The 90,604-nt window shown below is 40.0% G+C and carries 83 protein-coding genes, 1 rRNA gene and 2 pseudogenes (1 of these 86 only partly in view); 45 read left to right on the top strand and 41 right to left on the bottom strand.

Going from position 1 to position 90,604, the window contains the following annotated elements; all coding sequences use genetic code 11:
• The first annotated feature begins 4 nt into the window (after positions 1-4).
• Both rrf and HL290_RS13440 read left to right on the top strand, forming a co-directional pair.
• Positions 5-119 (top strand): 5S ribosomal RNA (gene rrf, locus HL290_RS13445).
• Between the two features lie 178 nt (positions 120-297).
• Positions 298-897 carry a glutathione S-transferase family protein gene (locus HL290_RS13440; RefSeq protein ID WP_198496732.1) on the top strand — a complete coding sequence of 200 codons (600 nt, stop codon included), beginning with the start codon at positions 298-300 and terminating at the stop codon, positions 895-897.
• 59 nt (positions 898-956) lie between these two features.
• Here the strand turns inward: HL290_RS13440 and HL290_RS13435 are convergent, their stop codons facing one another.
• Positions 957-1,649 (bottom strand): TIGR04219 family outer membrane beta-barrel protein, encoded by a 693-nt coding sequence (locus HL290_RS13435; protein ID WP_198496731.1) that lies wholly within the window; start codon positions 1,647-1,649, stop codon positions 957-959.
• A 656-nt stretch (positions 1,650-2,305) separates the two neighbouring features.
• Between HL290_RS13435 and HL290_RS13430 the strand changes: the two genes are divergently transcribed.
• Positions 2,306-3,784, top strand: coding sequence for a sodium-dependent transporter (locus HL290_RS13430; protein ID WP_198496730.1), 1,479 nt, complete (start codon positions 2,306-2,308; stop codon positions 3,782-3,784).
• A 12-nt stretch (positions 3,785-3,796) separates the two neighbouring features.
• Positions 3,797-3,940 carry a methionine/alanine import family NSS transporter small subunit gene (locus HL290_RS13425; protein WP_004640212.1) on the top strand — a complete coding sequence of 48 codons (144 nt, stop codon included), beginning with the start codon at positions 3,797-3,799 and terminating at the stop codon, positions 3,938-3,940.
• A 41-nt stretch (positions 3,941-3,981) separates the two neighbouring features.
• Here HL290_RS13425 and rsmB read toward each other — a convergent pair whose 3' ends face one another.
• Both rsmB and fmt read right to left on the bottom strand, forming a co-directional pair.
• Positions 3,982-5,286: a 16S rRNA (cytosine(967)-C(5))-methyltransferase RsmB gene (gene rsmB, locus HL290_RS13420; protein WP_198496729.1), complete on the bottom strand. Its 1,305-nt coding sequence runs from the start codon at positions 5,284-5,286 to the stop codon at positions 3,982-3,984.
• Positions 5,283-6,245, bottom strand: coding sequence for a methionyl-tRNA formyltransferase (gene fmt, locus HL290_RS13415; protein WP_198496728.1), 963 nt, complete (start codon positions 6,243-6,245; stop codon positions 5,283-5,285). The genes rsmB and fmt overlap by 4 nt, the downstream gene beginning before the upstream one ends.
• Before the next feature lie 348 nt (positions 6,246-6,593).
• On the opposite strand from fmt, the gene ilvD reads away from it, so the two are divergent.
• The 3 genes from ilvD to HL290_RS13400 all read left to right on the top strand — a co-directional run bounded on the left by ilvD (position 6,594) and on the right by HL290_RS13400 (position 10,840).
• Positions 6,594-8,423 carry a dihydroxy-acid dehydratase gene (ilvD, locus tag HL290_RS13410; RefSeq protein ID WP_003654323.1) on the top strand — a complete coding sequence of 610 codons (1,830 nt, stop codon included), beginning with the start codon at positions 6,594-6,596 and terminating at the stop codon, positions 8,421-8,423.
• 317 nt (positions 8,424-8,740) lie between these two features.
• Positions 8,741-10,030 (top strand): hypothetical protein, encoded by a 1,290-nt coding sequence (locus tag HL290_RS13405; RefSeq protein ID WP_198078319.1) that lies wholly within the window; start codon positions 8,741-8,743, stop codon positions 10,028-10,030.
• Between the two features lie 78 nt (positions 10,031-10,108).
• Positions 10,109-10,840 carry a sulfite exporter TauE/SafE family protein gene (locus HL290_RS13400; RefSeq protein ID WP_198496727.1) on the top strand — a complete coding sequence of 244 codons (732 nt, stop codon included), beginning with the start codon at positions 10,109-10,111 and terminating at the stop codon, positions 10,838-10,840.
• A 9-nt stretch (positions 10,841-10,849) separates the two neighbouring features.
• Here the strand turns inward: HL290_RS13400 and HL290_RS13395 are convergent, their stop codons facing one another.
• The 4 genes from HL290_RS13395 to HL290_RS13380 form a co-directional block, all read right to left on the bottom strand.
• Positions 10,850-11,740 carry a LysR family transcriptional regulator gene (locus tag HL290_RS13395; RefSeq protein ID WP_198496726.1) on the bottom strand — a complete coding sequence of 297 codons (891 nt, stop codon included), beginning with the start codon at positions 11,738-11,740 and terminating at the stop codon, positions 10,850-10,852.
• A gap of 106 nt (positions 11,741-11,846) precedes the next feature.
• Positions 11,847-13,142, bottom strand: coding sequence for a solute carrier family 23 protein (locus HL290_RS13390; RefSeq protein ID WP_005037795.1), 1,296 nt, complete (start codon positions 13,140-13,142; stop codon positions 11,847-11,849).
• A 298-nt stretch (positions 13,143-13,440) separates the two neighbouring features.
• Complete coding sequence (ppc, locus tag HL290_RS13385; protein ID WP_198496725.1) at positions 13,441-16,125, bottom strand: phosphoenolpyruvate carboxylase; 2,685 nt, start codon at positions 16,123-16,125, stop codon at positions 13,441-13,443.
• 170 nt (positions 16,126-16,295) lie between these two features.
• Positions 16,296-16,919, bottom strand: a complete 624-nt coding sequence (locus HL290_RS13380) for a TetR/AcrR family transcriptional regulator (RefSeq protein ID WP_198496724.1) — start codon at positions 16,917-16,919, stop codon at positions 16,296-16,298.
• Between the two features lie 148 nt (positions 16,920-17,067).
• Here HL290_RS13380 and HL290_RS13375 point away from each other — a divergent pair, with 148 nt between their 5' ends.
• The 4 genes from HL290_RS13375 (at position 17,068) to dnaJ (ending at position 23,028) form a co-directional block, all read left to right on the top strand.
• The gene (locus tag HL290_RS13375; RefSeq protein ID WP_005044443.1) at positions 17,068-18,174 is read left to right on the top strand and encodes an efflux RND transporter periplasmic adaptor subunit; all 1,107 of its coding nucleotides are present in this window, start codon (positions 17,068-17,070) and stop codon (positions 18,172-18,174) included.
• The gene (locus tag HL290_RS13370; protein ID WP_017388878.1) at positions 18,171-21,296 is read left to right on the top strand and encodes an efflux RND transporter permease subunit; all 3,126 of its coding nucleotides are present in this window, start codon (positions 18,171-18,173) and stop codon (positions 21,294-21,296) included. The genes HL290_RS13375 and HL290_RS13370 overlap by 4 nt, the downstream gene beginning before the upstream one ends.
• A gap of 138 nt (positions 21,297-21,434) precedes the next feature.
• Positions 21,435-21,812, top strand: coding sequence for a hypothetical protein (locus tag HL290_RS13365; protein WP_003654304.1), 378 nt, complete (start codon positions 21,435-21,437; stop codon positions 21,810-21,812).
• A 103-nt stretch (positions 21,813-21,915) separates the two neighbouring features.
• Positions 21,916-23,028: a molecular chaperone DnaJ gene (gene dnaJ / locus HL290_RS13360; RefSeq protein WP_003654301.1), complete on the top strand. Its 1,113-nt coding sequence runs from the start codon at positions 21,916-21,918 to the stop codon at positions 23,026-23,028.
• Positions 23,029-23,142: 114 nt separating this feature from the next.
• Here dnaJ and HL290_RS13355 read toward each other — a convergent pair whose 3' ends face one another.
• Positions 23,143-23,505 (bottom strand): hypothetical protein, encoded by a 363-nt coding sequence (locus tag HL290_RS13355; protein ID WP_005044436.1) that lies wholly within the window; start codon positions 23,503-23,505, stop codon positions 23,143-23,145.
• Positions 23,506-23,688: 183 nt separating this feature from the next.
• Here HL290_RS13355 and dapB point away from each other — a divergent pair, with 183 nt between their 5' ends.
• Positions 23,689-24,510: a 4-hydroxy-tetrahydrodipicolinate reductase gene (dapB, locus tag HL290_RS13350; protein WP_198496723.1), complete on the top strand. Its 822-nt coding sequence runs from the start codon at positions 23,689-23,691 to the stop codon at positions 24,508-24,510.
• Positions 24,511-24,560: 50 nt separating this feature from the next.
• Complete coding sequence (locus tag HL290_RS13345; protein WP_005037811.1) at positions 24,561-25,214, top strand: START domain-containing protein; 654 nt, start codon at positions 24,561-24,563, stop codon at positions 25,212-25,214.
• Positions 25,215-25,255: 41 nt separating this feature from the next.
• On the opposite strand, the gene HL290_RS13340 is transcribed toward HL290_RS13345, so the two are convergent.
• Positions 25,256-26,446, bottom strand: coding sequence for an MFS transporter (locus tag HL290_RS13340; protein ID WP_198496722.1), 1,191 nt, complete (start codon positions 26,444-26,446; stop codon positions 25,256-25,258).
• A gap of 4 nt (positions 26,447-26,450) precedes the next feature.
• Positions 26,451-27,254, bottom strand: coding sequence for a 2,5-didehydrogluconate reductase DkgB (gene dkgB / locus HL290_RS13335; RefSeq protein ID WP_198496721.1), 804 nt, complete (start codon positions 27,252-27,254; stop codon positions 26,451-26,453).
• Positions 27,255-27,374: 120 nt separating this feature from the next.
• Between dkgB and HL290_RS13330 the strand changes: the two genes are divergently transcribed.
• Positions 27,375-28,277 (top strand): LysR family transcriptional regulator, encoded by a 903-nt coding sequence (locus HL290_RS13330; protein ID WP_198496720.1) that lies wholly within the window; start codon positions 27,375-27,377, stop codon positions 28,275-28,277.
• On the opposite strand, the gene HL290_RS13325 is transcribed toward HL290_RS13330, so the two are convergent.
• Positions 28,261-28,635 carry a hypothetical protein gene (locus HL290_RS13325; RefSeq protein WP_005037819.1) on the bottom strand — a complete coding sequence of 125 codons (375 nt, stop codon included), beginning with the start codon at positions 28,633-28,635 and terminating at the stop codon, positions 28,261-28,263. The two genes, HL290_RS13330 and HL290_RS13325, sit on opposite strands and share 17 nt — an antisense overlap.
• A gap of 90 nt (positions 28,636-28,725) precedes the next feature.
• On the opposite strand from HL290_RS13325, the gene HL290_RS13315 reads away from it, so the two are divergent.
• Complete coding sequence (locus tag HL290_RS13315) at positions 28,726-30,150, top strand: PLP-dependent aminotransferase family protein (protein ID WP_198496719.1); 1,425 nt, start codon at positions 28,726-28,728, stop codon at positions 30,148-30,150.
• Positions 30,151-30,152: 2 nt separating this feature from the next.
• Here the strand turns inward: HL290_RS13315 and ahr are convergent, their stop codons facing one another.
• From ahr to HL290_RS13275, 8 genes are all read right to left on the bottom strand, one after another.
• Complete coding sequence (gene ahr / locus HL290_RS13310; RefSeq protein ID WP_198496718.1) at positions 30,153-31,181, bottom strand: NADPH-dependent aldehyde reductase Ahr; 1,029 nt, start codon at positions 31,179-31,181, stop codon at positions 30,153-30,155.
• Between the two features lie 38 nt (positions 31,182-31,219).
• Positions 31,220-31,780, bottom strand: a complete 561-nt coding sequence (locus tag HL290_RS13305; RefSeq protein ID WP_198496717.1) for a DNA-3-methyladenine glycosylase I — start codon at positions 31,778-31,780, stop codon at positions 31,220-31,222.
• A gap of 30 nt (positions 31,781-31,810) precedes the next feature.
• Positions 31,811-32,056 (bottom strand): hypothetical protein, encoded by a 246-nt coding sequence (locus HL290_RS13300; RefSeq protein WP_198496716.1) that lies wholly within the window; start codon positions 32,054-32,056, stop codon positions 31,811-31,813.
• Between the two features lie 9 nt (positions 32,057-32,065).
• On the bottom strand, positions 32,066-32,602 hold the full coding sequence (locus HL290_RS13295) for a M23 family metallopeptidase (RefSeq protein WP_198496715.1): 537 nt from the start codon (positions 32,600-32,602) through the stop codon (positions 32,066-32,068).
• Between the two features lie 47 nt (positions 32,603-32,649).
• Positions 32,650-33,684, bottom strand: coding sequence for an A/G-specific adenine glycosylase (gene mutY / locus HL290_RS13290; protein ID WP_198496714.1), 1,035 nt, complete (start codon positions 33,682-33,684; stop codon positions 32,650-32,652).
• A 143-nt stretch (positions 33,685-33,827) separates the two neighbouring features.
• Positions 33,828-34,190 (bottom strand): HIT family protein, encoded by a 363-nt coding sequence (locus HL290_RS13285; protein ID WP_198496713.1) that lies wholly within the window; start codon positions 34,188-34,190, stop codon positions 33,828-33,830.
• Positions 34,191-34,374: 184 nt separating this feature from the next.
• Positions 34,375-35,112, bottom strand: coding sequence for a dienelactone hydrolase family protein (locus HL290_RS13280; protein WP_198496712.1), 738 nt, complete (start codon positions 35,110-35,112; stop codon positions 34,375-34,377).
• 175 nt (positions 35,113-35,287) lie between these two features.
• Positions 35,288-35,446, bottom strand: coding sequence for a DUF1328 domain-containing protein (locus HL290_RS13275; protein ID WP_000490267.1), 159 nt, complete (start codon positions 35,444-35,446; stop codon positions 35,288-35,290).
• Between the two features lie 195 nt (positions 35,447-35,641).
• Between HL290_RS13275 and HL290_RS13270 the strand changes: the two genes are divergently transcribed.
• From HL290_RS13270 to HL290_RS13260, 3 genes are all read left to right on the top strand, one after another.
• Complete coding sequence (locus tag HL290_RS13270) at positions 35,642-36,100, top strand: YcgN family cysteine cluster protein (RefSeq protein WP_198496711.1); 459 nt, start codon at positions 35,642-35,644, stop codon at positions 36,098-36,100.
• Positions 36,101-36,208: 108 nt separating this feature from the next.
• A complete protein-coding gene (locus tag HL290_RS13265) occupies positions 36,209-37,381 on the top strand; it encodes a PQQ-dependent sugar dehydrogenase (protein WP_198496710.1) in 1,173 nt (390 codons plus the stop codon).
• A gap of 105 nt (positions 37,382-37,486) precedes the next feature.
• Positions 37,487-38,752 carry a replication-associated recombination protein A gene (locus HL290_RS13260; protein WP_003654262.1) on the top strand — a complete coding sequence of 422 codons (1,266 nt, stop codon included), beginning with the start codon at positions 37,487-37,489 and terminating at the stop codon, positions 38,750-38,752.
• A gap of 27 nt (positions 38,753-38,779) precedes the next feature.
• Here HL290_RS13260 and HL290_RS13255 read toward each other — a convergent pair whose 3' ends face one another.
• A complete protein-coding gene (locus HL290_RS13255) occupies positions 38,780-39,631 on the bottom strand; it encodes a formate/nitrite transporter family protein (protein WP_056481961.1) in 852 nt (283 codons plus the stop codon).
• 193 nt (positions 39,632-39,824) lie between these two features.
• On the opposite strand from HL290_RS13255, the pseudogene HL290_RS18685 reads away from it, so the two are divergent.
• Positions 39,825-40,010 (top strand): annotated as a pseudogene (locus HL290_RS18685) (hypothetical protein); the annotation flags it as partial.
• Here HL290_RS18685 and HL290_RS13250 read toward each other — a convergent pair.
• From HL290_RS13250 to dapA, 4 genes are all read right to left on the bottom strand, one after another.
• Positions 39,936-40,139 (bottom strand): hypothetical protein, encoded by a 204-nt coding sequence (locus tag HL290_RS13250; RefSeq protein ID WP_005037849.1) that lies wholly within the window; start codon positions 40,137-40,139, stop codon positions 39,936-39,938. The pseudogene HL290_RS18685 and the gene HL290_RS13250 overlap by 75 nt on opposite strands.
• Before the next feature lie 190 nt (positions 40,140-40,329).
• A complete protein-coding gene (purC, locus tag HL290_RS13245) occupies positions 40,330-41,049 on the bottom strand; it encodes a phosphoribosylaminoimidazolesuccinocarboxamide synthase (RefSeq protein WP_004790203.1) in 720 nt (239 codons plus the stop codon).
• Between the two features lie 36 nt (positions 41,050-41,085).
• Positions 41,086-41,691: a lipoprotein-34 precursor (NlpB) gene (locus HL290_RS13240; protein WP_198496737.1), complete on the bottom strand. Its 606-nt coding sequence runs from the start codon at positions 41,689-41,691 to the stop codon at positions 41,086-41,088.
• 15 nt (positions 41,692-41,706) lie between these two features.
• Complete coding sequence (gene dapA / locus HL290_RS13235) at positions 41,707-42,600, bottom strand: 4-hydroxy-tetrahydrodipicolinate synthase (protein ID WP_005037855.1); 894 nt, start codon at positions 42,598-42,600, stop codon at positions 41,707-41,709.
• Positions 42,601-42,929: 329 nt separating this feature from the next.
• Here dapA and pncA point away from each other — a divergent pair, with 329 nt between their 5' ends.
• The 3 genes from pncA to HL290_RS13220 all read left to right on the top strand — a co-directional run bounded on the left by pncA (position 42,930) and on the right by HL290_RS13220 (position 46,072).
• Positions 42,930-43,562 carry a bifunctional nicotinamidase/pyrazinamidase gene (gene pncA, locus HL290_RS13230; protein ID WP_198496709.1) on the top strand — a complete coding sequence of 211 codons (633 nt, stop codon included), beginning with the start codon at positions 42,930-42,932 and terminating at the stop codon, positions 43,560-43,562.
• A gap of 52 nt (positions 43,563-43,614) precedes the next feature.
• Positions 43,615-44,553, top strand: coding sequence for a bile acid:sodium symporter family protein (locus tag HL290_RS13225; RefSeq protein ID WP_045433988.1), 939 nt, complete (start codon positions 43,615-43,617; stop codon positions 44,551-44,553).
• A gap of 175 nt (positions 44,554-44,728) precedes the next feature.
• Positions 44,729-46,072: an MATE family efflux transporter gene (locus HL290_RS13220; RefSeq protein ID WP_198496708.1), complete on the top strand. Its 1,344-nt coding sequence runs from the start codon at positions 44,729-44,731 to the stop codon at positions 46,070-46,072.
• Positions 46,073-46,092: 20 nt separating this feature from the next.
• Here the strand turns inward: HL290_RS13220 and HL290_RS13215 are convergent, their stop codons facing one another.
• Complete coding sequence (locus HL290_RS13215) at positions 46,093-46,563, bottom strand: DUF523 domain-containing protein (RefSeq protein ID WP_198496707.1); 471 nt, start codon at positions 46,561-46,563, stop codon at positions 46,093-46,095.
• A 527-nt stretch (positions 46,564-47,090) separates the two neighbouring features.
• On the opposite strand from HL290_RS13215, the gene hppD reads away from it, so the two are divergent.
• Positions 47,091-48,146 (top strand): 4-hydroxyphenylpyruvate dioxygenase, encoded by a 1,056-nt coding sequence (hppD, locus tag HL290_RS13210; protein ID WP_005037867.1) that lies wholly within the window; start codon positions 47,091-47,093, stop codon positions 48,144-48,146.
• 66 nt (positions 48,147-48,212) lie between these two features.
• On the opposite strand, the gene HL290_RS13205 is transcribed toward hppD, so the two are convergent.
• The 4 genes from HL290_RS13205 to fahA all read right to left on the bottom strand — a co-directional run bounded on the left by HL290_RS13205 (position 48,213) and on the right by fahA (position 51,777).
• Positions 48,213-48,992, bottom strand: coding sequence for an IclR family transcriptional regulator (locus tag HL290_RS13205; RefSeq protein ID WP_045433967.1), 780 nt, complete (start codon positions 48,990-48,992; stop codon positions 48,213-48,215).
• A 292-nt stretch (positions 48,993-49,284) separates the two neighbouring features.
• Complete coding sequence (locus tag HL290_RS13200; protein WP_016139785.1) at positions 49,285-49,833, bottom strand: VOC family protein; 549 nt, start codon at positions 49,831-49,833, stop codon at positions 49,285-49,287.
• Positions 49,834-49,850: 17 nt separating this feature from the next.
• Positions 49,851-50,483: a maleylacetoacetate isomerase gene (gene maiA, locus HL290_RS13195; RefSeq protein ID WP_005044391.1), complete on the bottom strand. Its 633-nt coding sequence runs from the start codon at positions 50,481-50,483 to the stop codon at positions 49,851-49,853.
• The gene (gene fahA / locus HL290_RS13190) at positions 50,470-51,777 is read right to left on the bottom strand and encodes a fumarylacetoacetase (protein ID WP_198496706.1); all 1,308 of its coding nucleotides are present in this window, start codon (positions 51,775-51,777) and stop codon (positions 50,470-50,472) included. The genes maiA and fahA overlap by 14 nt, the downstream gene beginning before the upstream one ends.
• Before the next feature lie 357 nt (positions 51,778-52,134).
• Between fahA and HL290_RS13185 the strand changes: the two genes are divergently transcribed.
• The 3 genes from HL290_RS13185 (at position 52,135) to zigA (ending at position 55,772) form a co-directional block, all read left to right on the top strand.
• Complete coding sequence (locus tag HL290_RS13185; protein ID WP_017391098.1) at positions 52,135-53,523, top strand: amino acid permease; 1,389 nt, start codon at positions 52,135-52,137, stop codon at positions 53,521-53,523.
• A gap of 158 nt (positions 53,524-53,681) precedes the next feature.
• The gene (locus tag HL290_RS13180; protein ID WP_198496705.1) at positions 53,682-54,365 is read left to right on the top strand and encodes a YcbK family protein; all 684 of its coding nucleotides are present in this window, start codon (positions 53,682-53,684) and stop codon (positions 54,363-54,365) included.
• 177 nt (positions 54,366-54,542) lie between these two features.
• A complete protein-coding gene (gene zigA / locus HL290_RS13175; protein WP_198496704.1) occupies positions 54,543-55,772 on the top strand; it encodes a zinc metallochaperone GTPase ZigA in 1,230 nt (409 codons plus the stop codon).
• A 33-nt stretch (positions 55,773-55,805) separates the two neighbouring features.
• On the opposite strand, the gene HL290_RS13170 is transcribed toward zigA, so the two are convergent.
• Positions 55,806-56,918, bottom strand: coding sequence for an acyltransferase family protein (locus HL290_RS13170; protein WP_198496703.1), 1,113 nt, complete (start codon positions 56,916-56,918; stop codon positions 55,806-55,808).
• A gap of 351 nt (positions 56,919-57,269) precedes the next feature.
• On the opposite strand from HL290_RS13170, the gene hutC reads away from it, so the two are divergent.
• The 9 genes from hutC (at position 57,270) to murI (ending at position 68,810) form a co-directional block, all read left to right on the top strand.
• Positions 57,270-58,022, top strand: a complete 753-nt coding sequence (gene hutC, locus HL290_RS13165; RefSeq protein WP_005037883.1) for a histidine utilization repressor — start codon at positions 57,270-57,272, stop codon at positions 58,020-58,022.
• Complete coding sequence (locus tag HL290_RS13160) at positions 58,019-58,594, top strand: HutD family protein (RefSeq protein WP_198496702.1); 576 nt, start codon at positions 58,019-58,021, stop codon at positions 58,592-58,594. Before hutC ends, HL290_RS13160 begins: the two co-directional genes overlap by 4 nt.
• Positions 58,595-58,843: 249 nt before the next feature.
• Entirely contained in the window at positions 58,844-60,523 is a 1,680-nt protein-coding gene (gene hutU / locus HL290_RS13155) for a urocanate hydratase (RefSeq protein ID WP_004640122.1), read from the top strand.
• A gap of 87 nt (positions 60,524-60,610) precedes the next feature.
• Complete coding sequence (gene hutH, locus HL290_RS13150; RefSeq protein ID WP_003654215.1) at positions 60,611-62,149, top strand: histidine ammonia-lyase; 1,539 nt, start codon at positions 60,611-60,613, stop codon at positions 62,147-62,149.
• 64 nt (positions 62,150-62,213) lie between these two features.
• Positions 62,214-63,626, top strand: coding sequence for an amino acid permease (locus tag HL290_RS13145; protein ID WP_045433907.1), 1,413 nt, complete (start codon positions 62,214-62,216; stop codon positions 63,624-63,626).
• A gap of 51 nt (positions 63,627-63,677) precedes the next feature.
• Positions 63,678-64,883 (top strand): imidazolonepropionase, encoded by a 1,206-nt coding sequence (gene hutI / locus HL290_RS13140; protein WP_198496701.1) that lies wholly within the window; start codon positions 63,678-63,680, stop codon positions 64,881-64,883.
• An 11-nt stretch (positions 64,884-64,894) separates the two neighbouring features.
• On the top strand, positions 64,895-65,815 hold the full coding sequence (hutG, locus tag HL290_RS13135) for a formimidoylglutamase (RefSeq protein ID WP_198496700.1): 921 nt from the start codon (positions 64,895-64,897) through the stop codon (positions 65,813-65,815).
• Positions 65,816-66,067: 252 nt separating this feature from the next.
• On the top strand, positions 66,068-67,894 hold the full coding sequence (locus tag HL290_RS13130) for a DUF885 domain-containing protein (protein ID WP_198496699.1): 1,827 nt from the start codon (positions 66,068-66,070) through the stop codon (positions 67,892-67,894).
• A gap of 115 nt (positions 67,895-68,009) precedes the next feature.
• Positions 68,010-68,810: a glutamate racemase gene (gene murI / locus HL290_RS13125; RefSeq protein WP_198496698.1), complete on the top strand. Its 801-nt coding sequence runs from the start codon at positions 68,010-68,012 to the stop codon at positions 68,808-68,810.
• A gap of 61 nt (positions 68,811-68,871) precedes the next feature.
• Here murI and HL290_RS13120 read toward each other — a convergent pair whose 3' ends face one another.
• On the bottom strand, positions 68,872-70,086 hold the full coding sequence (locus HL290_RS13120) for a hypothetical protein (protein WP_080028022.1): 1,215 nt from the start codon (positions 70,084-70,086) through the stop codon (positions 68,872-68,874).
• Between the two features lie 1,079 nt (positions 70,087-71,165).
• Here HL290_RS13120 and HL290_RS13115 point away from each other — a divergent pair.
• Positions 71,166-71,460 (top strand): annotated as a pseudogene (locus tag HL290_RS13115) (hypothetical protein).
• 239 nt (positions 71,461-71,699) lie between these two features.
• Here the strand turns inward: HL290_RS13115 and glmS are convergent.
• From glmS to HL290_RS13075, 8 genes are all read right to left on the bottom strand, one after another.
• A complete protein-coding gene (glmS, locus tag HL290_RS13110; RefSeq protein ID WP_198496696.1) occupies positions 71,700-73,538 on the bottom strand; it encodes a glutamine--fructose-6-phosphate transaminase (isomerizing) in 1,839 nt (612 codons plus the stop codon).
• 12 nt (positions 73,539-73,550) lie between these two features.
• Positions 73,551-74,915: a bifunctional UDP-N-acetylglucosamine diphosphorylase/glucosamine-1-phosphate N-acetyltransferase GlmU gene (gene glmU, locus HL290_RS13105; protein WP_005300484.1), complete on the bottom strand. Its 1,365-nt coding sequence runs from the start codon at positions 74,913-74,915 to the stop codon at positions 73,551-73,553.
• A 15-nt stretch (positions 74,916-74,930) separates the two neighbouring features.
• Positions 74,931-75,446 carry a phosphatidylglycerophosphatase A gene (locus HL290_RS13100; protein WP_005044357.1) on the bottom strand — a complete coding sequence of 172 codons (516 nt, stop codon included), beginning with the start codon at positions 75,444-75,446 and terminating at the stop codon, positions 74,931-74,933.
• Entirely contained in the window at positions 75,424-76,341 is a 918-nt protein-coding gene (gene thiL, locus HL290_RS13095) for a thiamine-phosphate kinase (RefSeq protein WP_198496695.1), read from the bottom strand. Before thiL ends, HL290_RS13100 begins: the two co-directional genes overlap by 23 nt.
• A 16-nt stretch (positions 76,342-76,357) precedes the next feature.
• Positions 76,358-76,807, bottom strand: coding sequence for a transcription antitermination factor NusB (gene nusB, locus HL290_RS13090; protein WP_092709163.1), 450 nt, complete (start codon positions 76,805-76,807; stop codon positions 76,358-76,360).
• 3 nt (positions 76,808-76,810) lie between these two features.
• Entirely contained in the window at positions 76,811-77,281 is a 471-nt protein-coding gene (ribE, locus tag HL290_RS13085; protein WP_002119264.1) for a 6,7-dimethyl-8-ribityllumazine synthase, read from the bottom strand.
• An 11-nt stretch (positions 77,282-77,292) separates the two neighbouring features.
• Positions 77,293-78,414, bottom strand: a complete 1,122-nt coding sequence (ribBA, locus tag HL290_RS13080; RefSeq protein WP_003654193.1) for a bifunctional 3,4-dihydroxy-2-butanone-4-phosphate synthase/GTP cyclohydrolase II — start codon at positions 78,412-78,414, stop codon at positions 77,293-77,295.
• 239 nt (positions 78,415-78,653) lie between these two features.
• Complete coding sequence (locus tag HL290_RS13075; RefSeq protein WP_151827397.1) at positions 78,654-79,961, bottom strand: hypothetical protein; 1,308 nt, start codon at positions 79,959-79,961, stop codon at positions 78,654-78,656.
• A 59-nt stretch (positions 79,962-80,020) separates the two neighbouring features.
• Here HL290_RS13075 and serB point away from each other — a divergent pair, with 59 nt between their 5' ends.
• The 3 genes from serB (at position 80,021) to HL290_RS13060 (ending at position 82,720) form a co-directional block, all read left to right on the top strand.
• Positions 80,021-81,244: a phosphoserine phosphatase SerB gene (gene serB / locus HL290_RS13070; RefSeq protein ID WP_198496694.1), complete on the top strand. Its 1,224-nt coding sequence runs from the start codon at positions 80,021-80,023 to the stop codon at positions 81,242-81,244.
• A 409-nt stretch (positions 81,245-81,653) separates the two neighbouring features.
• On the top strand, positions 81,654-81,989 hold the full coding sequence (gene aciT / locus HL290_RS13065) for a ciprofloxacin tolerance protein AciT (protein WP_004704819.1): 336 nt from the start codon (positions 81,654-81,656) through the stop codon (positions 81,987-81,989).
• Between the two features lie 251 nt (positions 81,990-82,240).
• Entirely contained in the window at positions 82,241-82,720 is a 480-nt protein-coding gene (locus HL290_RS13060) for a hypothetical protein (protein WP_003654185.1), read from the top strand.
• A 43-nt stretch (positions 82,721-82,763) separates the two neighbouring features.
• Here the strand turns inward: HL290_RS13060 and dtd are convergent, their stop codons facing one another.
• Entirely contained in the window at positions 82,764-83,207 is a 444-nt protein-coding gene (gene dtd, locus HL290_RS13055; protein ID WP_004640087.1) for a D-aminoacyl-tRNA deacylase, read from the bottom strand.
• Between the two features lie 168 nt (positions 83,208-83,375).
• Here dtd and pncB point away from each other — a divergent pair, with 168 nt between their 5' ends.
• The 5 genes from pncB to HL290_RS13030 all read left to right on the top strand — a co-directional run bounded on the left by pncB (position 83,376) and on the right by HL290_RS13030 (position 88,631).
• Positions 83,376-84,590 carry a nicotinate phosphoribosyltransferase gene (gene pncB / locus HL290_RS13050; protein ID WP_004640085.1) on the top strand — a complete coding sequence of 405 codons (1,215 nt, stop codon included), beginning with the start codon at positions 83,376-83,378 and terminating at the stop codon, positions 84,588-84,590.
• A 147-nt stretch (positions 84,591-84,737) separates the two neighbouring features.
• On the top strand, positions 84,738-85,586 hold the full coding sequence (locus HL290_RS13045) for a sulfurtransferase (protein WP_198496693.1): 849 nt from the start codon (positions 84,738-84,740) through the stop codon (positions 85,584-85,586).
• The gene (gene asd, locus HL290_RS13040) at positions 85,583-86,434 is read left to right on the top strand and encodes an archaetidylserine decarboxylase (protein ID WP_004640081.1); all 852 of its coding nucleotides are present in this window, start codon (positions 85,583-85,585) and stop codon (positions 86,432-86,434) included. Before HL290_RS13045 ends, asd begins: the two co-directional genes overlap by 4 nt.
• A 427-nt stretch (positions 86,435-86,861) precedes the next feature.
• Positions 86,862-88,082, top strand: coding sequence for an acetamidase/formamidase family protein (locus HL290_RS13035; protein WP_198496692.1), 1,221 nt, complete (start codon positions 86,862-86,864; stop codon positions 88,080-88,082).
• Positions 88,083-88,211: 129 nt separating this feature from the next.
• Complete coding sequence (locus HL290_RS13030) at positions 88,212-88,631, top strand: hypothetical protein (protein ID WP_198496691.1); 420 nt, start codon at positions 88,212-88,214, stop codon at positions 88,629-88,631.
• Positions 88,632-88,701: 70 nt separating this feature from the next.
• On the opposite strand, the gene HL290_RS13025 is transcribed toward HL290_RS13030, so the two are convergent.
• Complete coding sequence (locus HL290_RS13025; RefSeq protein ID WP_198496690.1) at positions 88,702-89,463, bottom strand: AcfC family putative adhesin; 762 nt, start codon at positions 89,461-89,463, stop codon at positions 88,702-88,704.
• Between the two features lie 241 nt (positions 89,464-89,704).
• Here HL290_RS13025 and HL290_RS13020 point away from each other — a divergent pair, with 241 nt between their 5' ends.
• Positions 89,705-90,604: the 5' portion of an alpha/beta fold hydrolase gene (locus HL290_RS13020; RefSeq protein WP_198496689.1), read on the top strand. Its footprint extends 297 nt past the window's final position; the window shows 900 of its 1,197 coding nt (coding positions 1-900); it begins with the start codon at positions 89,705-89,707; its stop codon lies off the right edge, out of view.

Genomic DNA, 90,604 nt, shown 5'->3' with positions numbered 1-90,604 from the left:
TTGTGCTGGCGACCATAGCAAGAGTGAACCACCTGATCCCTTCCCGAACTCAGAAGTGAAACCTCTTAGCGCTGATGGTAGTGTGGGGTTTCCCATGTGAGAGTAAGTCATCGCCAGCTCATTATTCTAAACACCCTCAACTTAACAGTTGAGGGTGTTTTTTTATGCTTGGAAAATTTAAATACACACATAAAATGTTGAGAAATATAGGGCAATAAAAAGAACTCTATGAGAGAGCTGTGCTATAAATAATAAAAAATTGTCTATTTAAGCATAAATAATAAGAGAGAAGCACATATGAAAATCTATGGTGATGTGGGTTCGGGTAATTGCTATAAAATCAAACTTTTACTTTCCTTATTAAATATTAATCATAGGTGGATTCATATTGATATTTTAAAAAAAGATACTCAAACCCAAGAGTTTTTATCCCTAAACCCTAATGGAAAAATACCTGTATTAGTTCTGGAAGATGGACGTGTTTTAAGTGAATCTAATGCTATTTTAGGTTACTTAGCTGAGGGAACAAAATTCATTCCCATAGACCTTTATATTAAGGCGAAAATGTACCAGTGGATGTTCTTTGAACAATATAGCCATGAACCTTTTATTGCAGTTGCACGTTTTATTAATAAATACTTAGGTTTACCAGAAGATAGAAGAACCGAATATTATAATTTACAGCCAAAAGGGCATAAAGCATTATCTATTATGGATAAAGTATTAGCAGAGCACGACTATCTTACAGGACCACAACTCACCATTGCTGATATTGCGCTATATGCTTATACACATGTGGCTGATGAAGGTGGCTTCGATTTAAAGTTATACCCAAATATTCAAGCATGGTGTCAGAGAATTCAAGAATATCCCAGATATGTGAGCATGATTGAATAAAAAAGAACTCTTAATAGAGTTCTTTTTAAGTATGAGGGAAATTTCGAGCGTTTTCTGGTTTAGAAGTGAGCTTCTAAACCAATATATGGGCCTTTAAATTCAAATTTAAGGTCATTGTTATCGTAGTCATCTAAGTCGATATTGAGTACGCGATAACCTGCTGTTAAACCAAGATCAATTAATAGGTTATCTGCAAATTTATATTTTACTTCTGCTAATGCATCTGTGATTCGTGCATCGTCAAAGTTTGTATAGGTTGCTTCACCTTTAGCACTTAAGCCTGTAAATGGAAGTTTTACTTCACCTGATAAATAAGCAATAGGATATGTTTTATCAATATCCACGCGCTTACCTGTATACGCAGTGATATCACCATTTAGTACAGTTGCACCAAGTCCGGCATCTACACTCACAATATTATCTAGTAATTCGTAATAGAGAATAAAATCGCTATGCTCTAAATCAACTTTATAGTTAGCTTGACCTAGAGTTTCTGATTTAGTTTGAGTATCTAAATTTACATAACGAATTTTTGCATTTGGAATAAATGGGATTGGGTGTTCTACTGACAATGAGAGTTGAGCACTACCTTTTTGATCTAGATCCTGATCATCAGGGAATTGAGAAGACATATTAGCTTTACCATCATAAAACCAGTAGCCTACTTCTCCTTTGACTCCAACAAAGTCTGCTTGAGCAAAGCCACTTAAGCCCATCCCGAGCGTTAACAACGACATTTTTAATATTTTCATTTTAATATCCGAATAAAAGAAATCTTCGAGCGCATGATATAGACATCTTGCTACAGATGCATTGATAAAAAATAAGCCTATCGAGTATATATCTATAAGATTTTTTGAGACTGAATAAAAATTCATGTATTTCAAATAACTAATATTTATTTATTAATTTTGATGACACTAAGCCTATAAAAATTTTAGTATAAATTTTGTCATCTAACAGTAACGTGACATTTAAATCTTAATTGAAAACTGAAGAGTTAAGAATAAATTACTGGATAAGTCGAGTAATTGAAGAGCTCTTTCAATGAATTGGAATAAAATATCATTGAACAATAATGTCAGCCCCTAAGCTTTAGGACGTAAAGATAAGCTGAAAAATAACCAATTGTGAAAAAAACTTGGAAAATTCGTAAAATTTCTGATGGAAATTACAGTAAAAAGAAATAAAAACAGGTATTGTTCAGCTACATAGGGGCAAAAAATGGACAAAAATCTTTAAGGAAGAATTTTCTATTTTTGCTTGTTTGAAATGAAAATAAAAATACTCACAAGGTGCTTTTTATTCTCAATCAAACACAAAAGTATTCTTTGGTTCTTTTTTTGCATGCGGAATAACAATCAACAATAGCAGTAAAAATAAGCAATCTTTTAACATTAGGTGTTTTATGACAGATTCTCGTGAAAACTGGACGTCACGATCTGGTTTTATTATTGCAGCCGTTGGTTCGGCTGTAGGCTTAGGTAATATTTGGCGCTTTCCATACGTTGCTTATGAAAATGGTGGTGGTGCGTTTCTTATTCCCTATCTATTGGCACTCATTACTGCTGGTTTACCGTTACTATTTTTAGATTATGCGGTAGGGCATCGTAGTACTGGTTCGCCTCCAAAAGCATATCGTGCTTTATTTAAAGGCGGAGAAACTTTAGGGTGGTGGCAGGTTTGTGTCTGCATCATCATCGGTTTGTATTATGCAAGCGTCCTGACGTGGGCAGGTAGTTACGTTTACTTCTCTATTGGTCAAATGTGGGGAAGTGATCCAGAAGGTTTCTTCTTTAATACTTACCTACAAACCTCAAAAGCGGCTGGTTTTGATTTACAGTTTGTAAGTCATTTATTCTGGCCGATTGTTGGAATTTGGGCACTTACTTTAATCATTCTTTATGGTGGCGTGAAAAAGGGTGTGGAATTATCTAATAAGATTTTCATGCCATTATTATTCGTTCTATTCACGATTTTGGTAGTCCAGTCATTGCGTTTGCCTGGTGCAGTTCAAGGTTTGAATGCATTCTTTACGCCAAACTGGTCTGCAATGATGGATTATAAAGTTTGGTTAGCCGCTTATGGTCATACCTTCTTCTCACTATCTGTTGGCTTCGGGATCATGGTGACGTATGCATCATATTTGAAACCAAAAACTAATTTAACTGGTTCTGGCTTAATCGTTGGTTTTGCAAATGCATCAACAGAGATTCTAGCGGGTATTGGTATTTTTGCAGCGCTTGGCTTTATGGCACATGCTGCTGGTACTGAAGTTAAAGATGTGGTGAGTGGCGGGATTGGATTGGCATTTATTGCATTCCCGAAAATTATTTCAAGTTTAGGTACAGGTGCCGATTTATTCGGTCTCTTATTCTTCTCTTCACTTTTCGTCGCAGGTATTTCTTCGATGGTCAGTATTTTGGAAGTGCCTATTGCAGCAATGCAAGATAAGTTGAAATGGGGCCGTAAAAAAGCTGTAACGATTATTGGTGGTGGTAGTGCACTCGTATCAATTATTCTATTCTCAAGTGTAAATGCGATTAAACTGGTTGATATTGTCGATCACTTTATTAATAACATCGGGATTATTGGTGGCGCATTAATATCAATTATTAGCGTAGCTTGGTTTAAACGTTCAGCTCTTAAAGAACTTAGTGACCATATAAATCGTATCTCAACCATCCAAGTTGGTAAGGGATGGGATTTCACTTTAACTGTCATCACCTCTTTAATCTTATTAACAACGCTCTGTATGACTGTTTTTAATTTGATCAAAAATGGCTATGATACTTATAGTATGAGCTTACAAGGTGTATTTGGCTGGGGCAGTGTGATTTTCTGTGCGGTCGTTGCAATCGTGTTAAGCAAAATGAAAGATCGCTAGGAGGATAAAATAATGAATACTTCGGCAATCGTGATGATGGTGATTTCGATGGTGTTTTTATGGGGTGGATTGATTTTATCCATTCTACATTTGTCGAAACATCCTGAAGAGTTAGATGATGTTCTAGAAGATGTAAAAGATCAGCACACGCTTTGATGCTGATTAAGTAAAAAAGCAGGCTCGAAGCCTGCTTTTTTTTATGCAATTTTTTGAATTTTACAATAATAAAATCCATCGCCAGATTGTGCTTCTGGCAGCAATTGTCGGCCATGAATTTGCTCAATACCCCAATCAGCTTCAATTTTGATTTCTTTCGCATCAGTATGTTCTGCGAAGAAATCTATCATTTGCTGTTCATTCTCAGTTTTTAAAATTGAACATGTGATGTAGAGCAGTGTACCGCCAGCTTTGAGCTGTTGCCACATGTGCTGCAAGATCTGCTTTTGTAGCTCAATCGTTTGGCCTATATCACTAGATTGGCGTAATAAACGTATGTCAGGATGACGTCGAATGACCCCTGTTGCAGAGCAAGGCGCATCTAGCACAATACAATCTACAGGCTGCGCTGGAACCCATTGGGTTGCATCAGCTGCCAAAATTTCTGTTTGACTTTGATCAAGTGCTAAGCGGTTTAAATTCTCAGTCACACGGACTAAACGATTAGAATCTTGGTCAATGGCAATGAGCTTAGTCGGTTTAAACTTTTCGAGTAAATGAGCCGTTTTTCCACCGGGTGCTGCACAGGCATCAATCACTGTTTTATTATTTAAATCTGGCAATAATGTCGCACATAGCTGAGCATGCTCATCTTGTACAGAAAACCATCCCTCTTCAAAACCAGGTAGTTGGGTAATTTGAACAGATTGCTCAAGGACGATGCCTGCTTCAGATAAAATACACGCACGTGCTTTAATTTCTAAACTTTGTAATTTTGCTAAATAAGCGTCTCGGCCAATGTGGCGTTGATTAACCCTTAAGGTTAAAGGTGCTACTTGCTTTAATGATTGGCATAGAGATTCGGTTTGTTCACCCCAATCTTTTTTCACACGCTTATAAAGCCAACTTGGTAAGCCATGCGCCTGTTGTAAACCTTGTTGAAATTCATCAGTTTCACGCGTCGCTCGGCGTAAAATTGCATTCACAATGCCGCTGAGTGCTGGGAACCCAAGTTGTTTAGTGGCGTCTACTGTTTCAGATATGGCAGCATGTGCAGCAATACGCGTGCATAAAACTTGATAAAGGCCGACGTAAAGACAGGTTTCAACAGTTTCATTATTTAACGGTTTGCTGAGTAAAGGTAGGCTAATTGATTTAAGCGCAAACCATTGACGCAATGTACCCAAAACCAACTCGTGAAACAAAGCACGATCGCGCTCTGCAACCTGATTCAACTGTGTATTTAAAATACTAGCGAGTGATTGGCCTTGCTGAACTTTTAATAACGTCTGGACGACTTGAGCACGTAAGTTAAATCGTGACGAATTTGATGAAACCTGACTCATGGCAGAATTTGTCCTACGTGAAGTTTTTGAGTTTGGCCAATTTGTTGGGCATTCATTGCTTTGCCGCCCGGCCATTGCACACTGGTCAGACAAATAAAGGAATCTTGCCCACAAGCAACATGTACGCCTTGCTTATCAATCGCGATAATTTCACCAGCTTGGGCATTCGCTTTGTCTTGACTAGAAATTGTTGAGCTCCAAATACGCAGAGCATTATTTTCATCTAACTGAACGAAGGCAACAGGCCAAGGGTTGAATGCACGAATATTTCGGTCAAGTTGAATAGCATCAGTTGACCAGTCAATACGAGCTTCTGATTTCACGAGCTTGTGTGCATAGACAGTTAGGCTTTCATCTTGAACTTCACGTTCTGCCAAATATTTTTGTAATGTTGCTTCTGACTCGAGTACTGCACAAATCGCTTCTGCACCTTGAACAGCTAATTTGTCATGCAAGCTGGCAGAGGTCTCTTCGGCGATGATTGGGCAGTAGGTTTTATACATCATATCGCCTGTATCTAAACCGGCAGCCATCTGCATAATGGTAATGCCTGTTTCATCATCACCTGTTGCGATTGCGCGCTGAATTGGTGCTGCACCGCGCCATCGTGGTAATAATGAGCCGTGAATGTTTAAACAGCCATATTTAGGTGTATCGAGCACAGCTTGTGGAAGAATCAAACCATAGGCAGCAACCACCATCACATCAGCACCTAAAGCAGCGAGTTCTTGTTGAGCTGCCAAGCCTTCCTCAGTTGAAGCTTTAAAGTGAAGCGGTTGATAAACAGGAATATTATGTTCAAGTGCAAGCTGTTTTACAGGAGATGGCGTTAATTTTTGTCCGCGACCAGCTTTACGATCTGGTTGAGTATAAACTGCGATAATTTCATGGGAAGTTTTTAATAAAGCCGCCAATGCTGTTGCAGCAAATTCGGGGGTGCCAGCAAAAATAATTTTCACAAATGCAATCCAAAAAGAGTTTGTGGATAGTATACGTGAAAAACGTTTGAAGCCCTAAACTCATAGCTATTGAGAGATTTGGTTTTTAAATAGTGAACAAAAAATTATTGAAAAACTTTTATTGATAAAAAAAGGTTATGAAAAAATAAAAAATTATTCATGTAAGTTTTGCTAAATATTGACTGACTATTACTGTTCTTGGCTTTCCGAATATTATTTGCTTCTATAGAATGGAGAATGATCAAATTATGATGATGAGTCAATATTCCGACTGATCTAACGCTATATCAGTATCATTCAGCCAGAGTGGGAGAAATTTCGCTCAAGCACAACTTGTTGGAAACACTAATGCCTGACTATCGTTCAAAAACATCGACACACGGAAGAAATATGGCTGGCGCACGTGGCTTATGGCGTGCAACAGGAATGAAAGATGAGGATTTCGGCAAACCGATTATTGCGGTGGTCAATTCATTTACTCAATTTGTTCCGGGCCATGTACATCTTAAAGATCTAGGGCAGCTTGTTGCAGCAGAAATTCAGGCATCAGGTGGTGTTGCTAAAGAGTTCAATACGATCGCAGTAGACGACGGGATCGCAATGGGGCATGACGGCATGCTTTATTCTTTACCATCACGTGATTTGATTGCTGATTCAGTAGAGTACATGGTGAATGCGCATTGTGCTGATGCTATGGTCTGTATTTCTAACTGTGACAAGATTACTCCGGGAATGCTCATGGCTGCGATGCGCCTGAATATTCCTGTGGTTTTTGTGTCTGGTGGACCAATGGAAGCAGGTAAGGTCAAATTCCGCGGTAATGAAAAAGCGATTGATCTTGTTGATGCAATGGTTGTTGCAGCTGATGAAAGTTATACAGACGAAGAAGTTGAAGAATTTGAACGTTCAGCATGTCCAACCTGTGGTTCATGTTCAGGTATGTTCACTGCAAACTCAATGAACTGTTTAACCGAAGCGTTAGGTTTATCTTTACCGGGTAATGGTTCGATTGTCGCGACACATGCTAATCGTAAAAAATTATTCTTAAAAGCAGGTCAGCTTATTGTTGAATTGGCTAAGCGCTATTACGAACAAGAAGATGCAAGCATTTTACCTCGTTCAATTGCAACAAAGGCCGCATTTAAAAATGCCATGACGCTTGATATTGCAATGGGTGGTTCAACCAATACCGTTCTACACTTATTGGCTGCGGCAAGTGAAGCGGAAGTTGACTTTACCATGGACGATATTGACGAACTATCACGTCGAGTGCCTGTATTATCTAAAGTAGCGCCTGCAAAACAAGATGTTCATATGGAAGATGTACACCGTGCAGGTGGCATCATGGCCATTTTAGGTGAACTTGATCGTGCGAATTTACTTGATGTATCGCTACCAACCGTACATGAGAAAACATTAAAAGATGCCTTAGATAAGTGGGATATTATTCGTACTGAAGATGCAGATGTGTATGAGTTCTATCGCTCATCTCCGGGTGGTGTACCAACTCAAGTTGCGTTCTCGCAAAATCGTTACTATGCAACTTTAGATGGCGATCGTGAAAAAGGCGTTATCCGCAATGCCGAACATGCATTCTCTAAAGATGGTGGTTTAGCTGTGCTATACGGCAACATCGCTCTTGATGGTTGTATTGTGAAAACTGCGGGTGTAGATGAATCTATCCTAAAATTTACTGGCACAGCGCGCGTGTTTGAGAGTCAAGATGCTGCTGTAGATGCAATCTTGGGTCATGATATTAAAGCTGGCGATGTCGTTGTTATTCGTTATGAAGGTCCACGTGGTGGTCCGGGTATGCAAGAAATGCTTTACCCAACCAGCTATCTTAAATCAAAAGGTTTAGGAAAAGACTGTGCATTAGTGACAGATGGTCGTTTCTCTGGTGGTTCATCAGGCCTTTCGATCGGACATGTTTCACCAGAAGCTGCTGAAGGCGGTGCCATTGGTTTGGTCGAAGATGGTGATACCATTGAAATTGATATTCCAAACCGTACCATTCACTTGAACGTTGATGATGCGACTATGGCGCACCGTCGTACAGTTCAAGAGGCAAAAGGCTGGCACCCGAAAGAAGAACGTAAACGTAAGGTATCAAAAGCGTTAAAAGTTTATGCAATGCATACAACTAGTGCAGCGAAAGGAGCTGTACGCGTTCTATAAAATATTCAATTTTAATAATTGAGTAGAAATTATGCACTTTTCAGCACGATGAATTATTATCTGTTGAGGGTGCATTTTTTTCGCCTGATGAAAAAAATAGGCTTGTAGATGAGGGTGTTGCAAGTCATTCTATGGGTTTGTCATAAAATGATGATAAAATCTTCACCGATGCAGGAACACGTGCAATAACATGATATTTGTTCTGCGTAAGCAGAGCTCGTCAGTATTTTGTATATTAAGCTTCTGCTGCACTTTGTACTGCGATCAAAGCAGTTTTTTGGTCTAGCTTAGGATTTTATTTTTTAGAGGCACTATTCATGTCACTGCTACGCCGTTGGTTTGACCCTATCCGATCGAGTTGGTTTTACCAAAAACCCTCTCGTCAAGCGGTGTTACCCACGGAAAATGGTTTAAGTATTTATTTACGACTTGATGATGTGTATAGCTATTTGGCTGTTCAGCAATTATCTCAGCTCGATGAGATTTTAAGTGATGAACTTAAGCCTTTAAAAATTATTATTTCCCATACGGCTTCTGAACCTCCAAATGGTATGTCACATGAAGAGTGGCAAAATTATTGTCTGAATGATGCAAAAATTTTAGCCAAGCAACACCGTTTTGCTTTTGATGAATTTCCAGAAATCCCAAGCCAAGAATCTTTAAAACAAGCCGCTGTCATATTAAAAAGAACTCCATTACAAGGTCAGAATTTCTTACATTTACTAGAAGATATTTTTCACATGCTTTGGCAGCAGCAATATGGAAAGCTGCGTACTCTTCATGCCATGGCAGTTAAACATCAGCTTCCTCAACATTTTTCAGAACGTATTTTTACGGATGAACCTGTACCGGCGGCGTACTTTGAATTTGGTGGACGTAAGTATCATGCAGTAGATGATTTATTACGTTTAACCCGTCGTCTAAAACAGCAAAAGTTACTTACTGGTAATCCGATCTTTTTAATTAATCATATCGAATGGCGTGAACATTTGATTAATGATGCTGAGGCACTTACCGAAATTCAGACACTTCGTCCTGAACTCGATATATATATTGCCTTAGAAGATCCAATGAGTTGGCTGTTACTTGCTTATATTAAGGAAGAGTTGGCCGATTATTATGACATTCAATTAAAAGTTTACCCCTTAAGCTATCAAGGCCGAGATTGGTTTGACTGGAGTTTGGCAACCCGTGTTTCTAAACGAACAGATGTAGCTTTTACCCCTTTTTGCCGTCCTACAGAAGAAAGTACGCTTGAGATGGCAAAGCTTTTCTATAGCGTGCCTGAAAATCAGCAAATCGATACAGTTTTTACGATCTTGCAGGCTGTTTGGACAAAAGGCAAAGATTTATCTTTCAAAAAGCATTTCCAAGAATTACAGCAGCAGTTGGGAATTGAGCAGTTAACCGAACAGGATGTACCTGCTATTCTGGCGCAAAATGACGCATTTTGCAGAGATAAGCATCAGCCTGATTTACCAGTTTTAGAGTTGCGTATTGATGGGCAAAGCTATGTATTTAATAGTTTGTATCGTGTTTGGATGATTGAAAGTATTTTTAGCAATGTATTAGAAGAAAAATATAAAACAGCCTCAACTTTTAATTGAGGCCTTCTCCTAAAAACAAGAATAGGGCAAAGCCTGTTTTTTCCGTAGCATAACCTTGTAAGGAATCGGAGATAAACAGTGACATTTCTAGCAATTATTATGGTGGTGTTTGCCTTTGCTGGCATGATTAAAGGCATGATCGGCTTAGGGTTGCCCGCAGTATCGATGGGCCTACTCACTATCGCAATGAGTCCTTTTCAAGCAGCATCTCTTCTGATTGTTCCTTCAATGGTGACCAATGTCTGGCAGCTTTTCGCTGAAGGACATGTCTGGGCTTTTATTCGCCGTTTCTGGACTTTGCTTGTAGGCATTGTGGTGGGCTCAATATGGAGCTTTCTGCCCACTTTGAGCCAAAGTCATGGGCATAGTAGTGAAATTTTATTGGGCTGTATGCTGGCCTTATATGGGCTCTATGGTCTATGCGTGAAAAAGCTTCCGCACTTAGGCAAGCATGAACGTTGGTTATCGCCCATCATTGGTTATATTGGTGGGGCAGTTACCGTAGCTACTGGGGTTATTATTATTCCAGTAGTGCCTTATTTACAGTCGTTGCATTTAAAACGTGATGAGTTAGTACAGGCTTTGGGGCTGACTTTTACCGTGTCTACCATTTGCCTTGCAGTCTTTTTACACCACAACCCTATGTCAGGAATAACGCTAGACTATCGTTTATCTTTTGCGGCTTTATTCGCTGCATTAGTTGGAATGTGGTTAGGTAAAAAAATCCGTTATCGACTGAATGAGCAGAAATTTCGCCGTATTTTTTTCATTGGTTTAGTGTTATTAGGGATTTATATGGTTTTGCACTAAGCCAAGTATTTAAGGGCGATGTTGCAGTAAAAAATCAGAAAACTGTTGATAGTTTTGAGGGAGTTGATTGAAATTTTGTGTGGCTAAAAGCAGTTTACGATTTGCCCACGCACCTAGTAATTGAATCGAATGAAAATCATAGTCTGATTGCAAACGCTGTGCAGCGCGGGCGGGCATAATTGCAATTCCAACACCTTTCGCCACAACCTCAGCAATTGCGCCAAAATTAGGTAAACGTAAACGATACTGTATGTTAAAGCCCAATAATTTAGCTTGAGTTTCAATTGATTGTTGCAAAGAGTGGTGGGGCTTAAGACCAATAAAGCCATAACTTAAAGCATCTACCAAATTCAGCTCTTGGTATTGAGCTAAATTGTGGGTAGTAGGGCAAATCAGAACTAAAGGGTCACTGGCAAATTCTTTTGTTTGCAAATGCCTTGTATCAAAGAAACTTGAGACGAGTCCTAAATTGGCAATTCCCTGCGTTAATGCATCTACAATTTCAGAGCTTTCGGCTTCATGTAAATCAATATTCATTTCGGGATGAAGTACCAAGTATTGAGGTAATAAAGGAGGCAGATATTCGCTTTGGGCAGAAGAGTTACACCACAGCGTTAATGCCTCTGTGGTAGGGGGCCTAAACCGCTGCATTTCTTGTTCTAATTGATCTTTTTGCGCCAAGAGCTGACGAGCATTTTCTACAAAAGCATGCCCTGCGGTTGTGAGTTCGACTCCTGTTGCCTGGCGAATAAATAAAGGAGTTTCAAAATATTGTTCGAGTTTTTTTATACGTTCGCTGGCAGCCTGAAGTGAAATCGCGGAACGATCTGCACCTTTAGTTAGGCTACCTGTAGAGACAATATGGAGAACCAGTTGTAAATCAAAAAAATCAAAACGCATGACAGGGAACGTATTGAAGGGTAAGAGATCATCATACTAAAAAGTGATCAAGAAAGGTCGATGAAAAATAATAATAAAAAAGGCAGCTGATGCTGCCTTTTGGAACTTACGTTTTATCTTTTAAACTAAATAACCAGTTCAAAATAATGGCTGCAAATGTTGCTGTACCAATGCCACCTAAATTGAAGTTACCAAACATCAATTCAAAGTTTCCGGCACCTAAAATAATCGTCACAGAAGCAACAATCAGGTTTTTATTGTTAGAAAAATCGACTTTATTTTCAATCCAGATTTTTGCACCAGCAATGGTAATTAAACCAAATACGACAATAGATGCACCTGTTAAAACAGCATTTGGGATGGTACTAATTACTGCACCAAATTTTGGAGATAAACCCAAGAAAATAGCGAAGACACCAGCAATAACAAAAACAATGGTTGAGTACACACGAGTTACCGCCATGACCCCAATGTTTTCGCCATAAGTAGTCATACCCGGTGCGCCAACGCTACCAGAGAGTGTTGTGGCCAAACCATCTGCGACAAATGCTTTGCCCAATTGTGGAGTCAGGTTTTCACCAGTCATGGCACCTACAGCTTTAATATGCCCTAAGTTTTCTGCTACTAAAATAAGCGCAACCGGAGCAATAATTAGCATAGCTCTGGTGTCAAAAGTAGGGTGTGAAAAACTTGGGATACCGAACCATGCAGCTTGAGAGATCTGGCTAAAATCGATTGGTTTACCTAAACCTAGCCCATTGGTGGTGATGGCATAAATCACATAAGCTAAGATTAAACCGACCAATAAAAGTAGACGTTGCAATAAGCCGCGAGTAAAAACCGCAATACTTCCCATACAAAGTACGGTAATTAAGGCCATCCACATTTCAAATGGTTGGCCTGCAACACCTTTAATTGTCACTGGTGCAAGGTTTAGACCAATAATCATCACAATCGCGCCAGTAACGACAGGTGGCATGAGTTTTTCAATCCAGCGTGTGCCAGTAAGCATCACAATAAAACCGATGAGGGCATAAAATACGCCGCACGCAACGATTCCACCTAAAGCCATAGAGAGGTTTGGATTTGCACCTGAACCTGTAATATGCCCAGTCGCTGCTGCAACCACACCAATAAAGGCAAAACTTGATCCTAAGTAACTTGGAACGCGACCACCTGTAATTAAGAAGAACAGGATGGTACAGATGCCAGACATTAAAATGGCAAGATTTGGATTAAAACCCATGAGTAATGGTGCTAAAACAGTTGCTCCAAACATGGCAAATGCATGTTGGATACCTAAAATAGCACTTTGAACTGGGGGGAGATATTCATTGGTAGAGACTGGCCGATGGTCAATATCACCTTGGTAAGGCTGCCATTTTGGAAACCAATTGGACATAAAATAAACTCGTTATTCTTTAATTGGTGCAATGATACTCTTTCTTGAGAATGCATTTAATCTCTAGAGAGAAGTATGTTAGTGAAAATTAATTATTTTTTAACGATCGGTATAATTTTTTAAATTCTAAATGTACGTATTTAGTTATTTTTTTCTTATAAAAATTAATTTTATGATTTTTAAAAAATATTTAAAAAAATAGAAAATCGGGGAAAATTTAAGAAAACTGGGGAACTTTGTAAGTAAAAAGCAGCGCATCGGTAATGCACTGCTTTGTTAAACAATCGGTAAAATCAGCTTAGCCAGTGTTACGTAAACCAGCAGCAATACCTGCAATACTCACCATTAGCGCATGATCAACAGGGGTGTTTTCTGCTTGACGCTCAGCGAGATAATCACGACGGCGTTTCATCAGTTCAGCTTGTAAAAGGTGTAAAGGCAGTAAATAAGGTTTGCGAACTTGCATAGACTGATCAAGAACTTCGTTATTACTCAGAAGTTTTGATTCATCTTTTAAAGCAAGTAAGGTTTCAACAGCATCTTTTAATCGCTGACGTAATTGGTTGCCGAGTACTTTTAAATCTTCATCTTCAGTCAGATGTGATTCGTAATAGAGCGCAATATTGGCATCGGCTTTTGATAATACCATTTCCAGCATATCGATGAGTGTCTGGAAATAAGGCCATTGCTGGAGCATTTCATCAAGCGTTGCTTTTTGCTGATCTGCAATCACTTCATTAATCGCTGCACCAGTGCCTAGCCATGCAGGTAACATTAAACGGATTTGAGTCCATGCAAACACCCATGGAATCGCACGTAAAGACTCGATGCCGCCACTCACTTTACGTTTTGCCGGACGCGAACCTAGTGGCAACATTTGTAACTCAAGCTCAGGCGTAACGGTCCGTAAATATTTCACGAAGTGTGGGTTTTCACGCACTGTTTGACGATAGACCTTCACCGAATGATCTGTCATACGGTTCATGAGTTCACGCCACTCAGCTTTAGGTTCCGGTGGTGGTAATAAGGTCGCTTCAAGTGTTGCTGCGGTATAGATTTCAAGGTTTTGCATAGCAATCCCTTCTAAACCGAATTTGAAGCGGATCATTTCACCTTGTTCTGTAACTCGGATTGCACCAGAGATCGAACCCGGTGGCTGTGAAAATAGAGCCTGTTGAGTTGGAGCACCGCCACGACTAATTGAACCACCACGACCGTGGAACAGAGTCAACTGTACGCCGTGTGTTTGAGCAATTGCAGTCAGCTCTTCTTGAGCACGATATTGCGCCCAGTTGGCAGACATAAATCCGGCATCTTTTGCAGAGTCGGAGTAACCGATCATAACTTCGTGTTTACCCTGAATGTGCTGTTTATACCAATGCATATTGAACAGCGTATTCATGGTAGTTGCAGCGCCATCTAAATCTTTTAAAGTTTCAAATAGAGGAACTACTCGTAAAGGATGCTGAATACCTGCTTCTTTTTGCAATAACAATACAGCTAAAACATCGCTTGGATATTCAGCCATAGAAATAATATAAGCTCCTAAAGATTCAGGCGGTTGGTCTGCCAAAGTACGCATGGTTGCAAATACTTCTTGAACATCTGGGTGTCCAATCAAACTGCCTTCAGGTTCATTAATATATTTCGGTAAAAGTGGGCGTTTGCTTTGTAGTTCCTGAATCAGGAAGTTTTGGCGCGCTTGTTCAGTCCACGATTCAAAATTACCTAAACCTAAGTATTCGGTAATTGCTGAAATTGCTTGGCGGTGACGACCTGATTCCTGGCGAATGTCGAGTTTAAGTAGTTCAATACCAAAACAGTTCACACGGTAAATAAAGTCGAGGAGTTGACCATTCGCAATTTCAGGCAGATTACTGTCGATTAAAGAGCGATAGCACAATAATAACGGTTGTAAGAGCTCATCTTTACTTTTAATCACATTCGTATCGTCTGCTTCGAGTCCTTGCAAACGTTGAGCTAACCAGTGACGAGTCGCTTTCAAGCGTTCTCGTGTTGCACGTAAATACTCACGATAAGGTTCTGCATGTTGGTTACCAATGGCCTGAATCATTTCTTCAGAACAGGTTTGAATTGAGAGTTCCCAACGTAAGTTTTCGATATCTCTTAAATAGAGATCGGCAGCCTGCCAGCGCGATAACCACAGAACTTCTTGTGTAATTTGATGGGTAACATTTGGGTTACCATCGCGGTCTCCACCCATCCAAGAGGCGAAACGCACTGGTGCAATGTTAAGTGGTAAGTTTTGTTGGCAATTTTCTTGAACCAACTCATTTAACTCACGAATAAATTTAGGTACTGCATTCCAGAGTGTTTGCTCAATCGTCGCAAAGCCCCATTTTGCTTCATCAACAGGAGTAGGACGATGTTGGCGAATTTCATCTGTTTGCCATGCCGAACTAATTTGTTGTTTTAGGTTCGCAAGAGCACTTTGACGCTCACGTGGAGTGAGTTTTTGCTGATCAAGCTGTGATAGACAAGCATTGATATCATCATATTTCTGAATGAGTGTACGACGACTAACTTCAGTTGGATGTGCCGTAAGTACCAACTCGATATCAAGATCACAAACTTGTTGGAATAGTTTTTCTGTCGAAATACTTTTATCTTTAAATTTTTCAAATAGGTGAACAAGTGGATTCGGAGAGTTGGTATCCGAATCGAATTCTGCCTGTCTGCGGCTACGAACCACATGATATTGCTCGGCAATATTGGCAAAATTTAGGAAATGAGAAAAAGCTCGGGTAAGGGGAAGTAGTTCATCGTCGGGTAAATTTAAAAATAATTGTTCTAGTTGCTTTTGGGCTTCAGCTTGGCCATCACGTGCACCTTTAGCAAGGGCACGAATTTGCTCGATCTGATTAAACAGCTCTTGTCCTGCATGTTGCTTTAGGGTTTCACCTAATAAATTACCAAGTAAGCGGACATCCTCGCGCAGTGGCGCATCGATTTGCTGAACCATGCTATTTTCTCCTGTTCTTATCCTTATCGAATATAGCGTGATTAACAAACATTCCAAGCTTTGAGCGTAAGAAAATGTGAATTTTTGCTTAAAAAATAACATTTAATTTGCATGCGATGCTGTTAACGATGGCATGCACTCAGTACAACTTTTGGCAATGGTACTTTGGTTTAAGTCTGATATTTGAGCAGGAATAACGTAATTGCATCTTGAATAATTTGCTCAAGCTCATGAGCATTTGGTACAGCAATGATCCCAAGTAAAACCTTCTGGTTGCGTACGCCAAGCAATAAGGACATAAGAAGCTCGGTTTGATAAGTAGGATTATCGGTTTGAATAAAACCTAATTGAGCCGCTTTTTGCAAAAACTCAGCTAATTGATTTTGCAGTCGGGTATGAGATGCATCAAAAAACTGTAGGGCGAGTGGACTTTGTTCTGCTGCAAGTTCAAATAAAACGTGTTCAAGTTTAAGTGCTTCAGGTGAGTAAATAATTTGCAAGGCGCGTGAACACACAATAAAGAGTGCTTGATAAAAGTCTGCCGATGCATCTAATTCAAATTGTTTAGTGCAGAGAGACTCTTCACAGGTTTCTGTAATTGCGCAAATAAATAGATTGGCTTTGTCTTGAAAGTGATTATAAACCGTGAGCTTAGTGACACCTGCTTCCTGTGCAATCTGGTTCATGCTGGTACCGTGATAACCAGATTTTAAAAAAATAGCTTTCGCGGCTTGTAAGATACGAGCACGTTTTTCTAGATCTTTGGGGCGCCCACTTTGATTAACTGTTTGCACAAAACCCTCTGTTAAAAATTTAAAAAATAGCGATTTATAAGTTTTTCTTTAATTAATGTACCCATGAGTATATTAATTAAAAAACAAACAATTTATGATGCAAGCATATTGTGCCTTAAAAAATCAGTTTGAATAAGAGCGATAAGATATGAATCTGTTAAAACCTCTCATCATGAGTATGGTGATTGTTTGTACGGTCACATTAATGGGGTGCAGTAAAGAGGCCCCCAAAACAGAAGAAATACCCTATGTGATGGTGGCTCAACCCTTGACCACGCTCAATGAACAAAAAAGCTATGCAGGGGATGTACAGGCCAGACAACAAACGGCTTTAGCGTTTCGAGTTGGTGGGCAAGTTACGGCACGTTACGTGGACGTTGGTGATCGAGTTAAGGTTGGACAAGTTTTAGCAAAGCTTGACGTGGCAGATGCTCAGCTACAGTTAAATGCTGCTAAAGCCCAACTGGACAATGCACAGGCAGCAGCAAAAACGGCATCAGATGAGTTAAAACGTTTTCAGCAGTTACTGCCAATTAATGCGGTTAGCCGTTCGCAATACGATACGGTAAAAAATCAATATGACTCGGCACAAGCAGCGTTACAACAAGCTCGTTCTAACTATGAAGTTTCTGCCAATCAGACAGAATATAACCAACTCGTTTCTAATAAAAACGGGGTGATTACTGCGCGAAATATCGAAATTGGACAAGTGGTTGCAGCGGGTCAAGCCGCTTATCAACTGGCAATTGATGGAGAGCGTGAAGTTGTCATTGGCGTACCAGAACAAGCGGTTGCCGAGATCAAGGTTGGCCAAGCAGCTTGGGTCACTTTATGGTCTAAACCGAATGACCGATTTGCTGGTTATGTACGCGAAGTTTCCCCAGCAGCTGATCAGTCTCGTACATTTACGGTCAAGGTTGCACTTAAAGAAGGTCAATCTGTTATTCAGCTTGGACAAAGTGCACGCGTATTTTTTAGCTCGACTCAAACCAATGTGATGAGTGTGCCACTTTCGAGTGTCTCAGCAACAGATAATCAACCTTACGTATGGGTTGTTAATGTGAATCAGACATTGCGTAAAGTACCTGTAACGATTGGTGCATATGGCAAAGATAGTGTGCCAGTATTATCTGGCTTGGCCCCAAATGATTGGGTTGTGATTGGCGGCGTACATTTGCTACGTGATAAGCAGAAGATTCACCCGATTGACCGTGAAAACCGTGGGGTGAAAATTCAGGGAGCAACCCAGCCATGAAATTCAATCTCTCGGAATGGGCATTAAATAATAAAGGCATCGTCCTTTATTTTATGCTGTTGCTTGGCATTGTCGGTGCGATCTCTTATTCAAAATTATCACAAAGTGAAGACCCACCCTTTACCTTTAAGGTAATGGTGGTACAGACCTACTGGCCTGGGGCGACTGCCAAAGAAGTTTCTACTTTAGTTACGGACCGTATCGAAAAGGAACTTATGACAACAGGGCAGTATGACAAGATTATGGCTTACTCCCGTCCAGGCGAGTCACTAGTCACTTTTGTGGCCAAGGATTCACTTACTTCTGACAAGATTCCCGATGTTTGGTACAACGTTCGTAAGAAGGTCAATGATATACGTCATGAACTACCAAACGGCGTACAAGGTCCATTTTTCAATGACGAATTTGGCGATACTTTCGGCAATATTTATGTACTGACAGGCAAAGACTTTGACTATGCACTTCTAAAAGAATATGCAGATCGTTTGCAATTACAGCTTCAACGGGTCAAGGATGTCAGTAAGGTCGAATTAATTGGTCTGCAAGATCAAAAAATCTGGATTGAGATTTCTAACACCAAAGCAGTACAGCTCGGTATTCCGGTGACTGCGATTCAAGAGGCCTTACAAAAGCAAAATAGTATGGCAAGTGCTGGCTTTTTTGAAACAGGCACAGACCGTATTCAGATTCGGGTAAGTGGTCATTTACAAAACATTGATGAAATTAAGAAAATGCCTTTACTGGTAGGCGATAAAACTATTCAACTCGGAGATGTTGCTGATGTCTACCGTGGTTTTAGTCAGCCTGCTCAGCCACGTATGCGTTTCATGGGTGAAAATGGTATTGGTATTGCTCTATCGATGCGTAAGGGTGGTGACATTATTGCCTTAGGTAAAAATCTAGACACAGAATTTGCCCAATTGCAAAAGACACTACCTTTAGGTATGAAACTCCAAAAAGTTTCTGACCAACCTGTAGCAGTACAACGTAGTATTCAGGAGTTTATAAAGGTGCTCGCTGAAGCAGTTATTATTGTCTTGTTAGTGAGTTTTTTCTCTTTAGGTTTCCGTACAGGATTGGTTGTCGCTTTTTCTATTCCTTTAGTTTTAGCAATGACCTTTGCGGGTATGAGTCTATTCGATGTCGGCCTGCATAAGATTTCACTGGGTGCCTTGATTCTGGCGCTAGGTCTGTTGGTCGATGACGCCATTATTGCCGTAGAGATGATGGCAATTAAGATGGAGCAGGGTTATAGCCGGATTAAAGCCGCCGGATTTGCGTGGAAAACAACAGCATTTCCGATGCTCACTGGAACACTGATTACTGCGGCTGGTTTCTTACCGATCGCTACGGCTCAGTCTGGTACAGGTGAATACACTCGCTCTATCTTTCAGGTGGTGACGATTGCCTTATTAGTCTCTTGGGTCGCGGCAGTTTTATTCGTACCTTATTTAGGTGAAAAGCTATTACCCGACTTTACCAAAATAGGCCATCAGGCACCTTGGTATGTCCGTTTATGGGCGAGATTAACTAAAAAACCGCAACCGCAAACTGTGGCTATTTCACAGGACCATCACTACGACCCTTACCAATCTAGCTTCTATTTACGTTTTAGAAAGATGGTCGAGTTTTGTGTGACTTACCGTAAAACCGTAATTGCGACGACGGTGGGTATTTTTGTACTGTCTGTATTGATGTTTAAGATAGTTCCTCAGCAGTTTTTCCCACCTTCGAACCGTGCCGAGATTTTAGTTGATTTAAAACTTGAAGAAGGCGCTTCTTTAACAGCGACAGAACAAGCTGTGAAAAAGGTTGAAAAGTTTCTGTCTAAACAAAAAGGTATTGATAACTATGTGGCCTATGTCGGTACAGGATCGCCACGTTTTTATTTACCGTTAGACCAGCAATTACCGCAAGCCAGCTTCGCGCAGTTTGTAGTTCTGGCATCATCACTTGATGATCGTGATGAAATTCGTCGCTCGTTAGAAACACAAATTAAGCAATTACTTCCGCAAGTTCGTACTCGCGTGTCATTACTGGAAAATGGCCCACCTGTTGGTTATCCGTTGCAATATCGTGTGTCAGGTGAAGATCAAAATCTGGTACGTCAAGAGGCACAGAAAGTCGCTAAACTGATGAGCGAAAACCCAAATACGACCAATGTACATTTAGATTGGGGTGAGCCGAGTAAGATTATTTCAATTCAAATTGACCAAGATCGTGCTCGACAAATGGGTGTCTCTAGTCTGGATTTAGCGAATTTTATTAATGCATCAATTACAGGTAGTGCGATTGAGCAATATCGTGAAAAGCGTGAACTTATTGAAATCCGTTTACGCGGTGATCAGAGCGAGCGAGTTGAAGTGGCTTCACTGGCAAGTTTAGCTGTACCAACGACCAATGGAACGACCGTGCCTTTAGCCCAGATTGCTAAAATTGAGTATAAGTTTGAAGATGGCTTAATCTGGCATCGTAACCGCTTACCAACCATTACTGTTCGCGCAGATATTCGGACTCAATTACAACCAGCTACAGTGGTTGGTGAGTTAGCTGAATCAATGGATAAGTTACGTGCTGAATTACCAAGTGGCTATCTTGTTGAAGTTGGTGGAACCGTAGAAGAGTCTGCACGTGGGCAAAATTCTGTGAATGCTGGTATGCCACTGTTTTTAGCGGTTGTCATGACATTACTGATGATTCAGCTTAAGAGCTTATCTCGCGCGACCATTGTGCTGTTAACAGCTCCACTAGGTTTAATTGGTGTGGTTTTATTCTTACTGTTATTTAACAAACCATTTGGCTTTGTGGCCATGTTAGGCACAATTGCGCTCTCTGGCATGATCATGCGTAACTCGCTTATTTTGATCGATCAAATTGAACAAGACAGGCAAGCAGGTCATTCCACATGGGAAGCGATTATTGAAGCAACAGTACGTCGATTCCGTCCGATTATTTTGACTGCTTTGGCCGCAGTTCTGGCGATGATTCCACTTTCACGGAGTATTTTCTTTGGTCCGATGGCAGTTGCGATCATGGGTGGATTGATTGTTGCCACCTTACTGACATTATTTTTCTTGCCTGCGCTCTACGCAGCATGGTTTAAGGTGAAAAAAACCGCATAAAATACATAATTTTTTTGTGAATAAAGGTGCGAAATATTGAAAACTCCAATATAGTAGCACCTGTCTTTACACAAAAAATACAGGATTATTTCACTGCATAAAAAATAGGCAAATGCAGTGAATTGAGGTGAAATACAGATGGGGCAAGACCATATCCAACAGCATCGCCGTTATATTGTAATTTCTTATGCGTTCATGTTTCTTGCATTGTTTACAGTTATTTTTGCAGCCTTTGCTTATTTGGTTGCTCGCAAAGTAGCAGTTGTAGATAATGCGGAAGTTTGGATTCATGCGCATGCACTATGGATTATGCGAAACGGGATTCTATTTCTTTGTATGGCAATTTTTGCTGCGGTCTGGTTTATTCCGCTCTTCTTTTTTGCATGGGACAGTAATCTTTGGGTAACTGCCTCTACGGTTGCTGGTGTGGTATTTAGCGCGATTGCGTGGTTATTTCTATTAAATGCATGGTTAAAAGGCTTGTCTAAGTATTTAAAAAATAAGGCAGTTTTTTAATATATCTATTTTTTAAACATTTTCCCCTTGTAAATTCGGCTAAAGCCCCCCATTTAGTCGGCAATAGAGTATTGATAAAATTCCGTGAGGAGCACCGCCAAAAATGGCTAAACGTGATTATTATGAGGTTTTAGGCGTTTCAAAAACCGCAAGTGATGATGAGATCAAAAAAGCCTACCGTAAATTGGCGATGAAATATCATCCTGATAGAAACCCTGACAATGCCGAAGCTGAAGAGAAATTTAAAGAAGCTGCTGAAGCTTATGAAGTTTTATCGGACAGCGAAAAGCGTAGCATGTACGATCGCATGGGTCATAATGCGTTCGAAGGTGGCTTTGGCGGCGGTGGTGGCGGCTTTGGCGGATTTAGTGCAGAAGATATTTTTAGCCAGTTCGGTGATATCTTCGGTGGTGCATTCGGTGGTGGTGGACGTCAACAGCGTCAACGTCGCGGATCAGATTTACGCTATGTAATGGAACTTACCCTTGAAGAAGCTGTAAAAGGGGTGAAAAAAACCATTACCTTTACTGCTCCTGCACCATGTGATGTGTGTGATGGTAAAGGTTCAAAAAATCCAAAAGATGTTGAAACTTGTAAAACTTGTCATGGTTCAGGACAAGTGCGTATGCAGCAAGGTTTCTTCTCTGTACAACAAACATGTGGTACTTGTCGTGGCCAAGGTAAAATTATTAAAAACCCTTGTCAGGCATGTCATGGTTCTGGTGTAGCTGATCGCCAGCAAACGTTGGAAGTTACAATTCCAGCGGGTGTGGATAATGGTGACCGCGTACGTTTGAGTGGCAAAGGCGAAGCAATTCGTGATGGCCAATCAGGTGATTTGTACGTTGAAGTGGTTGTTCGCGAACACGAAATTTTCCAACGTGATGGTGCTGATCTTTATATGGATGTACCTGTTAGCATTGCTGATGCTGCACTTGGTAAAGAAATTGAAATTCCAACTTTGGAAGGTCGTGTTAGCTTGAAGATTCCTGAGGGAACTCAAACAGGTAAATTATTCCGTTTACGTGGTAAAGGCGTTCGTCCAGTACGTAGCAGCATGGTGGGTGATTTACTCTGCCGTATTGTGATAGAAACACCGGTGAACTTGAATGCTCGCCAACGTGAATTACTTAAAGAGTTGCAAGCTTCTTTTGATGGCGAAGACAGTGCTTCTTCACCAAAGAAAAAATCATTCTTTGATCGTTTGTTTGATTAATGCTTGATTAGATAAGAAATTAAAAAGAAGGCGGATATTGATAAAATATCCGCCTTTTTATTGCGCTGATTCATCTTATTATTTTTATTCTGCTTAAAAGAAAATTACTTCTGCTTATTCTGTAGGGTGAGCAACATCAATGTCGTCAACACTTACAGTAGGTTCACTAGCAGCAAGAGTAGGCGCATTTTCGATAACTGGTGCGGCTACTGCTTCTGCCTGTACAGCTACTTTTGGTATTTCTGCCGTTGTTTCGCCAATAATCGGGTCAATATCTTCAACTTTAACGTTGGTATTAGCCTCGCTTGCTATGCTAATTTGAGCTGTAGGCGTTGCTGTTTGAGTATTTACGTTAGTTGTAATGCGTGCTTTAGATAAGCTTTCTAATGTGTCTCCTGGCTGGATTGCAGGCTCTGCAAATGCCACTGAACTCATAATCCCCATCATCGCTGTTAAGCCAATAATTCTCGAATGCATGCTGAACTCCTTATAGTCATCTTTTTTCATTCGTGGCTGAGTAGTGTGCAGATCAATTCTTTAACTTTTGTGAAAACAGATTAAATTTCAGCTGATCTTAAAAAATAATTTTTACTTTTTATCGTGAGCAAAGAGTTTTGATATAGTAGACAAATTACGTAAAACAGAAGATTGAGAAGGATTATGTCAGCAGCTCCACGCATTGGTGTTTTAGGTGCAGGCGGTCGTATGGGCCGTACGCTTATTCAAGCAGTTCAACAGGCAGGCTATCAATTGGCTGCTGCGGTAGAGCGTCCAGAAAGTAGTTTGGTCGGCACTGACGCAGGTGAGCTTGCTGGTATTGGTTCAGTGGGTGTGAAGGTTTCAGGAAGTTTGGCAGAGGTTCTTAAAGACTGCGATGTAATCATTGATTTTACTGCACCAGTTGCAACTGCTCAGCATTTGAAGCTTTGCCGTGAAGCTGGGGTTGCCATGGTTATTGGTACAACAGGTATGTCAGATGAGCAAAAAGCTGAGTTAGACGAAGTTGCCACTCATACACCTGTGGTTTACGCTGCGAACTATTCAGTAGGTGTAAATGTATCAATCAAGTTACTTGAGCTTGCAGCAAAAGTATTTGGCGATACAGTAGATATTGAAGTGATTGAAGCTCATCACCGTCATAAAGTAGATGCGCCATCAGGTACAGCGTTAATGATGGGTGAAGCGATTGCAGATACTTTAGGCCGTAACTTAAAAGAAGTTGCTGTTTATGGACGTGAAGGGCATACAGGTCCACGTGATCGTCAAACGATTGGTTTTGAAACCATTCGTGGTGGTGATATTGTTGGCGAACACACTGTTATGTTCATTGGTGAAGGTGAGCGTGTTGAAGTGACGCATAAAGCAACTAACCGTATGAACTTTGCTGCTGGTGCAGTGCGAGCTGCGGCATGGGTTGTGGGCCGTGAAGCGCGTAAATATGACATGAAAGATGTTTTAGGATTGAACAACGTACAGGTTTAAAACCCTGTACGTATTCCATGTGTAGCGAGAAAAAAAAGATAGAGCAGAACATGAATAAAAAACAAATTGCCCTTACCACTCTTCTTTGTTTAAGTAGCCTCTGGACGGGGGCTGCTTCTACAGAAAAAGCTAAATTAAGCTTAGACCGCAATAATATTAAAGTCTGGACCTATCAGAAGACTGATAATCCAGTCTTTCAATATAAAGCAGAAACGACATTTGATGTGCCACTCGAACGCGCTGTCGCCGTGATTTTAGATGTGAATCGTGCCGATCAGTGGGTGCCTTATATGGGCAAAGTTGAAATGTTGTCTCAAGATGAGAAAAAAGGTGAGTTCACACTGTATATGGTGTTGGATTTTCCATTTCCTTTGAAAGATCGTGATGTCGTTGTAAAAGGAAAAATGAGCAAGGCTGCAAATGGCGTTGTGACAATTAAAAATACTGCAATTAGCGGAAATTATCCGATACAACCTGATGTGGTGCGCTTAACACGCTATGAAGGGGACTGGACATTCCAGAAACTTGCAAATAATAAGGTGAAAGTAACCACCAGTGGTTATGCTGATCCTGCTGGTGCAATTCCATTAAGTTTTGTGAATATGTTTGTTCAACAGCAGCCTTACCAGATGTTGCTTAAAATGAAGCGCGAAGTGACCAGTCCGATTTATGAACAACCGAAATTACCAGATATTTTAAAATAAATAAGTTTAAAAAAAGCGCCTGAAATCAGGCGCTTTTTTTATTAATCTGAACACTGCTGTAACGCTTGGGCAGGGCTGCTCTCGCGTTTGATTTGGAATAAAACCAATAACAAAGCTAACCCCGCCAGTAATGCACCAGCAAATGATACTGCGCTATAACCCCAACCTAAATCGAGTACTAATGCGCCTGCTGCTGCTCCTACTGCGTTACCTAGGTTAAATGCACCGATATTTACTGAAGAGGCAAGGCCTGGTGCTTCGTGAGCGACGGACATTACACGCATTTGTAATGGAGGCACTAAAGCAAAGGTTGCTGCACCCCAGATCACTAAAGCAATGGCTGCACCAATCTGACTTTGCGCAAGAATCGGGAAAGTCACCATCATCACAATCAATAGAACTAAGAAACCAATCAGGGTTTTGTTGATGGACAAATCTGCAAAGCGACCGCCTAAATGGTTACCAATTGAAAAGCCGACACCAATCAACATCAGCATACAAGTAATGAAGGTAGGTGAAGCATGGGTAAACTCAGTCAAACTTGGCGCAATATAGGTATAGAGCGTAAACATTGCACCCGCACCGAGTACGGTGGTGAGCAACGCAAGTATTACAGGAGTGCGCATTAACACTTTCAACTCAGCTTTCACGTTTGGTTTTTGGGTAACCATACCTTGTGGGAGTGCTTTCCATAAAGCGAGCATGGTAATAACACCAAGCAAGGAAATTGCAAGGAAAGACATACGCCAGCCAATGTTTTGCCCAACCCATGTTGCCAAAGGCACGCCACCGATATTGGCAATAGTTAGGCCCATAAACATGGTTGCTACAGCACTGGCCTGTTTATGTGCGGGCACAATGCTTGCTGCTACAACTGAACCTATCCCGAAGAAAGCACCGTGGTTAAGGCTGGTGATGAGACGTGCACCTAATAAGCTCATATAGCTTGGTGAAAATGCTGCGATTAGGTTACCTACCGTAAAGATCGCCATCAGAAAGATAAGCGCATTACGTCGTGCAAAACCACCGAACCACAGGGTCATGAACGGGGCACCTAGCATTACGCCAAGTGCATAGCCCGTAATTAACATTCCGGCTGTTGGAATTGAAATGCCTAAATCATTAGCGATATTCGGCAACAATCCCATTGGTGAGAATTCAGTGGTGCCAATGGCAAAGGCACCAATAGCCAATGCCAATAACGAGAACGCCGTATTTGATTGAGTGTTCATGAGTTTAGTCCCAAACTGGTGCCCATGGCTCTGGGCTAACTTCACGACTGTTACGATCAAGTTCGGCAATCAGTTGCATTTCAGCTGAAGTTAACTCGATATCCTGTGCTTTTAAATTGCTCATCAGGTTTTCACGTTTAGTCGAAGATGGAATGACTGCAAAACCACGTTGCAATGCCCATGCCAGTGTAATTTGTGCTGTTGTTGCTTGATGAGCTGCTGCAATTTTAGCTAGAACTGGGTCTTGAAGCACTTTGCCGTACGCAAGCGTCATATATGAAGTGACATCAATATTCTTCTCTTGTAAGAAGTTCACAAGTTTGTGATTTTGAAGATAAGGGCTTAGCTCAATCTGATTAGTTGCAATATGCTCTGTACCAATTGTTTCAATTGCTTGTTGGGTAAGCTCGATATTGAAGTTTGAGATACCAATTTGTTTAGTAAGGCCTTGTTGCTTTGCCTCAAGTAAAAGCTGCATAACTTCAGGAATCGAAACACCTAAGTCCGGTGCTGGCCAGTGAATCAGAGTTAAATCGACATGGTCAGTACGAAGCTTTTGTAAGCTCTCTTTTAAACTTGGAATAAATTTGTCTTGAGCAAAATTATCTACCCAGATTTTTGTGGTTAAAAATAAGTCCTGACGTGATACACCGCTTTCGGCAATGGCTTGACCAATCGCTGCTTCATTGTCATAAATTTGAGCAGTATCAATTGCACGGTAACCTACATCTAAAGCATTTTTAACAGAATCAATGACTGCTTGCTCTTTTAGACGGAAAGTTCCTAGGCCAAAACGTGGGATATTCATGTGTTCACCTGAATTTAAATAATTGTTTAACTTGAGGTGCATTTTGCTCGGATTATTGTTGCGAAAAAATAGATGAATAAGCAAAATATCTTTGATGATTAGTCAATAATAGAATAAGCCATGAAATCAACAATTGAAGAACTTGTTGCCTTTATCACAATTATTGATACAGGCTCATTTGTAGCTGCCGCAGAACATTTAAAACAAACACCCTCAGGGGTAAGCCGCTCTTTAACACGCTTAGAGACTAAGTTAGATGTCACCTTGTTAGAGCGAACAACACGTAAGTTGAAATTAACTCAAGAAGGGCAACAGTTTCTGGTAAAGGCCCGTAAAATCTTAAATGAGCTTAATGCAGCTGAAGAAGAACTACAAAAATCTGATCAGGGTACGGCAGGACTCATTCGTATTGATTCGGCTACTCCGTTTGTTTTACACGTGATTGCACCATTAATGCATAAGTTTCGTGAGTGTTATCCAGATATTGAAATTGAGTTAAATAGCAATGATCAGGTAATTGACTTGCTGCAACATAAAACTGATGTGGCATTTCGATTTGGGGAGCTTAATGATTCGAGCCTACATGCCAAACTAGTTTGTAAAAGTCGCTTATTTATTGTGGCGAGCCCAGAATATTTAACGATTAAAGGCACTCCAACACAACCAGAAGAACTCGAACAACATGATCTGATTGGTTTTACCAGACCTGCCTATATTAATAGCTGGCCGATTAAAGTCGGTGATGAATATTTCTTTGCACAAGCAAAAATTAAAGCTTCCAGTGGAGAGACGGTACGTCAACTCGCCATTAGAGGTCATGGCATTGCACGGCTATCTGAATTTGAAGTTTGGAAAGATATTGAAGAAGGGCGATTGATTGCATTATTTAAAGATCAAATTGAACATCAATATCAGAGCATCCATGCTGTGTATTATCAACAAGAGCATCTACCAAAACGAATCCGTTTATTCATTGAGTTTTTGGCAGAACAGTTAAAAGATGGTTTTAAAAACGCTCTCTAAAAGTAGCATAGCCATCAGTTGGAAAATGAACCTCTAGAAGTGGAGTGGTTTGTCCTTCTGATGAATGCTGGGCCAGAAAATAGCTTTTTTGCTGTTGGCGGCAACTAAAATATAATTTGGAATAGGTCGAGTTCACCATCACAACTTCATTTGAGCTATTACGCTTATATTGATAATGAGAAATCGTACTGGCCTCATCATCAGTGCGCTGCTCCAATTTGTAGTCTTGTTGATTGGTCATTTTTAAATAACCCTCAATCAGACTTTGGCAAACGGTATGTCTGTGCTGCTCATTTTTTGGTTGTGGTTGGCAACCTGCTAAAACAATAGTAAATAACAATATAGCTTTTAATTTCATGATCTTGCTACTCTTTGAGTTGATTTCTATAGCGTAAAGGTGTTCTATAAACCAGTACAGATACAGAAATTTTTAAAAAAGCAGCACAGAATGACTTTCCAATATCAGGTTCTTGCCAATCAATTAGCACATCGTATTTATCAAGATGAGCTCAAGCCCCATCAGAAGCTAATTTCGTTACGAGATTTTGCTCGTCAGCATACTATTAGCTTAAGCACGGCAAAAAGTTGTTATGAATTGCTCGAGGCGAGGGGGCTCATTTATGTAAAGCCGAAATCGGGTTACTTTGTGGTTGCCAGAACCCAATCTAGTCCTATTCCTGATAGCCCCGATTTTTTGTCTTTACCTCGGCAAGTCTCAAATCTGGAGTTGCATAACCAAATTCAAGAAGCTGCCTTACAGAGCCATCTCGTACCATTAGGTTCGATCCAGTTGACGCCACATTTTATTCCGGTGGAAGGCTTACGCCGTTCTATTCAACGTGCTTTAAAAAATTGTCAGCCACAAGACTTTCTCTACTGTAATAAACAAGGACATGAGCAATTAAGAAAAGCGCTTTCTGATCATTGGCGTGAAGATGGCATTTTTATCGCAGCAGAAGATATTTTCATTACCAATGGTTGCATCCCCGCTTTGTCGTTAGTCATTCAGCATCTAACAGAAGTAGGGGATAGTATTTTGATCCCGACACCTACTTTTAATGGGCAGCTACAGCTTTTAGCCAGTTTAAAACGGCAGATTATTGAAATTCCAGCCCATCATCGTGGCATTGATCTTGAGCGTTTAGAGTCATTAATGCAGCAGGGTTTGGCAAGGGTTTGCCTCATGACAGCCAATTATCAAAATCCTTTAGGATATTGTTTAAGTAATTCAGAAAAACAAAAGATTGCTGAATTAGCTGCAAAGTATCAGTGCTTTATTATTGAAGACGATATTTTTGGTGAATGTGGTTACAGTAATGAACGCCCGCTACCGATTCGCTATTGGGACCGAGAAGGTTATGTCATTTGGTGTGGGTCGGTTTCTAAGTCGCTATCGAGCGCGTATCGGGTAGGGTGGTTTTGTCTAAGTGCAAAGCTACAGCATTTAAGACTTGAGCTACTGGCAAGTAATATTGGCGTAAATACACCGCTACAATTAGGTCTGGCAGATTTTATTTATAGCCGTGGTTATCGAGAACATTTAGAGCAGCTACGGCCAAATCTGATGCGACAGGTCGAACAATATCGCAGTTGTATTTTAAGAGCCTTTGACGGCCTTTCCATTGCGTTAAGTCAGCCAGAAGGCGGCTATGCACTCTGGATACAGTTACCTAAGGGCGTCGATACATTAGCGCTGTATTACACTGCGAAAGCTCAGGGAATTACTGTGGTTCCCGGTCATGTTTTTGGTGAGGATGAACGATATCGACATTTCATTCGGTTAAACGCGGGTCATGAATTAACAGCAGATGTCCGCCAAGCAATTAGTGACTTGGCGGAATGGTCGCGACAACAGATGAAAACAGTAAATTAGTTTTATTCTGCAAAGTCTGCTTTAAGCACAATTCGATAACGTGCCTGACCTGAGTGTAAACGTTCAATTGCTTCATTAAGCTCTGACATTGGAAACAGCTCAATTTGAGGGGCAATTTTTTTGCGTGCAGCAAACTTTAACAGTTGTCGCAGTGCAGCAGGTGAACCTGTAGGGGAGCCTGTTACTGACTTAGCACCACCAATAAGTGAACCTACAGAAACAGGAACGGGTTCAAGCGTAAGGCCTAAGAAATGTAAGGTTCCGTTTGGTGCCAGTGTTGCAATAAAAGCAGGCCAATTTAGAGTCACATTTACGGTACTCAGCAATAAATCGAATTTACCTTTTTGAGCTTTTACCGCGTCTGTATCGCGGCTATTCACCACATGATCGGCGCCCATTGCTTTGAGCTCTTCAGTTTTATCAGGGTTGGAACTGAATGCCGTGATTTCACAGCCCCAAGCTTTAAGTAGCTTAATGGCCATATGACCTAAACCACCAATCCCAATTACACCTACATGGTGTGTTGCCTGAATTTTGTGTTTGAGTAGCGGATCAAAAACGGTAATTCCGCCACAAAGTAAAGGACCTGCGCTTTCTGGGTCTAAATCATCGGGAAGGGGAATAATCCACTGCCAGCCTGCACGTACTTTATCGGCAAAACCACCGGCATGCCCGACGATTGTTGCTACATTTTCACCCGTACAAAGGACTTGCTGACCACCAATACATTCATCACATGCTTGGCAGCTCTCCGCTGTCCAGCCAATACCGACACGTTGCCCGATTTGTAGACCTTTGGCTTCTGAGCCTAAAGCAACAATTCGTCCAATAATTTCATGCCCTGCAACAGCAGGGTACACAGTTGAACGCCATTCATTGTTTAGAACAGAAATATCAGAATGGCATAAACCACAGTATTCAACTTTTACTTCAACCTGATGCGGTTGTAATTCACCCGCATCAAATTGGTAAGGAACCAGTTTTTCACCTGCCTGCATAGCGGCATAAGCTTGAATCGTATTATTGCTCATCGGAAACTCCTTAAGCGGATTTGAACCGTTATGGTGGGTTATGAAGCTTTAAATTGACAACTGTTTTCATGATCATTGACCATGCCTACTGCTTGCATAAAAGCATAACAGGTGGTTGGGCCAACGAATTTGAAGCCATTCTTTTTGAGTGTTTTTGAAAGTTTTACACTGAGTTCGGTTTGTGCTGGTGCCTGACGATAATCTACAACATCGTTTTGTTGAGGGGCCGCATCTACAAATTGCCAAAGCCATGTAGTGACATCACCGACTTGTGCTTTGAGTGCTTGCCAAGCAATTGCATTATCACGAATTGCTTTAAGTTTGCCTAAGTGGCGAATTAAACCCGCATCTGATAATTTTAGTTCTAAAAAGTCATCTGTGAATGAGGCAATTTCTGCAATTGGGTGATTAAAGAAGTGCTCTCGGTAACTTTCTCTTTTTTTGAGTACGGTTATCCAAGATAAGCCAGCTTGCTGACCTTCCAGACAAAGCATCTCAAATAATCGTGCTTCATCATGTTCTGGTTTGCCCCATTCTTCATCATGATAGGCAATGTAGAGGGGATCAGTGGAACACCATCCGCAGCGTTGAGTTTTCATGATGATGCTCCTTATATTTATCTTAGAATTTTAAAGTTTAAATAACACCCATTCATTTGGGTGCGTATCCCAATAATACAGTTCAGCTTGAGTTAAGTCTTCAAAGTTTAGCCAAAAGTCTTTGCCCACTTTATCTGAAAAACCGGTACTGATTAGCAGGGCATCGTCGCTGATTTCCATGATCCAGCCTTGATAGCTATTGCCATTTAAAATGATCTTTTGCTGATTGCCTGACTCGGCAAACTCTACTAAGCGATTGATCAGCGCTTCCGACATACAATGTTCCTAGCGTAAATAAGAATAAGGGTTAATAGCACCACGTCCTTTACCATCTAGATAAAGACCATAATGCAAATGAGGTGAAGTATAACGTGCATTGCCCGTGTTGCCGACATAGCCGATCAGATCCCCTTTTTTGACATAGTCACCGACATTTAGTCCACGTTTGTGACCATCAAGGTGAGCATAATAATGCCATGTTCCTGCTGGACCTAAAATCCAGATGACTTTGCCACCGAGATTGTTATTGCGAAGATCTGCCACAAGCCCTTCGGTTGTACTGTACACTTTGGTTCCACGTGGAGCCAAAATATCAATTCCTTCATGACTACGGCCCTGACTGCGTGCAGCTCCCCACGTATCTTTTAACTCATCTCGGTTGACACCTTTTACAGGCACAGGAAGTCGATTTGCAAGTTGCATACTTTTAAGCTTGCTGACTTGATCGGGTGAGAGTGGGGCTGGTTTTTTAGGTGCACTGGCACAGGCAGCCAATAGAATAATTAAAAAGCCAAGTGAGAAATGAGAAACAAAACGTCGCACAAAATACTCCCTGTCACTGCCATATCAAAATTATTTTACTCAATATGTCATGAACGGCTTGTCGAGATCAATTTTTTCATTGCTGTTGGAACGCCCTTGGCAACAGCTTGTTCTGGACTAAGCCATTGTCCTTCGAGTTCAATTGCCAGATGTTCTTTTTGATCAGGTTCCACGTGGAACGTGTGAGCATTAAGTAACCATGTGAAATGAGTGAAACTATGACTGATCTGAAAGGTTTGCGTTTGAGGTTGCAATTTAAATTGCTGACTTAAGCTAAGACGTTCGTGTTCAATTTCTAAAATGGGTAAACAGAATAAACCACCCCATAAACCATGAGATTGTCGTTGTTGCCAGAACCATTCATCTTCACACTGGATGATAAGAACATCTGCTGTTCTAACGGGTGGTGTTTTTTTAGGTTTTTTAAATGGGAGTTCTTGTTCTAAGCCTTGTTGGTAAGCTTGGCAGTGGGCTTGCATTGGACAATATAAACAGAGTGGTTTTTTAGGCGTACAAATGGTCGCACCTAGGTCCATAATTGCTTGAGTGTAGTCATGGTTACGCTGGGTTGGGCAAAGCGCTTCAGCTAGTTTCCACATTTCACGTTCATGTTGGGGTTTACTTAAATCATCCTCAATAGCAAAGAAACGGGCTAAGACACGTTTCACGTTGCCATCCATAATGACCCCGTACTGACGTAAACCCAAAGACATGAGCGCACCTGCGGTAGAGGGACCGATGCCAGGTAGTGCAATCCATTCTTCTAGCGTTTCAGGAAACTTACCCTGCTGCGTTACAAGACCTGCGGCCTTGTGCAAATTACGAGCTCGAGCGTAATAACCCAGACCTGCCCAATAAGGTGCTACTTCATCCCAAGTTGCATGACCTAAAGCTTCTACAGTCGGGAAGCGCTCCATAAAGCGGTCGAAATATTGCAGAACTGTTTTAACTTGGGTCTGCTGCAACATAATTTCAGAAACCCAAACTTTGTATGGATCATCTGCGACTTGCCACGGCAAATCATGACGACCATGTTGATCGAACCAGTTTAAGAGGGCATCAGAAAAAGAAAAGTCGGGCATGAACAGCTAAAGATGAAAAGTGAGGGCTAAATTATAGCTGAAATTTGTGGGGGAATTTTGTTTAAAGCAGGCGAAGCACAAGTGTAGGTTAAAACAGAGATGACCTTAAAAAAGCCCCATCTCTGTTTCAATAATAAAAAGGATTAATCCTTTTGTACGCCCCAACGCTGATCAAGTTTCAACGGCTGTTTTTTGTAGTACGGAATGACATGAATATGGAAATGATCTGAATTTTGTCCGAACACTTCGCCATCATTGAAGCTAATATGGAAACCGTCTGGTTGATGGCGAAGCTGCGTTTCGTGGCGTGCAATTTCAAGAAGTGTAAGCAGGCCTTGATGCTCTTTAGACGTAATGTCAAAAAAAGAACGAACATGGCGTAGTGGTGTTACCACACAATGGCCTTTAGACAACGGATTAGAATCAGGTAAAATTACAGCAAATTCATTCTTATCAATGATGTCATATTCATCAAATTCGCAATACGGACATTTCTTGTCAGTCATTGTTGTATCCTCTCATGTTATTCCATTAAACCCCGAGTGCGGGAAATAAGACTAGGCTTTGCTCTAGCTCAACGGGAGTATAGTTATTGAAGTATGGTTTAAAAAATACAGTAAAAATATTGCAAAGTCATAAACATTTAAGGGAGCAAATGCAAATAAACAATTTGCTCCAAATTCGCTTCTTTTATTTTAAAGTACGTTCTAATAAAGCGTACATTTTAGCAAGGCCTTGTTTTTCCGCTTCGCTATTGTAGCCAAGGTCTACACCGTTCGCTTTAGCTCTTTCATCTGCAAGCGGGTTACTAAAGCCATGTTTAGCATCTTCTAAAACCACTACCTCGTGTTTCACCTCAGCAGCTTGCATCTCTTTTTCAAAATTAGCAACATCTTCTAAGGTGACCATACTGTCTAATTCACCATGAAGAACTAAGATTTCACCTTGAATGTTGCCTTTTTGAGCAGGTGCCTTAGGTGTTAGCGTGCCATGGAATGTTGCAACTGCTTTTAGTGGAGCACCTGAGCGAGCAAGGTCCAATACCACTTTCCCGCCATAACAAAAGCCAACAGCGGCAATTTTTTCACCGTTTACTTCTGGTTGGGCTGTAAGAGTCTGAAGTCCAGCATTTGCGCGAGTGGTGACAGTGTCTAATTCTTCAAATGTCTGCATCATCCATTCATAGGCTTGAGCTGCAGTAGTTGTGACTTTTTTATCACCATACATGTCAATTGCAAGCGCAGCATAACCATGTTCAGCAAGCTCACGCGCACGTTGTTCGGTATATTCGTTACGGCCCCACCATTCAGGAGCAACAATCACACCCGCAACAGGTGTTTCACTATCTGGAGCAGCAAAGTAACCAATTAAATGGCTGCCATCTGGTGCAGTATATTGAATTTCACGGGTTTTAATTGCTGTACTCATAACCTTAATCCTGAAATTTAAAGAGATTTAAACACGCTTGATTAAAGCATAAAAAAATAAAGTAATATAAATAACTATGTAAGAATCTACATCAAAAGAAAAAGTTAGAAAGTTTATTGCAATAAAAAAAGAAGGAAACTGGTTCCTTCTTTTTTTATATATGGTCATGATTAAATTAAGTCCTGCCTCGCGAAATGAACCCAATTACAGCAAGAATTACAGCTATAACTAATAAAATCACGGCAAAGTCTTTAGATAACCCTGCAACACCACCAAACCCTAATAGACTGGCAATGAGTGCAATCACTGCAAAAATTATTGCCCAACGGAACATATGCTGTCCTCCTACTTATTTTTCATTGTCCTTTAACTATATAGGGTGTTTTTTGCACCGAATGTGTCGTTTATGTGGTTGAAATGTATATTAAACAATCATTTTGTGATGTTAGGAATACAGCTTCTTTTTTCGTACAGATCACTTCAATGCTATACTTAGATACTGTTTTATCTCATCTGCTGCTAAAAAATTATGTCTACCGAGACCTCACTTCGTCCATTGTTTTGGAAAAACTATTCGCTAGAGCAACTGACTCAAATTGAGTGGGAGGCTTTATGTGACGGGTGTGGTTTATGCTGTCTGGTAAAGCTAGAAGATGAAGATACCCATGAGGTGGCTTACACCAAAGTGGCTTGCAAGCTGCTCGATTGCAGTACCGGTCGTTGCTCGGACTATTCTAATCGTCAGCAACAAGTACCTGACTGTTTGCAATTAACCCCAGAGTCTCTAAAAACAATTCACTGGTTGCCATCAAGCTGTGCCTATAAACGCTTGAATGAAGGTAAAAATTTACCCTCTTGGCATTATTTAAATACGGGTTCTCGACAAAGCGTGATGAATGCGAAAAAGTCAGTTGCTGGACGTTGTATTTCTGAAGTTGATGTCCATGAAGATGATCTTGAAGATTATGTTGTACGTTGGGTACGTTAAACAGATCGGCATGGCATTTATAATTACAGCGTATAATAAAGTAACACTTTTATCGTAAATTTTTTGCTCATCTCCGTTATATAACAATAAAAACAAAAGGAGATAAAAATGATGAGACGACTAGCAGCCCCCTTATTATGTAGTAGCTTTTTTTTGTTAATGGCTTGTGGTTCTAATAATACCAATTCAAAAAATCTTGAACAAAACACCTCTGCTAAAACAGAACAGTCCAATTCAGTCAAACAATCTTATCAGTTTGAAACTGTTGCATATTTTGATGAACCTTGGGCAATAACAAGTTTGCCAGATCAGCGTTTATTAGTGACGGAGCGCCAAGGTAAATTAAAAATTTATAATCCTAAAAATAAGCAAATGCTGGATGTTTCAGGAGTACCTCCAGTGAGTTATGGCGGACAAGGTGGTTTGGGTGATGTAGTTTTACATCCCAACTTTGCGAAGAACCACTGGATTTATCTGAGCTATGCAACAAAAGGGCAAGGTGGGTATGGTGCAGCCATTTCAAGAGCGAAATTAGATTTGTCCAACCCTAATCAACCTAAACTTACAGATGTGAAGCAGATCTGGCAGCAAGTACCCAAAGTTTCAGGTCAAGGCCATTACGGACATCGCATGGTTTTTGGGGCAGATGGGAAACTTTGGGTGAGTTCAGGTGAACGACAAAAGTTTGACCCTGCTCAAAACATGAAAAGTAACTTGGGTAAAATCTTGCGTTTAAATGATGATGGCTCAGCGGCCACAGGTAACCCTTTTTATCAGCAAGGCGGGGTAACAGCTGAAATATGGTCGCTTGGACACCGTAATCCGTTAGGAATGGCGTTTGACCCTCAAGGTCAACTATGGGTCGTTGAAATGGGCCCGAAAGGTGGTGATGAGCTTAATATCATCACAAAAGGTGAAAATTATGGTTATCCAATCGTTTCAAATGGAGACCATTATTCGGGCCAACCTATTCCAGATCATCATACTCGTCCAGAATTTAAAGCACCTGAAATTGACTGGACTCCTGTAATCTCTCCGTCGAGTTTGATTATTTATCGCGGTCAGCAATTTCCGGCATGGCAAAATAAGGCTTTAATTGGAGGCTTATCTTCCGAAGCGATTATTGTTGTGGATTTACAGCATAAACCTTTGAAAGAAGTGCAAAGACTAGATATGAAGCAACGTATTCGTGGTTTGCATGAAGCACAAGACGGTTCAATTTGGGTCATTGAAGATGGTCCAAAGGCACGCTTACTTAGGTTGAGTAAGAAAGCATCTTAAGGCGATAAAACCGCCTGTAAATAAAGGCCGTGTCTCATAGATTCAAATTGTAGATTTCTGTGAGACACAATAGACTATAGATAAAAGACGATAAAGCTATTTGAAATGTCAGACACCCATATTCCACTTCCCGAACGCCTACGCCCGAGAGACTTGTCTGAAATTATTGGGCAAGATCATTTATTAGGTGAGAATGCACCACTGCGTCAAATGATTGATCAGGGTCATTTACCTTCTATTATTTTTTGGGGACCGCCGGGAGTTGGTAAAACCACAATTGCTTTGCTGTTGGCTCAGGCGATAGACCGACCATTTGTGAGCTTATCTGCGCTGAATACGGGTGTAAAAGAATTACGTGAAGTCATTGCAGAAAGTGGTGATTTACTGACACCTGTGGTTTTTATTGATGAAATTCATCGTTTTAATAAATCGCAGCAAGATGCTTTATTGGGTGCAGTTGAAAAAGGTAAAATTACCTTAGTTGGAGCAACCACCGAAAACCCGTCTTTTGAGGTGAATAGTGCGCTTTTATCACGCTGTCAGGTTTATACCTTAAACAGTCTAGATAGTGAAGCGATCCAGACTCTCATTAATAATGCACTTCAAGCCGATAAATTTTTAAAAGAACGCTATATTCATATTGAAGAATATGATGCTCTCATTCAATTCGCTGCTGGTGATGCCCGTAAAGCGCTTAATTTACTTGACCTGATTGCCAGTACATTTGAACCAGAGATTGAAAATACCATTACTAATGCGGTTGTGGTGAAAGTAGCGCAGCAAAATATTGCACGTTATGACAAATCTGGGGAACAGCATTACGATTTAGTTTCTGCCTTCATTAAATCGATTCGGGGCAGTGATCCAGATGCAACCCTGTATTGGATGGCACGTATGCTCAAAGGCGGCGAAGATCCAGTTTTTATTGCTAGACGTATGTTGATTGCAGCCTCGGAAGACATTGGAAATTCTAACCCAAATGCATTATTACTTGCTGGTGAGTGCTTTCGTTCAGTACAAGCGGTAGGTATGCCTGAGGCTCGAATTATTCTGGGCCAAACGGCGGTTTATTTAGCGACAAGTGCAAAAAGTAATAGTACCTATTTAGCGATTAATAAGGCCTTGGAACTTGCTGATAAGACTGCAAATTTACCTGTGCCTTTACATTTAAGAAATGCACCAACCAAGCTCATGAAGCAACAGGGTTATGGAATTAATTATCTCTATCCTCACGATTACCCAGAGCACTTTGTGCTGCAAGACTATTTGCCGCCTGAGTTAAAGGGAACCAAACTCTACGAGTCTGCGAGAAACAAGCGTGAAGTTGAAGGTGAGCGCTTGCAACAACGTAGATGGCAGCAAGAACAGTAATAACCTATTCGTTTTATCAAGTTGCACCTAACGATGATCATGCTGTTCCAGCTCTTCAGTCACCTGACCATAAATCAGTAGCGTGAACACGCCTGTACCACCAATAATATTGCCAATGGTGGTTGGGACTAGAAAAGTAAACAGATATTCATTAATGGAAGCCTCTCCTTGCCAGACGAGATAGGACATTTCGGTAGAGCCAACTACTACATGGGTAAAGTCACCTAGTCCTATCAGGTAAGTCATGAAAAAGATGAGCAGGAACTTATTGCTGACTGAAGGCAACATCCAGACCAATGCTGCAATTAACAGCCCTGACATAATACCTTTAAGCATATTCTGGGTCGCAGTAAAGGAAGCAACATGATGGGCTAGCTCATCGAGTGCTTGGTCAATACCGGGAGTAAACAGGTGAGTAGTTAGGAAAAATAAACTCGCTAAACCTGTTCCAATCACATTGCATAGAATCACAATCCCCCATAAGCGGCCTACTGCTCGTAATTTATCGAAGGTAAAAGGTTTAAATAAAGGTACAACTGTGGTGATGGTATTCTCGGTAAAGAGCTGCATGTGACCCAAAATTGCGATCAGGAACCCAATGGTATAACCGATATTGGTGATTAAATCGGTCCAGATCGCATCAGTCGGGAGATAAGAAGCAATAATCGCTTTAAATACAAATGAAAAACTGATGACCAAACCTGCCGCAATCCCTGAAAAGATCAGCGCAGCTGTCGGACGATCTAGTTCCTCGGCACCATCACGACGGATAATTTCATAGACCAGACGGGGTGACAGCTTCTCATGTTCTTCAACCGCTATTTTTTCTCGCCAGCTTAAGGTTTGATCGACTTTTTCTTCCTCTATTTTATGATCCATCAGGTTTACTCCTCACTGAATAAATATTTTATATTTCTAATTTTTATTTATTGTTAAGGCAGTGTTCAGGATAAATCCAGTCTATTCCTAACAGCTTTGTGTGTCTTTTTATAAATCGAATGATGCGGCGTAGCAAAGAAGCAAAAATAATGCATGAACAAGAGCAATCAGCCCAGATGCAAAGGAAGATTGAGAGCACTTTGTGCTACAAGACGATTTGCCGCCTGAATTAAAGGGAAGCTATGAGTCTGCAAGAAATAAGCATGAGGTGGAATGGGCGCTTGCAACAAATTATGCAGCCATACTAGCTAAAGGTGTAGGCTCTCAAGGTGCGAATAAGCGCCATATAATCGCCTTGAGAAGCCTTGGAAATTACTGATTCAACTTCTGCCTGAGTCCAGCCTTGTTTTAAGGCTGAGCTGCTAAAGTTCGTTAATAATACCAAAGGATTTTCACCAAAATGGATTGGATGATTCATTAATCTCTTTTCAAGCTTAGATATTTCCATAGGTCTACCCTGGTTTTAAATTTAATTATTGTGAAGTGCTTAATGTTTTTTTAGATTTTAGTGTTTAAATTTAGGTTTGTGCAAGTGCTAATTTATTTTAATAGACAAATCTGTCTATATTATTTATTTTCTAAAGTACCTAATGTAAAAAAACCGGGCTAAGACCCGGTTTTTCATGAAGTTTGAACGATTAGAGAGCAGATAAATCTACGCCTAAACGAGCAGCAACTTCTTCATAAGCTTCAACAACACCGCCTAAACCTTGACGGAAACGGTCTTTGTCGAGTTTCTTCTTAGAGTCTTTATCCCATAGACGGCAACCGTCTGGAGAGAACTCATCGCCAAGCACGATACGGTCATGGAAAACACCGAATTCAAGCTTGAAGTCCACCAAAATCATGTTGCCTTCAGCAAATAATGCTTTTAATACATCGTTTACTTGGTAAGTTAACACTTTCATTTGCTCTAATTGTTCAGCAGTCGCCCAACCTAAAGCAATTGCTTGAGATTCGTTAACCATTGGGTCGCCTAGACCGTCGTCTTTATAGAACAATTCAAATGTAGGAGGAGTTAACTCTTTACCTTCTTCTACACCTAAACGACGGCATAGAGAACCAGCTGCGTAGTTACGAATTACGCATTCAACAGGAATCATTTGAAGTTTTTTAACAAGCACTTCAGTTGGAGAAAGCAATTTTTCAAAATGCGTTTCAATACCCGCAGCAGCAAGTTTTTCCATGATGAAGGCGTTAAAAAGGTTGTTCACCTTGCCTTTACGATCTAGCTGTTCGATTTTTTCGCCGTTGAACGCAGAGGCATCATCACGAAAGACTAAAATCAGATGGTCGGCATTGTCTGTTTCATATACAGATTTTGCTTTACCAGTATAGAGCAAGGTTTGTTTTAACATGAGGGAACCTTTTTAAAAAAAATGCCTAGTAAACGACTAGGCTGGCCAATTTTGGTAAATCTGGTTTAACACTTCAGCAGCCACATCTGGGCTTGCAAAAGTGTTGTCTACATTAAATAGAGCAAGAGTATGACTTGAACCAACACCTGTCAGTTTAAGCACATAAGTATTGTCATTTACTTTAATCGTCGCCTGATTGCTGCCTTGGGCGATGATGTTATAATTTAAAGTGCTTAACGTTGCTTTGGCGTATTGCCAGATCTCGGTTGTGTTCCCATCAACTTTTAACAATGGGTTTTTATTACCGTCGGTCACAAGCTGAGGACGTCCAAGTGCAGTCGTCGTTTGAGCAGATGCATCTGCTGTTGCATTGCCATCCTGTGTTTGTTCAGGACGTGGCAATGCAAAACGGTTACCACGCTGGTTTTCAAACTTTGGCGCGTGCTCGATAGCGAGCTGGTCAACAGTTGGTGCAGGATACAAAGGTGTCACTGGTCGTACAGTTGCATCGGCAGGATACTCAAGCGGGGCAAGTTGCTTGGCATTTTTATAATCTAAAGAGTGATTATTAATTGCGAAGCGACCACAACCAGCTAAACTCAAGGCTGAAACTGCAAGGACTAAACCAAGACGTAATTGCATCATAAATTGCTCTTATTAAATAATTCCCGCATCGTTTAGGGCATTGCGGAGAGGTTCGCGATATTGCTCAGCGAGAGGAGTGAGTGGTAAACGAATACCAGTATCAATCAGTCCCATCTCATGTAGTGCCCATTTCACAGGAATTGGGTTTGATTCGCAAAATAGAATATTGTGTAAATTTGCAATCTTATTGTTAATCGTCTTCGCTTGTTGTTCATCTTTGGCAATCGCAACAGCACATACTTCGCTCATGGCTTTAGGTGCAACATTTGCTGTAACAGAGATATTGCCGTCTGCACCAAGAAGCATAAGTTCCCATGCAGTTTCGTCGTCACCTGAGTACACAGCCATCTTGCCGTCTAAAGCGTCAATTAAAGCTTTACCACGAGGTACGTCACCTGTTGCGTCTTTAATACCGACAATATTAGGGATCTCTGCTAAACGTACAGCTGTGTCGTTTGCAAGATCTACACCCGTACGGCCAGGTACGTTATAAAGAATAAGTGGTAATTCTACGGCTTCAGCAATCGCTTTATAGTGTTGGTAGAGGCCTTCTTGAGTTGGCTTATTATAATATGGCGTAACAAGTAAGGCTGCATCTGCGCCAAGATCTTTAGCAGCTTTAGTTAATTCGATTGCTTCACGGGTTGAGTTTGCACCAGTACCGGCAATAATTGGAATACGTTTATTGGCTACACGAATAATTTCTTTAATAACCTGTGTGTGCTCTTCCATGCTCAATGTTGAGGCTTCGCCGGTAGTACCGACGGCTACAATACTGTTTGTACCTTGTTCTATGTGCCACTCAACCAGCTTCTCAAGACCCTTCCAATCTACACCACCATCTTTCAACATTGGTGTGACGATTGCGACGATTGAGCCTTGAATGGTCTGTGCTTGCTGAGTCATTTTTAAAAATATCCTATTTATCCATCCGAATCTGAGGTAAGAAAAACAAAATGTGGGATGGTTGCAGTATTTTGATTGTCCAGTTCTAACAATAACAGATTGTTGAATGACAATTATGCAAATTATGACTGATCAGACGCATAAGAACAATACGCCTAACGGATAATCGCTATGTAAACTTGAGGAAAAGATAGGATGTATTCGTATTGCAGGGGTGAGAAGGGTTCGTAAATATAACAATACAGCTTGATTCAACTGAGCCTTACTTAATATCGGCTTTTTTTATGGCAAGATAGAATGCAATTTTCCCTGTTGGGATTGAAGATGACATGAAAATGAATAAACAACCACAAAATGCGGCTTTAATCGTAGTTGATGTACAAAATGGTTTTACACCGGGTGGAAATTTAGCAGTTGCTGACGCCGACACAATTATTCCAACGATTAACCAACTTGCTGATTGTTTTGAAAATGTTGTTCTGACGCAAGATTGGCACCCAGATAATCATATATCTTTTGCACAAAATCATTCGGGCAAGCAGCCATTTGAAACCATTGAACTTGCCTATGGACCGCAGGTGCTTTGGCCTAAGCATTGCGTACAAGGCACCAAAGATGCCGATTTCCATCCTGATTTAAATATTCCGAAAGCTCAACTCATTATTCGAAAAGGCTTTCATGCTCATATTGATAGCTACTCGGCTTTTATGGAAGCAGATCAGTCCACAATGACTGGTTTAACGGGTTACTTAAAAGAGCGTGGTATTGATACGGTGTATGTGGTTGGAATTGCGACCGACTTTTGTGTGGCATGGACTGCTTTAGATGCAATCAAACAAGGTTTTAAAACTTTAGTGGTTGAAGATGCTTGTAAAGGTATTGATTTAAATGGTTCGTTAGAACAGGCATGGCAAACCATGCAGCAACAAGGGGTTGTCCGTATTCAGTCTACGGATCTGTAGAGTGAGCGCTAAGTCTATTGCTCTAGTATTTTAATTTTTAGGGAACGAAAGTATGTCAGCATTACTGCGCTTTACCCAATTTATTCAAAAAACTTTTGCCTTATGGGTGATTGTTTTTGCAGCATTAGCGCTATGGCAGCCTGAATTTTTTGTCTGGCTGAAAGCTTATATTCCATGGATTCTGGGCATTATTATGCTTGGCATGGGAATGACCATGACCGTAGACGACTTTAAAGGTGTGCTACAAAGTCCTAAAGCGGTGTTGATTGGGGTAGTGGCACAGTTTGTGGTCATGCCAGGTTTAGCATTTGTCTTATGTAAATTATTTCAACTACCCCCTGAAATCGCGGTTGGAGTCATTTTGGTGGGGTGTTGCCCCGGTGGAACGGCTTCAAACGTGATTACCTATATGGCTAAAGGCAATGTGGCTTTATCGGTGGCCTGTACTTCAGTTTCAACACTTTTAGCGCCTATTTTAACTCCAGCAATTTTCTATCTGCTTGCTAGTCAGTGGCTAAAAATTGATGCAGCTTCTATGTTCGTTTCAATTTTGCAGGTGGTACTGCTTCCTATTGTAGTTGGTCTGATTTTAAGAACATGGCTAAAACGTCAGGTCGAGTCCTATATTCAAGTCATGCCTTTAGTTTCAGTGATTGCAATTGTGGCCATTGTGGCAGCCATTATTGGTGGGAGCAAAGCGGCTATTCTACAGTCGGGTTTACTCATTTTAGCCGTAGTGATCTTACATAATGGGCTTGGATATTTATTAGGTTTTGCAGCAGCACGATTCTTTAAATTACCTTATGCCGATAGCAAAGCAATTGCTGTTGAGGTGGGAATGCAAAACTCAGGCTTAGGTGTTGCTCTTGCAGCGGTACATTTTGCGGCTTCCCCGATTACAGCAGTACCAAGTGCGATTTTCAGCCTTTGGCACAATATTTCTGGGCCGGCACTTGCGACTTATTGGGCGAGTAAACACAAACAAGAATAACTGTAGAAAAAACATGAATTAGAAAAGAAGGCCAAACGGATAGTTTGGCCTTTTCATTTAAAACAATTTTATTGGAGTTAAATTTAGAACTGGTATGTCTTTTGCTTTGGATTGATGCACTAAAAATAACGTGAATATGAGTATAAATCGCAAAGAAAAATAAGGTATTTCCTAGATGAATCAGATTTTTAAATTATTTATTCCCATGCTCTCAAGCAATTTAATTCTAGTTTTAAGTGGATTGATTGATATTGCTTATGTAGGGCATTTTAGTAATGACCATGTAGCTGCATTATCGGTGACCTTATCTCTATATACAGTGATTTATGTCATTGGTATGGGTATTCTGCAAGGTGTGATCCTCAAGCTCTCGGAAGCTTATGGTTGCCACAACATACCACGCATTCGTCAGATTTTTATTCAAGGCATCTGGCTGATGTTATGTTCAGCATTGATTAGTATTGGCTTGCTTTATTTGTTCCGTGATTTACCAAAATTGTTTGGTGCATCTGAACATGTCATTTCAATTACTAAAAACTGTATTTGGGCTTTGGTATTTATTTTACCTGCGCATTTACTGATGCGTTTATTTACCGCTTTGTCTCAGGTCACTGAAAATGCGCATAAGGTTTTACTATCAGATAGCATTTTCTTCATTCTTAAAATTATTTTGTCCTATCTTTTAATTTATGGTGTCGCTTTATTTTCAATTCCGCCACTTGGTGCGATAGGGGCTTTGTTAGCCACTCTCATTGTACGGTGGTTTATGTTGGCTGTTTATTACTTATTTTTTCTAGAGAAAAGCTACATCTTTATTGAGCATCCCGAACGTTCGGTTGAAGATAGCCGACAGAGTCTGCGGATGATTTTAAAAATAGGGATACCGACCGCGATCTTAGCGTTGATGGATGTCGTTGCATTTTGTTCGGTTGCTATTCTGATTTTGCCTTTTGGAAGCATGGTGTCAGCAGCCCATCAAATTGTCGCAAGCACCAGCGGATTCATGTTTATTATCCCTTCATCAATTGCCTCGGCTTATAGCATTTTGGTATCGCGATCTATGGGCAGCGGGAACATGGAAGAAGCAGATAAAATTGCCACACAAAGTATATGGGTGATTATGGCGGTGAGTGGCAGTCTGTCCCTGTGCTTATGGTTAGAGCGGGACTTAATTGTTACGTTATATTCAGATGATTTGGCCGTACAGATTTTGGCTGCATCCTTGTTGTTGATTGTCTGTATGTTTCATTTTCTAGATGGCTTAATGGCGTTACTGGCCTCTTTGTTACGCTGTTGGGATGTGTCGATTTTACCGATGCTAATTTTCTTGGTCGTGGTGTTATGTTTCGGATTAGGCGGTGGTTGGTGGATGGCCTATAAAGGACTGCATTGGCAGAATATCTCGATTTCTGCGATGGGAGTTTATGGTTTTTGGTGGATGGCAGCTATAAGTTATTTAGTGGCTTGCCTATTGAGTGCCATCTGTTTCCATTTTAGAAAACAATTAAGAGGATTTTGATTGAGTAGATCAACACAACCTTAAAGCGGATGTTCTGCTAACCAATCTTCAATCTCGTTTTCAGAAATCACCTCAAAACCATGGCGCTGTAAAAGCGCTGTGGTAATCCCAACTCCCGTAATTTTCTCTCCTTGAAAAGTGCCGTTATAAATTTTTTGACTACCACAAGAAGGGCTATTTTCTTTTAAGACGACACAGCTTGCTTTTATGTGCTGTGCAATTTCTAGAGTGCGGTAAGCACCTTTTAAATATAAATCTGTTACATCTAAACCAGATGAATCGGTAATTTTTGCTTTGCCATCAAGCACATCTTGACCTGTTCCTCCCACAATTTCTGCGGGTAAGCGCGGAGTGGTAAAACCGCCTAATAACTCTGGACAAAGAGCATGAGCTTTTTTATTGATTAACAGCTGCTTAAGTAAAATATTTAGGCAAGATTTACCGTCATAACGAACAGGTTCGCCAATTAAACATGCGCTGACTAGAAGCATAGTTTTCCAAACCCAAAGCAGGTGAGATTTTTGAAGATTAAGAATCATAAACAGAATATGGAATATGACAATTCATTTTAAAAACAGACAAATTAAAAGATTGCCAAAATTATGCAATTCATAATTAAGTTATGTATTGCATAATTTAATTGTTTTTAGTAGCATCTGTTTTAAGGTAAATGGCCATTGGAGATCCAACAAGGATGTTGGTCTCCATAAATCTATAAATGATTTTAGGAAAAGACGATTTTTAAGGGTTTAGTGAAAAATCTCAATCGTACTTTTAGATAAGAAAGGACAGTGTATATGGAAAATAAACACCAAATGGAACGGGAATTAATCATCAAAAGCTTCACGCTCATCATATCTTCGTTTTAGTGATTCGTTTTTTTCTCATAGGATGCGTTGGGTTAAGGCATTTTGACGGTTCAAAGACCTACCCAATAAATACGTATTCTATAGAGAAAGGAGCTGAATTGATCAGCAATAGAGATAAACGGAACAGGTAATCACCAGAGGGAAACTAGATGGATATTTTAGAGAACCCATTAGAATTATGCGGTTTTGCATTTATTGAGTTTGTTTCAAAAGAAAATGAATTAGATCCAGTTTTTGAAACAATCGGCTTTTCAAAAGTAGCCAAGCATAAATCGAAAGAAGCGTACTTATGGCGTCAAGGAAATATCAATATTATCCTGAATTATCAGCCAGAATCTTATGCTTCATTCTTCTTTAATGAACATGGTCCATCTGCTTGTGCGATGGGCTTTAAAACACGTGATGCAGCAAAAGCTTTCCAGAAAGCAGTAGAGCTTGGTGCTGAACCGATGTATTCAAAAGTTGGGCCAATGGAGCTTAACATTCCGGCAATTAAAGGTATTGGTGGCATGCCAATCTTTTTAGTTGACCGCGATATTTATGAAAACGACTTTGTTTTCTTTGATGATGCCCAAAGACATCCAGTAGGTGCAGGCTTAAACGAAATTGACCATTTAACTCATAACGTCTACAAAGGCCGTATGGAGTATTGGGCAAACTTCTATGAAAAAATCTTTAACTTCCAAGAAATTCGTTACTTTGATATTAAAGGCGAATATACAGGCTTAACGTCTAAAGCATTAACAGCGCCAGACGGCATGATCCGTATTCCATTAAACGAAGATTCGGACAAAGGAAACGGCCAAATTGCTGAATTCTTGTCTGACTTTAATGGCGAAGGTATTCAACATATCGCGTTTATTTGTGATGACTTAATTTCGACTTGGGATAAGTTAAAAGGCCTTGGTCTGAAATTTATGACACCGCCACCAAATACATATTATGAAATGCTACCAGAACGTTTACCTGAGCATGGTGAGCCGACTGACGAGTTAAAACAACGTGGTATTTTGCTAGATGGCAACACTAAAGATGGTCAGAAGAAACTGTTATTGCAAATTTTCTCTGAAAACATGATTGGTCCAGTCTTCTTTGAATTTATTCAACGTAAAGATGATGATGGCTTTGGTGAAGGTAACTTCAAGGCATTATTTGAGTCAATTGAACGTGACCAGATTCGCCGTGGTGTTCTAGAAACTAAATAAGCTGAGCTTTGTTTCTGATCTAAAAAAACCAAGAGTTTGATCTCTTGGTTTTTTTATGGCGGTTAATTAGCGACTTTTAATATATTGATTGATGAGCTTCACTTCACTTTTTAAGATTTCAATCGTTTTACTGTGAGGGTCGACTGGTAAAAACATTTCGCTATCCAGTGCGACAATACAAAATTCAATGCTTTGATTTGAGTTAAACACAGGTAAACCCACTGCATTAATTCCTGTTAGTAAATCACCTTTTGCTGCCGACATTTCTTGTTGGCGAATCGTTTCTTTAAGCTCTGTAAACGCTTGCCAGTTTTGTGGTGCAATATTAAGACCAAGTTCTTGATGCTTTTGCCATTCTGCTTCCATTAATGGACGAACAAAATGCTCAGGAAGGTAAGATGCAAATAAACGTCCAGCAGCAGAATTAACTAAAGGCATGATCGAACCGACTTTAGTGACAATCGAAATAGGGTGGTTAGATTCAATCGATTGAACAACTACAGGGCCTTTCGGTGACCATTTACTGATTTGTATGCCGCAACCAATTTTGTTTTGTAGGTCGTAAATTAAATGCTGTACCAGCTGTAGTGTGTCGCTGTGTTGAACACAGTTTAGACCTAAGCGCCATGCCTGATCACCTAAAGCATATTGCCCATCATCAAGCTGTTTTGCATATTCCATGCGAATAAGACTAACGAGATAGCGGTGTACCTTCGCAGGATGCATTTCTAGCTTGCTAGACAGGTCTTTGAGAATAATAGGTTGATTGTGCTCTAAAAGGGCATTTAGTACAGATAAACCGACTTCAAGTGATTGAACCCCCCCAGATACTTTTTCTTCAATCATTTAAATACCCTTAATAAAGTTACTTCAGTTGTTAAACAGTGATGATCAAAACATAAATTGAAATTGCTGCGATTTACATCATGCCTGAGCCTAGTGCGAAATAGAAATCACCTTTTTCTATTAGCGAAATTGGCATGTTTAATAATCAACAATTTTCTAAAATCACCATGCTCTCATTTATAGCGCGATTTTCTAGAAATTTAGCAGTTTTAAATAATATAAATCGGCATTGATATAGAGCTGTTTTTAACAATTCTAATCAATGCCGACTTTTTAGATCGATCTTTTAAAATTAGGTTCCTAACTCTTCTTCATGCAAGAAATGTGTGTGGTGAGGAGCGCGTTTAGTTTTGCTCCATTCCTCAAGCATTTCTGCTTTCATTTCTTCAGTAATTTTTGCAATTTTTTCTTCAGCGCGCACATCGTTATAGGTAAGTTCTAAACGGTGGCCATTTGGGTCAAAGAAATAAATTGAGTGGAAAATACCATGATTGGTTACGCCCAAAACTTTCACACCATTTTCTTCTAAATGTTGCTTCGCAGCCATCAGCGCATTTACATCTTCGACTTCAAAAGCAATATGCTGTACCCATTGAGGCGTATTTTCGTCTCGGCCCATTTCTGGTTGAGTCGGCAATTCAAAAAATGCCAAAACGTTACCTTGACCTGCATCTAAGAATAAATGCATATATGGGTCAAAAGCTTTAGTTGAAGGCACATGGTCTTCAGCAAAAGCTAAAATGAAGTCCATGTTGAGCATTTTTTTATACCACTCAACAGTTTCTTTTGCATCCTTACAACGATATGCAACGTGATGTATTTTTTTAATGGCAAATGTCATATTAAAACTCCTTTTTACTATTCCCAATCTGGTTGTTGTTCTGGCGCCGCGTTATAGAAGGCTGGGATAGACAAACAATGGTGATAAATCGATTCAATTTTTGGAAACGCAGATAAATCAATCTTGAAGCGTTTCGCGTTGTAAACCTGTGGAATCAGACAGCAATCGGCAATTGTTGCTTCGTGTCCAAAGCAAAATTGGCCATTCGAATTTTGTAATTGCTGTTCCAGATTTTGAAAACCTTCAAGAATCCAGTGTTGATACCAGTAATTTTTTTGCTCATCTGAAACATTTAACTCATTTTTTAAATATTTCAGAATCCGCAGGTTATTTAAGGGGTGCATATCACAGGCAATAGCTTGTGCAAAAGCACGGACTTTGGCACGTTCTTGCACATCTCTTGGGAGTAATTTGGTTTCTGGATATTGTTCATCCAGATATTCCAAAATACTTAACGATTGTGACAAGGTTAAATCACCGTCAATTAAAGTCGGGACCAGAGCACTAGGGTTTAACTTTAAATAGTCTTCGCTTTGCTGTTCGTTTTTTACTAGATGTACCGGAACAGTCTCATAAGCTAAACCTTTAATGTTTAGACCAATCCGTACTCTATAGGCTGCAGAGCTACGAAAGTAACTATACAGCTTCATAGTCAGGCTCCGAAGTTTCTGCAAAATTGAAAGTTAATGCAGGAAGAACTGTATTTTTCACTTCACCAAAGCCGACACGGATTCCATTTTTCTCACAGTGGCCTTTCATGATGAGCGTATCGCCGTCTTGTAAGAAACCACGAGTTTCACCATTGGCAAGTGTTAACGGCTTGGTGGTGTTCCATGTAAGCTCAAGCAAACTGCCATACGAATCTGGTGTAGAACCTGAAATCGTTCCTGAACCCATTAAGTCACCAACCTGAACATTACAACCAGCAATGGTATGGTGGGTGAGCTGTTGAGACATAGACCAATAAATATATTTAAAATTGGTTTTACAGATCACGTCAGTTTGTGTCGATTTCGGCGTTTGAATTTCAACACTCAAATTAATGTCGTAACTGTTGGCGATATTTTCTTGTAAATAGCCCATTGGCTTCGGGTCTTGTTTTGGGCCTTCAACTTTAAATGGTTCAAGTGCTTCAAGCGTCACCACCCAAGGTGAGATGGCACTGGCAAAAGTTTTAGCGTTAAAAGGGCCGAGTGGAACATATTCCCATTGCTGGATATCGCGTGCTGACCAGTCATTGAGCAATACCATTCCAAAGATATGATCCCAAGCATCTTCAATAGCGATAGGCTGACCGAGCTGCGTTGGTTTACCCACAATAAATGCTGTTTCAAGTTCAAAATCGAGTTTACGCGTTGCAGAAAAAACTGGGCGCTCTTCATTTGGAAGTTTAATTTGACCAGATGGGCGTACGACGTGAGTGCCACTGACTACAACAGAGCTAGCACGGCCGTTATAACCGACAGGTAATTCGGTCCAGTTTGGCAGTAAAGCATTTTTTGGGTCGCGGAACATACAACCCACATTGGTCGCATGTTCTTTAGAAGAATAGAAATCGGTGTAACCAGGTACTTGAATTGGTAAATGCAAAGTAACGCTGTCTTGTTTAACCAATACTTCCTGACGTAATGCTTCATTTTGTTGAAGCGTTAAATTATCAGCCGAGAGAAGAGACTGTAGTGTCTTACGCACTTTTGACCAGTTTGCTTTGCCAGACTCAATAAATTTATTCAGGGTCGGTTGATTAAAGTAGGTGTCGTGGCTTGAAAGTTGTAAAAGACCATGCTTTTCAAGAGCAGCGAGATCAATGATCCAATCACCAATAGCTACCCCGACTTGGCGTTCGCTTTCGGCAGTTCTGCTAAAAATACCATAAGGCAAATTATGAATAGTGAAATCTGATTGAGGTGAAACTTCAATAAAAGAATTTAGGTTTTGTTCCATTTTCGCGTCCTTGTCTTTATCTCGGGTCTTATTCAAATAAAAGTTCGGTCTAGGACTGAGCTACTCGATAAGTTTTTAACCTTTGCTGAGAGCATCTTTTGTCTTATGAGTTTGATATAGACCGAGCACAACCAATTGCTTCATGTCTCTATAATACTGAATTCACCAAATTACGCAATACATAATTTAATTACACATTTCATAATAATTGTCATTTCTTGTATTTTCTGTTTTCATTCGCGGTCATGAGAAAAGTCACGCAATTATTTTTTCATGAATCTCTATGAAAGTTTGATTAATTTATGATATACGTAATTTATTGGAAAAAAATTACGTGACAAGGATGAGAATAATCATATGTCAGCACAAGAGCAAGGAAACCTGAAACACGGTTTGAGTAATCGGCACATCCAACTTATTGCATTGGGTGGGGCGATTGGCACAGGGCTTTTTCTTGGTATATCACAATCGATTAAATTAGCAGGTCCATCGGTCATCCTTGGCTATGCAATTGCAGGATTTATTGCTTTTTTAATGATGCGTCAGCTTGGTGAGATGGTAGTTGAAGAGCCAGTAAGTGGGTCTTTTAGCCATTTTGCCTACAAATACTGGGGACCATTTGCTGGGTTCATGTCTGGATGGAATTACTGGGTACTGAATGTCCTCGTTTGTATGGCAGAACTAAGCGCAATTGGTCTTTATATTCAATATTGGTGGCCGCAAATTCCAACGTGGGCATCTGCTTTAACCTTCTTTGTCTTAATCAACGGCATTAATTTGCTGCATGTTAAGTTTTTTGGCGAAATGGAATTCTGGTTTTCTATTGTCAAAATCTTGGCAATTCTGGCAATGATTGGTTTTGGCTCATATTTACTAGCAACTGGTACAGCTGGTCCGCAAGCCAGTATCAGCAACCTTTGGGCACTCGGTGGCTTTTTCCCATTTGGTGTTGAAGGCTTAGTGATGGCAATGGCGGTCATTATTTTTGCTTTTGGTGGTATCGAGCTTTTTGGTATTACTGCGGCTGAAGCACGTGATCCGGACAAAACCTTACCTAAAGCTGTGAATCAAATTATCTACCGTATTTTGATTTTCTATATTGCGACACTTTTTGTTTTATTCTCGCTATTCCCGTGGAATCAGATGGCTGAAGGCGGTAGTCCATTTGTGATGGTCTTTGCTTCTTTAGATAGCCAAGGCATTGCAACGTTGCTTAACTTTGTGATTTTGACCGCTGCGGTTTCAGTTTATAACGGTACGAGTTATTGCAGTAGCCGTATGCTATTGGGCCTTGCACAACAAGGTAATGCACCAAAAGCATTTGCACATATTAATAAACGCGGTATTCCAACCAATGCAGTGATTCTTTCTGCTGCGGTGACTATTTTATGTGTGCTGTTAAATTACATTTTCCCTGAAAAAGCATTTGGTTTGCTCATGATGTTGGTTGTAGCAGCCATTGTAATTAACTGGGTTGTGATTTCATGGACACATTTAAAATTCCGTAAATACACGCAAAGCCAAGGTCAAACTACAAAGTTCCCAAGCTTTATGTATCCATTTAGCAACTATCTTTGCATCGTGTTTATGTTGGGCATTTTAGTTGTAATGTCTTTAACACCAGACATGCGTATTGCAGTCATGATGATTCCTGGTTGGATTCTATGTTTAATGGTGGCTTATCAATTTAAACGTCGTAAGCTGAAAGCAGAGCAACCTGTGCCTGCACTTGAAGCTGATTTGTAAGATTGATTCAACCATAAAAGGACGTATCTCATACGTCCTTTTTTTATTTTTAAAATTTAGCAACAGAAAGTAAAAGATTTTATTATTGTTATAATATAACATTTCTTGAATTTAATGATGAGCATCTTTCCCATTATTGGTGAAGATAGAGCATATTTATGAAGCGTTATTTAGGTTTATTTTTATTATCTCTCACAGCGTGTAGTACCCAGACACCCAAGCCAACAGATTCTAAGCATTCTCACTCTTTGCCTCAGCCTTCTAAAACAGTGGTCAGAATAAAGCAGCAACCCGAAGATTATGTGGCTTGGATCGCAACCGCAGATCACGGACAGTCTGTACAAGCTTATAAGCAATTTCTTAAGCAAAAAGGGCTTGCCAATTTAGTTCCAGACCATGAGTTATTACGCTCGGCTCGCGATTGGCAAAAATGTGGAGTTGAACCGTATGCGGTGCCACCAAGAGAAATTTGGTCCAACATCGTTCCGACGCTTAGCATTTTAAAAGCATTGGTTGACGATGGGGTAATAAACGATTTTGAAGTGACATCGGTTTATCGAGCTTTATCTCTAAACCGCTGTGCTGGTGGTGCGGATGCTTCTCGGCATGTCTTTAATGCAGCGGTGGATTTTCGAATTGGGCCAGAACAGCCTAGTGACTTAGACCAGTTCAATATTCAACAAAGCAAAACCAAAATTTGTCAGTTCTGGGCAACCAAAGGACAAGCACTCAAGATGGGATTGGGGGTGTATGCCTCGGGACAAATTCATATTGATAGCCAAGGTTTTAGAGCGTGGGGGCCTGATCACCACTATAAAACGTCAATGTGTCAGGGCTTTTAAAAGTAATTTTTTCAAAGACTAATTTACTGGTGTAAAGGAAGGAGAGATAAAAAACTTGCCTAATGGTTATGTTATAACATAACATTAATGTGGTTTAGAGTAGAAACACCTGCCATCTGACCATATTTTAATGGTTAGTCATGATTAGTTTTAAATATTATTCAAAGAGAACAAGCCATGCGAACTGCAATCGCCAACTCATTTGCCAAACTTCCTGTCACTGTTTTATCTGGTTTTTTGGGGGCAGGAAAGACCACGTTACTTAATCATATTTTAAATAATCGTGAAGGTCGCCGTATTGCCGTGATTGTGAATGATATGTCTGAGGTGAATATTGATGCGGCATTAGTACGCGAAGGTGGGGCGGAGCTTTCAAGAACAGATGAAAAGCTGGTTGAAATGAGTAATGGCTGTATCTGCTGTACGCTACGAGAAGATTTATTGGTTGAGGTGAGACGTTTAGCCGATGAAGGGCGATTTGACCAATTGGTGATTGAGTCAACAGGCATTTCAGAACCATTGCCTGTTGCAGAAACCTTTACTTTTGAAGACGAAAATGGAAATTCTTTAAATGAATTTGCTCGACTCGACACCATGGTCACTGTAGTCGATGCTTTTAACTTCCTTAAAGATTACAGTTCTCTGGACTCACTACAGCAACGTGGAGAGTCACTAGGCGAACAAGATGAGAGAACCGTAGTCGACTTGCTTATTGATCAGATCGAGTTTTGTGATGTGATTGTGCTGAATAAAATTGACCTGATTGACCAAGCTCAGCAAGAGCAGCTCACCGCAATTCTAAAGACATTAAACCCACGTGCCCGAATTGAAATTGCTCAATTTGGCAAGATTGGTTTAGATAAAATTTTAAATACACAGTTATTCGATTTTGATGAAGCTGCACAAGCACCGGGATGGTTAAAAGAATTGCGTGGCGAACATACGCCAGAGACTGAAGAGTATGGAATCAGTAGCTTTGTTTACCGCGCGCGTCGACCATTCCATCCAGAGCGTTTTTATGATTTGGTACAGGCTGAATGGCCGGGAGTCGTCCGTTCCAAAGGCTTTTTCTGGTTGGCTGCCGAACCGACATTGGCTTATTCATGGTCGCAAGCGGGCGCAATGGCAAGGCACGGCTTAGCAGGTTATTGGTGGGCCGCTGTTGCAGAAGAAGACTGGCCGAGTGACTTAGACAGCATTGAGCAAATTAAAAAGGTTTGGGATGCTCAAACAGGCGATGCACGTCAGGAGTTGGTTTTAATTGGTATGCAAATGGATGAGCAAGCCTTAATAGAACGCTTAGACCGTTGTTTATTAAGTGATGAAGAAATGGCTTTAGGGCCACAAGCTTGGCAGAGCTGGTCTAACCCTTTTAAGCAAGATGATGAAACTATGTTGATCGCTTAATTAAATAAGCCCCTATTTTAAAGGGGCTTATTTTTATGATTTGTCTTTAATGAAAATCTTTCGAATGTAGCTGTTAAGCGGTGTCGAATAATATTTTTCAATTACTGCGCTAATGATGAATGTCACAATGAGATAGGCAATTAAAAGCATAATTTTGATGCTAGAGTCAGTTTGAGCTGGAATAAAAACAACTTTCATAAGACCCAGTACAACCAGATGAAACAAATAAGTTTCATAACTTCGTTGTCCCAACCAGACCATAACTTTTTTAAACAGACTATGTGCTTGCGTTCCCGCAGGATGCTGAAAACACAAAATGAGTATGCCTGTGGCAAAAGCAAATAAGCTAATACCCCAAGTACTAACTTCTTTAATGGGAGCATATAAATAAAGGGTTGTCATACTCAAAATAATCAACCAAGAAAGAGGTTTTTTATAGGCCCAATCTGGCTGATATTTATGAGAGAAAATGGCAGTTAAACAGCCAATGGCTATACCATCAAAACTTGAAAAATAATGATATAAATAGGCACCGCTTTCTTCTCCAAAATGTAGAGATCTAAAATAAGGTCCGTATAAAATTACTCCAATCAGTACGGCAATAAATACCTTATTACTACGCGTGAGTAGGCACAATAATGGAAACACAAAGTAGAAAACTTCTTCTACAGAGAGTGACCACAACACGCCCAAAGCGTAGTTTACCCAACCAAATTTGATAATCAGGATATTCATCCAGAAGGTTAAAGCTGCAAAAATGGTTAATGGATATGAGACCTCAATGCCATTGGGAGCTTGGTTTACAAAGGGTTTTAAGTCAAATGACCCAAGTAAACTTACGCCTAAAATGAGTAAACCCAGACACGGTAAAATGCGGGCTGCTCGTCGGATATAAAAATGCTTGAGGTTGATTGCGGAAAATTGTTTATCTCTTTTTAAGGTGTGATGGGTAATTAAAAAACCCGAAATCACAAAAAACATGGTAACACCATAATTTCCGTTTCTTGCGATTAAAGTGCTAAATGCTTCACCTAAAAAATTAAAACCTAACCATGTATCTTTAAGTTTATAGGGAATATTAAAATGGTGTAAAAGAACCAAAAGGATAGAGATTCCTCGAAGAATATCTATTTTATAATTACGCATTCGATGTGCTTCCAGTTTATTAATATACTGTGTGGCAGAAGAATACTATCGATCTGTTATTTTAAATAAAATTTTTAAGCATCATTTCGTAACTCCGAAAAGGCCACACTTTGAAGCCCTTGGATGGAGCAAAGGCATAGCACAAATAATTATTAAATAAATATTGATAAAACCTTTATATATTTGAATTTATCTACATAAAACTTTAAATTAGCTCTTGTTGATCTATGTTTATTTTTTAAACTTTTTAAAATCTATTTAATTCATAAATTAACATATTGTATGTGGTTGTATATACATAGCATGTCAACTAAAATATGATTTTGCCTGCTGCCTTTTTGAGTATTTGTTATGCCCAGAACATCAAAACAAGAACATGCTGAGCTTTCGATTGAAGCTGATAGTCCAGTTCCTTTATATCAACGCGTAAAACAGCTGATTTCACAAAAGATTTATGAAGGCTCGTGGGCTGTAAATAAAAAAATTCCTTCTGAAAGCGAGTTGGTCAATCAACTTGGTTGCAGTCGCATGACGGTAAACCGTGCGCTACGCGAATTAACTACAGAGGGTCTATTGGTACGTATACAGGGTGTTGGCTCTTTTGTTGCTGAAGGGCAAGGCCGAACTGCACTTTTTCAAATTAATAATATTGCCGAAGAGATTGTTGCACGAAACCATAAGCACCATGCTGAAGTTTTAATTTTAGAACAAATTTATGCAAATGCAGAGCAAAGTGTATTAATGCAGACTCGTGAAGGGCAAAAGCTGTTTCATTCAATTATTGTGCATTATGAAAATGATGTGCCAGTTCAAGTCGAAGATCGTTTGGTTGATGCAGCACTCATTCCAGATTATCTACAACAAGATTTTAAAACCATTACTCCAAATGCATACTTAATGGCGAAAGCACCTGTGACAGAAGGTGAGCACATTGTTGAAGCCGTTTTAGCATCTCCGCAAGAGTGTAAGTGGTTAAAAATCACTAAAACTGAACCATGTTTACTGATCCGTCGTCGTACGTGGTCAAACAAACAACTCATTTCTAGTGCCCGTCTGACTTATCCCGGCAGTCGTTATTATCTCGAAGGCAAATTTACGCAATGATTGAAGTACTCAAGGCAGACCAATATACAAAAATGCTTTGGAAAAATGGTGCGGGTTACACTTTGGAAATTGCGCGAAGCCAAGGTGAAATCGAGTTTGATTGGCGAATTTCGATGGCAGATGTGACAACTTCTGGACCATTTTCTACTTTTCCCAATAAGCAGCGAATCATTACTGTACTTGATGGGAAAGGTATTGAATTACATGTCGATGATCTCCCTGCCGAAAAGCTGAATCTGGGTGATATTTTTGCTTTCCATGGTGAAAGTCAGGTGCATAGTGAACTGGTTGACGGTGCAATCCGAGACTTAAATTTAATTTATGATCCTGCAAAATTTCATGCTCGCTTTCAGAGAGTAGACGGTACAGAAGCACAGACTTTTTTAAGCTCGGCAGACCTGATTTTCATTTTTAATGGTGGTTCTGACACTGAAGTAGCGATTGAGGATAAAACCTTTGTACTCACTGCTAATGAGACTTTAAAAATTGGGAAAACCACTGCGATTACATCAGTTCATTTCCCTCAAAATTGGGCAAAAAATTGTTATGTTATTGAGTTAATTCAACGTTAAAACTAAATAAGTTATTTTTTTAAAGCACATGTCTAGTGAAAGGATATGTGCTTTTTTTATGCGGTCTATAAAAATAAATTATTTTAATTCATGTGCTTATTAAGTTTTTTTTAAAAATATTTGAAACCCTCTTCACGTTTTAAAATATTTGTGTAGTATATGGATGTATATACAAGTTAATACATTACTATACAAATGCAGAAACAAGTGATGTTCTGCTGATGTAAGCTCAAAGGAAGGAGTCCGCCTGTGACAACAACAACGACAACAAAATTTCGTGATGTAGAAATTCGTGCGCCACGCGGCACTGAATTGACGGCTAAAAGTTGGTTAACTGAAGCTCCATTACGTATGTTGATGAATAACCTTGATCCGGACGTTGCAGAAAACCCGAAAGAGTTGGTTGTATACGGTGGTATTGGCCGTGCAGCACGAAACTGGGAATGTTTCGACAAAATTGTAGATACTTTAAAAAATCTTGAAACTGATGAAACTTTATTAGTTCAATCAGGCAAACCAGTAGGTGTATTTAAAACTCATAAAGATGCACCACGCGTTTTAATTGCAAACTCAAACCTTGTACCGCACTGGGCAAACTGGGAACACTTTAACGAGCTAGATGCAAAAGCACTCGCAATGTACGGTCAAATGACAGCAGGTTCATGGATCTACATTGGTAGCCAAGGCATTGTGCAAGGCACTTATGAAACTTTCGTTGAAGCAGGTCGCCAACATTACAATGGTGATTTAAACGGTCGTTGGGTTCTTACTGCTGGTTTAGGCGGTATGGGTGGTGCTCAGCCTTTAGCTGCAACACTTGCAGGTGCGTGTTCTTTAAACATTGAATGCCAACAAGCAAGTATCGATTTCCGTTTACGTACACGTTATGTAGATGAACAAGCAACTGATTTAGATGATGCTTTAGCTCGTATTGACCGTTACACGAAAGAAGGTAAGGTTATTTCAATTGCACTTCATGGTAACGCTGCTGAAATTTTACCTGAGCTTGTTCGCCGTGGTGTGCGTCCAGACATGGTGACAGACCAAACAAGTGCACACGATCCACTGAATGGTTACTTACCAGTAGGTTGGACTTGGGATGAATACCGTGAACGTGCAAAAACAGAACCAGAAGCTGTTGTAAAAGCTGCAAAACAGTCGATGGCGAAGCATGTACAAGCGATGCTCGATTTCCAAAAAATGGGTGTTCCAACATTTGACTATGGTAATAACATCCGTCAAATGGCGAAAGAAGAAGGCGTAGAAAACGCTTTTGATTTCCCTGGCTTCGTTCCTGCATATATCCGTCCATTGTTCTGCCGTGGTATTGGTCCATTCCGTTGGGCAGCGCTTTCTGGTGACCCAGAAGACATTTATAAAACAGATGCCAAAGTTAAAGAGTTAATTCCTGATGATGAACATTTACATCACTGGTTAGACATGGCACGTGAACGCATTAGCTTCCAAGGCTTACCAGCGCGTATTTGTTGGGTTGGTTTAGGCTTACGTGCAAAACTTGGTTTGGCATTTAACGAAATGGTTCGTAGTGGTGAATTATCTGCACCAGTTGTGATTGGACGTGACCACTTAGACTCAGGCTCAGTTGCGAGTCCAAACCGTGAAACTGAAGCAATGCAAGATGGCTCAGACGCAGTATCAGACTGGCCTTTATTAAATGCTTTGTTAAATACAGCAGGCGGCGCAACTTGGGTGTCTCTACACCATGGTGGCGGTGTAGGTATGGGCTTCTCTCAACACTCAGGCGTTGTGATTGTGTGTGATGGTACAGATGACGCTGCTGCACGTATTGCTCGTGTACTGACCAATGATCCTGCAACAGGTGTTATGCGTCATGCCGATGCAGGTTATGAAATTGCGATTAACTGTGCGAAAGAGCAAGGCTTAAACTTGCCAATGATCACTCAATAAAAACACATGGAAAAACTAGCGGTGCTTTTTGCAATTGTGAAAAGCACCGTCTCAGCAGAATATAGTGCCAAAAATTAGGAAGCCAACATGGAATTATTGATCCAACCGGGAAAATTAACCTTAGCTGATTTACGTCAAGCTTACCTCAACCCGATTAAAGTTAAATTAGATGACAGTGCTTCAGCTGCAATTAACGCAAGCGTGGCTTGTGTAGAACAGATTGTAAATGAAGGGCGTACAGCTTACGGCATTAACACAGGTTTTGGTTTACTTGCTTCAACCAAGATTGCTCCTGAAGATTTAGAACAATTACAGCGTTCGTTAGTTCTTTCGCATGCAGCAGGGGTAGGTGAGCCACTTGATGATGCAATGGTTCGTTTAATTATTCTATTGAAAGCAAATAGCTTGGCACGTGGTTTCTCAGGTATTCGCCGTAAAGTCATTGATGCATTGTTGGCTTTAATTAATGCAGAAGTTTATCCGCACATTCCTCTTAAAGGCTCAGTAGGTGCTTCGGGTGACTTGGCACCACTTGCACATATGTCATTGATTTTGTTGGGTGAAAGTAAGGCGCGTTATAAAGGTGAATGGATACCAGCAGTTGAAGCTTTAAAAATTGCAGGCTTAGAGCCAATTTCTTTAGCAGCTAAAGAAGGCTTGGCACTTCTAAACGGTACACAAGTTTCGACTGCTTATGCTTTACGTGGTTTGTTTGAAGCTGAAGATTTATTTGCTGCTGCAACTGTATGCGGTGGTTTAAGTGTTGAAGCAATGCTGGGTTCACGCTCACCGTTTGATGCACGTATTCATGAAGTACGTGGTCAACGTGGTCAAATTGATGTGGCTGCGGCTTATCGTGACCTCTTAACGGAATCAAGTGAAATTGCACATTCACACGAAGACTGTAGCAAAGTTCAAGATCCGTATTCATTGCGTTGTCAGCCACAGGTGATGGGTGCATGTCTAACTCAAATCCGTCAGGCTGCTGAAGTTTTAGCAATTGAAGCAAACGCAGTGTCTGATAACCCTCTTGTTTTTGCAGCAGAAGGTGATGTGATTTCAGGCGGTAACTTCCATGCAGAACCTGTAGCAATGGCAGCAGATAATCTGGCATTGGCAATTGCAGAAATTGGTTCACTTTCAGAACGTCGTATTTCGATGATGATGGACCGCCACATGTCACAGCTTCCACCGTTCTTGGTCGCAAATGGTGGCGTTAACTCAGGTTTCATGATTGCTCAAGTTACAGCAGCAGCGCTTGCGAGTGATAACAAAGCGCTTGCACATCCGGCGAGTGTTGATAGTTTACCGACTTCAGCGAATCAGGAAGACCATGTTTCGATGGCGCCTAACGCGGGTAAACGACTTTGGCCAATGGCCGATAACGTTCGCGGCATTCTAGCTGTTGAATGGTTAGGCGCTTGTCAGGGTTTAGATTTCCGTGAAGGCCTAAAAAGCTCGCCTAAACTTGAACAAGCCCGTAAAATCTTGCGCGCTCAAGTGCCGTACTACAGCGAAGACCGTTTCTTTGCTCCTGATATTGAACAGGCAAGTGAATTACTTTCGAGTGGTTGTCTAAACGAGTTAATTATTCCAAACCTACTCCCTAGTCTATCTGAAGTGTGATTAATAAAACGGTCACATGGAGTGGCCGAATCTAACTAAATATCCTCAAGGATTGGAGATTATAATGTCACAAAACTCCACACTACAGCGGGGTTTGAACACCCGCCATATTCGTTTCTTGGCATTGGGCTCAGCAATTGGAACTGGGCTTTTCTATGGTTCGGCAACTGCCATTAAAATGGCAGGGCCTTCAGTATTACTAGCGTATATTGTTGCAGGGATTGCAATTTATATTGTTATGCGCGCACTGGGTGAAATGGCTGTCCATAACCCAGTATCCGGTTCATTTAGTCACTACGCATCACAATACATTAGTCCACTAGCTGGTTTTACCACAGGTTGGACTTATGTTTTTGAAATGGTGATTGTTGCACTTGCCGATGTCACTGCTTTTGGTATTTATATGGGATTCTGGTATCCCGATGTGCCACGGTGGATCTGGATTTTATCGTTAATTATGTTTTTAGGCGCTATTAACTTAATTCACGTTAAAGTCTTTGGTGAACTCGAATTTTGGCTGTCCATTATCAAAGTTACCGCCATTGTTGCCATGATTGTAGGTGGTTTAGGGCTTATGTTCTATGGCTTCCAAGCTGATCATAGCAATATCGTGCCAGGCATTTCGAACCTATGGATTTATGATGGCTTTATGCCGCATGGTATTGCAGGCTTGGTGGCATGTTTATCTGTAGTGGTATTTGCTTTTGGTGGTATTGAGATTATTGGTTTAACCGCAGGCGAGTCTCAAGATCCGAAAACGACTTTGCCAAAAGCAATTAATGCCGTTCCGGTTCGTATTTTACTTTTTTATGTGCTTACCATTTTTGTTTTGATGTCGATTTTCCCATGGAACCAAATTGGTAGCCAAGGTAGTCCATTTGTCCAAATTTTTGAAAATTTAGGCATTAAATCAGCAGCAAATATTTTAAATATTGTGGTAGTAACCGCTGCGATTTCAGCAATTAATAGTGATGTGTTTGGCGCAGGCCGTATGCTTTATGGTATGGCGAACCGTGGTCAAGCACCTCGCATATTCCAAAAGTTATCGCGTAATGGTGTGCCATGGATGACCGTTGTGGTCATGGCTGGTGTGCTATTGATTGGTGTGGTGCTGAACTACCTGATTCCTGAAAATGTATTCATGATCATTGCGTCAATTGCAACTTTTGCAACTGTATGGGTTTGGCTCATGATTTTGCTTTCGCAAGTTGCGATGCGCCGCAAATTATCTACTGCTGAAATTAAAGCACTTGATTTCCCTGTATGGGGTTGGCCATATGCACCTGCATTCGCGATTGGTTTTATGGTGTTCATTTTGGTCATGATGGGTTATTTCCCTGATTCACGTCCTGCAATTTATGTAGGTATAACATGGCTTGTACTCTTAACTATTGCTTATCGCATATGGGTAAAACCAGAACAAAATCTGGGAAAGGAAAGTAATCCTATCCAGCAAAATGTTGAGATAGAAAGCTAACAAATGAATTGCCCAATGGTTTAACTATTGGGCAGTTTTGAGGAAAGGCTAATGAAAAAACTTTGGCAAAATTGCCACATTGCGACCATGCAAAATGGGCAATATTCTTACATTGAAGATGCTGCAATTGTCACAGAAGGGCATCTCATTCAGTGGATTGGAAAACAACAACAACTTCCTACCGACACATATTCCGAAACAGTTGATTTAAAAGGCACTTGGGTTACCCCAGGGTTTATAGACTGTCATACGCATAGTGTATTTGGTGGCAACCGTAGTGTTGAGTTTGAAAAACGCTTGCAAGGGGTGAGCTATGCTGAAATTGCAGCAAGCGGTGGTGGCATTGCAAGTACAGTGCGTGCAACGCGTGAAGCAAGCGAAGAACAATTATTAAATTCGGCACTTAAGCGCATTCGCTGTATGCAACAAGACGGTGTAACGACCATCGAGATTAAGTCTGGCTATGGACTCAATTACGAAAATGAGCGCAAAATGCTGCGTGTGATTCGTCAAATTGGTGAAGCTTTACCGATGACGGTAAAAAGTACCTGTTTAGCTGCGCATGCTTTACCGCCAGAGTACAAAGATCAAAGCGATGCTTATATCGAGCATATTTGTACGGAAATGCTGCCTAAACTGCATGCTGAAGGTTTAGTCGATGCTGTTGATGCTTTCTGTGAGCACTTAGCATTTTCACCTGCTCAGGTCGAACGTGTTTTTAAAACAGCACAGTCTTTAAATTTACCCGTTAAGCTTCACGCGGAACAGCTCTCATCATTAGGTGGTTCAAGCTTGGCAGCACGTTATCATGCTTTGTCAGCCGACCATTTAGAGTACATGACCGAAGATGATGTCAAAGCAATGGCAGAGTCGGGTACGGTTGCTGTGTTATTGCCGGGTGCCTTTTATCTATTACGTGAAACACAATATCCACCGGTTGAAAGTCTCATTAAGCATGGCGTGCGTATTGCACTGTCGAGCGATTTAAACCCGGGCACATCTCCAGCACTTTCTTTACGTTTAATGCTGAATATGGGCAGTACGTTATTCCGTTTAACACCTGAGCAAGCATTAGCGGGTGTCACCATTCATGCTGCACAAGCACTCGGTTTAGAGCAAACGCACGGTAGTTTAGAGCAAGGTAAAGTCGCTGACTTTGTGGCTTGGGATATTGAGCATCCATCTGAAATTGTTTACTGGCTTGGCGGAGATTTGCCTAAGCGAGTAATTCAGCATGGACAAGAAGTTATTTTTTAAACGGTATCACCATGAATCACACATTTAAATGGCAAGGCCGCCATGATGGCGAAGGTGAAGCACACCAACGCATTCATCATATTATCAACAAAACTCAACATGCTGAATTTGCGCTGATTGGTTTTAGCTCTGATGAAGGCGTGAAACGTAATAAAGGTAGAGTCGGTGCGGCAGATGCTCCAGATGCAATCCGTAACCAGCTTGCCAATTTACCTATTCATCGACCAGTCAGTCTGGTCGATTTGGGTACAGTGACCTGCGAATATGAGAATTTAGAGCAAGCACAAGCTGAGTTAGCTGAACAAGTCGCAAACAGCTTGCAAATTGGTTTAAAACCGATTGTATTGGGCGGTGGACACGAAGTCGCATTTGGCAGCTTTAGCGGTTTATTCCAATATGTACAAGCACATGCGCCTGAACAAAAAATAGGAATTATTAACTTCGATGCCCATTTTGATTTGCGTGAAGCAGAGCATGCAACCTCTGGTACACCTTTCTTACAGGCAGCTCGACTTTCAGAACAACATCAAAAACAATTTAATTATTTATGTATTGGGGTAGCCAACCATGCCAATACTAAAGTTTTGTTTGATACAGCCGATGCTCTAAATTGTTCGTATTTGCGTGATCATGAGGTTAATGTTTTTAACCTAAACAACGTGCTCGCGGCGGTTGATGCTTTTATTGAAAAAGTAGACTGTTTGTACGTTACGATTGATTTAGATGTCTTCGCGGCCGCGGTTGCACCCGGAGTCAGTGCACCAGCTGTAAAAGGAATTGATTTAGCCACTTTTGAAGCAATTTTTAAGCATATTCAAGAGACTGGAAAAATCAAACTTTTAGATATTGCTGAGTGCAATCCCAAATTTGATTTAGACAATAGAACAGCAAAACTGGCTGCCTATATTGTTTATCAATATTTGTTTTCTTGAGAAACAATTTTTAATGTAGAAATTCAAAAGTGCACTGAGATCGCTCATGTGCACTTTTTTAAGTTTCTGATACATTAAAGTCAGATACGGAATATAGATAGCAACTATAAATAATTTAATTAAAAAGAAAATTAATTTATAAAATCATTGAGTTAAAAAAATACTCGATTTTTACACTATTTTATATGCTGCTTGGCACGTAATTTGTTTTGTCTTTATTTTAACCTTCGTTAAATATTTCTGGATAATTAAATGAAAAACAGAACCTTACATTTTGCTTGTATCAGTGTTTTATTTTGGATGTCTCATTCTTCTGATGCTGCAACCCCCGAAATTAATACAAATACCATCGAAAAATCACAATCTAAACAAAACAGTGATGTCTCTGTTCGGGTGAAAGCTTTAAACCAGCTTTTACAGGAACAGTGGGAATATACTTTGAAAAATAGTCCTGAAACTGCAACCGTTTTAGGAGATTTACGCTACAACAATCGATGGACTGAGCTTTCAAAAAATCAGATCGAGAAAGATAAAAAAAGTACGCAAAATTTTTTAAATCGTTTTGAAGCAATTGATAGCACAGGTTTTTCAGCAACTGATCAATTAAATAAAGATTTAATGATTTATCAGTTGAAAGAGTCACTTAAAAGTTATGATTTGAAACTCTATGAGATGCCTTTCAATCAAATGTGGGGACTGCATTTACAATTTCCGGGATTTATTAGTGCGATTCCCTTTGATAATGCTAAGCAATATCAAGACTATATTGCTCGTTTAAAACAAATCCCCCTAATTCTTGATCAAGGTGTTCAGTTAGCGAAACAAGGACAAAAAGATGGCTTGATGCCACCGAAATATTTAATTGAAAAGGTGGCAAAGCAGATTGATAGCATTGCGACTCCTTCAGGGAAGGACAGTGTTTTTGCTTCTCCATTAAAGCAATTTCCAAATAACATTTCGAAAGCAGAACAAGAGCGTTTAAGCCGTGAAATACTACAGGCCATAGATCAGAATGTTCGGCCGGCTTATCAAAAACTAGAGACGTTTATTCAGAAAGATTATTTACCTTATGGACGACAACACGAGGGTATATGGAGCTTGCCAAAAGGTGACGAGCTCTATCGCTTTTATGTAGAAAATAATACGACAACCTTGGAAAGCCCTGAAACTATTCATCAGCTCGGATTAAAAGAAGTTGCTCGTATAGAAGCTGAAATGCTTAAAATTGCCAAAGCACAAGGTTTCAGCGACTTAAAAAGTTTCCAACAATCCTTAAAAACAAATCCAGCCGTTTTCCCAAAATCTCGTGAAGAAATTTTAGAGATTTATCGCGGATACATTGCCCAAATGCAACCAGAGTTGCCGAAGCTGTTTGGTTTATTACCCAAAAATAAAGTCGAAGTTTTGCCTGTAGAGCAATATCGAGAAAAAGAAGCGGCAGGTGCGGAGTATCACCAAGGCACGCCTGATGGTTCACGCCCCGGACAAGTTTATGTAAATACTGGCGACTTCTCTGAACGTTCCAAAATATCAATGGAAGCGACTGCTTACCATGAGGCTATTCCTGGGCATCATATGCAGATTGATATTGCCCAAAATCTTCCTAATTTGCCGATGTTCCGCAAGCAGCCTAACCACACAGCTTATATTGAAGGTTGGGCGCTTTATGCAGAGCAATTGGGTAAAGATGTGGGTTTTTATAAAGACCCGCTTTCAGACTATGGAAGACTATCGAGTGAGTTGTTCCGTGCTTGTCGTCTAGTGGTTGACACAGGGGTGCATTATAAAAAGTGGACCCGTCAGCAAATGATTGATTTTATGCGAGATCATTCTGCTTTAGATGAACCTGATATTCAGGCAGAGGCAGATCGATATATTGCTGTTCCTGCCCAAGCATTGGCATACAAGATGGGCCAATTAAAAATCTTAGAATTAAGAGAGTTAGCGAAACATGAGCTTGGAGATCGTTTTGATATAAAAGCATTCCATGACATGATCTTAAATGCAGGAACATTGCCTTTAAATATATTGGATGCACGTATTAAAAATTGGATAAAGGAACAAAAAGCGGCAGCTTAAAACAAAATTCAAAATTTAGGTCAGGTCCTCGTTGGGCCTGATTTAAAAACAGTTAGAAAACATAATATAATAATGAAAAATATAGTTTCTTTTAGAATTTAAAATTGGAAAAATAATGAACCAGAAGAATAACCCGATTGGAATGATTGATTCTGGTTTAGGTGGGCTGTCTCTCTTTAAGTACATTCGGCAGGCACTTCCGAATGAAGACATTATCTATTTCGCTGACTCGAAATATGTCCCGTATGGAGACAAAGAAAGCGACTGGATTGTTTCACGAACCACGCATTTAATTTCAAATCTAGTTGCTCAGGGTAAATGCAAAGCGATCGTGATTGCGTGTAATACGATGACGGCTGTAGCGATTGAAACAATCAGAGCGCAAATTAGTGTTCCACTTATTGCCATAGAACCAGCCGTAAAACCCGCAGTGGCAATGACCATGAGCAAGCATATTGCTGTCTTGGCAACTGCCACCACGGTGAAGGGCAAAAACTTAAAAAGTTTAATTGAAACGTATGCGCAAGATATTAAAGTGTCTTTGGTGCCTTGTATTGGTCTGGCCGAAAAAATCGAAACGGGCAAAGCACATACCGCGGAAGTTAAGGATTATTTAGAAAATATTTTGGCGCCGTTGGTCGAACAAAAAGTGGATACAATTATTTTAGGATGCACACACTATCCGTTTGTCTCGGATACGATTCAGGAAATTGTAGGTCGTGATATTCAAATTATTGAGCCTTCGGAAGCTGTAACAGCGCAATTAATTCGGCAGCTCAATCAATATAAGTTAAGTTCTGAAAGTCCAAATGAGGGGAATCATATTATTTGGACCAGTTCAGACCCGTTGGAAGTGGCGGATGTTACGTTTTCCTTGTTAGGTACGCATTTGCCTGTAAAAGATATCGCTATATAAATTTTATAAGGATGGTAAGAGAGACTTCTCTTACCATCCTGTGCCCTAACTCAAATTAAACTTATTTAAATTCCCAGCGCTGTTTTGGGTCATTAGATCGTTGACTAATACCTACAGATGAACCCCAGAGATGTGTAAGTACAGCATCTGGTTGGCCTTCTACAAAGATATAACCATCTTCAAATGCCCACTTAGTTTGGTACTGGCGGCCCGCTCCTTGTAAGAAAACATCGCCACTATGCGAATGAACTGGTTTTATTTCTTTACCATTTGTACTGTTTAATGCTGTTTGGAGTTGTTCAAAAGATTCATTTGACTGTAAACCTATCTGCAAAATCTTTTTGGCCGTATCTATATTTTTTTCATTCGTATGTAAATCTAGTGTTTTTCTAAGCTCTAAAAGGACTTTTACGGCTTCTTTTTTAAGGTCTTGAGTATTTTCATATTCTTTACGTACTTTTTCATGAAGCTCATGAATGCTCTCTTTCTTAATATTTTCTAGAAGAGCATTGATATTTTGATGGCGTAAATGTAGCCGGAACTCTGACCTTGAAGTCGGATCTTTTTGATCCAAGACATGTAATTGGACAGAGGCAAGAATGATCTTATAGAGTTGTTCGTTATGCCGAGTGAAAGGATTCTCAGATAAACCTTTAATTTCAGGAATATCTAAACCTAGATACGGAGAGGATGCATATTTATGGAACCTGTGTTCGATGCTACGAATTGAGTTATGAGCCAGTACCGTATTTAAAGAGTCATTCAGCTTAGTCTCATCAAGTTTGCCAATGAGTTCCGATTTAATGGTTTCTTCGCCGTTACTATGAATAAATGTTTTTAATAAACGAACAATATCAAGACCATCACTGGTTTTTAAATGGGCTAGTGTTTCTTCATCTTGCTTTGGTAAAAGACTAAGGAAATGTTCTAAGTCTTTGTCTAATAATTTATATGCAACCGCATTTGTCTTAACATGAGCACCGAGCACCCAACGAGAACGGATATCTTTAACTTTGTTATAAAGCATATTCACTTTATAACCCCAACTGTCTGCACTACTGTCAAAATACCAAAGCTCTTCTTCTATGTTTTTAACTTTATCGTGTACCGTAAATTCACGGTCATTTGTATGAGAGTACGATAACTGACCCGTTTCACCACGCGCAGTTACTGCATCTTGTACACCATGGGTTTGACCACCATACAAACTTGAAATACATGCACCTGTTTCTTTGTTAACGATTCTAAAGTTTCCTTCTGGGAATCCATTAGCCATGATAAGTCGCTCCTTATAATTAGAAAGTTTTGTAATAGTCGAAATTTATAGTTATCAAGAAAATTTCGAAGCGTGATTTATACCATAATTTCATATCTATAAATCCGAGTGTTTTTGTTGGTTTTTGTATATAAGATATTGATTTAGATATATTTATTAGAATATCTTAATAAAAGCCAGAAACTATGCTTTAGAGCTTTATGAGCACAATAAAAAGCCCAATATACTTTTAAATCTGTACAACGTATTGATGTTACTTTTTCTTTGTTAGGTACGCATTTACCAGTAAAAGCTGTAGGAAAATAAGCTCTCGAAAAGATGGTAAGAGGTGTTCGCTGATCGACTTATGGAGTAGGGGCTTTCTATAAGTTGTTTTTATGCCTAGAGATTCTTCATCTCATACATATTTATATAAACTATTAAATTAGAGTTAACGATTAATCTATTTTATTAACCAAATATATATAACCCAAGTTTATATTTTAAATTTAATTAAAAGCTATAAGTATAAAAAGGAGGATAATATTATTTAAATATTAATAAAATTATTATATTTAAAGTTTTTCATTAAAATAAATTGACGTTCTTTATTATACCGATTATTATTTCGTTGCTGGCCTACATTGCCAGTCGGTTTTAGCAGACCGTACCCTAGCGTGTCGGGTTATACTTTCTCAGTATTTCCCGTGTTGAACCTTTGTGCCCCCTTTTTCTCTATGGTAGGGCGGAAGGGGGACGCGTTCGCGCGTGCTGGTCGCTAGGTCAGTCTGCTAACCCTCTTTCGTTCTACCACCATAAATTAATTCGCGGTGATCTGGTGGTAGGACTCCATTTTTAAGGAGTTGGCTATGCCACTATTCAAACTCATTTTCTCTCTTATTTAATTATTTTATTTATTTGAAATTTAGGTTTTTGCGACCTGATTTTTTAAATTTATAAATTATTTTTATTTTAAAATTTTAATTATTTTATTTTCCTGTATTTGTGGGAGGGTTAATTATTATTTAAAAAATTATTTTAATATTTAGATGAATCATATTTTTATTTTATTTAGAGATATAAATAATCATGAGAATAATATGAAACTTCATAAATTTATATTAGTTTTAAACCTTATGGTCGGTGCTTACAGTATTACAAATGATGATGCCAATGCTCAGCAGGAATTTAAAAGAATTTGTTCGTCAGGTGAACACAGGCAAGCCAGTTGCAATTGTATTTGCCAACAGCTTGCACAGATGTATTCGCCTCAAACCGTACAACGTTTAAAACACACCAGTTTGCAAAGTCCTGATCTCCCACAGGACTTTGCCCCTAACTTGTTCGGCATCATTCGACGCTGCGACAAAAATGAAATGGGCTAAGTTCGCTTAGCTCCTTTATCTCTGTGTCGCAATGATCTCTCAAACTTTAAATCAGCGCAAAAGTAAAAAGTCCGTTGTGACACAGGGTCCTAGGAGACTTCTCTATTATTAAACTCGATTTTTTTTCACGGGAAAGGGGCTGTGTAGCCGTATGAATGCAATAAAAAAGCCCGATATGCACTTACACATATCGGGCTTAATAAATCAGTTATTAAAGCAGGGGATGCCTTAATAATGATCTTTTTTGAATTACTCTACAGTTACTGACTTCGCCAAGTTACGTGGCTGGTCAACGTCTGTACCACGTAAAACAGCAACGTGATAAGACAACAACTGAACTGGTACGCTATAAACAATTGGAGCTAGCCATTCGTTTACTGCTGGAATATGCACAACGTGTTGACGGTCTTTTTCATTGATTCCGCTATTTTCATCAGCGAAAACAAATAACTCACCACCACGTGCCTGAACTTCTTCCATATTTGATTTGAGCTTATCAAGCATTTCATCATGTGGAGCAAGAATCACGATTGGCATTTCATTATCAACGAGTGCTAATGGACCGTGTTTTAACTCGCCCGCTGCATAGCCTTCCGCATGAATATATGAAATTTCTTTTAGCTTTAATGCGCCTTCCAATGCGATTGGATAATTCGTACCACGGCCTAAGAATAAGCAGTGATTTTTTTCAACGAATAATTCAGACAAACGCAAAATTTCTGGATCATGTTTAAGCGTATCAAGAATAACTTTCGGGCTGTGCCATAGCTCACGTGTAATTTCTTCAAGAATAGCAGGACTAATACGTTGTTTAACTTGTCCAATTTTCAAGATTAACAACATAAGCGCAGCGAGCTGAGTCGTAAATGCTTTAGTTGAAGCAACACCAATTTCAGGACCAGCAAGCGTCAATAAGTGATGATCAGTTTCACGAACCATTGAAGACGTAGCAACGTTACAGATAGTCAAAGTCTGAATATCGATATTGTTTGCTTTCGCACGCTTTTGAGTTTCACGTAGTGCAGCTAAAGTATCGGCTGTTTCACCTGACTGTGAAATACAAATATAAAGTGTATTTTCAACAATTACAGGGGTGCGATAGCGGAACTCACTTGCGATTTCAACTTGGCAAGGCACACCAATCAGTTGCTCAAACCAATATTTCGCAATCATTCCTGAGTGGTAACTTGTACCACAAGCGATGATTTGTACGCTTTGAATTTTATTGAAATCTGCTTCAGCATTTTTCAAGAAATCATCACGTAAGCTATTGCCATCAAGCGCTTGAGAAATCGTTTGCTTGATTGCTTCTGGTTGCTCATAAATTTCTTTGAGCATGTAGTGTTTGTATTCACCTTTTGATGCACTGCTTACGGTTGCATCAAGCTCTCTTACCGGACGTTCAACGCGTTCGCCATTTGCAAATACTTCAATTGAAGTGCGAGTAAGACGTGCAATATCGCCTTCTTCTAGGTACATAAAGCGGTTTGTTACTGGTAAAAGGGCAAGTTGGTCTGAACTAATAAAGTTTTCACCAATACCTACGCCAATCACTAAAGGTGAACCTTCACGTACAGTAATCAGTTCATCTGGATAATCGCTGTGGATAATACCTAGCGCGTAAGCACCTTTAAGCTGAGGTACAACAGTTTCAACAGCATCTAAAAGGCTATCTGTGCTTTTTAGAGCTTCAGCAACTAAGTGTGCAACAACTTCAGTATCTGTTTGAGAAGTAAAAACATAACCTAAAGCTTGAAGGTCGTCTTTTAATTCTTGATAGTTTTCAATGATACCGTTATGTACAACAGCAACCTTACCAGACATATGCGGGTGAGCATTATTTTCAGTTGGTTTACCGTGTGTTGCCCAACGAGTATGCGCAATGCCGATAGCCCCTGTAAGTTGGTGTTCAGCAACTGCATCTGCAAGATTGATGACTTTACCTACACGGCGCTCACGTAAAATTTGTTGATTATTTAGTAAAGCAACACCCGCAGAATCATAACCACGGTATTCAAGACGTTTTAAACCTTCAATTAAAATCTCGGTTACACAACGCTCTGCAACGCCTCCGACGATACCACACATACTTCAATCCTCTTATTTTTTAACCTTTTGGGGACGTTGATAATTTGCTTTTGAAATTTGTTGCGCACGTTCAAAGGAGAGACTTTGTTCGGCTACATCTTTCGTAATCACAGAACCCGCACCAACTGTTGCGCCATTCCCAATGGTCACCGGAGCAACCAGCGAGCTATTAGAACCGATAAAAACGGCATCGCCAATAGTGGTTTTGTGTTTATTTGCACCGTCGTAATTACAAGTAATTGTACCTGCCCCAATATTTGATTCAGCACCGATTTCTGCATCACCTAAATAGGTGAAATGGTTAGCTTTACTACCTAGTCCAATCGATGTGTTTTTAACTTCAACAAAGTTACCAATATGCACTTCATTTGCCAATTTAGCCCCTGGGCGTAAGCGTGCAAATGGTCCAATCTGAGCATTTTCGCCTACAACTGCGCCATCAAAAACGCTATAGGCTTGAACTTTAGTGCCTGCTGCAATTTTGGTGTTCTTTAAAATACAGCCAGCGCCGATTTCTACAAAATCACCAAGCTCACATTCACCTTCAATAATAACATTGATGTCAATACGAACGTCTTGTCCAACTTTTACAGAGCCACGTAAGTCAAAGCGTGCAGGATCAAAGAACATTACACCTTGCTGCATTAGCTTTTTGACTTGTTCTTGCTGGAACTGGCGTTCTAAAGCTGCAAGTTGTAAGCGGTCATTAACGCCTTCAACTTCAAAAGCAAGCTCTGGTTCAACAGAGGCAACTTCTAAGCCATCTGCAATTGCCATCGCAACGATGTCAGTTAGGTAATATTCGCCCTGTGCATTTTCATTTGAAAGTTTAGGCAACCACTCATGAAGTTTTGCGTTGCTAACACAGTAAATGCCTGTATTAAATTCTTTAATTTGGCGTTGTGCTTCGTTTGCATCTTTATGTTCAACAATGGCTTGAATTTTGCCATCTTGACGCACAATACGGCCATAACCTGTAGCATCATCCACAGTGAGCGTAACTAAGCCAATTCCTGTCTGAGTCGATGCATCTAATAATTTTTGCAACGTATTTGCATTAATACATGGTACATCGCCTGATAAAATCAGTGAAACACCCTCTTTAGGGAGTACGGGTAAAGTCATTTGTACGGCATGACCTGTACCAAGTTGTTCAGCTTGCTCAACCCATTGAACATTTTCTTGGGCAAATGTTTGTTGTACGCGGTCACCACCATGACCATAAATAGTAATAATATTTTTAGCTTGTAATTGTTTTGCTGTTTGAATGACATGCCCTAATAGTGGGCGACCCGCTAAAGGTTGTAATACTTTAGGAAGCTGAGAACGCATACGCGTTCCTTTGCCAGCAGCAAGAATAATGACGGTAGTTGACATGAATAACTCTAATGATTAAGTCAAATGGATAATAATTAGTGTACAAAGAGCAGCCCATACACCGGCAATAATATCGTCAAGCATAATACCAAAACCACCATGCACTTGACGATCAATAACACGGATAGGCCAAGGTTTCCAAACATCGAAAATTCGAAATAATATGAAGCCGACGATCACCCACATCCAGTTCATTTGTTGTAAGTAAATGAGAGGAAGAAAGGTAATAGATTGCCCTGCAAATTCATCCCACACAATTCGACCATCATCGTGTACGTTTATAACTTTTGCAGTTTGACCACAGATATAAATCCCGACCAAGGACATGATAATCATCGCGATTAAGCTTAAGTTAAATCCAAGCGATAACCAGATCGGAACGAAGAGTAGGGCAAAGGCAGAGCCAAAAGTACCAGGGGCTTTAGGTGCGAGACCAGATCCGAAACCAACTCCACAGAAAACGATGCAGCGGTTGAACCAAGACATGTCTTTAAAATGAATCGGCGGCTTATGCAAAGTGTTGGTATCCATGAATTTGCAATGGGTAATCTGAACCCAAATGCTCAAAAGTTAGTTGTGTTTGCTCAACGATCTGTCCGATCATTGTAATCTTAATGTCTAGTTGTTTTTGCAAAAGTTTTTCATAATTTTGCGGTGTTATTGTAAAACATAATTCGTAGTCATCACCACCAGCTAGCGCATATTGCCAGCGCTGCTGTTCTGGTAGTTTTTCTAGCGTTGAATCAATCGGTAACTTTTCTAAAAGTAATCGAGCACCGACCTTTGAAGCTTTTAAAATATGGTCTAAATCTTGGGCTAATCCATCAGAAATATCAATCATGCTAGAAGCAAGACCCTTCAACTGTTGTCCTAGCTGACAACGTGGTGTTGGGTAGTCTAGTCGTTGTTGTAAGGGATGACCTAGGTGTTGTAAACCATAGGCTGCATCTCCAACTTGACCACTCACACAAACATAGTCACCGACTTTTGCGCCTGAACGTAACACAGCTTGTCCAGCTTCAATCCAGCCCATGGCCGTGACGGTAATGGTGAGATGTGGACCTTGGGTCGTATCTCCACCAATGAGAGCAACACCAAATTGATTACAGCAGTCATAGATTCCCTGACTGAATCCTTCCAGCCATTCATGGTCAATGGTAGGTAAGCTTAACGCAAGTAAAATACTATGAGGTTTAGCACCCATGGCAGCAATATCTGAAAGATTGACAGCCACACTTTTCCAGCCAATTGCATGGGGAGAGGTATCAAGAGGGAAGTGACGACCAGCAACTAGCGTATCTGCACAGATCACCAATTGTTGATTTTGGGGAGGGGTGATTAAGGCTGAGTCATCTCCAATACCTAAGGTGACATCTGTGTAAGATTGTCTGTTAAAGTATTGGTCAATAATAGAAAACTCAGCCATATCAACTTCAAACCTATTAGTTTGCTTGTTGTTTTTCAGCACTACGTAGTGTTGAACTTAAACGATCTAAAACGCCATTAATGTATTTATGGCTATCTGCTCCACCAAAGTGTTTGGCGAGTTCAATGGCTTCATCAAGAACTACACGATAAGGTACTTCTAAATGATCACGTAACTCGTAAGCACCTAAACGTAAGGTTGCGAGCTCTACACCATCAAGTGCATCAAGTTCACGGTCAAGTACCGGAATTAACAATGCATCAAGATCTTCGCGCTGTGCAATCACTTGCGTTAACAGTTCGTGATAGTAATTTAAGTCTACCTTGTGCATCGCATTTTCAGCACGGGTACGTGCTTCAATTTCATGTACAGGATTGTGACTCATTTGCCACTCATAAATACCTTGTACAGCAAAACGACGTGCTTTGCGTTTTGCTGCATAAGCGGCTTGCAGTGTTTGAGACATGCTTTAAATTGCCTTTAATAAATTAACCATTTCAATTGCAGTTAAAGCAGCTTCGCTACCTTTATTACCTGCTTTTGTACCTGAACGTTCGATGGCTTGCTCGATGCTATCAGTAGTTAATACACCATTGATGACAGGCAAGCTACTTTCTAACGCGACTACACCTAAACCTTTTGCACATTCACCAGCAACGAAGTCAAAGTGTGGTGTGCTACCACGAATAACTGCGCCAAGTGCGATGATTGCATCAAACTGGTTTGATGTAGCTAATTTTTTAGCAACAATCGGGAGTTCCCATGCGCCAGGAGCATGAATAACAGTAATGTTATCTTCATTTACACCATGACGTTTTAATGTGTCGATTGCACCATCCAATAAGTGTTCAACAACAAAACTGTTGAAACGACCCACTAAAATCGCATAACGACCTTCGCTTGCGAGATGTAATAAACCTTCAATACGGCGAATTGCCATAGCAACCTCGATTATTTCGTTGTGATTTGATCAGCAGTGACATATTCCACTACTTCTAAATTAAAGCCAGATAAAGCATTGAAACGTAATGGTGAGCTAAGAAGCTTCATTTTTTCAACACCTAAGTCACGCAAAATTTGAGCGCCTACACCAATGGTTTGATATTGATGTGAAAGTGCTGCATTGGATTTCACCGGTTTTGGCTTATTTAAATCATCCAACGCTGGTCCCAAGTCTTGCAAATGATCTTGCCCGATCCAGACTAAAACACCGCGATCACTCGCTGCAATTGTCTGTAGTGCACGGTCTAGATTCCACGCAGGTTCACCATCAGCCTTATTTAGCTTAAGCAAATCACGAATTGGACTGAAACCATGTACACGTACTGTTGTAACACCTTCTTTTGGCTCGCCTTTGACTAAAGCCAAATGGATGTCCGGATTACCAATCTCACGATAACGATAGAGTTCAAATGAACCATATTCTGTTTGAATGGTTTTTTGATCCAGACGTTCAACCGTTTGCTCATTGGTCATGCGATAGTGAATCAAGTCCGCAATTGTACCAATTTTTAAGCCATGCTTCTCGGCAAAAATTTCTAAATCTGCACGGCGTGCCATTGTGCCATCTTCATTGATGATTTCACAAATGACAGAAGCTGGTTCAAGACCTGCTAAGCGTGTTAAATCACAGCCCGCTTCAGTATGACCTGCACGATGTAGAACACCGCCTGGTTGTGCCATTAACGGGAAAATATGGCCCGGTTGTACAATATCACTTGGCTTTGCATGCGCTGCGACAGCAGCTTGAATTGTATGTGCACGCTCTGCTGCTGAAATACCAGTCGTAATACCTTCAGCGGCTTCGATTGATAAGGTAAAGTTTGTACTATGCTGAGCACCGTTTTGGTCAACCATCAACGGAAGGTTTAACTGCTTACAGCGCTCACGGCTTAACGTTAAGCAAACTAGACCACGTGCATGGGTAATCATGAAGTTAATATCTTCAGGACGAACATGCGTTGCTGCAATAACAAGATCACCTTCATTTTCGCGATCTTCGTCATCCATCAAGATAACCATTTTGCCTGCACGAATATCGGCGACAAGATCTTCAACACGACTCAGCGGCATTCGCTTTCACCTTTTTTTGTCGTAAGACAATTTCTATTTAATAAATTTTGCATAGTTTACGCTGTTTAGAGAATTTTGCCTATGATTCTGATTTATCCAAATTTGCAACGAGATAGAATAGATCCAGCTTTATTTATACAAATAAATCATAAGAAAATGGAACAATTTAAAATAAAAACGATGAATTTAAATAAAAAAACCTAGCCAAAAGGCTAGGTTCTGATATGCGCACTTACTTTTTATGAGGCTGCACTGCTTGGACTATCATTTTGTGGGATTGATTTTTTCCCCATCAAAATCTCAGTCCGGATATTTTGAGCAAGTTCAGCACACTCTGCATTCATGCCATTGATCATAAAGGCATGACGAGTCATGACATTACTTGGGTTTGGCATTGCAACAAGTTGATAGCTGTCTTGAATTGCCTTGAGTTGATCATTCTCAAGATATAACGCAGATTCTTTCGCATGAAGATGCTGTGCTAAACGTTGAGCAGCTTCTTTCGCATCAATTTGCATCGCTTCCACAGCATTACAAGTTGCACTACGCGTTTGCAAAGCAAAGCGTTTATCTTCGCGGTAACGTTTATATAAAACGTCAGAGAGTAATTGGAATACGGTTCCCACCATAAGCAGACACTCTACAGCGTGAGTATGCGAAGTTGAAATCGCAAGTGTAGCGCCATCAGCATTAAATTCATTTACGACTTCAATGTCCGCTAACTTTAACTGGTAATGCTTAACGCATAACTCAATACTCTTGTTTAAAAAGAGCTGACAGAGTTTAAAGTACGGAACAGATACCGATTGGTTGACACTGCTTAATAACTGTTTAGGGTCATAAAACTGAATATTGAGTGCCAACATATGTTGGTCAGCTGAATCTGTAGTTTTCTCTGGTTGTGGACGAGCCGCTGGTTTACCTTTCGCTTGTTGTTGGGCTTGAGCAACCAACGTTACTGTATTTTGTTTTTCTAAAGCCAATGCTTGAGTTAACTGCTGAATTTCATGTTTTAAGCGGTTTTCTTCGTTAATACGTGCCAAATATTCGCTACGGGTTGGGCGAGCAATGGCGCGATAGGCAAGCCATAATAAAACATGCAAAAACAGAGAAGCTAAGATTGCCAGCCATTGAGTGCGGAGAATTTCCCCAATACTTGGCTGAATAAGCGTAATCTCGATAGAACCTACTTTCTTTTCATTTTGCAGCGCATCGCGAGCAAAAATCTCACCTTGGCGAGTTTTCGAAATTCCGCTCGTTGCCAACACTTGTTTATTGGCATCAAGAATGCGAATAGACGCAACGCTTGGATTGGTCGCATAGCGATTGGCAATCAGAGCTAAAGATACCGTATTTGCCGGTTCTAGCTCAGATAAGCTGTCTGCAACGAGCTGACTGGTCATGAGCTGACCTTGACTCGCACGGTTTTCATTGAGCTGGTGTGTCGTTGCAATCACCAATAAAAAGGTATGCAATGCAAAACTAACGATCAGTAGGCTAGCAAATAGCCCTTGTCTAGGCGCAATCAAGTTAAACTTCCAAGGCAATTATATTGAAATTCGATTATGATTCTTACAATAGTTGTCACTCAGACTAGAGTCAATTCATGCGAGAAATCATTCTTATATCCTTTTTAGGACCAGACCAACCAAACCAGTTTACCCGATTAATGCAAGTACTATCCGTACATTCATTGCAAATACTGGATGTAGGTCAGGCTGTTATTCATAATCAACTCACATTGGGCATTGTAGTCGCGTCAGATAATGAAACTGCGACCGCATTGGCAATGAAAGAAATTCTGATTTTAGCACATGATATTGGCTTAACAGTGCGCTTTAAACCAATCACAGGCGCAGAATACGATCAATGGGTAGGTGAAGGCGGTCGTACTCGTTATATCGTCACGGCTTTGGCACCTGAACTCACTGCTGCCCACTTACAAGCAGTTACACAAATTGTGTCTAGCCAAGGCTTTAACATTGAAACTGTTACCCGATTATCAGGCCGTGTCGACTTTGAAAAGGATAGCGCATTTCCACGTCGTGCATGTGTACAGTTTGGTTTAAGTAGTGGTCCAACTTTAGATGCACAAGCCATGCGTGCAGCATGTTTACGTCTTTCAAGTGAATTAAACATTGATGTTGCTGTTCAAGAAGACAACGCTTATCGACGTAACCGTCGTTTAGTTTGTTTTGATATGGACTCAACATTAATTGAACAAGAAGTTATTGATGAGTTGGCGATTGAAGCAGGGGTAGGCGCACAAGTTGCTGAAATCACTGAAAGAGCAATGCAAGGCGAACTCGATTTCCAGCAAAGCTTCCGTGCTCGTGTTGCATTATTAAAAGGGCTGGATGGTGCTGTTTTACCTAAAATTGCAGAGCGTTTAACCATTACTGAAGGTGCAGAACGTCTCATTTCAACATTAAAGGCGCTAGGCTATAAAACAGCAATTTTATCTGGTGGATTCCAATATTTTGCTGAATATCTACAAGGCAAACTTGGTATTGATGAAGTTCATGCCAACATTTTAGATGTGCAAGATGGCTTTGTAACAGGTGAGGTTAAAGGTGCGATTGTTGATGGCGCGCGTAAAGCTGAGCTATTACGCGAACTTGCGAATAAAATGGGCATTTCTTTAGAGCAAGCCATGGCGGTAGGAGATGGTGCAAACGATCTACCTATGCTTGCGATTGCGGGCTTAGGTGTTGCTTATCGCGCTAAACCTTTAGTTCGTCAAAATGCAAATCAGGCTATTTCAAGTGTTGGTTTGGATGGTGTGCTGTATTTGCTGGGCATGCATGACAAAGATTTAAACCGTGCTTAACCTATAGGGCTAAGCTTTAAGCGCTACTTCAGAGTAGCGCTTTTTTTATGCAGAATAGTTATAAAATCAAGGGTGTTATGCTCAAATCGTGCACAGAAAAAAGGCAATAAAAAAATCTGAAAAAAACTTATTTTGGTCCTTAAAAACAGCATATTTTTTTGTAATGACACGCCAGAATTGATGCCATATAGGGAATCGAACTTTTTTAATTTTACAAAAATGTAATGACAAAAGAATGTTGCGACAAAGTGTGTCGCATTAAGAAATAACGGGTCTTTTTTTCTAAAAAAAAACATCCATAATGCATCCTAAGCTTCAACACAAATTATGAATTAAAGTTGTTTTTGGAATGAGGTCGGGTTTTTAAGACCGAATCTTTTTAGACGTTTTCATTAAGACGGAGGTTTCTATGGTAACAGCGAATTTTGCCGCTATCGCCGGATTCAGCTTGATCGCTGTCGCGCTTGTTGCTGTTTTCTTTTCTCCTTACCGTCGTTGGCTTGGTTTTATGCTTGCAGGGATGTTCTTTTGGGGGCTATTGGAAGTGGTCCGTTTTGGAGTTCAAGTCACTTTTGAAATGCCAGTCACATATAGTTATTTAACTGCACTAAGTCTAGCGATGGTAATGGTTACATTTGTTTTGTTACGTGAGGATAAACAGGCACAAAAGGCTTTGGCAAATCGCCAATATATAGAACACACGCCAGTATATGAAGATGATCAGCAGCAATGTTCTAGCCGATAATTAAATTGTTATCTAACGGTAAAGAGGTATGCACAGCATGCCTTTTTTATTTACGAAACGTGATTTTTATTATACAAAGCATTTATTAAAAAATAGCCAGTTATGCTACGATAGATGCGTCTGTTGACGTTTCATCTAGATTGCGTTGCCAGCTAAAAATTATCAGTTGATGCACAAAACACAAGCAATGGTATGTCCTTGTTGAGTTTTGCTCTAAAGTTTTCATAAAAATACAATAGGCGTGAATGTTCATGAAACTTTCTTCTATACCTGTAGTCAAGTTACCTCTCGTTGATGTCAGTACAGACCCGTTAGATTTATTGGTAGCAGGTTTAGTGCTGCGTATGAAGCAATTGGCACGTACTAGCCCTAAGTTTATTGAATTGATTCATGACCGCGCATTCCGTATTCAGATCGGTACGGACTTAGGTGTTGCACGTCAGATCATTATTAATAATGGACAGATCGATACTGTTGCAGGTGCACCTGAAAAAGCTGACTTTATCTTGCAGTTTGCAGATAGCGAACAGGGTGTAAAAACTTTAATTAAAGGTGACCCAACTGCATTTATGACAGGCATGCAAAACGGCAGCATTAAGATGGAAGGTGACTTCAGCCTATTGGTTTGGTTTAACCAAGTGGCTAGACTCATTCCACCTAAGTTGCCAAAACCAGTTAAAGATAAAGTACGTCAGGCACGTGCTTTTATTAAAGAGAAAACTGGTCGTTAATCGCCAGATATAAAAAAACTCCCATTCGGGAGTTTTTTTATATCTACGCTTCGACTTCCAAGTTAAACGTAACTGGACCATCATTAATGAGATGAACCTTCATATCGGCTGCAAAAATGCCGGTTTGAACTTTTTCAAATTGTGAATGGGCATATTCAACCAGCTGTTCATATAACGCTTTGGCATCTGCTGGTGGCATGGCTGGACCAAAATCTGGACGTAAACCTTTTTGGGTTTGAGCCATCAGGGTAAATTGTGAAACAAGCAGGATTCCACCATTTGCTTGAGAGACATTCCAGCCCATTTTGCCCTGTTCGTCATCAAAGATACGATATTTCAAAATCTTATCAATAAGCTTTTGGCCAATCGCTAAAGTGTCATCTCGGCCGATGCCTAAAAAAACCAATAAGCCTTGTTGGATTTCACCGGTAGTCTCACCGTCAACCACCACTTTAGCTTCAAGAACTCGTTGTATTAAAGCACGCATAGTTAAAGCAAATTTCTGCAATTGATTGAATTGGCTTAGTTTAGCAGAAATTAAATTAAATGATTTTTAAAAGGAAATTTCACGGAGCTGCAACAATGGTCTAAAAGCTCGCAATTCATTTATAAAAATATGCTTTAATGCTAAGAAGCAAGCGAATAATCACTGACTATGTCTCCAATTATCCATTCTTTACTAGATACAGACTTGTACAAATTTACGATGTTACAGGTGGTTTTGCATAAATTTCCGCAAACTCATAGCGTCTATCATTTCCGCTGTAGAAATTTAGAAGATACTGTCTATCCACTAGTAGATATTTTGGATGATTTAAATCAGCAACTCGACTATTTATGTAGCCTTAAATATAAAGAAGACGAGCTTCAATATTTGCGTAAATTACGCTTTATCAAAAGTGACTTTGTTGATTATTTGGAACTATTTCAACTGAAAAGGCGCTTTATTCAGGCCAGTATTGATGCGGAAGGTCGTTTGGATATTCGTATTGAAGGTCCGATGGTCCAAGCCATGATGTTTGAAATTTTTGTATTGGCAATTGTAAATGAACTTTATTTTAGCCGTATTAAAAACGATGAAGTATGGGCTGAAGGCGAGCGCCGTTTACAAGCCAAGCTTGAACTGGTTCAGCAATATGAAAAAACTCAAAAACCGAATGACCCACCATTTTTAGTCTCTGATTTTGGTACACGTCGCCGTTATAGCTTCGTATGGCAAAAGCATGTTGTGGCAGCTTTTCATAAAACGGTGCCAAATGTATTCCGTGGTACAAGTAATGTGTTACTTGCTAAAGAGTTAAACATTACGCCAATTGGAACCATGGCCCATGAATTCCTACAGGCTTTTCAGGCACTTGATGTCCGTCTACGTGATTTTCAGAAAGCTGCTTTAGAAACGTGGGTACAAGAATACCGTGGAGATTTAGGAATTGCTTTGACTGACGTTGTTGGTATGGATGCGTTCCTCAGAGATTTTGACTTGTATTTTGCCAAACTATTTGATGGCTTACGCCATGACAGCGGTGATCCTTACGAATGGGGCGATAAGGCCTATGCCCACTACCGTAAATTAAAAATTGATACCAAAACCAAAATGCTGACTTTTAGCGATGGTCTTAATTTGCCAAAAGCATGGGAATTACATCAATACTTTAAAGATCGTTTTCAGGTCAGTTTTGGTATTGGAACCAATTTGACCAATGACATGGGACAAAAACCACTCAATATTGTATTGAAATTGGTTGAATGTAATGGTCAATCAGTTGCGAAAATTTCTGATAGTCCTGGTAAAACCATGACTGATAACGATACTTTCTTGGCCTATTTACGTCAGGTTTTTGAAATCGAAGAACTTGAAGAAGTGGTTTAAGTAAAAAGTAGTCTCACTATTTTGTATTTTTAAAAGTAAGAATGCTGATATCTGATTTTCTGCTAAAGAGTTGCAGAAAATCAGAGTTTGATAGATATATGCTTATGCTAATATGAAATTAAGCTGGTATAAAAAGAAACCATGACGATGACACTCCCGGATTTTAAACTCGATTTATTAATAGAAGCAGAAGAATTAGTGCCTTATCTAGGCAATGAATATATTCGCATTGTAGATTTGAGCCGTGCTTCTGTGTATGAGCAACTTCATATTCCGCATGCTATTCACTTACAACCTAAATGGTTAGTGTCTCAACACGAAGAAGCCACTGGTATTTTGCCAGATGAAGCAGGTTTGCAAGCACTGATTGAAAAATTGAATATTTCACCTAATCATCATGTTGTGGTCTATGACGATGAAGGCGGAGCATGGGCTGGACGTTTAATCTGGAATTTGCATTGCTTAGGATTTACGCGCACTAGTTTAATTAATGGTGGTATCCATGCATGGTTAGGAGCAGGGTTACCCACAACGGCAGAAGTCGAAGTAGTTTCTCTTGTTGCAGACTTAATTCTGATTGATTTATCGCATGCTGCTCAGTTCCGTGTGAACTATGAAGAACTACGCAAACAAGTTGAACAAGAAAATGTTCAATTGTGGGATTGCCGGACAAGTGATGAATATAGTGGGATCCGTTTAGCAGCGCGACGCGGCGGTCACATTCCAAATGCCCTCCATTTTGAATGGAGTACTGCACTTAATCGACAAAATCATCTAAAATTGCATCCGCTTGAACGCACGCGGCAGCGCCTTGAACAATTAGGGTTTGATTTACAACAACCTGTAGTTGTGTACTGCCAGTCACATCACCGTTCCGGTTTAGCCTATATTTTGGCTAGACTCTTGGGCTGGGAAGCAAAAGCCTATGATGGTGCGTGGAGTGAATGGGGCAATCGCCTCGATAGTCCTATTATTACTGGAGAATCACCGTCGTGAGTTTCACATCTCGATTAAAAAAAGAATTATTTATTAAGGCACAAAATCTTGTTCCGCAGCATCAGCTGAGTCGTGTGGTAGGTAAAGTTGCTGCGAGTGAAAATCCAGTTGTAAAAACTGCTGTTATTCAAGCTTTTAAAACCAAATATGGGATTGATTTGTCGATTGCTGAACAAGGCAATGCACTGAAATATAAATCTTTTAATGACTTTTTTACTCGTGCTTTAAAAGATGGTGTTCGTCTGGTTGACGAAAATGCAGATAGCATTGTGTCACCTGCTGATGGTGCTATTTCCCAGATTGGTAAAATTACTGCGGGTGAAGTATTTCAAGCAAAAGGCCAAAGCTTCTCTGTAGAGAAACTCATTGGCGACCCACAACTTGCTCAGCCATTTCAAGAAGGCGAGTTCGCGACAGTCTATCTATCTCCACGCGATTACCACCGTGTACATATGCCGTTTGCAGGTACATTAACTGAAACTTTGTATGTACCGGGTGAGCTATTTTCGGTAAATCAAGTGACTGCTGAAAATGTACCGGGACTATTTGCCCGTAATGAACGCATGGTGTGTTTGTTTGATACTGAACTTGGCCGTATGGCTGTTGTTTTAGTAGGTGCCATGATTGTTGCAGGCATTGAAACTGTTGCAACAGGTAAAGTGAAACCTTCAGGTCGTATCGAATTACAGCATCATCAGTTAAAGCTAGAAAAAGGTGCCGAGCTTGGACGTTTTTATTTAGGTTCTACTGCCGTTATTTTATTTGAAAAAGATAAGATCGAGTGGGAACAACGTTTTAAAGCTGAGTCTGTAGTTGTAATGGGCGAGCGCATGGGACATACGGTTTAGTAAGCGATATAATCCTTATAAAACAAGTAAACCCTGAGTTTAATTATTCAGGGTTTATTTTTTGATTTAAATTATATAAAAGCAAAATATATAACTATGTCTGGATTTATATTATATGGAAATATAATTATTATTAAGTGATCTGAAATAGGACGTTATATTAACTAGCCTATAAATATGTGTCTAAAGAGAGCAAAAATATTAATATGATTGAAAATTAATAAATAAAAAAGAAAGAAATATTTAAGTTAGACTTAAGTCGTAATTTTAATTCTATTTGAAGATAAGTTGTTAAAACTAAAAAAATTATTTAATTTTATAAATATGATGTGCTTTTTAGATATTGCACAGCCTTTAGCCTTGGCACAATGCTTGCTAACTATTCAGGACCTTACTGTAATTTTCATATTTTTTAGGTTCTGAAATCATGTTAAAAGTTAAACGCCTGACAGCTTCGGTTTTATCTGTACTTTGTATTTCACTCAGCCATGCCAATGATTTTAAAGTTTTAAATCAAATTTCAAAACAGCCTACTCAACTTCAAAGTGGCGAATATAAAGGTAATTATTACGTTCCATCTACTTTAAATACCATTACATGGGGTTATTTACCGAATCGGGATGCCAAACCCGTCCTTACCGTTCCGTCGGGTAGTGTTGTGACATTTGATACGGTTTCTCATGAAGGTTTGCTTGAAGACCAAGGGCGTAATGCTGAAAAGTTCTTTCAATCGAAAGGTGTAAAATCTAATGAAATTTTGGAAGATGCAAAAATAATTACGCAGTCAAATTTAAAGCATGATTTTCATAAAGATGGGCCACATATTGTGACAGGTCCTGTTGCAATTGAAGGCGCACAGCCCGGTGATATTTTGAAAGTTGAAGTACTTAAAGTTGAGCCGCGTGTACCTTACGGTGTTATTTCAAATCGACATGGTAAAGGTGCTTTAGTGGGGGAATTTCCAAAAAAAGCAAAGCAAGAAAATGCATCGGCTGAACATCCTGAACGCTATGGAAATGTCTCAATTTTCACACCAATTGAAAAAAATGCTAAAGGTGAGTACGAAGGTGTATTAAAAACAGAATCGGGTAAATCAATACGTTTCCCGCTTTACCCTTTTATGGGAATCATGGGGGTAGCAGCCAATACTTCTGAGCCTGTTCACTCCGTACCCCCTGCAATGTATGGTGGAAATATTGATATTAATGAACTAGGTGCAGGTTCAACAGCCTATTATCCTGTTCAGGTCAAAGGCGCATTATTCTATACGGGTGATAGCCATTTCGCGCAAGGGGATGGTGAAGTAGCATTAACTGCACTCGAAGCTTCAGCACGTGCAACACTAAAATTTACCTTGCTCAAAGCAGGTAAAGATAAAATACCGGGCAAAGAGCTAAAACAACCTTTAGCTGAAAATGCTGAGTTTTGGATTACGCCTGGACTTGATGAAGATCTAGATGAAGCCATGAAAAAGTCTACACGTGAAGCCATTCGTTTCTTAAATCAAGAATACGGTATTGATGAAGCAACAGCGTATGCGTATTTAAGTGCTGCAACTGATTTTGAAGTTTCACAAGTTGTAGATAAAACCAAAGGTATTCATGCAAAAATCAGAAAAGCTGATTTTAAAGAGTTTGAGAGTAAATAATTAAGTGAACTAAGCTTGGTATCTAAAATATTAAATACCAAGTTAAATTCATTTCAACTATTAATAAGTTTTATATATTTTATAATTGAGTATAATAAATATCACACATATTTATTAGTATAAAATCTAATGCACTCACTTTCGAATGCTCTACTTTATATTGCTGCATTATTAACATTCTGTGCCGCATTACTTCATTTTGTTTGTGTGTTCTGGGGGGCAAATGGTTTTCGGTTTTTAGGAGCTGGAAAAAGTATTGTTCAAATGGTAGAAAGAGGACATTGGTATCCTAATTTTACAGCTATAGCTGTCGGTTTAATCCTGACTGTATGTTCTATTTATGCTTTTCTTGCAGCAAAGGGAATACAGATATTACCTTTTACTAAACTTATTTTGTCGCTTGTTGCAGTTATATTTCTTATCCGTGGTCTGGCTTTTCCGTGGTTAAAGTCAAAATTTGTCGGAAATAGTGATTTATTTTGGTATATCAGTTCTGCCTTCTGTTTAATATTGGGCACTTTATACGCCGTAGGCGTATATTTAATTTGAAATAAATTATTCTAGGTGAACTAGAGTAAATAATTTTAAAAAATAAAAGGGAGCTAAGCTCCCTTTTAAATTATTTAGTCCAACCATATTTTTTGAAAATAGCATTACCTTGCTGAGACGATAAGAACTCTACAAAACGTTTAGCTTCAGCGTCTTTTAAACTATGTTTGGTTAAGGCAACACCTGTATCACGATAGATAACTAGCTCTGGTTCGATAGGGATAATTTGCCCAACATTTGGGTTACTAATTCCCCAAATATTAAAAACTAACCAAGCATCATAGCTACTATTTTCTTCCCAGTTTTTCTTGGCAATACCTGTGTTGGCTGCATACATGGCAATATTTTTTCGGAAAGATTTGGTTAATTCAATATTCCCAGTTCTACCCGCAATATCCTCCCACATACCTACCTGACCTGCGCCATGCGTAACTAAAACCTTAATGTTGGATTTAGCGAGGTCTTTAAAACCTTTAATATTTTTAGGATTTCCTTTGCGTACTAAAATGGCTGCGGGGCGTAAATATAAAGGTTCCACCGAGTCTTTTATAATTTGTTCAGAAAAAGCATTTTCAAAATCAGACATCATGGCTTCTGAACCACTATATATAACATCGGCATCTAGTTTCGCTTTGTCAGACCATTGAGAAGTAGGCCCAGACGTTACATGGACAGCTATGCCAGTTTTATTGGTGAATTGTTTGGCCGCTTCTTTCATGGCAGGTGCAGGCCCACCAGGACCATATACCTGAATGTCTGCAAAGCTATAAATCGGTAGAGAACAGAGAGTAAGGTAAATCAGGTACTGTATAAATTTATATTGTTTTGACATTTTAATCGCTATAGTAATTAAGAAAATATCAGCATATATTTTTTATTATTTAAACAGGATTAATTTTTGCAACCATATTTATAATACATTTTTTTAAAATATGTTTTAATTAGATTTTAAGTGACTGTATAAATGTAAATTATTTTGAAGTAAATATAACTATAGAAGTTTTTATGGTAATTTATATTTTATAAATTGATTATTTGAATAGATATATTGTAAATAATAGAGGAGTAATCCCTTGATTAGAAAAAGTAATTCTTTTTTTAAAATTTTATTTAGCAGTGTTTGTTTGGTGTCTGGTTCTGCTATGGCTGCTCCCATTACAGATTTGGGTAAGCAAATTGTGAGCGACAAACCGGGTTCAATACTGTCTCTAGAACAGCAAGCCGTGACGAATTTATTTCCTCATGCAGATCAGCGCTTGTTGGTAAATTATCGTAGTCGAGGTATTCAGGGCGAACCTATTGTTGCATCGGCTTTTATTTTATTACCCAAAGGAATACCTCCAAAAAATGGCTGGCCTATACTCGCTTGGGCACATGGCACGACTGGAGTTGCTGATACCTGCGCGCCTTCAGGTGATTATGTGGGTGGACCAGTTCATGCATATCAAGAAGTTGCTTCCAAAGCTTTAGATAGTTGGCTTGCGCGTGGCTATGCAGTTGTCGCACCTGATTATCAGGGTTTAGGTACATTAGGTGCGCATCCCTATATGAATGCAAAGAGCCAACTGCATACGGTGGTCGATGCAGTACGTGCATTACACGTGCTTAAGCCCAATAGCTTTAATAAACAGTGGTTGGTGATGGGGCATAGCCAAGGCGGGGCTGCGGCAATTGCAGTGTCTGCTTATGGTCAAAAAGATGCGCCTGAACTAGATTTAAAAGGAGCAATCGCTCTTGCTCCGGGTGGCTATCAATATGAAGATATTGCAGAATATGTGCAGAGTCATCCAAACCCAGAACCTAGCGTAGCTGCTTTCTTCCCGATTGTGCTATTAGGAGCACAAGCAGCAGAGCCGAGCATAGTTCCTGAGAATTTAGTCAGTCCAGAAATGAACGCGGTGCTGACCCAAGCGCGCAGCCGCTGTTTATCTGAACTTCAAACTGATTTAAAAAAATCTCCATCTAGCATATTT

The sequence above is a fragment of the Acinetobacter sp. AC1-2 genome, from assembly GCF_016124155.1.
Taxonomy (GTDB): domain Bacteria; phylum Pseudomonadota; class Gammaproteobacteria; order Pseudomonadales; family Moraxellaceae; genus Acinetobacter; species Acinetobacter calcoaceticus.
This window is presented reverse-complemented; position numbering and strand designations above follow the sequence as displayed.

Bases quoted from the DNA above. Each gene is read 5' to 3' on its own strand.
- HL290_RS13440 (WP_198496732.1), top strand. From the start codon at position 298: ATGAAAATCTATGGTGATGTGGGTTCGGGTAATTGCTATAAAATCAAA.
- HL290_RS13435 (WP_198496731.1), bottom strand. From the start codon at position 1,649: ATGAAAATATTAAAAATGTCGTTGTTAACGCTCGGGATGGGCTTAAGT.
- HL290_RS13430 (WP_198496730.1), top strand. From the start codon at position 2,306: ATGACAGATTCTCGTGAAAACTGGACGTCACGATCTGGTTTTATTATT.
- HL290_RS13425 (WP_004640212.1), top strand. From the start codon at position 3,797: ATGAATACTTCGGCAATCGTGATGATGGTGATTTCGATGGTGTTTTTA.
- rsmB (WP_198496729.1), bottom strand. From the start codon at position 5,286: ATGAGTCAGGTTTCATCAAATTCGTCACGATTTAACTTACGTGCTCAA.
- ilvD (WP_003654323.1), top strand. From the start codon at position 6,594: ATGCCTGACTATCGTTCAAAAACATCGACACACGGAAGAAATATGGCT.
- HL290_RS13405 (WP_198078319.1), top strand. From the start codon at position 8,741: ATGTCACTGCTACGCCGTTGGTTTGACCCTATCCGATCGAGTTGGTTT.
- HL290_RS13395 (WP_198496726.1), bottom strand. From the start codon at position 11,740: ATGCGTTTTGATTTTTTTGATTTACAACTGGTTCTCCATATTGTCTCT.
- HL290_RS13390 (WP_005037795.1), bottom strand. From the start codon at position 13,142: ATGTCCAATTGGTTTCCAAAATGGCAGCCTTACCAAGGTGATATTGAC.
- ppc (WP_198496725.1), bottom strand. From the start codon at position 16,125: ATGGTTCAGCAAATCGATGCGCCACTGCGCGAGGATGTCCGCTTACTT.
- HL290_RS13375 (WP_005044443.1), top strand. From the start codon at position 17,068: ATGAATCTGTTAAAACCTCTCATCATGAGTATGGTGATTGTTTGTACG.
- HL290_RS13370 (WP_017388878.1), top strand. From the start codon at position 18,171: ATGAAATTCAATCTCTCGGAATGGGCATTAAATAATAAAGGCATCGTC.
- HL290_RS13365 (WP_003654304.1), top strand. From the start codon at position 21,435: ATGGGGCAAGACCATATCCAACAGCATCGCCGTTATATTGTAATTTCT.
- dnaJ (WP_003654301.1), top strand. From the start codon at position 21,916: ATGGCTAAACGTGATTATTATGAGGTTTTAGGCGTTTCAAAAACCGCA.
- HL290_RS13355 (WP_005044436.1), bottom strand. From the start codon at position 23,505: ATGCATTCGAGAATTATTGGCTTAACAGCGATGATGGGGATTATGAGT.
- dapB (WP_198496723.1), top strand. From the start codon at position 23,689: ATGTCAGCAGCTCCACGCATTGGTGTTTTAGGTGCAGGCGGTCGTATG.
- HL290_RS13345 (WP_005037811.1), top strand. From the start codon at position 24,561: ATGAATAAAAAACAAATTGCCCTTACCACTCTTCTTTGTTTAAGTAGC.
- HL290_RS13340 (WP_198496722.1), bottom strand. From the start codon at position 26,446: ATGAACACTCAATCAAATACGGCGTTCTCGTTATTGGCATTGGCTATT.
- dkgB (WP_198496721.1), bottom strand. From the start codon at position 27,254: ATGAATATCCCACGTTTTGGCCTAGGAACTTTCCGTCTAAAAGAGCAA.
- HL290_RS13330 (WP_198496720.1), top strand. From the start codon at position 27,375: ATGAAATCAACAATTGAAGAACTTGTTGCCTTTATCACAATTATTGAT.
- HL290_RS13325 (WP_005037819.1), bottom strand. From the start codon at position 28,635: ATGAAATTAAAAGCTATATTGTTATTTACTATTGTTTTAGCAGGTTGC.
- HL290_RS13315 (WP_198496719.1), top strand. From the start codon at position 28,726: ATGACTTTCCAATATCAGGTTCTTGCCAATCAATTAGCACATCGTATT.
- ahr (WP_198496718.1), bottom strand. From the start codon at position 31,181: ATGAGCAATAATACGATTCAAGCTTATGCCGCTATGCAGGCAGGTGAA.
- HL290_RS13305 (WP_198496717.1), bottom strand. From the start codon at position 31,780: ATGAAAACTCAACGCTGCGGATGGTGTTCCACTGATCCCCTCTACATT.
- HL290_RS13300 (WP_198496716.1), bottom strand. From the start codon at position 32,056: ATGTCGGAAGCGCTGATCAATCGCTTAGTAGAGTTTGCCGAGTCAGGC.
- mutY (WP_198496714.1), bottom strand. From the start codon at position 33,684: ATGCCCGACTTTTCTTTTTCTGATGCCCTCTTAAACTGGTTCGATCAA.
- HL290_RS13285 (WP_198496713.1), bottom strand. From the start codon at position 34,190: ATGACTGACAAGAAATGTCCGTATTGCGAATTTGATGAATATGACATC.
- HL290_RS13280 (WP_198496712.1), bottom strand. From the start codon at position 35,112: ATGAGTACAGCAATTAAAACCCGTGAAATTCAATATACTGCACCAGAT.
- HL290_RS13275 (WP_000490267.1), bottom strand. From the start codon at position 35,446: ATGTTCCGTTGGGCAATAATTTTTGCAGTGATTGCACTCATTGCCAGT.
- HL290_RS13270 (WP_198496711.1), top strand. From the start codon at position 35,642: ATGTCTACCGAGACCTCACTTCGTCCATTGTTTTGGAAAAACTATTCG.
- HL290_RS13265 (WP_198496710.1), top strand. From the start codon at position 36,209: ATGATGAGACGACTAGCAGCCCCCTTATTATGTAGTAGCTTTTTTTTG.
- HL290_RS13260 (WP_003654262.1), top strand. From the start codon at position 37,487: ATGTCAGACACCCATATTCCACTTCCCGAACGCCTACGCCCGAGAGAC.
- HL290_RS13255 (WP_056481961.1), bottom strand. From the start codon at position 39,631: ATGGATCATAAAATAGAGGAAGAAAAAGTCGATCAAACCTTAAGCTGG.
- HL290_RS13250 (WP_005037849.1), bottom strand. From the start codon at position 40,139: ATGGAAATATCTAAGCTTGAAAAGAGATTAATGAATCATCCAATCCAT.
- purC (WP_004790203.1), bottom strand. From the start codon at position 41,049: ATGTTAAAACAAACCTTGCTCTATACTGGTAAAGCAAAATCTGTATAT.
- HL290_RS13240 (WP_198496737.1), bottom strand. From the start codon at position 41,691: ATGCAATTACGTCTTGGTTTAGTCCTTGCAGTTTCAGCCTTGAGTTTA.
- dapA (WP_005037855.1), bottom strand. From the start codon at position 42,600: ATGACTCAGCAAGCACAGACCATTCAAGGCTCAATCGTCGCAATCGTC.
- pncA (WP_198496709.1), top strand. From the start codon at position 42,930: ATGAAAATGAATAAACAACCACAAAATGCGGCTTTAATCGTAGTTGAT.
- HL290_RS13225 (WP_045433988.1), top strand. From the start codon at position 43,615: ATGTCAGCATTACTGCGCTTTACCCAATTTATTCAAAAAACTTTTGCC.
- HL290_RS13220 (WP_198496708.1), top strand. From the start codon at position 44,729: ATGAATCAGATTTTTAAATTATTTATTCCCATGCTCTCAAGCAATTTA.
- HL290_RS13215 (WP_198496707.1), bottom strand. From the start codon at position 46,563: ATGCTTCTAGTCAGCGCATGTTTAATTGGCGAACCTGTTCGTTATGAC.
- hppD (WP_005037867.1), top strand. From the start codon at position 47,091: ATGGATATTTTAGAGAACCCATTAGAATTATGCGGTTTTGCATTTATT.
- HL290_RS13205 (WP_045433967.1), bottom strand. From the start codon at position 48,992: ATGATTGAAGAAAAAGTATCTGGGGGGGTTCAATCACTTGAAGTCGGT.
- HL290_RS13200 (WP_016139785.1), bottom strand. From the start codon at position 49,833: ATGACATTTGCCATTAAAAAAATACATCACGTTGCATATCGTTGTAAG.
- maiA (WP_005044391.1), bottom strand. From the start codon at position 50,483: ATGAAGCTGTATAGTTACTTTCGTAGCTCTGCAGCCTATAGAGTACGG.
- fahA (WP_198496706.1), bottom strand. From the start codon at position 51,777: ATGGAACAAAACCTAAATTCTTTTATTGAAGTTTCACCTCAATCAGAT.
- HL290_RS13185 (WP_017391098.1), top strand. From the start codon at position 52,135: ATGTCAGCACAAGAGCAAGGAAACCTGAAACACGGTTTGAGTAATCGG.
- HL290_RS13180 (WP_198496705.1), top strand. From the start codon at position 53,682: ATGAAGCGTTATTTAGGTTTATTTTTATTATCTCTCACAGCGTGTAGT.
- zigA (WP_198496704.1), top strand. From the start codon at position 54,543: ATGCGAACTGCAATCGCCAACTCATTTGCCAAACTTCCTGTCACTGTT.
- HL290_RS13170 (WP_198496703.1), bottom strand. From the start codon at position 56,918: ATGCGTAATTATAAAATAGATATTCTTCGAGGAATCTCTATCCTTTTG.
- hutC (WP_005037883.1), top strand. From the start codon at position 57,270: ATGCCCAGAACATCAAAACAAGAACATGCTGAGCTTTCGATTGAAGCT.
- HL290_RS13160 (WP_198496702.1), top strand. From the start codon at position 58,019: ATGATTGAAGTACTCAAGGCAGACCAATATACAAAAATGCTTTGGAAA.
- hutH (WP_003654215.1), top strand. From the start codon at position 60,611: ATGGAATTATTGATCCAACCGGGAAAATTAACCTTAGCTGATTTACGT.
- HL290_RS13145 (WP_045433907.1), top strand. From the start codon at position 62,214: ATGTCACAAAACTCCACACTACAGCGGGGTTTGAACACCCGCCATATT.
- hutI (WP_198496701.1), top strand. From the start codon at position 63,678: ATGAAAAAACTTTGGCAAAATTGCCACATTGCGACCATGCAAAATGGG.
- hutG (WP_198496700.1), top strand. From the start codon at position 64,895: ATGAATCACACATTTAAATGGCAAGGCCGCCATGATGGCGAAGGTGAA.
- HL290_RS13130 (WP_198496699.1), top strand. From the start codon at position 66,068: ATGAAAAACAGAACCTTACATTTTGCTTGTATCAGTGTTTTATTTTGG.
- murI (WP_198496698.1), top strand. From the start codon at position 68,010: ATGAACCAGAAGAATAACCCGATTGGAATGATTGATTCTGGTTTAGGT.
- HL290_RS13120 (WP_080028022.1), bottom strand. From the start codon at position 70,086: ATGGCTAATGGATTCCCAGAAGGAAACTTTAGAATCGTTAACAAAGAA.
- glmS (WP_198496696.1), bottom strand. From the start codon at position 73,538: ATGTGTGGTATCGTCGGAGGCGTTGCAGAGCGTTGTGTAACCGAGATT.
- glmU (WP_005300484.1), bottom strand. From the start codon at position 74,915: ATGTCAACTACCGTCATTATTCTTGCTGCTGGCAAAGGAACGCGTATG.
- HL290_RS13100 (WP_005044357.1), bottom strand. From the start codon at position 75,446: ATGGATACCAACACTTTGCATAAGCCGCCGATTCATTTTAAAGACATG.
- thiL (WP_198496695.1), bottom strand. From the start codon at position 76,341: ATGGCTGAGTTTTCTATTATTGACCAATACTTTAACAGACAATCTTAC.
- nusB (WP_092709163.1), bottom strand. From the start codon at position 76,807: ATGTCTCAAACACTGCAAGCCGCTTATGCAGCAAAACGCAAAGCACGT.
- ribE (WP_002119264.1), bottom strand. From the start codon at position 77,281: ATGGCAATTCGCCGTATTGAAGGTTTATTACATCTCGCAAGCGAAGGT.
- ribBA (WP_003654193.1), bottom strand. From the start codon at position 78,414: ATGCCGCTGAGTCGTGTTGAAGATCTTGTCGCCGATATTCGTGCAGGC.
- serB (WP_198496694.1), top strand. From the start codon at position 80,021: ATGCGAGAAATCATTCTTATATCCTTTTTAGGACCAGACCAACCAAAC.
- aciT (WP_004704819.1), top strand. From the start codon at position 81,654: ATGGTAACAGCGAATTTTGCCGCTATCGCCGGATTCAGCTTGATCGCT.
- HL290_RS13060 (WP_003654185.1), top strand. From the start codon at position 82,241: ATGAAACTTTCTTCTATACCTGTAGTCAAGTTACCTCTCGTTGATGTC.
- dtd (WP_004640087.1), bottom strand. From the start codon at position 83,207: ATGCGTGCTTTAATACAACGAGTTCTTGAAGCTAAAGTGGTGGTTGAC.
- pncB (WP_004640085.1), top strand. From the start codon at position 83,376: ATGTCTCCAATTATCCATTCTTTACTAGATACAGACTTGTACAAATTT.
- HL290_RS13045 (WP_198496693.1), top strand. From the start codon at position 84,738: ATGACACTCCCGGATTTTAAACTCGATTTATTAATAGAAGCAGAAGAA.
- HL290_RS13035 (WP_198496692.1), top strand. From the start codon at position 86,862: ATGTTAAAAGTTAAACGCCTGACAGCTTCGGTTTTATCTGTACTTTGT.
- HL290_RS13030 (WP_198496691.1), top strand. From the start codon at position 88,212: ATGCACTCACTTTCGAATGCTCTACTTTATATTGCTGCATTATTAACA.
- HL290_RS13025 (WP_198496690.1), bottom strand. From the start codon at position 89,463: ATGTCAAAACAATATAAATTTATACAGTACCTGATTTACCTTACTCTC.